This window comes from Janthinobacterium sp. HH102 (assembly GCF_001758625.2).
Lineage (GTDB): Bacteria > Pseudomonadota > Gammaproteobacteria > Burkholderiales > Burkholderiaceae_D > Janthinobacterium.
Genome location: NZ_CP062062.1, coordinates 4447766 through 4560713 on the forward strand (window position 1 = coordinate 4447766; position 112948 = coordinate 4560713).

The following is a 112948-nucleotide window of genomic DNA, read 5'->3' on the forward strand; positions in this document are numbered from 1 at the left end:
GGCATTGACTTCCAGCAGCGGGTGCAGGGCCAGCTTCGTTTCCGGCGAAAAATGCTGGAAGCCCTTGGCGGCGACGGAGCAGCGCAGCGGCTCGCTGCCGGCGGCGGGAATCTCGTAGTCGCACAGGTATTTCGGATAGCCGAACAGTTCGCGCCCGTTGATCAGGGCCATGGCGTCATCCACAAAAATGTGGCACGGATACCAGTAGATATGCGCGAGCTTGCCGCGTTCATCCATCTGGCCGACCATGATCCAGGTGACGATGTCGACTTCCGTGATCCAGCCCTTGGCCTGGTCGACGGGGTTGGCCGAGTCCGCATGGTTGACGCGCGTAAACGTCAACATCACATACGGCGACAGGGCTTTCAATGTCATCTTGCTGCCCGCCACCTGGTTCAGGGTGGTATTCACGGTGGCCTGCAGCTTGGCCAGGTCGCCCCTGACGAAATAGCCGTACATTTCCGACTGTTTCAATTGCAGCGGCGAGTGCATCATCACCGAACCGCCCTGATAGATATACGAAGGTCTTGCCGAAGGTATCGCCGTCATTGCCCTGCCCCTAAATGAAGTTTCAGACAAACAAGATTGCTATAGTGTATTTGAGAAAGAACAATGAATGATATGAAATAAATTAAAGGCTTTGCCAAGATGCATAGGCTCAGCAGCCCGACGCCTGTGCACCGCAGCCGGGGCAAGCCCATGCCATCGGGTGTACGATGAAGTATCTTGAGCGTTCCGAGCACCATGCCATGGCAATGATTACCACCGACTACGTTTCCACTTATTCAGGCAACCGTTTTTATCCCTTGCGCCCGCATATCGACAAGGTAGCCATCGAGGACATTGCCCACGGCCTCGCGTACCAGTGCCGCTTCAATGGACAGACGCAAGTGTTTTACTCGGTCGCCCAGCACAGCTTGATCGTCGCCGAACTGGTGCCGCCCCATTTGCGCCTGGCCGCCCTGCTGCACGACGCGGCCGAAGCCTATCTGGGCGACATGGTGAAGCCCTTGAAAGTGTTGCTGCCCGAGTTTGCCGTGCTGGAAGACAAGGTCAGCGCCATCATCGCCGCCACGTATGGGCTGGATTTTTCCGATTACGCACCCATCAAGCAGGCCGACCTGATCGCGCTGGCTACGGAAAAGCGCGACCTGATGCCGCACTCGGCCGAACGCTGGGCTTACCTTGACGGCATCGCCCCTCTGCCCGGTATAATCGAAGCCATGGGCCCGGCCGAAGCCAAGCAGCGCTTCCTGCATGCCTTTGCCCAGCTGAGCGGGCTTGGACTGGCCGCATGAAATGCTGCCACCTTGCCGCATGAATGGGCGCTAAGCCCCGGTTTTTGCACGGCTTTTTTAGATATCCACAGCAACTGTGGATAAAGTTGTTGATAAGCCCCTCTTGACAAGCCGCAACACCAGTATTGATGCGGGTTTCAACAATTTGCTGATTTCACAGGCAATTTTTTACTCCAATAAAATCAATGACTTGCAATCACGAATTTGCGCTCGAACAAAGTTACTTTGCCACAATGAAAATATATTTTGCTGTGCATAAGCAACCCTGGGCCAGGCCGTCTTGCTTGAACAGCATTGTTTTGACAAACCCCGTAGACTGGCATAGTGTGGAGTAGCAAGCACGATCAACGGTGGATAAACGCATGAACATGGATAGCGACAACGCCGCCAAGGGAGCGGACGAACCGGACTGGCTGGTCGACGAACCGCTGGAACGGGCAGACGCGGCGGCAGAGCCTGCCACCGCGGCGCCATGGCGCGTGCTGATCGTCGATGACGATGTCGACGTGCACGTGGTGACCAAGTTCGCCCTCAGCCAGGCCAGCTTCCAGGGCCGCAGGCTGAGCTTTTTGCACGCGTACTCGGGCGCCGAGGCGCTCACCTTGCTGCGCGGCACTTCCGATATCGCCGTGGTGCTGCTCGATGTGATCATGGAAACCCAGGATGCCGGACTGCAAGTGGCACGCCAGATCCGCGAAGAGCTGCACAACAGCGCCGTGCGCATCATCCTGCGCACGGGCCAGCCCGGCCAGGCGCTGGAACACCGCATCATCATCGATTACGACATCAACGATTTCTGGTGCAAGACGGACCTGACCACGCGCAAGTTGTTTACCACTGTGATCGCCTCGCTGCGCACCTATGCCACCTTGCGCGAAGCGGAGCAGCAAGTCGCCGAACTGGCTGCCGCCCTGGCCCAGTGCGGCGACACCCCAGCGGCGCCGGCCGGCGGCACGCCCTAAACGGGGCCGCTACTTTCAGTCATAAAAACAAGAGCACTGGATAGGCATACAGGCTTGTGGCATGCCCCATTTTGGCCCATCTCGCGCGCCGAAAGCAGGCGCTGGCCCGCCCCTTTTTCCTAAGTGGCGGATTGTTAAGCGCTTTTTCAGATATCCACACGGACTGTGGATATCTTTGTGGATAAGGGCCTATTGACAGCCTTCAAAGCCACAGCCCGTGCGGCTTTCAATAAACTGCTCAATCAAACAGCAAAAATAAAATCCATTGAAATCAAACACTTAGAAAGTCACACATAATCACAAGAAAATTATTTCGCCAATTTCGTTAGCCCATCATTTGTGCATAACTGAGCCGTAATGATCAATCCGACAACACCGGGCCAACGCTGCCGGCAATACAGTTGCCGCGAGGATACTCAGTGCACGGTCTGGCGGCGCTGCTCCGGATGCAGCAGCACGCGCTCGATCAGGTCGGGGGCGACATTGTATGACTTCAGGTATTCCAGCGCGCACAAGGTGCTGAAGGCTGCCTGCACGGCGATGCCCAGATTGACGATATCGGACATCTTCTGGTCGACGCGGGCATGCAGCACCACGGTTTTGGCGGGCATATGCAGCGTTTCTGTGGAATGAGGCATGATCGATGACTCCTGAAGAAAGCGACGGTGGCGGGATGCAGCAGCGGGGACCGGCACCAGCATGGCCAGCGCGGAAGGCGACAGCGAAAGTATTGCTGAAAAACGCGCGATGTCAATGCCAGCCAGCTATTGCAATGCAGTTTTTTTCGGGGATGCAAGGCCGCGCACCTTAAGGCAGGTCAAACGCCTCACGCGGCGCCGGCCTACCATGGGATTTGGCCGCCATCGCGCAGCTCCCGCCCTGCATGCAAAGGAGACACGACATGAATACAACACCGGATTCTGAGCAACATCCTGGCGACATCGCCCCGCCCGGCACGCCCGGCACGGGAGAAAACGTCTGCACGCATTGCATGGGCAGGGGCAACACGGACAATGGCCAGCCTTGCGTCATGTGCGGCGGCACGGGCGTGGTCATCGCCGGCGTGGGCGGCGGCTAGACGGCATGGAGATAGGCATGGACAAGGCGGAGCAGGCACGGCCATAATCGTGCATGCCCGCCGCCTCATCCACTCCCCAACCCGACCAGCCCCGTCCGCAACCGGCCTCGCTTGCCGACCTGTTCTTCTCGTTCACCTGGCTGGCCCTGCAAGGCTTTGGCGGCGTGCTGGCCGTGATTCAGCGCGAGATGGTCGAGCGCAAGCGCTGGCTGACGCAGGAGGAATTCCTCGAGGACTGGGCCGTGGCGCAGATCATGCCCGGGCCGAATGTCGTCAACCTGTCGCTGATGGTGGGCGGGCGCTATTTCGGTTTGAAAGGCGCGCTGACGGCGCTGGCCGGCATGCTGACCGCCCCCCTCGTCATCGTGCTTGTGCTGGGCGTGCTGTACACGCGCTTTGGCGACAATCCGCAGATGGCGGGCGCACTGCGCGGCATGGCCGCCGTCTCGGCCGGCATGATCGCCGCCACGGGCGTGAAGCTGGCGACGGCGCTGGCCAGGCATCCGCTGCCCCTGTGGCTGACCTTGTCCATCACCGTGCTGGGCGTGCTGATGGTGGCCGTGCTGCGCTGGCCCCTGCTGTACATCCTGCTGGGTCTGGGCGGCATCGGCTGCCTGCTCACTTATCGAAAGCTGTCCAGATGAATCCGCCCCTGCAACTGGTGTTAAGCGCGGGCGACTGGCTGAACCTGTTCGGCCACTACCTGATGCTGTCGCTGATGTCGATCGGCGGCGCCATTTCCACCACTTCCGAAATGCACCGCTTCCTCGTCGAACAGCATGGCTGGCTGACACAGGCGCAATTCAACGAGTCGATCGCCATCGCCCAGGCCGCTCCCGGCCCCAATGTGCTGTTCGTCGCCCTGATGGGCTGGAACGTGGGCATGAATGCGGGCAGCTACACGGCCGCCTATCTCGGCGTGTTCATCACGATGGTGGGCATCATGCTGCCCAGCACCACACTGACCTATGTGGCGGCCCAGTGGGGCTACCGCAACCGCGACCTGCGCCCCGTGCGCGCCTTCAAGCAAGGCATGGCGCCCATCGTCGTCGCCCTCCTGATTTCCACGGGCATGATCCTGGGCGGCGCCAACCATGACATCCGCACCGACTGGCCCCTGTGGAGCCTGTCCATCGTGGCCGGCCTGATCATCTGGCGCACGAAGATCCATTTATTGTGGCTGCTGGCGGCCGGCGCCGTGCTGGGCTGGTTCCAGCTCGTCTGACCTTACACGGCCAGGTGCCGCTTCACCTCATCGCCATCCATCTGTTCCGCCTTGCCGCTGGCCACCACGCTGCCGCGCGACAGCACGATGAATTCGTCGGCCAGTTCGCGGGCGAAATCGAAATACTGTTCGCACAGCACGATGGCCATGTCGCCCCGCTGTTTCAACAAGGAAATGACCCTGCCGATATCCTTGATGACGGAGGGCTGGATACCCTCCGTCGGCTCGTCAAAGATGATCAATTGCGGCTCGGCCAGCAGGGCGCGGGCGATGGCCAGTTGCTGCTGTTGCCCGCCGGACAAATCGCCGCCGCGCCGCTGCAGCATCTCCTTGAGCACGGGAAACAGCTCATACACGTGGGGATCAATGCGCGAGGCCAACCTGCCCCGCTTCACCGCCATGCCCATCAGCAAGTTTTCCTCGACCGTCAGGCGCGCAAAGATGTCGCGCCCCTGCGGCACATAGGCCATGCCCAGCCTGGCGCGCGCATGCGGCGCCAGCTTCGTGATATCGCGCCCCTGGAACACCACCTTGCCCTGCGCCACGGGCAGCACGCCCATCAGGCATTTGAGCAAGGTCGTCTTGCCCACGCCATTCCTGCCCAGCAAGGCCAGGCATTCGCCCTTGCGCGCCGACAGGTCGATGCCGCGCAAGGTGTGCGAGGAGCCATAGTATTGATTTAATTGTTGCACTTCGAGCATGGCCTGCGATCTCCCCTTATTATCTTCCCAGATAGACTTCGATGACTCTCTCGTCGGCTTGCACTTCGTCCATGCGGCCCTGCGCCAGCACGGAACCCTCATGCAGCACGGTAACGATGCCTTGCTGAGCGATCTCCGTGACGAAACCCATGTCGTGCTCGACGACCATGATCGAATGCTTGCCGCGCAATTCATTGAGGAGTTCCGCCGTGCGCGCCGTTTCCGCATCCGACATGCCGGCCACGGGCTCATCCAATAAAATCAGCTGCGGCTCCTGCATCAGCAGCATGCCGATTTCCAGCCATTGCTTTTGCCCATGCGACAGCAAACCGGCCGGCCGCGCTTCGTGGCCGTTCAAGCGGATCAGGCGCAAGACCGATTCGATCCTGCCTTCCTGCTCGGAAGACAAGCACGCAAACAGGGTGGGCGCCACGCGCTTGTCCATCTTCATCGCCAGTTCCAGGTTGTCGAACACCGTGTGCTGCTCGAATACGGTGGGGCGCTGGAACTTGCGGCCGATGCCCGCGTGGGCGATTTGCGCTTCCGTCATGGTGGCCAGGTTCATGGTCTGGCCAAACCAGGCCGTGCCGGACGTGGGCCGCGTCTTGCCCGTGATGACATCCATCATCGTCGTCTTGCCCGCGCCATTCGGGCCGATAATGCAGCGCAGCTCGCCCACGGAAATATCGAGGCTCAGTTTATTAATGGCCTTGAAGCCGTCAAACGACACGCTGATGTCTTCCAGATACAAAATGGCGCCATGCGTCGTATCGACGCCCTCGCCTTTTACGCGCGCATACGTGGGGCCAGCCTCGGTGCCGGCCATGCCGGACAACATGCGGATGCTCATGCGGCCTCCTCTGCCACGATGGCGACTTTTTTACGTTTGAGCTTGTTCAACACACCGAGCATGCCCTGCTGCATGAACAGCGTCACGCCGATGAACAGCAAACCCAGCGCGAACAGCCACAATTCCGGCAAGACGGCCGTGAACCAGCTTTTCAAGCCGTTCACGGTAAAAGCGCCCACAATCGGACCGAGCAAGGTACCGCGCCCGCCCACCGCCACCCACACGACCATCTCGATGGAGTTCGCGGGCGACATTTCGGACGGGTTGATGATGCCCACCTGCGGCACGTACAGGCCGCCGGCGATGCCGCACAGCACGGCCGACAAGGTCCAGACGAACAGCTTGAACCACAGCGGGTTGTAGCCGAGGAACATCAGTCGCGCTTCGCTGTCGCGCACGCCCTGCAGCACCCTGCCCAGTTTCGAGCGGACGATGGCGCGCGCGCCGATCAGGGCCGCCAGCAGGAAGGCCAGGGTCAGCAGGAACAGCACGGCCCGGGTGGCGGGTGCCGTGATGTTATGGCCCAATATCGTCTTGAAATCCGTGAAACCGTTGTTGCCGCCAAAGCCGGTGTCATTGCGGAAGAACAAGAGCATGAAGGCATACGTCATCGCTTGCGTGATGATGGAAAAATACACGCCCTTGATGCGCGAGCGAAAGGCAAAGTAACCAAACACGAAGGCCAGCACGCCCGGCACCAGCACGACGAGGGCCATGCAGTACCAGAAGTGTTCCGTGAAGGCCCAGTACCACGGATAGGTTTTCCAGTCGAGAAAGACCATGAAGTCGGGCAGGCTGCTGTGGTACTGGCCCTGATCGCCGATGGCGCGCATCAGATACATGCCGTGCGCATACGCGCCCAGCGCAAAGAACACGCCGTGGCCCAGGGACAGGATACCCGTGTAGCCCCAGACGAGATCCAGCGCCAGCGCGGCCAGCGCATAGCACATGAACTTGCCCACCAGCGCCACCGTGTAGGCGGAGACGTGCAAGGCATGGCCTTCGGCAAACGCCAGATTAAAGATCGGCAGCAGCGCCGCAAGCACGCTGCAGGCGGCAATCGCCAGCCAGACGGGCCGCGTGAACAGGCCCTGTTTGATCGGGTAGGAGGTAGTCATTCGACGCTGCGTCCCTTCATGGCAAACAGGCCCTGCGGCCGGTGCTGGATGAAAATGATGATGAACACGAGAATGGCGATCTTCGCCAGCACGGCGCCCGCCACCGGTTCGAGGAATTTGTTCACTTCGCCCAGGCCCAGCGCGGCGATCACGGTGCCGGCCAGCTGGCCCACGCCACCGAGCACCACCACCATGAAGGAATCGACGATGTAGCTTTGGCCCAGGTCCGGCCCCACGTTGCCCAGCTGCGACAGGGCCACGCCGCCGAGCCCGGCGATGCCGGAGCCGAGGCCGAAAGTCAGCATGTCGACCTTGCCCGTGGCCACGCCCACGCAATCGGCCATGCGGCGGTTTTGCGTAACGGCCCGCACGAACAGGCCCAGGCGCGTCTTGTTGAGGATCAGCCACACGGCCACGACGACGACGACGGCGAAGGCGATGATGGCCAGCCGGTTGTACGGCAACACGAGGCCGCCCAGTACCGTCACGCCGCCCGACATCCAGGCCGGGTTGGCCACTTCCACGTTTTGCGCGCCGAAGATCGTGCGGACCAGCTGCATGAGGATCAGGCTGATGCCCCAGGTGGCCAGCAGGGTTTCCAGCGGCCGCCCGTACAGCCAGCGGATCACCGTGCGTTCCAGTGCCACGCCCACCAGTCCCGCGACGAGAAAGGCGGCCGGCAAGGCGGCCAGCAGGTAGGCATCCTGCAAGCCCGGCAGGTAGGCGCGGAAGAACAGCTGGCATAAATACGTCGTGTAAGCGCCTATCATCAGCAATTCGCCATGCGCCATGTTGATGATGCCCATCAGGCCGAAGGTGATGGCCAGGCCCAGCGCGGCCAGCAGCAGCACGCTGCCCAGCGAGATGCCGTAAAACACATTGCCGGCCAATTCCATGCGCGACACTCGTCCCTTGATCTGGCGCATGGTGTCGATGGCGGCCAGCTGCACGGCTTCGTCGGGTTCGCCGCCCTGCTCCAGCATGGCTTGCAGCACCGGCAGCAGGCGCGCATCGCTGCTGCCCGCCAGCGCCTGCACGGCGGCCTTGCGCGTGGCGGCGTCGGGTGCATGCAGGTTGGCGCTGGAGATCAGCACTTGCAATAGTTGTTGAATTTCAGCGTCGATTTCCCGCGCCAGCGCGGTGCGGATCAACGGAAGCTGCGCGGGGTCGACCGCCTTTTGCAAGGCTTGCGCGGCGGCCAGGCGGGCGCTGCGCTCCGGCGCCAGCAGCTGCAAACCCGACAAGGCGCCTGCCACAGCCGCGCGCAAGCGGTTGTTGACCATCACGCCGTCGATGCCGTCGGGCATCGGCACGTTCCGGCCAATTGCCGGGTCAACCGCCTGCTCGCCGTCAACGATGTACACCTTGCCGTCGGGCGCGGCGTACAAGGCGTCGTCCTGCAGCGCTTGCAGCACCTTGGCAGCCTCGGGCGTGGCCAGGGCGGCGATCTGCGCCACGGCGGCGACCCTGGCGTCGGGATCGTCGCCGGCCAGCGGCTTGAGCAGGTCGGGAGAGATGGCGGCCTGCGCCAGCGAGGATAGCAACAGGCAGGCGAGGACCAGCAGTTTGGGGAGAAGCTGCATGTGCATGGATTCCATGTAGTAAAGCCGATGTCTTGATAGGTATCCTTCCCCCAAAGACAAGGACAGGGGTCAGACCCGCCGGGTCTGACCCCAGCTCTTTGCCTGGGGTTGCGGCGACGAATCGACGCGCAAGCTTTTTACAGCTTCTGCTTGCCCTCATTGCCCTTGATAAACGGGCTCCACGGCTGGGCGCGTATCGGTTCCTTGGTTTTCCACACGACATTGAATTGCCCATCGGCCTTGATCTCGCCGATCATCACGGGCTTGTGCAAGTGGTGGTTCGTTGCATCCATGGTCAGGGTGAAGCCCGATGGCGCCTTGACGCTCTGGCCCGCCATGGCGGCGATCACCTTGTCCGTGTCCGTCGATTTCGCCTTTTCCACGGCTTGCGCCCACATGTGGATGCCCACATAGGTCGCTTCCATCGGGTCGTTCGTCACCACCGAATCCGCGTTCGGCAGTTTTTGCGCCACGGCGTACGCCTTCCACTGCTTGATGAAAGCGGTATTCACGGGGTTCTTGACGGATTCAAAGTAATTCCACGCCGCCAGGTGACCGAGCAAGGGTTTGGTATCGATGCCGCGCAGCTCTTCCTCGCCCACGGAAAACGCGACGACGGGCACGTCCGTTGCTTTCAAGCCCGCATTGCCCAGTTCCTTGTAGAACGGCACGTTGGAATCGCCATTGATGGTGGAAATGACGGCCGTCTTGCCGCCCGTGGAAAACTTCTTGATGTTGGCGACGATGGTTTGATAGTCGGCATGGCCGAACGGCGTGTAGACCTCGCTGATATCGCTATCCTTAACTCCCTTGCTTTTCAGGAAGGCGCGCAGGATCTTGTTGGTGGTGCGCGGATACACGTAATCCGTGCCCAGCAGCACGAAACGCTTGGCCCCGCCGCCATCTGTGCTCATCAGGTATTCGACGGCGGGGATCGCCTGCTGGTTGGGCGCGGCGCCCGTATAAAACACATTCTTTTCCAGCTCCTCGCCTTCGTATTGCACCGGGTAAAACAGCAGGCTGTTGAGTTCCTTGAACACGGGCAACACCGACTTGCGCGACACGGACGTCCAGCAGCCGAACACAACGGCCACCTTGTCTTGCGCTACCAGTTGTCTCGCTTTTTCCGCGAACAAAGGCCAGTTCGACGCCGGGTCGACGACGACGGCTTCCAGCTTCTTGCCCAGCACGCCGCCTTTGGCATTGATCTCGGCGATCGTCATCAGGGCCACATCCTTGAGCGACGTTTCTGAAATGGCCATGGTGCCCGACAGGGAGTGCAAGATGCCGACCTTGATCGTATCGGCGGCCAGGGCTGCCTGCATATAAGTGGACGTGGCCAGGGCGAATGCGCCGGCGGCGGCCGCTTTCAGGATGATGCGTCGTGACATGGGGACTCCTGTGATGGGTTCGTGGGGTCGAGCTGGGCCTGCCATGTTGTTAAAGCAGAATGCGTGCCAGCGCCTACAGCTGTCCGCCATGGTGCACGCGGCGCTCGCCGCACGAAAAAAAACCTGGCTGCACAAGGACTGTGCAGCCAGGTTTCAAATTGCCGTAAAACGGTGCGCCGGAGGCTTTAATCCTTGCGCGGCAAGCCTCTCAAGCGGCGCCAGCCCTTGCGGCCCAGCGGGAACAGCAGCACGAAAGCGATCAGCCACGGCAGGATGTAAGCCATGGCCGTGATGGCGTTGGCCACGCCTTCCGACAGGTTGTCCGTGAAATTGCCCAGCGCACGCTTGACGGGGCGCCAGAACGATTGCTTGCCTTCGGCGCTGATCATTACGTTCAGCAAGTCCGTGTCGATGCGCTGCATCAACAGCGCATTGGCCGCCGTCGCCTGCTCCAGCTCCACTTGCACGGTGGCCAGTTCCTTGGTCACCTTGATCAGCGCATCGACATTCGCGCCAGAGCGCTTTTCCAGGTCTTGCAACTGCGCCTGGTACTGTTTCAGCATCTCCAGGCGCTTCTTGCTGTCGAGCACAGGACGGCCCAGGTCTTCCACCTTGGTGCCCTGGCTGGTGACGTCGCCTTCGGCCGCGACCAGCGCGACGAGCTTTTTGATGCCGGCCGGCTTGGCCCGCATGCTGATGCGCGCATGCACGTAGCGGCCGCTGTCGAGGCTGGAATCGAGCAGCAAACAGCCGTTTTCCGTATCGGCCTTGCAGGCAGCGACCACTTTTTCATACAGGGGCCGCACTTGCGCCTCGCTCGTATCGACGCTGACATTGTGTTCATAGGCAAGAAACTCGCTGCCTTTTTCCTTGCCGTCGAGACGCGCGGCGCTCGATTGCCCGCCGCTCTCGCCCTTGCCGCCGCAACCGGCCAGTAGCAACAGGCCGAACAGACCAAGATACACTTTTTTCATGATTTCTTTCTTGAGATTATTTTTTCAGCAGCAACAATTCGATATCGGGCAAGTGCGCGGCCACGTCCTGCACCGTGGCATGGCAGGTCAGCGAGGCGATCACCTGGGGCAGCGGTGCCGGCCAGATTTCCGGCAGATCGCGCTCTTCCGGCGCTAGCACGGGGAACGCCAGTTGCTCCTGCGGCGGCGTGAAGGCGGCCGCGACACCAGGCTTGTTGCCGCGCGCATCGATGCGGTACCAGCCAACATCCTGCAGATACACGGCGTTCAAGCCATGCAGGCAAAACGGCGGGCCCGCTTCCCCCACGGCCAGGCGCTGGTAGCACAGGCCAGCGGGGATGCCGTTGGCGCGCAGCAGCGCGGCCAGCAGATGGCTCTTCGCATAGCAATAGCCCGTGCCGTGTTGCAAGACGTCGGACGCGCGGCAGGTGACGGGATTGCGCTGGTAGTCCCAGCTGTGGGCGACTTCGTCGCGCACGAAGGCAAAGCAGCGGGCCGCGATGGCGGCGTCGCCCACAGCGCCTGCCGCCAGTTCGGCCGCCTTGGCACGCACGGCCGGATGATCGCTATCGATATACAGGCTGCTGGCTAGATAGATGGAAAAGTCGGGGGAAAAGTCGGTAGACATGGCATAAAGGCAATGCGAAAAGATAATGCGCGATTTTAGTCGAAGCGGCGCAACATTCAGCGTTTCTTTGCGCAGGAACAAAGAAAATCGACGCCTCAGGCTCGCTGCGCGGGGGCCGGTGACTTTGGCGCCGGCCCGGTAGCTGGTATCATGCGGGCAAACGCAGCCGGCCATATTGGCGCGGCACATGCACTACCCTGCGAAGCGGCCCCGCCACCGGGCGCGCCGCCGACGCCTCCCTACAGATCAGAGAAACGAGTTCCCTATGAGCACCTCATCGTCCCACCCATCGTTCTGGCGCCGTGTCCCGCTGGCCTTCGGCGCCTTCTTCAACACCCTGTCGGACGCCGCCTATGCGGCCCGCGTGGAAAAGCTGTCGCTGCCCGAGGCCGCCCCCGTGGCACCCGTGGCCCCTGCTCCGGCGCCCGTGCCGACGCCGGCAGCCGCCCCCGTCATTTTGAAAGAAGCGACGCCGGACGCGGCCCTGCAATTGCTGGCCCTGCTGCAACGCGAAGCGCGCTTGATCGACTTCACCCAGGAAAACCTGGGCAGCCATGCCGATGCCGACATCGGCGCGGCCGCCCGCGTCGTGCATGAAGGCTGCGCCAAGGTCATGCGCGAATACTTCACCATCGACGCCGTGCGCCAGGAAGCCGAGGGCAGCCGCATCGTGCTGCAGGAAGGCTTTGACTCGGCCAGCGTGCGCCTGACGGGCAACGTGGTCGGCTCGGCGCCATTCACGGGCACCCTGAGCCACCGCGGCTGGCGCGCCTCGAGCGTGCGCCTGCCGAAACTGAGCGAGCAGCACGACGCCGCCATCCTGGCGCCAGCCGAGGTGGAACTGTGAGCGATCAAGCCAACAACACCCCGCGCTACGCCATCGGCATCGACCTGGGCACCACCCACAGCGCCCTGTCATATGTGAACCTGGTCGAGAGCGACGGCGAGCAATCCAGCCACGGCGTGCTGAAAGTGCCGCAGCTGTCGGCACCGGGCACCGTCGAAGAATTGTCGCTGCTGCCGTCCTTCGTTTACCTGCCGCACGCCGACGAAGTGGCGGCGGGCGATCTGGCCCTGCCCTGGGTCACCGAGGAAGCCGAAGCGCCGTTCGTCGTGGGCGAAATGGCTCGCAGCCGCGGCGCCACCACGCCGATCCGTCTGGTGTCCAGCGCGAAAAGCTGGCTGTGCCACCCGGGCGTGGACCGCCGCGCAGCGATCCTGCCGAACGACGCGCCGGCGGAAGTGGCGCGCATTTCGCCGATCACGGCCGCCACGCGCTACCTGACGCACTTGCGCCAGGCGTGGGACCACGCCCACCCGCAAGCGCCGTTCGCCGCGCAGGAAATCACGGTGACGATACCCGCCTCGTTCGACCCGGCCGCGCGCGAGCTGACGATGGAAGCGGCGCAGGCGGCCGGCTACACCTCATTGACCCTGCTGGAAGAGCCGCAGGCGGCCCTGTACAGCTGGATCCAGACCAGCGAAGGACGCTGGCGCAAGGAAGTCAAGCCGGGCGACATCATCCTGGTCGTCGACGTGGGCGGCGGCACCAGCGACTTTTCGCTGATCGCCGTGCTCGAGCGCGACGGCGTGCTGGAACCGCACCGCGTGGCCGTCGGCGAACACATCCTGCTCGGCGGCGACAATATGGACCTGGCCCTGGCCCACCTGGTGGCGCGCAAGCTGGCCGCCAATGGCACCCAGCTGGACGCCTGGCAAATGCGCGCGCTGACCTACGGCTGCCGCAGCGCCAAGGAAAGCCTGCTGGCCGACAGCGGCCTCGATGTGGCACCGATCGTCGTGCCCAGCCGCGGCTCGAAGCTGATCGGCGGCTCCATCCGCACGGAACTGACGCGCGCGGAAGTGTCCACCTTCATTCTCGACGGCTTCTTCCCCCAGGTGGAAGCATCGAGCCGCCCTGCCGTGCGCACGCGCGCCGGCCTGACGCAACTGGGCTTGCCGTATGCGCAGGACGCGGCCATCACGCGCCACCTGGCCGCCTTCCTGGGCCGGCAAGTGGCAGCAACGGCCGAACTGGAAGGCTTCGCGGGCCGCCAGGCGGAAGGCGCCAGCTTCTTGCATCCGACGGCCGTGCTGTTCAACGGCGGCGTCTTCAAGTCGGACCTGCTGGTGCAGCGCATCATGGCCACCGTCAACGACTGGCTGTACATGGAAGGCGCGGAACCGGCGCGCATGCTGGCCGGGGCCGACCTGGACCTGGCCGTCGCCCGTGGCGCGGCCTACTACAGCTACGTGCGGCGCGGCCACGGCGTGCGCATCCGCGGCGGCACGGCCAGCGCCTTTTATGTGGCCATCGAATCGGCCATGCCCGCCATCCCCGGCATGGAACCGCCGATCCAGGCCCTGTGCGTGGCGCCGTTCGGCATGGAAGAAGGCAGCGAACTGGAACTGCCGGGCCAGCAATTCGGCCTCGTCGTGGGCGAACCCGTGCATTTCCGCTTCTTCGCCTCGTCCACGCGCCGCAACGACCAGATCGGCGATTTGCTCGACTTCTGGGGTCCCGATGAATTGCAGGAGCTGAACGAAATCCAGGCGACGCTGTCCGCCGAAGGCCGTCAGGCCGGCGACGTCGTGCAGGTCAAGCTGCACGCCAGAGTCACGGAAGCGGGCACCCTGGAACTGCTGGCCGTTTCCCCTGACGGCGCCGAGCGCTGGAAGGTGGAATTCGACGTGCGCGGCACGCCGCAGCAATAAGCGCCATGGGCAGCACTGCGGGCAAGCCGGCCTACCTGGTCGGCATCGACCTGGGCACCACCAACACGGTGGTGGCGTATGCGGCGGCTGGCGATGCGCAGGCAGGAATAAACCTGTTCGCCATCGAGCAGCTGGTCGCGCCCGGCGAAGTGGGCGCACGCCCCCTGCTGCCCTCCTTGCGCTACCACCCCGCCGCCGGCGAACTGGCGGCGGGCGACTTGCCGCTGCCGTGGCCGCAGCAGGACGGCGCTGGCGTGGAAGCTGCCGTGCTGGGCGCGTTTGCGCGCCAGCTCGGCGCGCAGGTGCCGGGCCGGCTCGTGTCCAGCGCAAAGAGCTGGCTGTCGCATGCGAACGTGGACCGCCAGGCGCCGATTTTGCCGTGGGGCGCCGATGCCGACGTGGCCAAGGTCTCGCCCGTGGCGGCCAGCGCCAGCTACCTGGCCTACGTGCGCGCCGCATGGAATCACCGCTTCCCGCAGGCGCCCCTGGAACAGCAGGAACTGGTGCTGACCATCCCCGCCTCGTTCGACGAGGGTGCGCGCGCACTCACATTGGCAGCGGCGCGCATGGCGGGCTTGCCCGCGCTGCGCCTGGTGGAAGAGCCGCAAGCGGCCTTTTATGACTTCCTGCAGCGCCGGCGCGCCACCCTGCGCGAAGACTTGTCCAATACGCGCCGCATTCTGGTGTGCGACGTGGGCGGCGGCACCACCGATTTCAGCCTGATCGACGTGGCCTTCGATGACGACGGCACACCGCAGCTCACGCGCAGCAGCGTGGGCAACCACCTGATCCTCGGCGGCGACAATATGGACCTGGCGCTGGCCCACCTGGTGGAAAAGCGCATGGCGGCGGGTGTCGAAGGCGGCATGAAACTGTCTGCCGCACGCTTGTCACAACTGATGGAGCGCTGCCGCGCCGCCAAGGAGCTGCTGCTCTCCACCGACGCGCCCGACAGCGTCACCGTGACCCTGCTGGGCGCCGGCTCGCGCCTGATTGGAGGCAGCCGTTCCGCCGACGTCACGCGCGAGGAAGTGGCGGCCATGGTGGTCGACGGCTTCTTTCCGAAGGTGGAACTGGGCGACACGGCAAAAAAAGGCCGTGCCGGCATCGTTGCATTCGGCCTGCCGTATGCGCAGGACGCGGCCATCACGCGCCACCTGGCCAGCTTTTTGCAGCAGCACCAAGGGCCACTGCCCGATACCCTGCTGCTCAATGGCGGCGTGTTCCGCGCCGACGCGCTGGCGCGCCGCCTGGCCGAGACCCTGGCGCACTGGCGCGGTCAGCCCCTCACCATCCTGCATAACGATAATCCCGACGTGGCCGTGGCCCGTGGCGCCGTCGCCTACGCGCTGGCCCGGCGCGGCCAGGCGCCGCGCATCGGCGGCGGCTCGCCGCGCAGCTATTTCCTCGTGCTGGGCGAGGCGGGCAAGGACCATCGCGCCGTGTGCATCCTGCCGCGCGGCAGCGCCAGCGGCGAGGAAATCCGCCTGACGGAGCGCCTGTTCGCGCTGCGCCTGGGCCGGCCCGTGCGCTTCCACCTGGCCACTTCCCTCTTTGAGTCGGGCACGCCGCCCAAGCTGGGCGAGATCGTCGACCTGAACGCCGGAGAATACTTGCGCCTGCCGCCGCTGGCCAGCGTGCTGCACGCCAGCGACGGCAATGACAAGCGCGAGATCACCGTGCAGCTGGCCACCGTGATGACAGAAGTGGGCACCTTGGAAGTGCACTGCGTGGCCGAAGCCGATGCGGGCCAGCGCTGGCTGCTGGAATTCCAGTTGCGCGGCGAGGAGGAAACGCAGGCCGAAACGTCCAGCGTGCCGCCACGCGTGAAGGAAGCCATCGAGAAGATCGAGCGCATCTTCGGCGGCAAGGCGCAAAAGGTCGAGACCAAGGAAGTGCGCCAGCTGCGCCAGCACCTGGAACGGGGACTGGGCGGGCGCGAAAGCTGGGATACGCCCTTGCTGCGCCAGCTGTTCGACGCCCTGATGCTGCGCGCCCGTGGCCGGCGCCGCTCCGCCGAGCATGAGCGGGTGTGGCTGAATCTGGCCGGCTACTGTCTGCGGCCCGGTTATGGCGATGCGCTCGACCCGTGGCGTATCGAGCAGCTGTGGGCCCTGTTCGATGCGGGCGTCCAGCATCACAAGGACAACCAGGTGTGCGCCGAATGGTGGACCCTGTGGCGCAGGGTCGCCGGCGGCTTGAGCACGGAGCAGCAATTGCGCCTGCTCGACGACTTCGCCTTCAACCTGCAAGCCGATGCGGCCCAGCGCGGCAGCCGACCCGTCACCCTCGTCAACGGCAGCGACGACGACATGCTGCGCCTGGGCGCATCGCTCGAGCGCATCCCCGGCGCCTACAAGGCCGAAGTGGGCGCCTGGCTGATCAAGCGCCTGCAAAAGGCTGATAAAAGGGGCGAAGCGGCGGACACAAATACCCTGTGGGCGCTGGCCAGGGTCGGCGCGCGCCAGCCCTTCCACGGCAGCGCGCACGAAGTGGTCGACAGCGCCACCGTGGCCGACTGGCTGGCCGTGCTGCTGGCGCTGGACTGGAAAAAGGTGGAACCGGCGGCGTTTGCCGCCGCCCACCTGGCGCGCATGACGGGCGACCGCTCGCGCGACATCGGCGACGACCTGCGGGCCACCATCCTCGCCCGCCTGAAAGCCGTGGGCGCCCCGCCCCTGTGGCAGGCGATGGTCAGCGAAGTGACACAGCTGGACGAAGCGGCTACCAAGCGCATGCTGGGCGAAGCGCTGCCGCCGGGCTTGAAGCTGATCGGCTGAAACCATGGCTCACGTAGGTCGGATTAGCGTAGCGTAATCCGACAATGCCACTATCATCCAAAAATAGGGCAATGGCGCGGCAGTGCGCTTGCCGACAGAATGCCGCGTCCTTGAGCGGCAACGGCACGTCGGATTACGCCCGCTGGGCTAATCCGACCTGCTCGCCTTCCCTCCAGGCTCCTCCTCCTCGCTGCGCGAGCCCCGATAGCGCGGCAAGCCATCGTCGAGCTTCAGCCACTCCAGCTGCGTGCCCGTATAGATATGGCTGTGCGGCGGCAGCTGTTCGGGATTGTCCAGGCTGCAGGTAGTCACGTCGACTTCATCGGGATAGGCACTGTCTTCAAAGGTCAGCTGCGTGCCGCAGCGGGGACAAAAGCTGCGCGTGCCATGGACGCTGGACGCATACGACATCGCTTGCCCCTGCCGCCAGCGAAAGTTCGCCCGTGGCACGCTGAACCAGGCGACAAACGGCGCGCCCGACGCGCGGCGGCACACGGAACAGTGGCAGGCGCTTTGATGAAAGCTGTCCGCGCCAGCGTCATAGCGGACCTCGCCGCACAAACATCCTCCCGTCAGCATGGCATCCTCCTGCAATATGAAAAAGGCGCCCAGTTTAGCGCCGCCGCGGCGCCACGGTTTGCGCTAGATCACGGCGACGATCAACAGCAGCAGCGCCAGCGGCGCCTGCACCAGCACGATGCCCGGATGCGTGCGGCGCAGCTGGGCCCATACGGACAGGCCCGGCACTTCCTCGTGCGGGTGGTGGGCTTCGTCGCGCAGCGACATCGCGTGCAGGAACATGCCGGCGATCAGGGGCCCGGGATTGACCCACCAGCCCTGCTCGAGCAAGCCGCGCGACAGGTAGATGGCCAGCGCGCCGATGGCGAACGGCGAAGCCCACACCAGCGCCAGCATCAGGCGGATGCCATAGAATTCCGCCAGGGTGCCCACGCGGTGCAGGCGGCTGAAATCGTGGTCTTCCATGCGCTTGTCGATGGCCAGCTCGGCGCGGCCGTACAAGGTCCACAGGCCGCCGAACAGGCAGCCCAGCAGCACGCCGATGACGATGTCGGCCGCGAACACCACGTATTTATTCACGTCGGCCGTGCCGATGCCCAGCGACGTGTGGGCGGCCGCGTGCAGGTGCAGGCCGGCCTGCTCCCCTTCGGCCGTCGTATAGCGGTCGCGCACGTCATAGGTGCTGCCGATATACACGACGTTCTTGCGTAGTGCATTCGCCGCCACGCCGGCCTGCCCATCGATCAGTTGTACGCGCGTGCGCGTGGGGTTCAGGAAGGCCGGCGCCACGGCGGCCGGGTGAAACGGCGCGGTGACGGCGTTCTGTTCCGCCGCCGCCCTGGCGTCGCCGTGGATGACAGGTTCGAACGCCCAGCGCGCCAATTCCTTTTCGCTGCCCGTGCGCCGCGCCAGCTGACACACGCGGCCGGCCAGTGCCAGCCCTTCCTTTTGCTCGGACAGGACGGCCGGCATGGGCTGCTTCTGCTCCTGCTCGTCGGCGCCATGCGCCAGCTCGAAGGCCACTGCCGCCAGCACGGGACTTTTCAGTTCGATACGCGTGACGGCGCCCATGCGCTCGCGGATCCGCGGGCTGGCGAAGTGGATGCCGGCCGCGCAGCGCGCGCGTATCCACGCCAGGTTCGCATTCTGGTCCGATTGTTCGGGCAGGATCAGCACCAGTTGCCGGCCCTCGGCGGCCAGCCGGTCGAGCAGGCGGTCGAGCGGCCGCTCGCCATCCTTGTGTTGTTCATACACGGCCGGCGCCAGGTCCAGGTCGATGGCCAGCACCTTGCTGCCGCGCGCGGCGGCGCTGGCGAGCACTTGTTCCAGGCGCGTGCGTTCCAGCGGTTCGCGCTCGTCGAACACCCGTTCGAACGCGGGCTGGTCTATTTCGATGATGCCGGGCCGGTAGGCGGCGCCCGGGTCCTTGCCCCGGTTCAGCAGTTGCCCCTGTTCCGCGCTGGCGCGCAGCATGGCCGCATCGAGCCATTCGAGCACGTGAAAACCTTCCAGCAGCAGCATCAGCGCGGCGATCAGGCTGGCGCCGATCACGTGATGCAGCAGATGCGTGCCCGTCAGCTTGAAGGCCGAGCCCAGCTGGGCGACCGGCCACAGCAGGCGCCGCCACAGCGGGGGGCGCGGTTGGTCCGGCTGGCTGGTTTCCACGGTGCGTTCCCCTTGCGTGCGCTGCATGAATTATCATTCAAGCAACAAATGATGACGAAAGGATAGTATATTGCAGTTGTGCCCGTTCAGCCGCACGGCTGGCAACCTACTTCGGCTTGGCCAGCAGCAGCTTGCCCAGCGCTTCGAAGGCCGGCGTGGTGGTCGGGTCGTTCGCCGCATTGGCCGCCGTCGGCGTCGAGGCGAAACGCACGATCACCATTTCCGCCTTCGGATCGACATAGATGCGCTGGCCGTACACGCCGCGCGCCATGTAGGCGCCATGGTCGTTATGCGTGACCCACCACATGTCGCGGTAGCTCCAGCCCTTGAGCAGATCGTAGCCGCCCTTGGCGAACAGCTGCTTGTCGCCGCCGCGGCGGATATCGTCGACGGCTGCCTTGGGCAAAATCTGCTGGCCGTTGTAGCGGCCATCGTTGCGCAGCATTTCGCCGAAGCGCGCCAGGTCGCGCAAGCCCGCATTCAGGCCGCCGCCGGCAAACGGCGTGCCCGTCGAATCGACCGTCATGTAGGCATCCTGCTCGGCGCCCAGCTTTTGCCAGACATGCTCGGACAGGTAGTCGTTGACGTTCTGCCCCGTGACACGGGCGATGATCCAGCCCAGCACGTCGGAATTGACCGTGCGGTAGCCGAACGCCTCGCCATGCCGGCCCTCGTGCCGCACCGTTTGCAGGTACTCGAAATAGCTGCGCGGCCCCGTGTAATCCTTGGGCTTGGGCAGCGGGCTGCCGGCCGCCGCGTGCTGCCACACTTCCGCTTTCGGGTCCGCGTAATCTTCGCTGAATTGCAGGCCCGTGGTCATGTCCAGCACCTGGCGCACGGTGGCATCGCCAAACGCCGACTTGGCCAGTTCCGGCACATACTCGGCCACTTTTTTGTCCGGATCGAGCTTGCCTTCGGCCACCAGCGCCGCGCCGATGGTGCCCATGACGGACTTCGTCACGGACATGGCGCCATGCTGGCCGCTTTCCTTCAACACGCCAAGATAACGTTCATACACGATGCGGCCCCGGTGCAGCACCACGATGCCGTCCGTGTAGTTGGCGCCCAGCGACTGCTCCCAGGTCATCGTTTCCTTCGCGCCCAGAGGCGTGAAGCGCAGGCTGTCGATATCCGTGCGCAGCGCGCGTTTCAGGGGCACGGGTGCCTTCAAGCCGCGCGAGACATCCACCGTCGGCATCAGCTGGCGGAAGTGCGACACGCTCCAGCGCAGCTGCGGGAAATTGAAATAGCTGCCATCGTCGAAACGGATGATCTTGTCGGCCGGCGGCGGCGCGCCCACCATCCATTGCAATGCGGCCGGATCGCTGGCGGCGGCCGACAGCGGCGCCGTCGCCTCTCCCGCGTGGGCGCCGGCGGACAGCGCCAGGCAGGCGGCGGCCAGGGCCAGGCGTTTCATGCTGGGAAAATCGTTCATGCGATGCTCTCCTTGATAGACAGAATATTTAATAAACCCATACCACGTTCGCCAGCCATCCCGTCCAGGTCCTGGCCTGCCCGTTCACCAGCTGGTTCACGCCCGACTGCGCGAACGAGGCGCTGAAGCCCAGGGTCAGGTAGGTATTCGGGTTCACCACGCGCACGTATTTGACGAAGACGTCGTTGGCCAGCATCGGGCGCAGCACGCCGGCGATCACCACGGGCGCGCCGCCCGGCACGTCGAGGCGCGTGGCCTGGCCGAACTGCAGCGGGCTGCCCATCTGGTTGGCCCGCACCTGGGCCAGGTAGGCGGTCACGGTGTCCTTCGGCGTCGGGTGCAGCTCGATGGTGGCCTGCAGCGCATTCACGTTGGCATTGACGAAGACCCAGGTCGCCTTGCTGCCCGAAGCCCAGGCGCCCGGCGTGCCTTCGAAGAACAGCGGATCGAAGCGCTCATTGCGCGCCGTGCGCGGATCGTCACCGGAAAAGCTCTGGTAGCCAAGCGTGAACTTCGGCGTCCACGCCACGTCGGGCAGCGAAAAGCCCCCTTCCGTGCGCCAGCCCCAGGCCCGCATCGGCTCGCGCGTATTCCACTCGCGCGCGGCATCGACGCCGAACCAGCCTTTCGACAGCACGGTGGGCAGCACGGGAACGCGCGCGTAGCCATACACGAACTGCAAGTCCTTGCGGCCGTCAGGCTCGGCCAGCGGTGCGCCGATGCCGCCTGGCGCCGCCTGCGGATACGCCGCATGCGAACGGGGCACCTTGCCATACGCGACGCCGGCCTTGCGGTCGTTCGCGGGCGCGTAGCTGACGTCAACGCCGACGACGCGCGTGCCGCTATCGTTGTCGGGATTTTCATTCGGGTCGAGATAAAACGCCTGGGCGCTGAACGCGTCCTGGCTTATTCTGGCCACCACGGAATTCTGGAAAGCCTTGCGCGGCCCCAGTTTCAGCGCGCCGCGGTCAAAGCCGTTCGAGCCGCCATTGGCGATCAGCATGCCGGTACCCAGCGTGAAATTCTGCGCGCCGGCCGACACATCGACCATGGCGCGCGTGCCGCCGAGCGGCATGCGGATGCCGGCGACGAATTCCTCGATCGAGATGCGGCCCGTGTCGCCCGCGCCAAACGGATCGTGGCGCAAGGTGCCCGAGCCGACGGCGGACACGCGCGCATACAGCTGCTTGCCGTCGCTCAGGTTGCGCTTGAAACCGAGCGCCGGCTTGACATAGAACTCGTACCAGTAGGGATTGAAATCGAAGCCGGGATTGCGCGCCGGCGTATTCGACAGCTTCCAGAACAGATTGCTCTCGCCGGCCACCTGCACGCCCGCTTCCACGGAACGCGTCATTTGCCAGCCGGCGGCCATGGCCGGTTCGACGGCGGCGCGCCGGGCTACCTCTTTTTCCAGGCTGCTCTGGCCATCGGGATCGAGCTGGCCGGCGGCGCCGCAGGCGGCGCTCCAGCCCAGCAGGGCCAGGATGAGTGAGCTGCGCACGGGGAATATCGCTTGCGTTGTCATAGGTATCCCTTGCGATAGCTGACCTCAGATTTGAACGGATGTTATCAGAGATGCTCTTTTTTATTGTTGTAAAGCATCCTACTGTGCGGCGCCAGGCGTTGAGACGAACGTCTCACGGCAGCCCATGCTGCAGCGCAGGATGCGCCATCCGGGGCTTCGTGCTACAAACAAAATACCATAAAGCAGATACCGAGACACCGGAGAGCGCCATGCCCTACGTCCGCCAGACCAGCCATATCGAGCGCGTGCGCGACCTGATCGCCGGCCGCGTCGTCAATCCTGGCGCCGATACGGCCAGACTGGCGTCGTCGTACCGGCGCTCGCTGGACGACTACCGGCTCGATCCCGCGTCCACCACGGGGCCGCGCATCCTGACGGGCGCCGAACTGCGCGCCATCCAGCAGTCCGAGGAAAATTTTCTGCGCTCCACCGGCCAGTGCCTGCCGCGCCTGCACGCCATGGTGCGCGAAGCGGGCTACTGCGTCATCCTCGCCAACGCGCGCGGCGTGACGATCGACTACGCGGTCGACACGGACCAGCGCAAGGAATTCAAGAAGGCGGGCCTGTACCCGGGCTCGTGCTGGTCGGAGGAGGAAGAAGGCACGTGCGGCATCGCCTCCGTGCTGCTCGACCAGGAAGCGATCACCGTGCACAAAACCGACCACTTTCGCGCCGCCTTCACGGGCCTGACCTGCAGCGCCGCACCGATCTTTTCGCCGCACGGCGACTTGATCGGCGTGCTCGATGCCTCGGCCTTGAATTCGCCCGATGCGCGCGACAGCCAGCGCCTGGTGAAACAGCTGGTGCGCCAGAGCGCGACCCTGATCGAGGACGGCTTTTTTCTCACCTCCTATGGCCATTGCTGCATCCTGCTGGCGCACCGCAACCGCCATTTCGTGGAAGTGCAGCCGGAGATGCTTCTCGCCATCGACGAGCATGGCGACATCGTCGCCGCCAACCGCTGCGCGCGCGACGTCATCGGCGGCCTGGACGCCCTTCCCCGCCCCGTCGCCGACGTGCTGGAAGTACGCGCCGAACGGCTGTTCGATGCGCGTACGGGACACAGCCTGCTGTCGCTGCGCCTGGCCGGCGGCAGCACCTGGCTGCACGCGCGCGTGCGCGCGCCGCTGCGCCAGTCCAGCGCGCGGGCACGCGTCAAGAACGCGGCCCCCGTGACGCAGGACGCTCTGGCCTGCACGCCGCCGGAGCTGGCCGAGCGCACGCGCATCGTCAACGCCATGAACGCCGCCAAATGGCGCCCGCTGCAGGCGGCCGCCATGCTGGGCGTCTCGCGCGCCACCCTGTACCGGCGCATCAAGCAGCTGCACATCGTGCCGCCGCACCGCCAGTAAGGCATCCGGCACGCTGAGATTTCCGTCTCACATTCCGCCATGCTGCGCTGCGGAATGCGGGGCTGGAACGCCAGTGTTACAACATCGTCAGCGGCAACACAGCCGCATCCCATCATAAAGTCAGCAGACTTGGAGGAGACACGATGCAAACCGAAATCAACCCGCACGACCTGGCCGTGGCCGGCATCCTGGAGCAGCTCGAAGGCTGTCTTCGCGCCAGCGACGGCACGGGCGCCGCACAGCTGTTCGAACAGGATGGCTACTGGCGCGACCTGGTGCTGTTTACCTGGAACCTGAAAACCCTGGAAGGCCGCGGGCAGATCGCCGCCATGCTGGCCGCCCAGCTAGGCGCCGTGCAGCCGGTTGCCATCCGCATCGCCGACGGCGAACATGCGGCGGAAGCGGGCGGAGTGGTGCAAAGCTGGATCACGGTGGAAACGGACGCGGCGCGCGGCGTGGGCTTCATCCGCATCCGCGACGGCAAGATCTGGACCCTGCTCACCACCATGAGCGAATTGAAGGGTTTCGAGGAAGCCAAGGGCGGCCGGCGGCCCATGGGCGCCGAACACGGGGCGCGAACCAACCGCAGCAGCTGGCTGGAGCACCGCGAACAGGAAGCGGCCGAACTGGGCTACGCGCGCCAGCCCTATTGCGTCATCATCGGCGGCGGCCAGGGCGGCATCGCGCTGGGCGCGCGGCTGCGCCAGCTCAATGTCCCCACCATCATCATCGAGAAAAACGCCCGTCCCGGCGACAGCTGGCGCAAGCGCTACAAATCGCTGTGCCTGCACGACCCGGTCTGGTATGACCACATGCCGTATATCCCTTTCCCGGATAACTGGCCCGTCTTCACGCCGAAGGACAAGGTCGGCGACTGGCTGGAGATGTACACCAAGGTGATGGAACTGAACTACTGGGGCTCGACGTCATGCGAATCGGCCAGCTTCGACGAGGCCAGCGGCGAGTGGACGGTGCAGGTGCTGCGCGACGGCCAGCCCGTCACCCTCAAGCCGCAGCAGCTGGTGCTGGCGACGGGCATGTCGGGCAAGGCGAACATGCCGAAGTTCAAGGGCATGGACGTGTTCCAGGGCGAGCAGCAGCACTCGTCGCAGCATCCGGGACCGGACGCGTATGCCGGCAAGAAGGTGGTGGTCATCGGCGCGAACAATTCCGCGCACGATATCTGCGCCGCCCTGTGGGAAGCGGGCGTGGACGTGACCATGGTGCAGCGCTCGTCGACGCACATCGTCAAGTCCGATTCCTTGATGGACCTGGCGCTGGGCGACCTGTATTCGGAACGGGCGCTGGCGGCCGGCATGACCACAAACAAGGCCGACCTGACGTTCGCCTCGATCCCATACAAGATTTTGGCCGACTTCCAGAAGCCCGTCTTCAAGGCCATCCGCGAGCGCGATGCGGACTTTTATGCGCGCCTGGAAGAACGCGGCTTCATGCTCGATTTCGGCGACGACGATTCGGGCCTGTTCATGAAATACCTGCGCCGCGGCTCCGGCTACTACATCGACGTGGGCGCCTCCGAGCTGGTCGCCGAGGGCAAGATCAAGCTGAAAAGCGGGGTCGGCGTGCAGGAACTGAAAGCCCATTCCATCGTGCTGTCCGACGGCACGGAGCTGCCCGCCGACCTCGTGGTGTACGCCACCGGCTACGGCTCCATGAACGGCTGGGCGGCCGACCTGATCTCGCCCGAGGTGGCGAATAAAGTGGGCAAGGTGTGGGGCCTCGGTTCGGCCACGACGAAGGACCCGGGCCCGTGGGAGGGCGAGCAGCGCAATATGTGGAAACCCACGCAGCAGCAAGCGCTGTGGTTCCACGGCGGTAACCTGCACCAGTCGCGCCATTATTCCCAGTACCTGTCGCTGCAGCTGAAGGCGCGCATGGAAGGGTTGAACACGCCCGTATATGGGCAGCAGGAAGTGCATCACCTGGCGTGATCGTAGCCAGCAACCCGTGTAGGTCGGATTAGCGCGGGAAGCGCGTAATCCGACACCTTGTTGGCGGCTCATGTCGGATTACGCGCGGCGTTGCCGTGCTAATCCGACCTACCACCATCCAAAATATGAGCAGGAGGCGCATCACCTGGCGTAAAAGCCCGCGTAGGTCGGATGAGCGGCACGCCGCGTAATCCGACACATTGCAGGCGGTTCATGTCGGATTACGCGCGGCCTTGCCGCACTAATCCGACCTACCACCACTCAAAAAAAATGGCGGCGGACCGAAGTCCGCCGCCATTTTTACGTCATGCAGCCAACGATTACTGCTTGATGGCTTCGATCGCAAACGTCAAAGTGACGTCATCGCTGACGGCCGGCGCATATTTGCCGGCGTTGAATTCCGAGCGCTTGATCTTGGCCGTGGCATTGGCGCCGCACGCGTCTTTTTTCAGCATCGGGTGCGGTGCGCAGGTGAACGAGGTGACGGTCAGGGTCACTGGCTTGGTCACGCCTTTCAGGGTCAGGTTGCCTTCCACGGAGGCCAGCTTGTCGCCGTCGAAATTGAACTTGGTCGATTTGTACGTGGCGACGGGATACTTGGCCGTGTCGAGGAAGTCTTCGCCCTGGATGTGCGAGTTGAACAGGGTCGAACCCGTATCGACGGACTTGGTGTCGATCAGCACTTCGACGGCGCCCGTCCTGGCGGCGCGGTCCAGGGTGACCTTGCCGGTGGTGTTATTGAAACGGCTTTGCTGCGTCGAGAAACCCATGTGGGTGTATTCGAAACGGGGGAAAGTATGGCTGCCATCGATGACATAGACTTCCGGAGCGGCAAAGGCGGACAGCGAGAAGCCGGCGGCGGCGATAAAAGCGAGCAGTTTTTTCATTGTAAATTCCTGTTTGAAGTGGAGGATGTCAAAATCGCAACCGGCGGCAGGCGGGAAGCGCTGCGGCTGATTGTCTGGCTTCAGTTGCAACAGATTATGCATGGCATGAAGATCGATGTAAAACGGAAAATATACCTAGTTAGCATCGAAAAAATCGATAATAACGGTAAGGATGTCCACGACAACGTCTTCTGTTGCCGATTATTGTCTGCATTGCCAAAAATATCCAGCGTTATCCGGCGCCTCAGACCAGGCCGCAAATGAGAATGATTCTTGTTATTACCCTGCAGGATTGTTATCATTGCGGCCCCGGCAAGCCTGCAGCTTCGCCTTGATTCCTCCATAATAGCGCAGCACATACGGCAGAAAAACATGACGGCCACCCGCCACGATACGCACACCTTGAACGCACAGCCCATCGTTTCCCCGCCCCGCAGCCAGGGCCTGACAGCCGGCGCCCTCGCCTGATGGGCGAGCCGCACGCCCAGGCTTCCCTGCGCGAAGCGCACGGCGCGCGCCTGCGCCGCTGGGCCTGGACCGCTGCCGGCGCCCTGATGGTGCTGCTGGGGATCATCGGCGCCATGCTGCCCGTCATGCCGACGACGATTTTCCTGATCCTCGCCCTGGCCTGCTTCAGCCGCGCCTCGCCGCGCCTCGAGCACTGGCTGCTGCACCATCCGCGCTTCGGCCCATCGCTGCGCCAGTGGCGCGAACACCGCGCCGTGTCGCGGCGCGGCAAGGCCATGGCTTGCCTGGGCATGGCCATCGGCTTCGTCGCCATGTGCCTCGGCCATCCGCCGTGGTGGGTCATCGCCATGGTGGGCGCCATGGAGCTCGCCGTGCTCATCTACCTGTTGCGCCGTCCCGAAGGTCCTGCGGCCAGCGGAGCAGAATCTGCCCGTGAAGAGGACAATCGCAGGCAGTAAACGGCCGTGCCTGCGGCGAAAAAACGGCAACTGAGCCGAACCGCACATAAAATCACCGCGATGCCTGCACAGGGCGCGTCGAACTTTTCACCAAGATGCGGTTCCGCCACGCCCATCGGCGCGATTAAATTCGGCAAGAACGCCGCTTTTCCGCTTTTTTCACTTGAAAACAGTCGCATAGACATTATTTGCATATTCAAAGCAAGATTCTGTCGTAGGAGTAATAACACGATCGGAGGTATACTACGCAACCGACGTAACAGGCTGGGCGATTTGGCCCCTGCAAGCACGCCTGTGACGGTCCAATAAAAAAGGAAACACTGCATGACCACACCACACCGTACGCCGGTGATTCGCATCGATGGCGCGAACAAGACCTTCGCGCTGCCCAAGGGCGAACAATTCCACGCGGTCAAATCGGTCACGCTGGAAGTCTATCCCGGTGATATTTTCGGCCTGATCGGCAAGAGCGGCGCCGGCAAATCGACCCTGCTGCGCCTGATTAACCTGCTCGAGCGCCCCGACAGCGGCACCATTACCGTGGCCGGGCGCGAACTGACCCGCCTGGGCAAGAGCGAGCTGCGCGACGCGCGCCAGAATATCGGCATGATTTTCCAGCAATTCAATCTGCTGCAAAACGCCAGCGTCTTCGACAACGTCGCCTTCCCCCTGAAAATCCATGGCACGACCAAGGGCGAGCAGATCGCCGCCAGAGTCGAGGAATGCCTGGCGCTGGTCGGCCTGTCCGACAAGCTGCACAGCTATCCGGCGCAATTGTCCGGCGGGCAGAAGCAGCGCGTGGCGATCGCCCGCGCCCTGGCCAGCCACCCCGACGTGCTGCTGTGCGACGAGCCGACGTCCGCGCTGGACGCGGAAACGACGCGCGCCCTGCTCGACACCCTGCGCGACATCAATGCGCGCCTCGGCGTGACCATCGTCATCGTCAGCCATGAGCTGTCGGTGCTGGGCGCCATCTGCAACCGCGTGGCCGTCGTGGAAAACGGCGCCATCGCCGAACAATTCGACTTGAGCGACACGGCCACTCCGCGCAAGACGGCGCTGGGACGCGAGCTGGCGTATTACGGCACCGAAGCGTTTGAAGCCACCGCATGGAAGGATGCAACACATGTTTGAAGAATCGATCAATAACGTCGTCAAGCTGCTGCCGGAAATCTGGGTGGCGCTGGGCCAGACCATGACCATGCTGGGCATCGGCTTGACCGCCGCCATCCTGATCGGCGGCCCGCTGGGCATTTTGCTGTTCCTCGTCTCGGAAGGCCAGTCGCTGGAAAACCGTCCCCTGTCGACGATCCTGGGCTGGCTGGTGAATACCGTGCGCAGCTTCCCCTTCATCATTTTGCTCGTCGCCCTGACGCCGTTTACGCGCATCATCGCGGGCACCTCGATCGGCCCGCTGGCGGCTGCCGTGCCGCTGTCGTTCGCCGCCATTCCCTACCTGGCGCGCCTGGTGGAACAGAACCTGCGCGAAGTGCCGCGCGGCGTGATCGAAGCGGCGCACGCCATGGGCGCGTCGGAAATGCAGATCATCTTCCGCGTGCTGCTGGTCGAAGCGCGCTCCGGCCTGGTGCTGGCGCTGACCGTGCTGTCGATCAGCTTCCTGTCGTATTCGGCCGTGGCCGGCGTGGTGGGCGGCGGCGGTATCGGCGACCTGGCCATCCGTTACGGCTACTACCGCTTCGAGACGGACATCATGGTCGCCACCGTGGCCATCCTGATCGTGCTGGTGCAAACCATCCAGTTCGCCGGCACGCGCATCGCCAAGCGCCTCGACAAACGTTAATTCAAATTCAGAAACAAGGACCTGCATGAACCACCTTCGCCGTAATTTGCTCCTGGCCGCCGCCAGCCTGGCCTTCGCCACCGCCGCCCACGCCAAGGACCCGAAAGAACTCGTCATCGGCACCAGCTCCGGCCCGTATTCCGACCAGCTGAAGCTGGGCATCAAGCCTATCCTGGAAAAACAGGGCTACAAGGTCAAGATCGTGGAATTCAACGACTACGTGCAGCCGAACTACGCGCTGGCCGAAGGGTCGCTGGACGCCAACGTGTTCCAGCACATCGTCTACCTGACCAAATTCGCCACCGATAACAAGCTGCCATTGAGCTCCTTGATCACCGTGCCGACCATGCCGATCGGCCTGTACGGCGGCAAGCAGAAAACCCTGGCCGACGTGAAGAACGGCGCCACCATCACCATGCCGAACGACCCGACCAACCAGGCGCGCGCGCTGGTGATGCTGGCCAAGATGGGCTGGATCAAGCTCAAACCGAACGTCGACCCGCTGCGCGCGTCCGAACGCGACGTGCTGGAGAACCCGAAGAAGCTGAAACTGGTGCCGCTGGAAGCGGCGCAGCTGCCACGTTCGCTGGCAGACGCCGACTACGCCTTTGTGAACGGTAACTTCGCCCTGGCCGCCGGCATGAAGCTGACCTCGGCCCTCTCCGTGGAAAAGATCTCGGACAGCTACATCAACCTGGTCGCCATCCGCACGGCCGACAAGGCCAAGCCATGGGTGAAGGACCTGGAAGCGGCCTACCGCTCGCGCGCCTTCCTCGACGCGACGAACAAATACCTGGCCGGTTACGAAAAGACGGACTACCAGCTGGCGCTGGAAAAGACGCTGAAAAAATAAACAGCGTGCACCAAACGTAAAAAGGACGGCCAAGGCCGTCCTTTTTTATTGTCCGCGCCTTGCGGGCGCCATCACTATTTAGAAGCGGTAGCCCACGCCTACGCCGATCAGGATAGGATCGACTTTGACTTCGCTGATCTTGGCGCCGCCGGCCAGTACGTCGCTGCGGATCTGTACTTTCTTGATGTCAAAGTTCAGCGACCAGTTTTTGTCCAGTTTGTAATCGACACCGGCTTGCAGCGAGTAGCCCCAGCTGTCATGCTCCAGGCGGCCTGCGCCGTTCAGCAATTTCACGTCCGAGATATTCGTGTAGTTCACGCCGGCACCTACGTATGGGCTGAACTGTTTTTCAGGCATGAAGTGGTATTGCAGCGACAGGGTCGGCGGCAAATGCTTGAAAGTACCGATCTTCGTGCCGGACAAGGTAACGTCATGCTTTTGCGGATACGTCAGGATCAGCTCGGCAGCGATGTTAGGCGTGAAGAAATACGAAATATCGATTTCAGGAATCGTCTTGCTGCTGACGTGAATAAGGTCGGATGCGCCGACGCCACCAACAGGAGCAGATTTGTTGGCCGGATCGATGTGCACGGCGCGGGCACGGACCAGCCATGGGCTTTCCTGTGCCATTGCGTTGCCGGCGAAGGCGCCGATGGCGGCCAGGACGATTGCTGCTGCAGTTGCGGACTTTTTCATTCTAGTTCCCTCTTTTTGTCGTTAAGTAACGCTGCGAAGTCTAAGAGTGCAGTGCAACAAAAACTTTGATCCACATCAAATAGTGCTAGATGGCATCACTAGACGGATTTTTTCCTTTGCCCAAGTCAAGAAAATGCGGCAATGCAGCGTGACCGGATGCAAGGTCCCCTATTTCAGCGGCCAGCCAGCCGCGCAATGCTGAGACAAGTTGCGCGCCGCGCAATGGTTACTTGCGCCGATGTCACTGGATTGCCGCCGGCCCCTGCAGCATACTATTTCCAGTGCACACATGAGAATGGTAATGATTATCATTTGCGATATAATGGCTTACCTCGCTCAGCGACTACAAAAAGGAATGGGAGACATGGATATATTGAGGGAACTGCGTGAATCGGGCTTGAAAGTGACCATCCCCCGCTTGCGGATTCTGCAGCTGTTCCAGGAAGGCACGATCAAGCACCTGAGTGCGGACGATGTCTACAAACTCTTGCTGGCCGAAAAGATCGACGTGGGCCTGGCCACCATCTACCGCGTGCTGATGCAGTTTGCCGAGGCCGGCATTCTGTTTCGCCGGCACTTCGAATCGGGCCACGCCGTGTTCGAACTGAATGAAGGCCAGCACCACGACCACCTGGTCTGCACGGGTTGCGGCAAGGTCGATGAATTCGTCGACGAAGGCATCGAACTGCGCCAGAACGAGATCGCCGCCGAACGGGGCTTCGTGCTGCACGAGCACGCGCTGTCGCTGTACGGCACCTGCGCCGAGTGCACGGCGAAGAAAGTCCCGCCGCGCAAAGCCTCCTGAGGCAGCGCGGAAGGTAGCGCCTGGCAAGCCACCTGCGCTACACTGCGTGCGCCGCAGCTCAACAAGGGACAAGCATGTACATCGGAGAAATCGCCCGCCTGGCGGGCACCTCGCCCAAGGCCTTGCGCCACTATGAAGCGCTGGGCTTGCTGGGCGACGTGCGCCGTTCCGGCGCCTATCGCGTCTACACGCAGCAGGACCTGGCGCAGGTCAAACTGATACGCCAGGCGCAGGTCCTGGGCTTCCGCCTGGCCGAACTGCTGCCCGTCCTGGCCGGCGACGATACGGACTGGGCCGCCCTGTCACGGCACATCGACGCCAAGCGCGCGCAGGTGCGGCAGGATATCGCCCGCCTGCGCCAGCTCGACGCGCAGCTGGCCGACATCGACACGGAAATCCGCGACTGCCTGGCGCGCCAGCAACTGCAGGCAGCCTGACACTGCGCGCTTGACTCTGCCCCCAGGGGCAGGCTTTAGCATGCAAGCTCTTCTTTAACGGACAGCCTGCATCATGACCAAGACGACACCGAAGCGCATTTTAATTCTCCTCGGCCACCCCTCCAGCGACAGTTTCTGCGCCGCCCTGGCCGAGGCCTACGCCGCCACGGCCCGCAGCGCAGGCCATACCGTGCGCGAACTGCGCCTGGGCCAGCTGGACTTCGACCAGAACCTGCATGAAGGCTACCGCCAGGTGCAGCCGCTGGAGCCAGACTTGCTGGCCGCGCAGGAAGCCATCAGCTGGGCCGAACACCTGGTGTTCGCCTACCCGATCTGGTGGGGCGGCGCGCCGGCCCTGCTGAAAGGTTTTGTCGACCGTATCTTCCTGCCCGGCTTTGCCTTCAAATACCGCCCGGGCAAGGCCTTTCCCGCCCAGCTGCTGAAGGGCCGCACGGCGCAGCTGCTGGTGGCGATGGACACGCCGCCCTGGTATTTCCGCTGGGTCTACCACATGCCCGGCATTCACCAGCTGCGCAAGACGACCCTGGAATTTTGCGGCGTCAAGCCCGTCAAGGTGGCCTGCTTCGGCCCCATGATCGATTCCACCGGCACGCAGCGCGCGCGCTGGCTGGAGCAGGCACAGGCGCTGGCCAGGCGTCTGTAAGCCCGGCAGCGGATTGCCATGCAGCCATCTTGCATACGGTTTTGACAAGCCGGTAATCAAGCCGTCATATTCAGCGGCTACCATGATGATATTGCCTGTTTGTCAGTCGCCTTGCTCTCGCGACAACAAAGGTCCGATCGTCATGTAAAGGTAGCCGCTGTGGAGTTCAACGCTTCTCGATTGCATCTTCCCCGTTATCGCACGTCCGTGGCGCTTGATCTGTGCGTTCCCACGGAATCCGTGCAGGCCGACGCCAGCAACTTCGCCGTGCTGGAATTGTTCACGGAACGGCGTGACATGATGAGCCTGCCCGTCACGGAGCAGCAGAAGCCGATCGGCTTAATCAGCCGCAATATCTTCATGTCGCAGATGTCCAAGCCCTTTTATCACGAGGTGTACGGCAAGAAGAGCTGCATCGCCTTCATGGACAAGGAACCGCTGATCGTCGATGGCGCCATGAGCATCGAAGACCTCACTTTCCGCGCCGTGGAAGCGGGAGAGAAGGCGCTGGCCGACGGCTTCATCATCACCGAGGATGGCGCGCTGGCCGGCGTGGGCTTCGGCCTGCAGCTGATGAACGTGGTGGCCACCATGCAGGCGGAAAAGAACCGGCAGATCATGCACAGCATCGATTACGCCAGCGTGATCCAGCGCGCGCTGCTGCGCACCTCCGATGCGGAATTGCGCGCCACCCTGCCCGACGCGCACCTGGAATGGCAGCCGCGCGACGTCGTCGGCGGCGACTTCTACTTTTTCGAACGCCACGAAGGGGGCTGGTTCGCCGCCATCGCCGACTGCACGGGCCACGGCGTGCCGGGCGCCTTCATGACCCTGATCGCCTCGTCGGCCCTGAGCCAGGCCTTGCGCGAACGGGGGCCGCGCGATCCGGCCGCCCTGATCGGCGCCGTCAGCCGCGCCATCAAGACCCTGCTGGGCCAGGACGGCGCCGACAGCGGCGCGGCCACCGGCCACGCCGGCTCGAACGACGGCATGGATTGCGCCTTTTTATGCTACGACACGGCCAGCGCCAGCCTGCGTTTCGCAGGGGCGAAACTGGCGCTCTACGTGGTGGCGCCGGGCGAAGAAGCCGTGCGCGCCATCGATGGCGCGCGCATGGGCGTGGGCTACGTTGACACGCCGGCCGGCTACTGCTGGCACAACGAGACACCCGACATTCCCGCCGGCAGCCTGCTGTTCCTCACCACCGACGGCTTGCTCGACCAGATCGGCGGCGCGCGCGACATCGCCTACGGCAAACGGCGCATGCGCGAGCAGCTGCTGGCGCGACGCGACGCGCCGGCCGGCGACGTGGCGGCGGCCCTGCTGCAGGACAGCGCCGCCTGGCAGGGAAAACAGCCACGCCGCGACGACCTGACCTTTTTCTGTTTCCGCCTGTAGTCTGGGCGCCATCGAGCCACCTTATCAACAAGACACCGGGTCACCGGCTAGCCAGGAGCACGCACGTGCTGTACGAAGAATTCAACGAGTTTTGGGATGTGGCCCGCAAGCGCAACATCATCTTTTTTTACGTGGGCTATTTCTCGCAGCACGTGGTGAGCGCCATTTCCGAAACCATCAAGGCGCGCCTCGATACGGCCGGCGCGGCCGGGCCCACGCGGCGGCGCATCTTTTCCTCATTCATCGAGATGTCGCAAAACATCATGCATTATTCGGCCGACAGCCTGACGCCCGATGCGCAGCTGGACCAGCAGATGCGGCGCGGCTCGTTTTGCATCGGCACGCGCGGCGACAGCTTTTTTCTGCTGTGCGCCAACCCCGTCTCGACCGACAACGTGGCGCAGATCCGCGCCCGCCTGGAACCGCTGCACACGATGACGATGGAAGAAATCCGCCTCGCCTACAAGAAGGCCCTGCGCGAGGAAGCGCCATCGGACAGCAAGGGCGCGGGCCTGGGTTTTCTCACCATGGCGCGCGATGCCAGCGAGCCGCTGGAATTCGAATTCGTCCAGGACCCACAGGAACCTGGCCACACCATCTTCTGCATCAAAGCCATCATTTGAAAGAGCCGACTCAGGAAAGCATATGCAATTACCGTCACCACTGTTCATCGCCGCGACCCCGAGTTCGCCCGAAATCGACTTCCGTTTCGAGCAGCACACCCTGTCGATCAAGGGCGAGTCGTATCCGGAAAACGCGGCCGCCTTCTATGGTCCGCTGATCGCCGCCGTGCGCGCCTATCTGGAAGGCTGTCGCGAAGCTGCCATCACCGTCAACGTCTCGCTGGCCTACTTCAACAGCTCCAGCACGAAGATGCTGTTTACCCTGTTCGACACCCTGAACCAGGCGGCCGTGGACGGCAACCAGGTGCGCCTGAACTGGTATCACGACGAGGACGACGACACCATCCTGGAATTCGGCCAGGAGCTGCAGCAGGACTTTACGGCCCTCGACTTCCACGACCATCCCGTGCAGGGCAGCTAGGGCATGCGCGCCGCCATCTCCGAGTCCGGCCTGGAGCCCGACCTGTTCACCGTGGAAGCGGCAGCGCTGGCCGCCGCGCGCCGCATGCACGCCGACGCCAACGCCTCGGGCGCGGAACAACGGCGCGTGCTCGGTGAACTGATCGTTCACTACGAGCGGCTGATGCGCGAGACGCGCCGCCTGATCGGCCGCAGCGACCGCGCCGAGCGCGACATGCATCTGCTGAACCGGCAATTGCAAACCCTGGCCGGCCAGCTCGAATACCGCGCCACGCACGACCCGCTGACGGGGGCCCTGAACCGCGGCGCCGTGATCGACCATGCCTCGCGCTGCCTGGCGCAGGGTGACATGGCGCTGATCGTGCTCGATATCGACCTATTCAAGCAGGTCAACGACGACTTCGGCCACCCGGCCGGCGACGGCGTGATCCAGGCCGTGGTCGACTGTTTAAAAGGGTTGCTGGGACAGGAAACGGCCATCGGCCGGGTCGGCGGCGAAGAGTTTTCCGTGGTCTGGCCCACTTCCTCGCGCGACGAGGCGGCGCAAGTGGCGCAGCGCATCTGCGAGACGGTCGGCCGCCAGCGCCATGCGGCGCCCATCACGCGCGCCATCACCATCAGCGTGGGCCTGAGCTGGAACCGCGCCGGCACGCCGTTCGAAACGGCCTACAGCCATGCGGACCAGGCCCTGTACCAGGCCAAGCGCGAAGGACGCAACTGCGTGCGCCAGTGGCTGGAGAGTTAAGTCGATGCGCTGAATCAGCGCAGCTGTTCGCGCGCCATGCTGCCGTCGCGGCGCATGGCCGCTGCCGCGCGCTGCATCGCCGCCACCTGCGCCTCGGGCACCTTGAGGTTGCAGGCCAGGTAAGTCTGCACGCGGTTGAAAGTCAGCAGGGGCACCACCTTGCCTTCCCATTCCTTGCCGACGAAAGGCTTGCTGCCCACCGCCAGGCCGACGGCCCACAGGTCGATGCGCCCGAGCAGCAGCTTTTGCGGATTGATCCACTCCTGCGTGACAGGCGCCACGTTCATGCCGTGCTGGCGCAGGTAGTCGTCGCGCGCGTCGCCGAGCACCGTGCCGATCACCAGGCCGCGCGCATCGGCCAGGGTGCGCAGCGCCAGATGCCGCTTGGCCAGGCCATACAGTATCCATTCCGCTTCGTTGAGGGGGCCGATCCAGCGAAATTGCGCTTCGCGCTCTTGCGTGCGGGTGGTGGAAAAGATGCAGGTGTCAGGCTCGCGCAGCGCCTGCGCATACGCGCGTTTCCACGGCAGCAATTCCATCGTATAGCCGATGCCGGCGCGCGCCATGATGTCGCGCACCTTCAGCGTTTCGCGTCCCACGACGACATTGCCTTCCATCATGCTCGACGGCGGCAAATGCTCGCCGACGATGCGCAGGCCCGCCGCCCCGGCCGCCGCCGGCAGCAACAGCGCCGCCAGCAGCCATGCCATGCTTGCTTGTTTCATGCTTGCCTTCTTCTACCACAGGGGATACGCAGCCCTGCACCTGCAGGATGGTACCATCGGCCCCCGCCGGCCATGGCCAAAGGTTGTCAGCTAAACCATTATTTTTCCGTAACGTGGCTCAGGGCCAACGCCGGGATCATCATGCGAGGGGAGGATGGCGAGAAAAACAAGTGGCGGAAAACAGTAGGAGTCGAACCTACGGGAGAACGTCTGACGCCCTCCACCGGGTTTGAAGCCCGGCCACATCACCGGATGAGTGTGCTTTCCGCGGTGCCTGAGCTAGCTGTTGGGGCTGCGGTGTAGGACCACAACGCCTGCGGGCGCAATAGATGCCCATTGCCAACACGGCGAGTATAACCGACGCGGTCGAAGAATTCCAAGACCTGGATCGCCCGCTTGCGGCCCAAGCCGCTGGCGTCGCGGAAAGTGGCCGCGCCCACGGCGCCATTGCCTGCCGGTAAGCCGGCATCCTCTTCCGCCTTGCGCGCCAGTTCCCGCACCAGTTGCGCCAGCCCGGCCAGCGCCGCCTGGTGATAGAACAGGTCGTGCACCACCTGGCTGATCTGCCCTGCCTTGGCAAGCTTGCGCAACAGCCGGCGCGTTTCGTCCTCGGCCAGGCCGAAACCACGCGCCAGGTCGCGCGTCCACGGCGGATCGGCACGCCCCTGCTCCAGCGCGGCCAGCAAGGGCTCGGCCATGGCCTGCTCCTGCGGCGTCAGCTCCACGCTGTGCGTCGGCAAGTGCAGGCTGGCGCCGCGCGCCAGGATGCCGCCCTGCGCCAGCAAGCCTTCGACCAGATGGCTCCACAAGGCGTCTTCCATCTCCGCGTCGACGATGCGCTTCAGCCGCCACAGTTCCGGCCCTGCCTCGTCGGGCGCGCGCGCGTGGAAGGCCGCCAGTGCGGTGAGCACCCGCTCTTGCAGCGCCAGCAACGCGGGCGGCGCCACCAGCAGTGCATCGCCGCCGCGCAGGGCGATGCGCCGCGTGTCGGGCGGCAGCGCCAGGGCATGCGCCGGCAGCAGGGACAGGCGCACCAGCAGCGACTCGCGCAGCCCCAGCGGGCTTTGCGCCAGCAGCGCCGCATAGTCGCCGTGCGCGACAAACGCCGCCAGCGCATCGAGCCACGCCAGCCTGGCCGGGCTGCGGCGCTTGCGCGCCGGGCCGAACGGATCGAGCACCATGCCGCCGCCCACCGTCTGCGTCGCTTGCGCATTGCGCACGACGAAGCGGTCACCCGGCACGCCGTGCATGGGAGCCTCGAACACCAGTTGCACCCTGCCCGTCTGTCCCGGCGACAGGGTTTCGCCATCGAGCATGACGGCGCGCGCCAGCTGGTGCGCCGCACCCAGGTGCACGTGCAGCGGCGACCAGGCTTTCAGCTGCACGCCGGCGTCGGGCAGCAGGGTCAGTTCCACGTCCAGGCGCTCGGAACACTGCGCCAGCTCGGGCGCGACGATCCAGTTGCCCCGTTCGATGCGTTCGCGGTCGATGCCGGCCAGGTTCAGCGCCAGACGCTGCCCCGCCATGCCCGTCTCGGCCGCGCGGTTCTGCGCATGGATGCTGCGCACGCGCGCAGGCGCGCCGCCGGGTGCCAGCTGCAGCATGTCGCCCACCTGTGCGCGTCCCGCCAGCGCCGTGCCGGTGACGATGGTGCCCTGCCCCGACAAGGTGAACACGCGGTCCACGCCCAGGCGGAACAGCCGGCGCTCGTCACGTTGAGGCAGGCCGCGCGCCACCTGCGTCAGGTGCGCCAGCAAGGCGGCCACGCCCGCATCGTTGTCGCGATGGGCGGCGGTGGGGAAGACCGGGCTGCCCGCCAGCGGCGTGCCGGCCAGCAGCGCCTCGATGTCCGCTTCCACCTGCGCCACGCGGGCGCTGTCGGCGCGGTCGATCTTGGTCAATGCCACGGCGCCGCGCGTCACGCCCAGCAATTGCAGGATGGCCAGGTGCTCGTGCGTCTGCGGCATGACGCCGTCGTCGGCCGCCACCACGAGCAGGGCGAAGTCGATGCCCGTCACGCCGGACGCCATGGTGCGGATGAATTTTTCGTGGCCTGGCACGTCGATCACGCCCAGCACCGTGCCGTCGGCCAGCGGCAGATAGGCGTAACCGAGTTCAATCGAGATGCCGCGCGCCTGCTCTTCCTTGAGGCGGTCCGTGTGCACACCGGTCAATGCGCGCGTGAGGGTCGTCTTGCCATGGTCGATATGGCCTGCGGTGCCGACGATCATGCGGACAACTCGGCGAGCTGCGCGATGAAAGCCGTCTCGTGCACCGCTTCCAGGCAGCGCAAATCGAGCCACAACGTGTCCTGGCCGATGCGGCCAATGACGGGACGCGGCAAGGCGCGCAAACGCTGTTCCAGCGCGCCCAGCGGATTGCTCAGGCGCGAACCGGGGGCGCTGCGGACGGCCAGGCCAAAGCTGGGCAGCTGGTCGACGGGCAAGGCGCCGCTGCCGATCTGGCTGGTCACGGTTTCGGCGCTGACCACATAGGCGGCACCGAGTACGCTTTGCAGCAGCGGCAGCAGGGTTTGCGCCTGCGCGCGCATGGCGCAAGCGGGACGCGTCAGCAGGCGCAAGGAGGTCAGGCGTTCGGCCAGCAAGTCCGGTGCGCGGTACAGCTGCAGCACGGGGGCCAGGGCCGCCAGGGTGAGTTTGCCCACGCGCAGCGCGCGTTTCAGAGGATTGCGCTTGATCTTCGCGATCAAATCGGCACGCCCGACGATGACGCCGCATTGCGGGCCACCCAGCAATTTATCGCCGCTGAAGGTCACCAGGTCGGCGCCCGCCGCTATCGTCTCGCGCACCGTCGTTTCATGCGGCAGCCCGTATTGCGCCAGGTCGACCAGAGTACCGCTGCCCAGGTCCACGGCCGTGGGAATCGCGTGTTGCGCCGCCAGCGGCACCAGTTCGTCGAGCTCCACGCTTTTCGTGAAACCGGTGATCGCGTAATTGCTGCAATGGACCTTCATCAGCAGGCTTGTCTGCGCGTTGATCGCGTCCGCATAATCGGCCAGGTGCGTGCGGTTGGTGCTGCCCACTTCGCGCAGCACGGCGCCTGCGCGCGTCATCACGTCGGGAATGCGGAAGGCGCCGCCGATTTCCACCAGCTCGCCGCGCGAGACGACGACCTCTTTATTCTGCGCCAGGGTGTTGAGCATCAGCAGCACGGCGGCCGCATTGTTGTTGACGATGGTGGCCGCTTCGGCCCCCGTCAGTTCGCGCAGCAGTTCCTCGACCAGGTCGTCGCGGTCGCCGCGCTTGCCCGTTTCCAGGTCAAATTCCAGGTTCATCGGCCACTGCAGCGCCTCGACCACGGCTTGCACGGCGGCGTCGGGCAGCAAGGCGCGGCCCAGGTTCGTGTGCAGCACGGTGCCCGTCAGGTTGAACAAGGGGCGCAGCCGCGGGTGCGCTTGCGATTGCAGCCGTTCGTCCACCTGCGCGACAATGGCGGCGATCGACGCGCCCTCTTCGCCGAAGTTACCAAAACCCGCACCGGCCAGCATGGCGGTGCGCAGTTCGGCCAGCACGGCGCGCGCGCAGGCCAGGGTCTGCACGCGGCCGTAGTGCGCAATCAGGGCCAGGCAAGCCGCGTCGCCCAAGATGCGGTCTACCGATGGCAGGCGCACGGTCTGCCCCGTCGTCATGCTGGCTGACCCTCGCCGCTTTCGCTCTTCCCCAGCCACAGCAGCGGATTGCCGCTGGCGCGCTGGTAGCCCGCTTCGCCCACCAGCAGGTCGAGCATCAGGCTGGCCAAGTCGTCGGCCAGGGGTTCGACGTTGTAATCGTGTTCCTGGTTGAAGACCTTTCGGTAGGTGTGGCAATCGTCGCAGGTTTCCGCGCGCGCCACCTTTTTCGGGTCATTCGCCTTGTTCGGCAATTTGTCGTCCTTCGCCGTCACGGGGTCGAACGGCGCGGCGTCGGCCGCATCGAGGCCCTGGTAGGCGATCTTGCCGTTCTGTTCGCAGGTCGAGCATTTCACGCGCACCATATGCCATTCGCTTTCGCAGATGCCGCAATGCAGGTAGCGGTAGCCCTGCGACTGGCCGCCGATGCGGATCACGCTGGCGACCGGGTGCGAACCGCAGACGGGGCACAGGGTACCCGTTTCCAGGTCCGGCACGCGCGCGGCGCGCAATTCGCTGGCCGATACCGACCACAGGATTTGCAGGGCGGCCGCGACGAACGGCGCGTGCATGGGATTGAGGTTGTCGCCGTTTTCATCGAGCACGGCATCGGCGCAGGCGTCCAGCGCTGTCGCGTCGAGCGCGCGCAGCTGGGCCAGCACCTGCGTCAGGCCGCCGGACAGGGCCGGCTGGCGTGCCGCCGTGGCGGCCAGTTCGTCGAGCAGGCTGGCAAAGATGTCGCGCCAGACGGGCGGACGGGCGCCGCTGACGGGCAGCACCGGCATACGGTGGGCGATGGCGCGGCGCAGCGCGTCGGAGTCGGCGGCAGGCACGGCGCCGGGCGCCAGTTTTCCCACCACGGCGGCCTGCGCATCGGCCAGCGCGGCCATCAGCAGCAGATAGCCCTGCATACCCGCGTCGACGGGGATGCCCTTGATATTGCCCTGCGCCAGTTCGCGCAAGCGCTGTGCGCGCGCCGTAAACAGGCTGACTGGCTGCGGCAGCAGCAGGCGCGGAATCGCGTTATGGTCCAGGCCTTCGATTTCGCCTGGCTGGAGTATGCGTTGTACCAATGGAGTTTTCCCATCAAAAAAAGCACAACACGGCCAGCGGAGTTGGCTGTGCTGTAAAAGTATTTTAATCGATAAAAAGAAAGGGGCCAGTCCTGGGGGACTGGCCCTGGCTGTCGCTGGCAGAGAAAAACGCCGGCGGCGGAGCGGGTCGGCTTACGCGAAGCTAAGCCGACCTACCCTTCTGCCTACTTTTCCGTATGACGGATCACGGCCTCAAACCACTTCGGATGGTGCTTGCGCGCCCAGCCGTAGGTGACGGTGCCGCGCACCATGGCGCCGATCGAGCCCTTGACCCACAAGGCCGCATAGATGTGCACGATGATGGCGCAGATGATGCCGAACGCGCAACCGGCATGCAGCAAGGCGGCAAAGCGCACGACGTCGATCGGGAAATAGAACGCGAAGTACGCGCGCCAGATCACGATGCCCGACAGCAGCAAGCCCACCATGCAGAACAGCAGCACGAAGAACAGGATCTTCTGGCCGGCATTGTATTTGCCGATCTTCGGAAGCTTCTCCTCGCGGTTGTTGAGCACGTCGTCCATCTGTTTCAGCCACTGCTTGTCGCCGTCCTCGAACTTGTTGTGATGCCAGAAGCGCACCACGAGGATGGCGAACGAGACGAACATCACCAGGCCGGCAAACGGATGCAAAATGCGCGTCCATTGCCCGCCGCCGAACAGGTTCGCCAGCCACGCCATCGAGGGATGGAACATGGCCAGGCCGGACAGGGCCAGCATGACGAAGGTGATGGCCGTCACCCAGTGATTCGTGCGCTCGTTCGGGTTGTAGCGTTCGATCAAGGGATTGCCATCCTTGTCGCGCAGCTTGCCATCGTGAAGGTCACTATGCTTCATGCTGTTCCTCCCGGATGCGCTTGGCCTCTTCCAGCGCCTCGTGCTCTTCGTCCTTGCTCACTTCGTTCGGGCCGACACGCGTGTAATGGAAGAAGCCTGCCAGTGCCGTGGCAGCCATGCCGGCCACCGCCAGCGGCTTGGACCAGCCCTTCCAGAAGCCCACCATCGGGCTGATGCGCGGGCGTTCCGGCAAGTTCGAATACAGCTTCGGCTTGTCGGCATGGTGCAGCACGTACATCACGTGCGTGCCGCCCACGCCCAGCGGATCGTACAGGCCCGCATTCTCGAAACCGCGCGACTTCAGGTCGACGATGCGCTCTTCCGCATGCACCTTCATGTCTTCCTTGGTGCCGAAAACGATGGCGCCCGTCGGGCACGTCTTCACGCAGGCCGGTTCCTGGCCCACGGCGACGCGGTCCGAGCACAAGGTGCACTTGTAGGCGCGGTCGTCCTTTTTCGAAATACGGGGCACGTCGAAAGGACAGCCGGCCACGCAGTAGCCGCAGCCGATGCAGTTTTCCTGGTGGAAATCCACGATGCCGTTCGTGTATTGCACGATGGCGCCCGGCGCCGGACAGGCTTTCAAACAGCCCGGGTCCTCGCAGTGCATGCAGCCATCCTTGCGGATCAGCCACTCGAGGTTGCCGTCGTTGTTTTCGTGTTCGGCAAAACGCATCACCGTCCACGATTGCGGCGTCAGGTCCGTCGGATTGTCATAGGTGCCATGGTTTTCGCCGACTTCGTCACGCAAGTCGTTCCATTCCATGCACGCCGTCTGGCAAGCCTTGCAGCCGATGCATTTCGACACATCGATCAGCTTGGCCACGGTGCCCGTCACCGGGCTGCGCGCCTCCGGCGGCGTTACCGTGGTCGCCGACAGGCGCCGGATATCTAAGGATTGCAGTGCCATTATTGAGCTCCCATCATGCTTTTTCCACCTTCACGAGGAAGGACTTGAATTCCGGCGTTTGCGAATTCGCATCCCCCACGCCCGGCGTCAGGGTGTTGATCAGATACCCCGGCTTGGCCACGCCCGTAAAGCCCCAGTGCAGCGGCAGGCCCACGGTATGCACCGGCTTGCCTTCGATCATCAAGGCCTTGATGCGCTTGGTGACGACGGCCTTGGCGATGATGTGGCCGCGCTTGGAACTGACGCGCACTTCGCCGCCAGCCACCACGCCGATGCTCTTGGCCAGCTCTTCGCCGATTTCAACGAATTGCTGCGGCTGGATGATGGCGTTCAGGCGCGCATGCTTGGTCCAGTAATGGAAATGCTCGGTCAAACGGTAGCTGGTCGCCACATGCGGATATTCCTCATGCGTGCCGAACATTTTCCGGTCGTCGGCGAACACGCGCGCGGCCGGATTGCTGGTCGCCTGCGGGTTTTTCGGATGCATGGGGTTGTAGCCGAGCGGATTTTCAAACGGCTCGTAATGCTCGGGGAACGGACCTTCGGCCATGGCGCCACGCGCAAAGAAACGCGCCACGCCCTCTCCCAGCATGATGAACGGCCCCATGCCGTTTTCCGGCGGTTCATCGGCCTTGAAGTCGGGAATATCGGCCCCGCTCCAGTTCGTGCCATTCCATTCGATCAACTTGCGGGTCGGATCGAAGGCCTTGCCCTTCAAGTCGCACGAGGCGCGGTTGTACAGCACGCGGCGGTTCGCCGGCCACGCCCAGGCCCAGCCCAGGGTCTGGCCGATGCCGGTCGGGTCGCTGTTGTCGCGCCGTCCCATCTGGTTGCCCGCCTGCGTCCAGCTGCCGGCGAAGATCCAGCAACCGCTGGTGGTCGTGCCATCGTCGCGCAATTGCGCAAACGAGGCCAGCTGCTCGCCCTTTTTCACCAGCAGCTTGGTCGGGTCTTTCGGATCGTACAAGTCGGCCAGCGCCTTGCCGTTGAATTCGCGGGCGATTTCTTCCGGCTGCGGGTTATGCGGCTGCGCATAATTCCACGTCAGGTTGACGATAGGATCGGGGAACTTGCCGCCCTCTTTCTTGTACATGCTGCGCATGCGCAAGAACAGGCCCGACATGATCTCCAGGTCGCTGCGCGCCTGGCCCGGCGGTTCGGCTGCCTGCCAGTGCCACTGCAGCACACGCGAGGAACTGACCAGCGAACCGCGTTCTTCGGCGAAGCAACTGGTCGGCAAGCGGAACACTTCCGTCATGATCTTGGTGGGATCGACTTCGTGGTATTGCCCGTGGGCCTTCCAGAATTCACCCGTTTCCACGGCCAGCGGGTCCATGATGACGAGGAACTTCAGCTTGGCCAGCGCTTCCGTGACCTTCTGCTTGTTCGGCGCGGATGCCAGCACATTGAAGCCCTGGCAGATATAGCCCGTCATCTTGCCTTGGTGCATGTTCTCGATGGCTTGCATCAAGTCATACGGTTTGTCGAGTTTCGGCAGGTAGTCGAAGGCGTAGTTATTGTCCGCGGTGGCGAAATCGCCCCACCACGTCTTCATGAAGCTGACGTGGAATTTGCGGTAATTGCTCCAATAGCTGAGCTGGTTCGGCCGCAGCGGCTTGGTGGCGCGCGCGGCGATGTAGGCGTCGAAATCCTGCTCGCCCTCGTTCGGCAAGGTCATGTAGCCTGGCAACAGGTTCGACATCAGGCCCAGGTCGGTCAAGCCCTGGATGTTCGAGTGGCCGCGCAAAGCGTTCATGCCGCCGCCCGCGATACCCATGTTACCCAGCAGCAACTGCACCATGGCGCCCGTGCGGATGGTCTGCGCGCCCGTCGAGTGGTGCGTCCAGCCCAGCGCGTACAGGATGGTACCGGCGCGTCCCGGCACGGCGGTCGAAGCCAAAGCTTCCGCCACCTTGTGGAACTTGTCGGCCGACACGCCGCACGTCCGCTCGACCATCTCGGTCGTGTAACGCGAGTAGTGCTTCTTCATCATCTGGTAGACGCAGCGCGGGTGTTCCAGGGTCGGGTCGACCTTGGCGTAGCCGTCGTCGCCGATCTCGTAATCCCAGGTGGCCTTGTCGGTGTACTTGCCTTTTTCCTTGTCGAAACCCGAGAACAGGCCGTCCTCGAACGCATAGTCTTCGCGCACGATGAAAGGCATGTCCGTGTAGTTGCGCACGTACTCATGCTGGATCTTGTCGTTCGTCAGCAGATAATTGATGATCGCGCCGAGGAAGACGATGTCCGTGCCGGTACGCGTGGCGCAGTAGTAATCTGCCACGGATGCGGTACGGGTAAAACGCGGATCGACAACGATCAGCTTGGCCTTGTTATGCGCCTTCGCTTCCGTGACCCATTTGAATCCGCAAGGATGTGCTTCTGCTGCATTGCCGCCCATAACCAGGATCACGTCGGCATTCTTGATATCGACCCAATGATTCGTCATCGCGCCACGGCCAAACGTCGGGGCAAGACCTGCCACCGTCGGTCCGTGTCATACACGCGCCTGATTATCAAAGGTCAGCATCCCCATGCTGCGCACTGTCTTGTGGGTCAGATACCCGACCTCGTTGCTGCCGGCGGACGCGGCAAGCATGCCGGTGGAGAGCCAGCGGTTGACGGTCTTGCCGTCGGCATTCTTTTCGATCAGGTTGGCGTCGCGGTCATCCTTCATCAGGCGCGCGATCTTGTCGAGCGCCACATCCCAGGAGATCGGTTGCCACTCCGTGCCGCCCGGTGCGCGGTATTCGGGCACTTTCAGGCGGTTCGGGCTGTGGATGAAGTCGACCAGGCTGGCGCCTTTCGGGCACAGCGTGCCGCGGTTCACCGGGTGATCGGCATCGCCTTCCACGTGGATGATGCTGGAGACGGCATTTTTCGCGCCATCGCCCAGGCCATACAGCAGGACGCCGCAGCCAACGGAACAGTAAGGACAGGTATTGCGGGTCTCGGTCGTGCGAGCCAGCTTGTATTGCCGTACCTCTGCCAACGCCTGCCCCGGCGCGAAACCGAGCAAGGCGAGGCTGGAGCCAGCAATCGTGGCGCCAGTGACCCGAAGGAACTGGCGCCTGGATATCTGAACCATATCAGACCTCTATGATGTGAGTAAATAAAAAGTCATACGGCGTCATGACAGTGTCATATCCATAAGATATAAGCACCATGCCTGTGCCGTATGAGGCGTATTTTACCCCTCAAAGGCAATCAAGGCTCAGTCCGCCGGAAAAAATTGCACATAGTCAACATTATTTTATCGGTACCGAATAGTTTCTCTAAACAATACCAGCCTGCCCATGCAGCGCCCGCCATGAAAAAAAAACCGCTCAGTGAGCGGGTTTTTTATGGATGAGACCGAACTTGCAAGCGAATTTACAGGCTGTAGCGCAAGGTCAACGCCACGTTGCGCGGCGCGCCAGGCAAGCTCAGGTTCGGGCTGGAACCGTGGCCTGACACGATGTAGCGCGTGTCGCCGATATTGTTGATGTTCAGCTGCACTTCATAGCGGCCCGTGCGGTAGGCAGCCATGGCGTCGGCCGTCACGTAGCCCGGCAGCACGACCGTGTTGCCCGGATTGGCGAAGCGGCTGCCGACGGCATTCGCGCCGCCGCCCACCGTGAAGCCGTGGCCCAGGTCTTTCGTCAGCCACAGATTGGCCATGTTGCGCGCCGTCAGGGTGGCGCGCTTGCCCTTGATGGCCACCGAACTGGCCGTCGTCGTGCCCGGCGCATTCACGCTGCGGTCGACGGCGATGGAATCGGTGATGGTGGCGTCCAGGTAAGCATAACCGGCCATCATTTTCCAGCCGTCATGCAAGTCCGCGTTGAAGGTCAGTTCCAAACCATCCGTGCGCTGCGTGCCGACGGGCACGATGCGGTTCGTGATCGGGTCGCTGGTCTTGATGTTGTCGCGTTCCAGACGGAACAGCGACACGGTGGCGTTGGCGCGGCCGCCCCACAGGTCGTACTTGGCGCCCACTTCCGTGTTGCGCGTGGTTTCCGGCGCCAGGTCGGCATTGTTGGCGGCCAGGGCGAAGTTCTCGCCGCTGGGCTGGAACGAGCGGCTCCACGACGCGTAGTACGATTGCATGGCGCCCGGTTGCCAGACGAGGCCGGCGCGGGGGCTGTAGGCCGAATCCGTGCGCGACAGGTTGGCCGTCGTTACGCCAAGCGCATTGGCCAGGCGCGACTGCTGCTTGTAGCGGTCATAGCGCAGGCCGGCCAGCGCCTTCCACTCGTCGCTGAAGCTGATGGCGTCCTGCACGTAGGCGGCGGCCGTGTCGTAGGTGCCGAAGGTATCGCCGCGCGCGCCCAGCTTGCTGCGGTTGACCACAGGCAGGACGGGATGGGAGATCGAGACATTCGTCGCCACCACGGTCGAGGCCCAGCTCGACGCATCCTTGTTTTGCTTGCCGAACTCGGCGCCGTACAGCACTTCGTGGCGCAGGCCGCCCGTGACCAGCTTTTGCGTCAGTTCCGTCTGGTTGAACCAGCCGCTCTCGTCGCGGTTGAGCTTGGCATGACCGAGGCTCATCGTGCCTTTGACTTCGTTGACGTTGCCGGAAATATTCGTGTTGTTGCGGTCCAGGTGGTAATCGTAATAGCGGAAGGCATTGCGCAGCGACAAGGTATCGCTGAACTTGTGCGTCAGGGTGGCGGCCGTGGAGACCACGCGCGACTGGCTGAAATCCGCATCGCGGGCATTCGCGGCGCCATAATAAGTGCCCGCATCGACGGCGACGGGGCGGCCCTGGTAGGACGGGATGCCGAAGTCCGTCAGGCGGCGGTCTTCCAGGTAGTCGCCCTGCAGCAGCAGTTTCGTCGCGTTTGAGAGGCGGATGGCCACGGATGGCGCCAGCGCCGTGCGGTTGATGAATTGCTGCTCGCGGTAGCTGTCCGACAATTCGCGCGCGCCCGTGAAGCGCCAGTCCACCGTCTCGCCGACACGGCCCACGTCGACTTCGCCGCGGCGCCCTGCCGTATTGGTCAGGCTCAGGGCCACGTCCGTGATATCGATGCCGGGCTTTTTGGTGATGCGGTTCACCAGGCCGCCCGAGGAACCGCGGCCGTACAGCACGGCGGCCGGTCCCTTGATCACTTCCAGGCGCTCGACGTTCGACAGGTCGCGGAAATACAGCGCGTCATCGCGGAAGCCGTCGACGAACTGGTCGCCGATGGCCGTGAAGCCGCGGATGAATACCTGGTCGCGCTGGCCGTCGCCCGTGGACAGGCCCACGCCAGGGATGTTCTTCATGATGTCCTGGATCGACATGGCGTTCTGGTCGCGGATGACGGCGGCCGGCACCACGTTGATCGTTTGCGGCACGTCGCGCAGGGCCATTTCCGTCTTGGTGCCGCTGGCGGAGGTGGCGGCGACATAGCCGTCCTTGTCCTTCGATGCCGTCACGGTGACGGCGGGCAAGCTTTCCTGTGCCCAGGCCGCCAATGGCGTGGCGCCCAAGGTCAAGGCGCCCAGTACGGCGATGGTGATCGGTTTACATCCTGGCTTGCGACGTTGCTGCATACAATTCCCTGGTCGATGTTTTAATACGAATGATTATCATTAGTATTTTATCAGGCGAACATGCATAAAGTAAGCGTTTCTGTAAGTGATAGTACTTATGGACTAGGTACTTGATGTAAAAACACAACAGGAAATCAATATCAAAAAATAATTAAAATTGCCGTAAAAAACTATTTCTCTGTGTCAATGCTATACTTGCGGCTTGCTGGGCAACGGTCAGCCTGACCGGCATGCCCCCTGTTTCACCTCCAACGCCACGCTCAGCGCGGCGCGCCGCACAGCCATCACGCGGCACCCGAAGACCCCGATCCCCTGCGCCTCGCGGCGCCTGTCCGCCCCTGCTGGCGGCGGCGATCATGACTATTAAACTGTTAGGAATTACATGAAAAACCTGAACATCGGCAGCCGCCTTGGCGTCGGCTTTGCTGTCGTATTGCTGTTGCTTGCCGCCTTGACCATCACCGCCCTCGTGCGCATGCAAACGGCCAGCGACCTGACTTACCGCCTGATCAATACCAGCATCAAGAACCAGCGCATGGTGGCCGAATGGTCGAAGATCATTGAACTCAACAGCGTGCGCGGCGTCGCCTCGTTCGAAATCACCGATCCTGTCGTGCGCGCCAAGATCGAGGACGACTTGAAAGTCGATGCGGAGCGTTCCAGCAAGCTGCAGGACGACATCGTCGCGTCCCTGCTCAACCCTGCCGTGATCGAGCAATTCAAGGTCGTGCGCAAGGTACGCACCGATTACGTGACGACGCGCGCGCGCGCCTTCAAGATGAAGGCCGACGGCGACATGGCAGGCGCCAAGATCGTGTTCGACAAGGAAGTCGCGCCCATCACCGTGGCCTATCTGGCCGAAGTGAAGCGCTTCGCCAACATGCAGATCAAGGCGGCCGACGGCGTCGGCGCCAGCATCATCGAAGCCTACAGCAGCACGCGCATCTTCCTGATCACCATGGGCGTGCTGGCCGTGCTGATGGGCATCGGTTTTGCGTGGTGGATCACGCGCTCGATCACCGGCCCCATCCGCGACGCCGTGAAAGTGGCGGAAACCGTGGCAGCAGGCGACCTGAGCAGCACCATCACGGCACAGGGCCGCGATGAAACGGCCCAGCTGATGCATGCGCTGAAAACCATGAACGACAGCCTCGTCGGCATCGTGGGCCAGGTGCGCAGCGGCACCGACACCATCGCCACGGCATCGGCGGAAATCGCCGCCGGCAACCAGGACCTGTCGTCGCGCACGGAACAGCAAGCCAGTTCGCTGGAAGAAACCGCCTCGTCAATGGAAGAACTGACGTCGACCGTGAAACAGAATGCCGACAACGCGCGCCAGGCGAATAAGCTGGCCGGCGACGCGGCCGGCATCGCCAGCCGCGGCGGCGCCGTGGTGGCCGAAGTGGTCGCCACCATGGGCGAGATCAATACCTCGTCGAAGAAAATCGTCGACATCATCTCCGTCATCGACGGCATCGCCTTCCAGACCAACATCCTGGCCTTGAACGCGGCCGTGGAAGCGGCGCGCGCCGGCGAACAGGGACGCGGCTTCGCCGTCGTGGCAACCGAGGTGCGCAACCTGGCGCAGCGCTCGGCAGCGGCAGCGAAAGAGATCAAGGGCCTGATCGACGATTCCGTGCAAAAGGTCGACGTGGGCACGGACCTGGTCGACAAGGCCGGCAAGACGATGGAAGAAATCGTGCAAAGCATCGGCTTCGTCACGTCCATCATGAGCGAGATCAGCAACGCCAGCGAAGAGCAAAGCGCCGGCATCGAGCAAGTCAACCAGGCCATTTCGGAAATGGACCAGGTAACCCAGCAAAATGCGGCGCTGGTGGAAGAAGCGTCGGCAGCGGCCGAAGCGATGCAGGAACAGGCGAGCGAGCTGGCGCAGGTGGTCAGCGTCTTCCGCCTCGATGCAAACGCTGCGGCCACCGACCGTTTCAGCGCCAAGGCGGCGCAGCGCAGCGCGCCGGCAACCCCGGCAGCGCCGGTCCGCAAGGCCTCCATCCCGGCCCTGCGCCTGCCCGCGACGCGCGCCAGCAGCAAGGCGAGCGCACCTGCCGAAGGCGAGTGGGAAGAGTTTTAAATCTGCTGCAGCAAGCCGCGCGCCATCAAGCCGCGCGCGCTTGCGCTGTGGCGATCAGTGCCGCCAGTTCGCGCGGCGCGGATTGCCCCAGAAATTCCAGGGCCAGCGCCTCCGGATCGATGGCGGCATCCATCGGCAAGCCATGCTCGAAACCGCCCACCATGGTGCGGCAGAAATGCGGCGATTCGGCCCGCGTTTCCACATACCAGCAACCCGCATGACCCTGCACGAAGTATTCGCCGATAAAGTAGCCGAGCATGGTTTTCACCCATTGCCAGCTCTCGTCGCGGATGACGATGGTGCGCATGGCCGCATCGATGTACGGCAGGTACTCGGCCGCATTGGTCAGCACTTCGTGCGCGGGCTGGATGCCCAGGCGCTCGACAAAATTCACCAGCGACGCGCCCAGCGCGTCATAGTAGGCATCAAAAGCCGTTTGGCTTTGCTGCAATAATTGTTCTTGTTCGTACGACAGCATTCACACTCCACAGACATTCAACAATTCCGCCCATGCCGAGAAATGGCGCGGAGCAGACTTTCCCCTATTTTACGCCACGCTCACATCGACGCCTGCGCGCTGCAGCAAGGCCTGGTTGCGGGCGGACAGATGCGTCACCTGCAGGTGCTTGCCCGCCTTGTCGTAGCGCTCGTACAAGGCTTCGATGGCGGCAATGGCCGAGTGATCGGCCATGTGCAGATGCCGGCAATCGAGGATGACGCGGGCCGGATCACCGGCCGTCTGGAACAGTTCCAGGAAATGCGTGGTCGAGGCGAAAAACAGGGTGCCGTGCGGCAGGTACACGCGCACGCCGGAGCTGCCATCATCGATGTCGGCGCGCATGTCGCGTGCATGTTGCCAGGCAAAATTCAAGGCGGCAATCACGATGCCGCACAGCACGGCCATCGCCAGGTCCGTAAACACCGTGATCACCGTCACGGCGACGATCACCAGCGCATCCTGCAACGGCACCTTGCCCAGCACGCGCAAGGAACCCCAGGCAAACGTCTGCTGCGCCACGACGAACATCACGCCGACCAGCGCAGCCAGCGGGATGCGCTCGATCAGCGGCGACAGGAACAGGATGAACAATAAAATCATCACGCCGGCCGTCACGCCCGACAGGCGCGAGCGGCCGCCCGAGCTCAGGTTGATCATCGTCTGCCCGATCATGGCGCAGCCGCCCATGCCGCCAAACAGCCCCGACACGACATTCGAAGCGCCGAGCGCGATGCATTCGCGGTTCGGCTGGCCCCGCGTTTCAGTCATCTCATCGGTGAGATTAAAGGTGAGCAAGGTTTCCAGCAAGCCCACCATGGCCATCAGCGCCGCATACGGGAAGATGATGTGCAAGGTCGCCATATCCAGCGGCACGGCGGGCCAATGCAGGGCCGGCAAGCCACCGGCGATGTGCGCGAGGTCGCCCAGGGTGCGCGTGGGCAGATGCAGGAAATGGCTGAGCACGCCCACGCCCAGGATAGCCACCAGCGCGGGCGGCACGGCGCGCGTGATACGCGGCAGCACGTAGACGATGGCCATGGTGAACAGCACCAGCGCGCCCATCACATACAAGGGCGTACCTTGCAGCCAGGTTTCGCCCTGCGGCGTGGCCTGGCGAAAGTGTTCCAGCTGGGACATGGCGATGACGATGGCCAGGCCATTCACAAAGCCCAGCATCACCGGGTGCGGCACCATGCGGATCAGCTTACCCAGGCGCAAGAGGCCAAACAGCGCCATGATGATGCCGCTCAGCACCACAGTCGCCAGCAGATATTGCACGCCATGCTGGGCCACCAGTGCCACGATGACGACGGCCATGGAACCGGCCGCGCCCGAAATCATGCCGGGACGCCCGCCAAAGATGGCCGTCAATGCGCAGATGATGAAGGCGCCATACAGGCCCATCAGGGGATTCAACTGTGCCACCAGGGCAAAGGCGATGCATTCGGGCACCAGGGCGAACGAGGTGGTCAGGCCCGCCAGGACATTTTTTTGTATGTTCGAGAACCACTCTTCCCGAAAACTTGCGTTGATCATTGATTCACATCCAGGGTCGGAACAGGGAAATGCGCGTCCAATGGACAGCGCAGCCATGCAGGCAGGCTTCGCGGGGAAGCCGCGACTAGCTTTAACGGAGAGGGAAATCGTCAGCGACTACATGGGGATGGCGAAAAGGGAAAGATTCATCAGCGCACCATGGGGTGCGGCTGAGCCTGCAGACATTATACAAGATGCGGCCGGGCCGGATGGTCGGGACCGCGGCACGCAGACGCGGGCAGGAAAATAATGTTTCCAGCAGCTGTATTTACAAAATAAAAATAATTTAAATGGAATATTTTTAAATAATACTGCTGTTTCAATTGGATAGTATCTATGCAATTTTCTCCATTATTCTACACAGCAGCGGTGGAGACTGCTTACCACATTAAAAAACGGGGCGTATCCGAAAAGCCAGACGAGTAGGAAAACCGAGGAGGAATCATGACCGACGCGCAATTATATGCCAGCAATATTACAATCAACATTCTCGTTGTAATAGACACCGATCTGATTATGGCTCAGCATCCGCGTCAGACCGCCCCTGATCAGAGCAAGCCCGTGGGCCTGGCGCATACCAGCCAGTACATGATTGCCACCGACCCGCGCGGCATCAATAGCGGACAAGGCTCTGCTGACCTGAGTTTCAGGGCCAACGTGGGCGACTATGTCTCGTTCACCGGCGCGTCCATCTATGACAACGCCGATTCGGCCGTCATTGTGTATGGCATCAATTACTGGAATGGCGACAAGGTCTTCAATACCTTTGTCTCCAATACCATTACCCGCAGAAATGCGGTCATGCCGAATTCGGATTCCTCGAATGGTTTGCCGGCAATACAGCAACCGCGCAATTTTTCTAATTTCACGGCGCAGGTATCCAAATCCGGCACGGAAAATTTCTATGTCTATATTGCCGTATATAGCCTGAATGACGATGGCCAGACGCAAAGCCTGTATGGTTATTTTTATTGGGATCCACAGATTACTGTCGGTTAGTCATTTCCCGGAAATCAAATAAACTGAAGCCCTGTATTTAATTGCAGCCGACGCCGTTCAGCCGCATAGGCAAAAAAAAGCCCACCGAAGTGGGCTTTTTTATCTGCGCGTCAATCACTGCGCTGCATCTGGAGGCGAGGACGGGAATCGAACCCGTCTAAACGGCTTTGCAGGCCGCTGCATAACCTCTTTGCTACCTCGCCAGAGGAACTGCTTGGATGCGCCTTGCGGCCCACCTTGAAAACTGGAGCGGGAGAAGAGTCTCGAACTCTCGACCTCAACCTTGGCAAGGTTGCGCTCTACCAACTGAGCTACTCCCGCATTGGAGCTTGTTTACCGCTTAATCACGCCGCATGACTGCGTTGCGGCGGATAAAAAAGGGAAGCCAGCTTAGCTTCCCTTTAGAATTCTGGAGCGGGAGAAGAGTCTCGAACTCTCGACCTCAACCTTGGCAAGGTTGCGCTCTACCAACTGAGCTACTCCCGCATTGGAGCTTCTATTTTCTGCTACTGCCATTCTTGCTATGCTGCTTCAGCTTTCGCTGGAGCGGGAGAAGAGTCTCGAACTCTCGACCTCAACCTTGGCAAGGTTGCGCTCTACCAACTGAGCTACTCCCGCATACGAACCGCTATTTTACTGCTTTTTGCTACCGTTTACCAGTGCTGCTTTACTGCTGATCCAGTGTTCACTGGAGCGGGAGAAGAGTCTCGAACTCTCGACCTCAACCTTGGCAAGGTTGCGCTCTACCAACTGAGCTACTCCCGCAGTGGACAACATTGTATCAGAAGCTCTACTACATCGCCAGTACTACTTTTTACTGCATTTGCTGTTTTTACCTATGACACGATCCAGAAAACTGGAGCGGGAGAAGAGTCTCGAACTCTCGACCTCAACCTTGGCAAGGTTGCGCTCTACCAACTGAGCTACTCCCGCGTCATCAACAACAGGCCAGCATTATAGAGGGATTACAGGGGCTGTCAACGGGCAATATCTGGTCTTTTGCAAAATATTTGGGGTCAGACCCTTTGGGTCTGACCCCAGCTCTTGCGTTTGGGTTAAAAAGACGCCAGCCCAATGCTATCGGCGTCCATCACCTCAATGCAGATTGCCCGCTTTTTCCTTGATGAGCGGCCATGCCAGGCGCAGGTAATAGAACATCGACCACACCGTCAACACGCAGGCGATCCACAGCAGCTTCTCGCCCCACACATGGGTGTCGATCGCGCCGAAGATCACTTCGTGGTACAGCAGCAAGGGAATGGCCGTCATCTGCGCGGCCGTCTTGATCTTGCCGATCGAGCTGACGGCCACCGATTTCGACGCGCCGATCTGCGCCATCCATTCGCGCAAGGCGGAAATCGTGATTTCACGGCCGATGATGATGAAGGCCAGCACGGCATTGACACGGTCCAGCTGCACCAGCACCAGCAAGGCGCCCGCCACCATCAGCTTGTCGGCGACCGGGTCGAGGAAGGCGCCGAAGGCGGACGTCTGGTTCCAGCGCCGCGCAAGGAAACCATCGAACCAGTCGGTCACGGCCGCAACGATGAAGACCAGGGTGGCAACGAGGTTCTGGTCGCCATGCAGCAGCATCGACGGCGGCAGGTAAAACACGCCGACGACGAGCGGGATCAGGGCCACGCGCAGCCAGGTCAAAAGGATGGGAATATTAAAAGGCATAAGAGAGCAATCGGCCGACGGGTAAATTGAACATGAAGAAAGCGTGAAGAAAGCGCCACTAGTCTACATGGCCCGGCAACATTAGCCTAGTCCGGTTGCCGCAGCGCCGGACCAGGCCCCCATCCATTAATGCAGCTGCTTGTAGATCTCTTCCGCCAGTTGCGTGGAAATCCCCTCCACCGACATCAGATCCTCGACGCTGGCGTCGACCACGCCGCGCAAGCCGCCAAAGCGCGACAGCAGTTTCTGGCGGCGCTTGGCGCCGATTCCTTCGATTTCTTCCAGGCGCGACGTCTGGCGCGTCTTGGCCCGCTTGGCGCGCATGCCGGTAATGGCGAAGCGGTGCGCCTCGTCGCGGATTTGCGCGATCAGCATCAGGGCCGCCGATTCCTTGCCCAGTTCCTGCGCCGCGCGGCCATCGACGAACAGCAGGGTTTCCAGGCCCACCTTGCGCCCTTCCCCCTTGGCCACGCCGACAATCAAGCTGATATCGAGTCCCAGCTCGGCGAACACCTGGCGCGCCATTTCGATCTGGCCCTTGCCGCCGTCGATCAGCACCACGTCGGGCATCACGCCGTCGCCATTGGCCACCTTCTCGTAGCGGCGCATCAAGACCTGGCGCATGGCTGCGTAATCGTCGCCGGGCGTGATGTCGTTGATGTTGTAGCGCCGGTATTCGCCGTTCTGCATGGCGTGGTGGTGGAATACGACGCACGAGGCCTGCGTCGCCTCGCCCTGCGTGTGGCTGATGTCGAAACATTCGACGCGCAGGCTGTCGAGATCCTCCGTTTCCAGGCGCAGCGCCTCGGCCAGCGCGCGCGTGCGCGACTGCTGCGAGCCCTGCTCGGACAACAGGCGCGCCAGCGAAATCCCGGCGCCCTTCTGCGCCATTTCCAGCCACTGGCGGCGCTGACCCTGCGGCTGGAAGATCAGGTTGATGCGGTGGCCGCACTGCTCCATCAACGCCACCATCAGGGCCGGCTGGTCGAACTCGATATTCAGGATCAAGGTGCCGGGAATGAATTTTTCCGTGTAGTGCTGGGCCAGGAAGGCGGCCAGCACTTCCACCTCGATCGGCTCTTCGGCAATCGCCGCCGCATCGCTGAGCTGGCTGGGGAAATAGGCGCGGTCGCCCAGGTGGCGCCCGCCCCGTACCATGGCCAGGTTGACGCAGGCGCGCCCGCCCTGCACCAGCACGGCGATGATGTCGACGTCGGCGTCGCCCGTCGTTTCCATGCTCTGCTGGTGCAGCACGCGCGACAGCGAGGCGATCTGGTTGCGCACCACCACGGCTTGCTCGAATTTCAGTTCGGCGGCAAACGCGTGCATCTTCTTTTCCAGGTCGGCCATCACTTCGCTCTGGCGCCCGCGCAGGAAGCGCGCCGCGTTTTCCACGTCGTTTTTATAATCTTCCTTGCTGATCAGGTCCACGCACGGCGCGCTGCAGCGGCCGATCTGGTGCAGCAGGCAGGGCCGCGTGCGGTTCGCATACACGCTGTCCTCGCAGGTGCGGATGAGAAAAACCTTTTGCAGGATCTGCATCGATTCCTTGACGGCCCAGGAACTGGGGAACGGCCCGAAATACTGGTTTTTCTTGTCCACCGCGCCCCGGTAATACACCATGCGCGGCGCATCGCCATTCGTGATTTTCAGATACGGATACGATTTATCATCGCGGAACAGGATGTTGTAGCGCGGCTGCAGCGCCTTGATCAGGTTGTTTTCCAGGATCAGGGCTTCCGCCTCGCTGTGCGTGACGGTCGTTTCCAGGCGCGCGATGCGCTCGACCATCATGGCGATGCGGGGGCTGGCCAGGTTTTTCTGGAAATAGCTGGAGACGCGCTTTTTCAGGTCGCGCGCCTTGCCGACGTACAGCACCTTGTCGGCGGCGTCGAAATAGCGGTACACGCCGGGCAGGTTCGGCAGCTTGGCGACGGTGGCCAGCACCTGCGCGCGCGGGTCGGGCGGCGTTTCCGTGGAATGGAGGTCGGGTATTGCTTCGGTCATTGCTGGCTCTTAAATGGGGTCAGACCCGCCGGGGGAATAAGTCCCAGTGGGACGCATTCCGATCGAAAAGACTGACCCCAGCAGTCGTCTGCATTACGGCGCTTGCTCCACAATCACAAACGCCACGGCATACTCTTCTTCATCGCTGATCGTCACTTGCGCGCTCAGGCGATTCTTTTCCATGAAGTCGGCCAGCACGCCGCTGCAGACGATCATCGGCTTGCCGCTGGGGTGGTTCAGCATTTGCGCGGCGGGCCACGTCATCGGCATGCGCAGGCCCAGGCCGATGGCCTTGGAAAACGCTTCCTTGGCCGCAAAACGGGTGGCGAGAAAACGCACGCCGCGCACGGCGTTCTTGGCGCTGCGGGCGCGGAACTTGTCCAGCTCCTGCGGTCCCAGTATCTTTTTGGCGAAACGCTCGCCGTGGCGCGCCAGAGCCGCCTCGATGCGGGGAATCTTGCAGATGTCGGTGCCGATGCCGTAGATCATGGCGCTCTCCCTTGTGCGCGTTTATGCTTTGCCAGCGAGGCGCGTCGCCACCATGATGGCCTTCATTTCGCGCACGGCGTTTTCCCAGCCGACAAACACGGCATGAGCGACGATGGCGTGGCCGATGTTCAGTTCGGCAATATCGGGAATCGCGGCGATCGCCTGCACATTGGTGTAATGCAAGCCGTGGCCCGCATTGACCTTCAAGCCGCGGCCCACGCCGAACAGCACGCCCGCCTTGATGCGTTCCAGCTCCGCCAACTGTTCCGCGCCCTCGGTATCGGCGTAGCGCCCCGTGTGCAGTTCGATCACGGGCGCACCGAGTTCGGCGGCGGCGGCGATCTGCTGTTCGTCCGCGTCGATGAACAGGCTCACGCGGATGCCCTCGCCTTGCAATTGCTTGACGGCAGCCTGCACTTCCTTGAAGTAGCGCACCACGTCCAGGCCACCCTCGGTCGTCACTTCCGTGCGTTTTTCCGGTACCAGGCACACGTCGGCCGGGCGGATGCCGCAGGCGAAGTCGATCATTTCCTGCGTCACTGCCGCTTCCAGGTTCATGCGCGTGAGCAACTGCGGCGCGATGGCGATCACGTCCGCATCCTTGATGTGACGGCGGTCTTCGCGCAGGTGCAGGGTGATGGCGTCGGCGCCCGCCTGTTCGGCCAGCAGGGCCGCGCGGATCGGGTCCGGATACGCGGTGCCGCGCGCATTGCGCAAGGTGGCCACGTGGTCGATGTTGACGCCCAGGTCGATGACGGGGCCGGCAGGCTGCAAAAAGCTCATAGTGATGGTATCCGTAAAGTGCTGTAGCGCAACCGCTACAACTGCATTAAATCGATCAGTATCTGGCGCGTGTTCAAGGTGGCGCCCCCCAGTTGATGGGCCAGCAAAAAGCGCATCAGCAGCTTGCTTTGCGCCTGCGTGGCCACGTCAAGGTAATCTTCGCGCTCCATGTCGAGCAGGGTCTTGCCCGTGATCTTGGGCCAGGCGTCGGCGGCGCGCGCCGGGCGCGGTCCCCGTTCCGGGTCGACCACGTATACCTGCCCCGCTTCGACGGCCTGGCGCGTGCCCGTGCAGCGCGTCAGGTCGGCCGCCACGCCCGTTTCCTTGAGCAGCGCGCGCTCGAACTTGCGCAGCACGATGGGCGGCGGCTCATTGTGCGCCAGTTGATTCAAGGTGGCAACGTAGTGGTCGAACAGCACGGGATGCGGATCGTCGCGCGCCAGCAATTTGACGAGCAATTCGTTCAGATAGAAGCCGCACAGCAGGGCCGTCTTTTCCAGCGGCAGCATGCCGCCCACCCATTCCGCGCCCGTCAGGATGCGCAGCTCGGACTTGCCCGTCCAGCCCGCCTGCAGCGGCTGGAACGTCTGCAGCACGCCGCGCAACTGCGAATGGGGCCGCTTGGCGCCCTTGGCGACGAGCGCGATGCGGCCGTATTCGCGCGTAAACACGTCGACGATGAGGCTGGTTTCTTTATGCGGATAGCTGTGCAGCACGAAGGCTGGCTGGCCCGTGATGCGGCCGTCGCGCGCGGGCGGACGGCTGCGCCGGGGTGCTGCGGAAGGTGCGGCCGGCGGCGCGATGGCCGCCGGCGCGGGGACAACGGGTGAGGCTGGCGCGGGATCGTGCAGCGCTGGCGTGGTGGTGCTCATGCGTGTGGTGTCGCCCCCGGGTTGTGGATTACTCGTAGCCGTAGGCGCGCAAGCCCGCCTCGTTGTCGGCCCAGCCCGACTTGACCTTGACCCAGATTTCCAGGTACACGGGGCCGCCGAACAGTTTTTCCATATCCAGGCGGGCCTGGGTGGAGACTTCCTTCAGGCGCGCGCCCTTGTTGCCGATGATCATGGATTTATGCGTATCGCGCTCGACCAGGATGGCGGCGAACACGCGGCGCAAATCGCCTTCCTGCTCGAATTTCTCGATCAGCACGGTGCTCGTGTACGGCAGTTCGTCGCCGACGAAGCGGAACAGTTTTTCGCGCACGATTTCCGAGGCGAGGAATTTCTCGCTGCGGTCCGTGATGTCGTCCGGGCCAAAGATAGGCTGGTTTTCCGGCAAGAAGCGCTTGATCTCGTTCTGCAGGCCTTCCAGCTGGAAATGCAGCTTGGCGGACACAGGAACGATGGCGGCGAAGTCGCGCATGGCGGCGATCTTTTGCGCGAACGGCAGCAGCACGGCCTTGTCCTTGACCCTGTCCGATTTATTGATGACGAGGATGCACGGCACTTCCTTCGGCAGCAGGTCCATCACTTGCTGGTCGGCCGGGCCGAACGTGCCCGCCTCGATCACGTACAGGATCACGTCCGAGGAAATCAGCGTGTTCGTGACGGTCTTGTTCAGCGTCTTGTTCAGCGCGTTCGAGTGGCGCGTCTGGAAGCCGGGCGTGTCGACGTAGATGAATTGCGCGTCCGGCACCGTCTGGATGCCCGTGATGCGGTGGCGCGTGGTTTGCGCCTTGCGCGAAGTGATGCTGACCTTCGCGCCGATCAGCACGTTCATCAGGGTCGATTTGCCCACGTTGGGGCGGCCCACGATGGCGATATAGCCGCAGCGGAAGTTGTCGGGCATTTTGGTGGCTGTCATGCTAGTGTCGATTCTGTTTAGTGTGAGCGGCGATCGCCGGGGCAGCCGGGGCTGGCGCGTCGTCGCTCTGGATGGTGGCAATGCCGGCCAGCTTGAGCTGGGCGGCGCGCGGTTTGGGCTTGCGGCTGGCGGCAGGCGACTTCAACAGCGCCTGCTCGGCCACGTCCAGCGCCAGTTTGGCGGCGGCTTGCTCACCGGCGCGGCGGCTTCCGCCACGGCCGTAAACCTGGATGTTCAATTTCGGCACCAGGCATTCGATCTCGAATTCCTGGCTGTGGGCGGCGCCATGGGTAGCCACCACGTTGTACTGTGGCAGCGAAATTTTCTTGCTCTGCAAAAACTCCTGCAGCAGGGTCTTGGCATCCTTGCCCAGCGTTTGCGGATCGACCGAGTCGAGGATGGGAATGTAGAAGGCGCGGATCACCGTGCTGGCGGCGTCGAAGCCCGTGTCGAGGAAGATGGCGCCCAGCAAGGCTTCCAGCGTGTCGGCGAGGATCGATGGACGGCGGAAGCCGCCCGATTTGAGCTCGCCTTCGCCCAGGCGCAAAAATTGCGACAATTCCAGCTTTTGCGCGATTTCATACAGCGACTGCTGCTTGACCAGGTTGGCACGCAGGCGCGACAGGTCGCCTTCGTCGATGGTCTTGAAACGTTCGTACAGGATGGAAGCGACCACGCAGTTGAGGATGGAGTCGCCGAGGAATTCCAGCCGCTCGTTATGCAAACTGCTGTGGCTACGGTGCGTCAAGGCTTGCTGCAACAGGCCAGCATCCTGGAACGTATAGCCTAAACGGGTTTGCAATAGCTGAAGATTCATTGTTGTTTCTGTGTCATCTGAGTAATTCGGCTGGCCGCCGCGCGGGGAGTCGGCGCGGCAGCCATGGTTGGTCCATTACAGACCAGGCCGGCTTAGTGTATGCCGCCCACGCGTTTCGGATTGCTGAAGTTCATCCACACCAGGAAAGCCTTGCCGACGATGTTTTCGTTCGGCACGAAACCCCAGTAGCGGCTGTCCGCGCTATTGTCGCGGTTATCGCCCATCATGAAGTAATTGCCTTGTGGCACCACACACGTGAAGCCGTCTTCGTTGTAGCTGCACGCCTCCTTGTGCGGGAAATCCTTCACTTCGCGCAAGTTCAACGTGGGAGCGGGCTCGTCGTTGAGGATGCGGTGGCTCACGCCCGTCAGGTTTTCTTCCAGCTGCTTGTGGTAGACCGTGCTTTCGTCATCGAGGTAGTCGTCCAGCGGGGTGTACGCCACTTCCTTGCCGTTGACCGTCAAGCGCTTGTTTTCATAGGTGATTTTATCACCGGGCACCCCGATCACGCGCTTGATATAGTCTTGCGACATATCTTTCGGATACTTGAACACCATCACGTCGCCGCGCTGCGGATCATTGACTTCAATGATGCGCTTGTTGACGATCGGCAAACGAATGCCATAGGTGAACTTGTTTACCAGGATCAAATCGCCGACCAGCAAGGTCGGCACCATCGAGCTCGACGGGATCTTGAACGGCTCGTACAGGAACGAACGCAGGCAGAACACGAGGGCGATGACGGGAAAGAAGCTGCCCGAATACTCGACCCAGGTCGGCTGGCGCAACAGATCTGCCTCGATGGCGGCGCGGCGGCTGCTGCTACCATCGGACTTGATGCCTTCAGCCAACGACTTCGCTTGACGCTCATCGAACTCGGCCAGGGCACGGTCGGCCGCCTGCCGGCGCTGCTTGGACAGATAAAATACATCCAGGCACCAGACCAGGCCCGTCAACACCATCAGCACGAACAGGATTAAAGCGAAATTTCCTAAAATCACTTGCAGGTTCATTGATTAACCATCCACTTGTAAAATTGCCAGGAATGCCTCTTGCGGGATCTCCACGGAACCCACTTGCTTCATGCGTTTCTTACCCGCTTTTTGTTTTTCCAGCAATTTCTTCTTGCGGCTGATATCGCCGCCATAGCACTTGGCCAGGACGTTCTTGCGCAAGGCTTTCACGTTCTCGCGCGAAATGATGTTCGCGCCGATGGTCGCCTGGATGGCCACGTCGAACATCTGGCGCGGAATCAGTTCGCGCATCTTGGCAGCCACCTGGCGGCCACGGTACTGGCTGTTCGAACGGTGAACGATGATGGCCAGCGCATCGACTTTTTCGCTGTTGATCAGCATGTCGACCTTGACCACGTCAGCCGCGCGGTATTCCTTGAACTCGTAATCCATCGAGGCATAGCCGCGCGACGTCGATTTCAGGCGGTCGAAGAAGTCCAGCACGATCTCGGCCATCGGCATTTCATACACAAGCTTGACCTGGCGGCCGTGGTAGCTCATGTCCATCTGGATGCCGCGCTTGCCGATACACAGGGTGATCACGGAGCCCACGTATTCCTGCGGCATGTACAGATTGACGGTGACGATAGGCTCGCGCACTTCCTCGATGCGCGACGGATCGGGCATCTTCGACGGGTTGTCGACGTTGATCATGGTGCCGTCGCGCTGGATCACTTCGTACACGACGGTTGGCGCCGTGGTGATCAGGTCCATGTCGAATTCGCGTTCGAGGCGCTCCTGCACGATTTCCATGTGCAGCAAGCCCAGGAAGCCGCAGCGGAAGCCGAAGCCCAGCGCCTGTGACACTTCCGGCTCGTACATCAGGGCCGCATCGTTCAGTTTCAGCTTTTCCAGCGAGTCGCGCAGCGCGTCGTACTGGTTCGCTTCCACGGGGAACAGGCCGGCGAACACTTGCGGCTGCACTTCCTTGAAGCCAGGCAATGGCGCGGCGGCAGGACGGTTGGCCAGGGTGACGGTATCGCCCACTTTCGCCGCTTTCAATTCCTTGATGCCGGCAATGATGAAGCCCACCTGGCCTGCTGACAACTGCGGCAAGGATTGCGAACGGGGCGAGAACACGCCGATGTCTTCCACCAGCTGCACCGAATCGGTGGCCATCAGGCGGATCTTGTCTTTCGGCTTCAGGGTACCGTTGATCACGCGCACCAGCATGACCACGCCCACATAGGCGTCATACCAGGAGTCGACGATCAGCGCCTGCAGCGGTGCATCGGGGTCGCCCTTCGGTGGCGGCACCTTGACGATCAGCTGCTCGAGTACGTCCAGCACGCCGAAGCCCGTCTTGGCCGAGCAATGCACGGCGTCGGCCGCGTCGATGCCGATCACGTCTTCGATCTCGGCAATCGCGCTCGGCGGATCCGCGTTCGGCAAATCGATCTTGTTCAGGACGGGCACCACTTCCACGCCCAGGTCCAGCGCCGTGTAGCAGTTGGCGACCGTTTGCGCTTCCACGCCTTGCGATGCATCCACCACCAGCAGCGCGCCTTCGCACGCCGACAGCGAGCGCGACACTTCATAGCTGAAGTCGACGTGGCCGGGCGTATCGATCAGGTTCAGGTTGTAGATCTGGCCATCGCGCGCCTTGTAGTGCAGGGCCGCCGTTTGCGCCTTGATGGTAATGCCGCGCTCGCGCTCCAGATCCATCGAATCGAGCACCTGCGCCTCCATCTCGCGGTCGGACAAGCCGCCGCACAATTGAATGATGCGGTCAGCCAGGGTCGATTTACCGTGGTCAATATGGGCGATGATGGAGAAGTTGCGTATGTTGTTCATTAACTAATATAAGTGCGAAGTTGACGACACTGCTTTAACAGGAATCAGGGGGATCATGTCCGGGCCAAACAGGGCCAAAACCAGGCGCCCCACTCATGATGAAAAAAGCGCTCCGAGCAGGACATCTGCATGCCCAGGCGAGCGCTTTTGAAGCGACAGAAGCTGCTGCCTCGGACAGTAGCTTTTTCGACCTCCCCATTTTACCGGATTTCAGAGTAGAAAGCCCGTCTTATGAGGCCGGCACCGGGGCAAGCCGACATTTTCGGCTGTTTTCAGCACCAGAATGGTGCAATGCAGTGTCAATATTGACAGTTAAACTACATCAGGCAGCGCCGCACGGCCGCCTCGTCGAGAAAATAATGGCAGAGCTCGGGCTGCGCCAGGTCGCCGAACAGCACCGGCACCAGCTCGTCGAAACGGGCCAGCAGCGAGGCGTCGGGCGAGGCGTCGATGTCGATCACGTCCACCGTGAACGGTTTGCCGGGCGGCTGCAGCAGGAGCAAGGCATCGAGCATGTCCTGGCAAAGGTGGCAATAACTGCGGGAATAGAGCGTGAAGTGCATGGAAAAGAGAAAAAGGCATCCCGGCCACAGCCGGGATGCAGGTGAATCAGAACCTTACTTCGCCGACGGGCGCAGCGAAACGAATTGCGCTACGTCGCCACGGCGCACCAGCACGGCCGACGTCTTTTTCGGATCGAGCTTGGCCACGAGGGCGTTGAACTGCTTGGCGTCTTTCACGGCAACGTTATTCAGCTGCAAGATCACGTCGCCAGGCTGCAGGCCGGCCAGAGCGGCCACGCCATCGGCCTCGTCAACCTGCACGCCGGCGTCGATCTTCAATTCCTGTTTCTTCGCGGCCGGCACGTCGCTGACCTTCAGCCCCAGTGCATTGACGGCTTGCGCTTCCGGCTCCCTGGCGCCCTTCTTCGCCGTTTTCTCGCTTTCCAGCTCGACGACGGTGACGGGAATGTCCTGCTGCGCACCCTTGCGCCAGACGGTGAGCGTGGACTTGCCGTTGACGGGAGCGCCGCCCACCAGACGCGGCAGGTCGGACGAACGCTCGATCGGCGCGCCGTTGAATTTCAGGATGATGTCACCGGGCTTGATGCCCGCCTTGTCGGCCGGACCGCCCGGCTCCACCATCGACACTTGCGCGCCCTTGGCATTCGGCAAGCCCAGCGATCCCGCCACGTCCTTGCTCACTTCGCCGATCTGCACACCGATGCGGCCGCGCACGACCTTGCCCGTCTTTTTCAGCTGCTCGCCCACGCGCATGGCTTCATCGATGGGCACGGCAAATGAAATGCCGTTGTAGGCGCCGGACAGGGTGGCGATCTGCGAATTGATGCCGATCACTTCGCCGCGCATATTGATCAGGGGACCGCCCGAGTTGCCGGGATTGACGGCAACGTCGCTCTGGATCAGCGGCAGGTAGTCGCCCGTGTCGCGCGACTTCGCGGAAATAATGCCGGCCGTCACCGTGTTTTCCAGGTTGAACGGCGAGCCGATGGCGATCACCCATTCGCCCACGCGGATCTTGTTCGAATCGCCGATAGTCAGGCGCGGCAGGTTGCCGCCCTCGATTTTCAGCAGGGCCACGTCGGTGCGCGCATCGGCGCCGATCACCTTGGCCTTGAATTCGCGCTTGTCCGTCAGCGTCACGTAAACCTCGTCGGCGCCATCGACCACGTGGGCATTGCTCAGCACGTAGCCATCGGCCGAGATGATGAAGCCGGAACCGACACCGCGCTGCACTTCCTGTTCCTGCGGTATGGCGCGGCGGCCGCCACGCGGCGCCTGCTGGCGCGGCGTCGGCATGGCGCCACCGAAGAAGCGGCGCAGGAATTCCTGCATTTCCTGCTCATCCTGACTGCCGGCGCCGGCGCCGCCCATTCTCAGGCGTTCGGTGGTGCGGATATTCACCACGGCCGGGCCCACGGCGTCGACCAGGTCCGAGAAATCAGGCAGTTTCACTGCCGGCACGGCGGCCTGCGCCTGTGGCGCCAGGCCCAGCATGGTGGGAGCCAGAAACACGCCAGCGGTACCGAACAATAAGGCGGAAAGCGTCTTTACTGAAAACGACTTGCTGGCGGCACACATGTTTTTTTTCATGGAAAGGATCTCTTCGAATATATAAACGGATCAAAACGCGAATCAGGCGATTGCCTGCGTGCACGATTGGCCGTCATGACGGCGTCCCCGGGGCAAACCCATCCGGTAGCGCGCATGGCAGCAACAATATATCGCAAAAGCAAGATATTGCCTGCACACAGTGTCAATCGTACCGAAGGCCAGTGTCAAGAGGGCGACAGGAACGTTAAGCCTGGCATAAGATGGCGAAACGCCCTAGCGCTGCGCCAGCGGCCCCGCCTCCAGCGGCTCGGCTGCGCCCGGCGGCACGATGGCGGCGGACAGGGGCAGCAGCGGTTCCGCATGGGCAGGCGCCGACTCGGCGGCCAGGCGGCTGGCCAGGCGTGCATCGAACTGGGCGCTCAGTGCATGGCCGCACTGCTCCGAGCGCAGCACGTCACCGATATGGCGATAGGCATTCCAGGCTTGCCTCCCCTCATCCGTGTCGAGGGCGGCAAAAGCCAGTTCGAGTTCGCTCGCCGCCAGCTCGCCATCGGCCAGGGCGGAAATAGTCTCGTGCAAACGTGTGTGCGTATCCATGATGGGTCCTGCCATTTCAAGAGGATCGGTGCGAAAACCGGGCGCAGCCATGCCAACCTCATACTCTTCAGATTACCAGCGCTTGTCAATTGGCATGTCCAGCAACGGTTTCAATTTTTCCGCAATCACTTCGCGCGCGCGAAAAATCCGGCTGCGCACGGTGCCAATGGGGCACGCCATGATCTCCGATATTTCTTCATAGCTCAGGCCCTCGATCTCGCGCAGCACGATGGCCGTGCGCAATTCGATGGGCAGCACATCCATGGCCGCATTGACGGTGGCCGCAATCTGCTTGCTCGCCAGCACCGATTCCGGTGTATTGTTGTCACGCAGTTTATTGCCATCATCGAAGGACTCGGCCTGCTCGGCGTCGGCATCGCTGGACGTGGCGGCGCGCCTTCCCTGCGTGACGAGATAATTCTTGGCCGTATTGATGCCGATGCGGTACAGCCAGGTATAAAAGGCGGCATCGCCGCGAAAATGGCGCAGCGCCCGGTATGCCTTGATAAAGGTTTCCTGCACCACATCTTCGGCCTCCGCCGGGTCGTGCACCAGGCGCGACACGAGGCGCATCAAGCGGCGCTGGTATTTCGATACCAGCACATCGAATGCCCTTTTGTCGCCAGCCTGCACCCGCTCGACCAGTAACTGATCATACTCGCGCTCTGTCCTCACGCCCAATGTCCCTGTAGTCATGCAGCGTGGGCGCCTGTATGGATATAGAGTTGGCCCGCTGCAAGAAGTTCAGTGTTCGCCCCACTTTTATTCGTCCCCACTCCGCGCCGCAATGGCCCGGCACGCCACGGCCAGCGGGCGGAAGGCGGGGCAGCCGCCGCCGCGCTGCACCAGCACCTGCGTGCGCCGCCCCGCGGCATCGGCCAGGCACAGCACCAGCAGCGACGGCCACAGGGTCGAGCCCGGCAACAGGCGCAGTCCTGACGGCGGCGACGGCCCCGGGCCGGGCGGCGCCGCCACCCCGTCGGCATCCGCCCCTGGCGCTCCGCCATGCTCCAGATATACCGCCAGCCGCAATTGGCCAACCGGCGAAATATCAAGCGTCTGCGGCTTTCTGCGCCTGCGCAGCAAAGCGAGCAACAACACGCCGCCAGCCGTGCTCAGCAACGCGCCGGGCCAGCCCAGCGCATAGCCGCCCACCAGTTGGCCAGGCACCGCCGCAGCGCGCCACGCACCGCTCAGGGGCCAGGCGGCCAGCAAGGCACACAGTCCCAGCGCCGCTTGCAACAGACGCAAACAGACAGGCGTGCGAATGACAGCCGCTACTGCGATTGACATACTTCATGGGAAAAAAAAGGCGCGCCGGCAACATGCCGGGCAAATTCAGGCGCCAACGAACGTTGGCGCCGAATCAGCGCTCACTACGATTTGACCGTAGCGAGCGCTTGAAAGTTCCTGCTTATTTCGCTTTACCGAAAATCAGTGTGCCATTCGTGCCGCCGAAGCCGAACGAATTCTTCACTGCATAATCGATCTTCATATCCCGCGCCGTGTTGGCACAGAAATCGAGATCGCAAGCTGGATCCTGGTTGAAGATGTTGATGGTCGGTGGCGACACCTGATGGTGCAATGCCAGGACCGTAAACACCGCTTCCAGACCGCCCGCGCCGCCCAGCAAATGGCCCGTCATCGACTTGGTCGAGTTGACAACCAGATTCTTGGCGTGCTCGCCGAAGGTGCGTTTGATGCCCATCACTTCCGCCACGTCGCCTTGCGGGGTCGACGTGCCGTGCGCGTTCAGGTACTGAATCTGATCCGCGTTCAAGCCGGCGTTGTTGAGGGCCGCGATCACCGATTTGCTGCCGCCGCTGCCATCTTCCAGCGGCGAGGTCATGTGATAAGCATCTGCGCTCATCCCGAAACCATGCACTTCGGCATAGATCTTGGCACCACGGGCCACCGCGTGCTCGTAGTCTTCCAGCACCATGACGCCAGCGCCCTCGCCCAGCACGAAGCCGTCGCGGTCGGTATCCCACGGACGCGATGCCGTTGCCGGATCGTCGTTGCGGGTCGACAAGGCGCGCGCCGAGGCGAAACCGCCCAGGCCCAGCGGCGACACGGTCGATTCAGCGCCACCGGCGATCATGACGTCGGCATCGCCGTACTCGATCATGCGCGCTGCGGCACCGATGCTGTGCAAACCGGTGGTACACGCCGTCACGATCGCCAGATTCGGGCCCTTCAGACCATATTTGATCGAAAGGTTGCCAGAGATCATGTTAATGATCGAGGCAGGCACGAAAAAGGGCGAGATACGGCGCGGACCGCGCTTTTCGTACTCGGACTTGGTTTCCTCGATCAGCGGCAAGCCGCCGATACCGGAACCGATGATCACGCCGATGCGCTCGGCGTTTTCTTCGGTCACTTCCAGGCCGGAGTCCTGCATCGCCTGGATGCCGGCAGCCATGCCGTAATGGATAAAGGTATCCATGTGGCGTGCTTCCTTACCGGAGATATACTCTTCGATATTGAAGCCTTTGACTTCACCGGCAAAATGCGTGGTGAATGGCTGTGCATCAAACTTGGTAATCGTGGCAATGCCGGATTTACCTTCAATGATTGCGCCCCACGCCTCGGCAATAGTATTGCCGACAGGTGAAACGCAGCCCAGGCCGGTGACAACAACACGACGGTTTTTAGAACGGCTCAAGCGATTCTCCTGAAGTCGGTCAGACAGGCTTAGGCCTTGACGTGTGCGGTGGCGTAGTCGATCGCCTGTTGCACGGTGGTGATTTTTTCAGCTTGTTCGTCAGGGATTTCCATTTCGAATTCGTCTTCCAGGGCCATGACCAGTTCCACGGTGTCCAGGGAATCGGCGCCGAGATCGTCGACGAAGGAGGATTCGATTTTGATGTCTGCTTCTGCAACGCCCAGTTGCTCAGCGACGATTTTCTTAACGCGTTGTTCGATATCCGACATGTTATGGCTCCAAAGTGTGTGTTACGGAAAGTGCGCGCATTTTATCAGGTTTGCGCGTCCGAATACTAATTTCGGTGTCTGCTGCTAATTCGACCGAAGCTGCTGCTAAAAGATGCGATTATAGACAAAAACGGCCATTGAATGATGCCACAAACGCCCGCCCCGTCTAGCTTTCACATCAATTCATGTACATACCGCCGTTCACGTGCAGGGTGGTGCCCGTGATGTAGGCCGCTTGCGGCGAGGCCAAAAAGGCCACCGCCGCCGCCACGTCTTCCGGTTTGCCCAGGCGGGACAGGGGAATTTGCGTCAACAGGGCCGCGTGCTGCTCTTCGCTCAGGGCCTTGGTCATGTCGGTATCGATGAAGCCAGGGGCGATGCAGTTCACGGTAATGTTGCGGCTGCCGATTTCGCGCGCCAGGGCGCGGCTCATGCCTTCCACGCCGGCCTTGGCCGCCGCGTAATTCATTTGCCCCGGATTGCCCGACGACGCCACCACCGACGTGATATTAATGATACGCCCAGTTTTGGCTTTCATCATCCCGCGCAGTACGGCGCGCGACAGGCGGCCGACGGCCGACAGGTTCGTGGAAATCACGCTGTCCCACTCTTCATCCTTCATGCGCATGGCCAGCTGGTCTTGCGTAATGCCCGCATTGTTGACGAGGATGGACAGGCTGCCGTAGGCTTTCTGCACTTCATCGACGACGGCTGCGCAGCGCGCCGCATCGGTCACGTTCAGGACCAGGCCCTTGCCCGTGACGCCTTCGGCGGCCAGGTAATCGGTGATCGCTTGCGCACCGCTTTCCGAGGTGGCGGTGCCAACCACGGTAGCACCCTGTTTGCCCAGTTCGGTGGCGATGGCGCGGCCGATGCCGCGCGAGGCGCCCGTGACCAGCACGACTTGATTTGCTAAATTCATGAGTATCCTTAAAAGCAAGCGCGGCAGGCAGGCTGCCGCGATCTGATGTTTATTTGAGCTGCGTCAAAATGCGTTCCAGCGAAGCCTGGTCGACGATGGCGTCGCCCACCAGCACGGGATCGATGCGCTTGGCCAGGCCCATCAGGACCTTGCCCGGGCCGCATTCGATCACTTGCGTGATGCCGTCTGCCGCCACTTTTTGCATGGTTTCCACCCAGCGCACGGGACTGGCTGCCTGGCGCACGAGCGCATCCTTGATGCCGGCGACGTCGTTGACGATGGCCACGTCGACGTTGTTGATCAGGGCGATCTGCGGCGCGGCGAACGTCAGGCCGGCCATGTACTCGCGCAAGCGGTCCGATGCCGGTTTCAGCAGCGACGAGTGGAATGGCGCGGAAACGGGCAGCTTCATGGCGCGTTTGGCGCCCTTGGCCTTGGCCAGTTCGCAGGCGCGCTCAACGGCCGCCGTGTGGCCGGCGATGACGACTTGCGCCGGCGCATTGAAATTGACAGGCTCGACCACCAGGGCCGGGTTTTCCGCCGCCGCTTCCGCACAGGCGGCGCGCACGTCATCATCCGACAGGCCCAGCACGACAGCCATCGTGCCCTGCCCTACCGGTACGGCTTCCTGCATGGCTTGCGCGCGGAAACGCACGAGCGGCACGGCATCCTTGAACGAGATCACGCCGGCGGCGACCAGCGCCGAATATTCACCGAGGCTGTGACCGGCCACGACCGTCGGCACGGGGCCGCCCGCTGCCAGCCAGGCGCGATAGAAGGCCACGGCCGCCGTCAGCATCACCGGTTGCGTATTGGTGGTCAGGTCCAGCTCTTCCTTCGGACCTTCGGCGATCAGCTTGCCCAGGTCGCATTGCAGGGCATCCGACGCTTCGGCGACGGTTTGCGCAACCACGGGGTTGCCGGCGAAACCATCGAGCATCGCAATCGCTTGCGAGCCTTGGCCTGGGAAAACAAATGCAAATTGTGTCATGTCGACTCCGTTTTTTTACTATTTAGAGAATCAGAGACCTAAAGGCAACTGCTGGGGTACGTCCCTGCGGGATCGGAATGCATTCCATTGGAATGTATTCCCCCGACGGGTCGGACCCCAAAGTCAGCCTTCGGCTATCACATCCTTGCCAGCACGGCGCCCCAGGTAAAGCCGCCGCCCACGCCTTCCATCATGACGTTGTCGCCCTTCTTGACCCGGCCGTCGCGCACGGCGATGTCGAGCGCCAGCGGGATCGAAGCGGCCGAAGTGTTGCCGTGCTGGTCGACGGTGACGACCATCTTGTCCAGCGGCAAACCGAGTTTCTTGGCCGTGCTGTTCATGATGCGGATATTTGCCTGGTGCGGGATCAGCCAGTCGATCTGGTCCGACGTCATGTTGGCGTGTTCGAGGGCTTCGTGCGCGACCTTTTCCAGCACGGACACGGCCAGCTTGAAGACGGCCGGGCCATCCATGTACAGGAAGGCGCTGCCGTCCAGCGCGCCGCCAGCCAGGCTGCCCGGCACGCTGAGGATGTTCGAGTGGCGGCCGTCCGCGTGCAGCTTGGTGGCCAGAATGCCCGGTTCTTTCGACGCCGTCATGACGATGGCGCCGGCGCCGTCGCCGAACAGCACGCAAGTGCCGCGATCGTCGAAATTGAGGATGCGCGAAAACACTTCGGCGCCGATCACCAGCACGTTTTTATGCATGCCCGATTGAATAAAACTGTCGGCCGTGGCCACCGCATACACGAAACCGCTGCAGACGGCTTGCACGTCGACGGCGGCGCAATTGTTCGTGATGCCCAGCTTGTTTTGCACGATACAGGCGGTGCTGGGGAAGCTGCCGAAGAAGTCGGGGGTCGAGCTGGCGACGATGATGAGGTCGAGGTCGTTGCCGTTCAGGCCGGCCATGTCCAGGGCCTTTTTGGCCGCTTCCACGCCCAGGTCCGAGGAGTTTTGCGTTGGCGCCGCGTAATGGCGCGCCGAGATGCCGCTGCGCGACACGATCCATTCATCCGACGTCTCGATGCCCTTGGCGGCCAGCTGTTCGGTCAAGTCCTGGTTGGTGACGCGCTTCTCCGGCAGATAGCTGCCGGTACCGATAATTTTGCTGTAAGTTTTGCTAAAAACAGTCATGCAAGTACCCGTCCACTAAATGGTAGAGCTTGTTGATGTAGGTTCATCCGGAACTGGCGTGCGCGGCATCAACTCGGCGATCAGGCTGGCCAAGTGCGCTTGCACGTCATTTTTTGCCGCATCAAAGGCGCGGCGCAAGGCCCATTCGAAGGAATAGGCATCGGCGCTGCCATGGCTCTTGAAGACGAGGCCACGCAAGCCCAGCAGGCTGGCGCCGTTGTAACGCGAAGGATTCAAGCGGTTGCCGATGGCTTTCAGGGCCCCGCGGGCGATCAGCGCGCCCAGCATGGTAATCGGATTGCGCTTGAATTCGGAAGTGAGCACGTCTTTCATGAAGCGCGCCAGGCCTTCGATGGCCTTCAGGGTCACGTTGCCGACGAAACCGTCGCAGACGACGATATCGGTCGTGCCCTTGAAGATATCGTTGCCTTCCACGTTGCCGTAGAAGTTCAGCGCGCCACGCTCGTGGTCGGCCTGCAGCAGCTTCGAGGTGAGTTTCACCACTTCATTGCCCTTGATATCTTCCGTGCCCACGTTCAGCAAGCCGATCGTGGGACGTTCGATACCCTCCATGGCGGACACGAGCACGGAGCCCATGATGGCGAACTGGTGCAAGTGATGCGGTTCGCAATCGACGTTGGCGCCCAGGTCCAGCATGTAGGTCGGGCCGTTCTTTTGATTCGGCAAGATGCTGCAGATGGCCGGGCGGTCGACGCCGGACATGGTTTTCAATACGTAGCGCGACACGGCCATCAGGGCTGCCGTATTACCGGCGGAAACGGAGGCTTGCGCCACACCGCTCTTGACCTGTTCGATGGCCACGCGCATGGAGGAATCCTTCTTGCGGCGCAGGGCCACTTCCAGGGGATCGTCCATGGTAACTTGTTCGGAGGCATGCAATACCGACAGGCGCGGATGCGTGTCGGCTTTATGTTTCTTCAGTTCGGCACGAATCACGTCTTCCAATCCAACAAGGATCAGTTCGGCTTCAGGCTCATGTTTTACGAAGGAAATTGCTGCGGGGATAGTGACTGAGGGACCGTGATCTCCGCCCATGCAGTCGATAGAAATTTTGATTGTCATTTGTGTTGATTCAATACCGCTGCGGGCGTGCGGCAAGATGTGAATCGGACTGGAGCATATGCAGGGCGCAGCATGTCATGCACAGGCCTGGACAGCGTGATTCAAAATGACGGGTGTGCAAGATGAATTGCAGCCGATAAAAAAGAAGAAGCGGCGCCACGCCGAATAACCACGCAACACCGCTTTCATCTTACCCAACAAAAACGTCGATTACTCGTCGTTTTTGGTCTTCAACACTTTACGGCCACGATAGAAGCCGTTAGGGCTGATATGGTGACGCATGTGTGTTTCGCCGGTAACTGGCTCGACGCTCAATTGCGGCGCGACCAGGAAGTCGTGCGAACGGTGCATGCCGCGCTTGGAAGGGGTTTTCTTGTTCTGTTGAACTGCCATGATGACTCCTAATACATAAGTTCTAAAATTTTAGCACAATCGATTGGCAAATACATGCGAATCGAGTATCCCAGCGGCAAAGACTACCCGAAAATAGCCCGGACCGACATCGTTTATTACAATTACATTTCACTACACTTGCCATACTCGATTACTACACGCGTTTGACACGTTCTTTACAGGAAGCATCAAAAACCTACTGCGCTTCCCGCTATCGCCTCGGCGGCGCTCAGTACTTCCGTACGCTTGCGCTACTCAAGACGATATCGGGCCGCTCGCTACGGTTTTTTAAGGCTTCCTTTCTTACACTACTTATTCTGGCTTCAAGTCTTTCAGTGCCGCGAACGGCGACTTCTTTTCAGTCTTGAGAGCATCGAGCTGCGCCGTATCGGGGCAGACGTCGTGTTTGGGTACCTGCGGCAGGGCCAGCAAGGCTTCATCTTCGATCAGGGCCGCGGCATCAATGCTGCGGCTGCCGACGATCACGTCGATCGATTCATCGTTGATGATTTCTTCGATCTCGTCCGCGTGCTCGTCATCCTTGCCCAGCATCAGAGTGGTCGTCGAATCAATTGCGTAAGCATACGGAGTCAGGCAGCGCTGGCAAACCAGCTGAACGGTGCCGTTGACCGACAAGGTCAGTTGTGGGTAGCCCAGCTTGCTGGTGCCGCCGACGATCTTCCAGGCGATCTCGCCGGAATTATCTGCACAATCCTTGGTCAACCGGGTCATTTCAGCGACAGGAGTTACACCCTCGCGGCTCCCGCTGATACGACAAAAATCAAAGGCGTCGATCACAAAAGCATTCATTGGTAGAAAATTTCCCCGGAAAACCTGCGATAATAACAGGGTTTTTAGCACGGAGTCAAAGGCTAAGCATCTTTTTTGACGCAATCATTGCCATCAACATGACAACTTCATCAACACCGTCATGCCGCATGGAGCCTCAGTTATGGGCTCTGCGCCCTGGAATTTGCGTGAAATCCCACTGACATCGACCTGCGCGGCCATGCCGGCCGCCATCCACTACCGAATGATACCAACTTCCGCCCCATTGCGCTTGATTCTTGCATCGAGCTCGACCTACCGCAAGGAATTGCTGCAACGCCTGCGCCTGCCTTTCGAGGTGGCCGTGCCCGATCTCGACGAAAGCCCCCTGCCAGGCGAAAGCCCCAGCGCCACGGCCTTGCGCCTGGCCCAGGCCAAGGCACAGGCCGTGCTCGACCGCTATCCCGGCAGTCTCGTCATCGGCTCCGATCAGGTCGCCACCCTGGACGGCGCGCAGATCGGCAAGCCCGGCAACCATGACTATGCCCTGCGCCAGCTGCAAACCATGCGCGGGCGCCAGACCGTGTTCCACACGGCCCTGTGCCTGCTCGACGGGCGCCACACTCCGGCCGTGGCCCAGGTGGAAGATATCCAGACCCTCGTCACCGTGCGCGACTTGCCCGACGCGGAACTGGACGCCTACCTGCGCATCGAGCAGCCGTACGACTGCGCCGGCAGCGCCAAGAACGAAGGCCTGGGCATCGCCCTGCTCGAACGCATCGACAGCACCGACCCGACCGCCCTCACCGGCTTGCCGCTGATCGCCCTCACCGGCATGCTGCGCAAGGCGGGCGTGGCGTTTTTTAAAATTTAAAATACCCCTAACGGCAACATCTGGGGTCAGACCCGACGGGGGAGTGCGCTCCAATGGAGCACACTCCGATCCCGAAGGGACTGACCCCGGCAGTTTGACGTTGGGGTACTAACATGACTGACTAAAATCCATGACCGGCACCCTGTACCTGATCCCCAACCACCTCGGCCTGTCCGATGGCGCCATCGACCCGCTGGCCCGTATCATTCCCGAGCAGGTGCGGCAGATCACCTCGCAACTCGATTATTTCGTCGCGGAAAACGCCAAGACGGCGCGCGCCTTCCTGAAATTGATCGGCAACCAGCATCCGCTGGCCAAGCCGCTGCAGGAAATCACGATTTCCGAACTCAACGTCAATACCCCGGCGCAAGCGCTGGCCGGCTTGCTGGCACCGCTGCTGGCGGGACGCGATGCGGGCCTCGTGTCGGAAGCGGGCGTGCCCGCCGTGGCCGACCCCGGCGCCGACCTGGTACGCCTGGCGCATCAGCACGGCATTAAAGTGCGTCCGCTGGTGGGCCCGTCGTCGATCCTGCTGGCCGTGATGGCCAGCGGCTTGAACGGCCAGAGCTTCGCCTTCAACGGCTACCTGCCCACGGACGCGGCCCTGCGCGCCAAGCGCATCAAGGAACTGGAAAGCCGTTCGCGCAATGAAAAGCAAACTCAGCTGTTCATCGAAACGCCCTACCGCAACGCCGCCATGCTCGAAGCCCTCGTGGCGCAATGCGCGCCGTCAACCCTGATCTGCGTCGCCACGGACCTGAGCCTGGACTCGGAAAACGTGCAGACGTGGAATGGCGGACAGTGGAAGAAACAATTGGCCGCCGGCAAGGCGCCGGACTTCCACAAGAAACCCACCGTGTTCTTGCTGCTGGGACAGTAATTCCTCGCCAGCCAATAAAAAACGCCACGGTCGACTGCACCGTGGCGTTTGTATTACCTCACTACGACAGTCACTATACGCGGCGCGTGCCCGTATTTTTCTGTCCGCCCTTGCCCGTTTCCAGCACGAACTTGGCGCCATCGTCGCGGCCCAATACCTTCACCAGGTACGGCATGACTTCGCGCAACATCGGCTCCAAGGTGTACGGCGGGTTCAAGATGAACATGCCGCTGCTGTGCAGGCCGAAGCCGTCCGGCGACGGCGTGTTGACGGTCAGGGTCACGTGCAGCCAGTCCGAGCTGGGCAATTGCTTGAGCTTGTCGGCGAACTGGCGCGATTCCATGCGCTGCAGCACCGGGTACCAGACGGCGTAGATGCCGGACGGGAAGCGCACGAGGGCGTCGGCCAGGGTGTCCTTGACCCTGCGGTAATCCATCTTGTCTTCGTATGGCGGGTCGATCAGCACCAGCGCGCGGCGCGATGGCGGCGGCAGCAGGGCTTTCAGGCTCTGGAAACCGTCCGCCTTGGTGATGAGCACGCGCTTGCCGCGCACGGTCGGACGCTCGCCCTGGGCCAGCGCATGCGCCTCGACCTTGCGGAAGTTGTCAGCCAGAATCTTGGCATCGGCAGGATGCAGTTCGAACAGGCGCAGACGGTCTTGCTCGCGGCTGACCTTGTCGGCGCAGTACGGCGAACCCGGGTAGTAGCGCATCTTGCCGCTCGGATTCATTTCCTTGATCAGCTTCATGTACTCGGCCAGCGAGGCCGGCCAGTCCGTACGGTCCCACAGGGGCGCGATGCCCGTTTCGTACTCGGCATTTTTCGAGGCATAACCGCCGTCGAGCGCATACACGCCCGCGCCGGAATGGGTATCGATATAACTATAGGCGGTATCTTTTTGATTCAGGTATTGCAACAACTGAATCTGCACATAATGTTTCAACACATCGGCGTGATTACCCGCGTGAAAGGCGTGGCGGTAACTCAACATAAGCTGGCTAATTCCATAATAAAAATAAACAAAGGCGGGAGCGCTGACACCGGGCAGGGCATGAAAACAGACTGGAGGGGGTCAGGCTGCGGGGCCAGGAAACAGCATGGACCAGCGTAATCAGCGCGCAATTATCAGCATTATCCACCAGAAAGGTGTATTGCATCAAAAAACACCCATAAACAAGCTCATGCATTCTCGGGACTGAGGGGGCCGGGCGCGGTAGAATACGCGCATCGGGCGCCCGCGCCCATCAGCCTACTAATATATACAGCCATGTACAGCCTGACCCTCACGACCGATAACCGCGCCGACGTCGCGGCAGCCCTGGCCGGCCCGCGCTGGACGGTGGCCTGCCTGTGCGCGCTGTGGTGCGGCACTTGCGGCAGCTACCGCGCCACGTTCGAGGAACTGGCCGCGCGCCATCCGGACACCGTCTTCGTCTGGATCGACATCGAAGACCAGGCCGACGTGGTGGGCGACCTCGACATCGACAACTTCCCCACCTTGCTGATCCAGCGCGAGGATAACGTGGCCTTCTTCGGCACCGTGCTGCCCGACGGCGGCCTGGCGCACCGCATGGTGCAGGCGCAGCAGGCGCTCAGCGCCGAGGAACTGGCGGCGCTGGCCACCAGCACGCAGGAACGGCGCGACTGGCAGCGCGACTGCAATCTGCGCCATTTACTGGCTACCACGCTGGCCTGATCCGCATCAAGCCAGGCGCAGCGGCAAGCTGCGCAGGCGTTTGCCCGTCAGACTGAACACGGCGTTGGCCACGGCCGGCGCGATCGGCGGCGTGCCCGGTTCGCCCACGCCTTCCGGATGCTCGGCGCTGGCGATGATGATGGTTTCAACCTCGGGCGTTTGCCCCATGCGCAGCACCGGATAGTCGTGGAAGTTGCCTTGCTCGACCTTCCCTTCCTGGAACGTGATCTCGCCGCCCAGCGCCGCCGACAGGCCGAACAGCACGGCTGACTCCATCTGCTGGGCGATGATGTTCGGATTGACGGCGATGCCGCAATCGATGGCGCACACGACGCGCTGCACGCGGATCTCGCCGTTTTCCACGGACACTTGCGCCACTTGCGCGACGATGCTGCCGAACGACTGGTGCAGGGCCACGCCATGCGCATGGCCGGGCGGAGCACTGCCCGCCCTGGCGACGGCTGCATCGAGCACGGCCAGGTGGCGCGGATGCTGCGTCAGCATGGCGCGGCGGAAGGCGATGCCGTCCTGCCCCGCAGCATGCGCGAGTTCGTCGATAAAGCTTTCCTTGAAGAATGCATTATGCGAATGCCCGACGGAGCGCCAGTAGCCGACCGGCACGGCACTGTCGGCGATCACGTGGGCGATGCGCTGGTTGGCGATTTCATACGGCATGTCGAATTCGCCTTCCGCCGTGGTCTTGTCCGGCCCGGCGCCGGGCAGGCCGAAATTGCGCTGCAGGTACTGGTGCGTAATGGAGCCGCTGACGGATTTATTGTCCCAGGAAGCGATGCGGCCATGCTCGTCGAGCCGGGCCGCGAAGCGGGCCAGCGCGGCGGGACGGTACATATCGTGCTTGGTGTCCTGTTCGCGCGTCCACACCAGCTGCACGGGCGCGCCATCGCACTGCAGCGCGATGGCCACGGCCTGCGCCACCATGTCCACTTCCAGGCGGCGGCCGAAACCGCCGCCGAGCAGCAGCACTTCAATGCTGACATCCTGCGCATCGACGCCGGCCACTTTCGCCGCCACGTCGACGGCGATGCCGGGCGCCTGCGTCGACACCCACAGCATCACCTTGCCATTTTTCACCTGCGCGGTGCAGTTGACGGGTTCCATGGCGGCGTGCGCAAGGAACGGCGCGCGGTATTCGGCCTTGACGCTGCGCAAGCCTTGCACGGCTTTACTTTCCACCTCGCCGCTGGCGTGGTAGGCGTAACCGGCCTCGGTGTCCAGCAGGCGGGCAAATTCCGCATACACGCCCGCGCTGGACAAGTTCGCCTGCGGGCCGGCCTTCCACTGCGTCGGCAAGGCGGCGGCCGCCTGTCTGGCGCGCCACCAAGTGTCGGCCACCACGGCGGCACACGAGACGCTGCGCTGGGCCAGCTGCGGCGTCAGGTCCAGCACTTTCTTTACGCCGGGCATGGCCAGGATGGGCGCCGCATCGAACGCGGACAAGGTATCGCCCAGGCGCGGCGGCAGATGCAGGGCCGCGTACAGCATGCCGGGCGGACGCGCATCGATGCCGAAACGCGCGCTGCCGTTGACTTTGGACGGCGTGTCGCGGCGCGGCGCCGGCTGGCCGATCAGTTTGAAATCCTTGGGCAGTTTCAGCACGGGCGTGCCCGGATCGATGGCGGCGGCGCGCTGCGCCAGGCTGGCGTAGCTGGCGCGCCGGCCATCGGGGTGGAGCACGTCGCCATTTTCCGTGCGGCATTGCGCGGCAGGCACCTGCCACAACGCGGCGGCGGCTTGCAGCAGCATGGCGCGCGCGGACGCCCCCGCCTCGCGCATCGGACCCCAGCCATCCTTCACGCTCGACGAGCCGCCAGTGACGATCACGCCCAGTTCGCGCGCCGCCTTGGCCACCGTCCACTGGGCCAGCGCTTTGACGCGGCCCTGGTCATCGGGATGGAACGGCAGGCTATCCTTGAGCATGGCGACATTGCCGAAGATTTTATCGTTCGGCGCCTGGATCAGCTTGACGCTGGCCAGCGGCACGTCGAGTTCCTCGGCCACCAGCATGGGCAAGGCCGTGTGCACGCCCTGCCCCATCTCGCTGCGCGGCATGGCCAGGGTCACCGTGCCATCCGTGCCTATGGCCAGCCAGCCGTTCAAGGCCACGGCGCCATCCTGGAGCGGCAGCGGCGCACTGCCATGCAGGCGCTGGCGCGGCGGCAGCACGCCCCATCCCAGTACCAGGGCGCCCACGCCGGCCACGCCGAGGCCAAGGCCGCCGAGCAGGAAACGGCGGCGCGACGGGGAGGATTGTGCGGCCATGGGCTGTCCTTTATAGTAGTGAGTGATCGATCCAGCGCTCCAGCATATCCTGTGCCAGCACCGGACGGCTATAAAAATAACCTTGCGCCAGCTTGCAGCCATGGCGCAGCAGGAAGGCGGCCTGCTCTTCCGTCTCCACGCCTTCGGCGATCACGGACAATTGCATGCTCTTGCCCAGCTGGATGATGGCAATCGCAATCGCTTCGTCATTGACGTCCGTCGAGATATCCTTGATGAAGGAGCGGTCAATCTTCAAGGTCTGCACGGGCAGCTGTTTCAGATACGCGAGCGAGGAATAGCCGGTGCCGAAATCGTCGATGGCCAGGCCCACGCCAATGGCGTGCAAGTCGTTGATGAAACCGAGGGCGTCGCCCGTGTTCATGATGACGGACTCCGTCACTTCCAGCTGCAGCCGCTGCGGCTCGAGACCCGTTTCCTGCAAGATGGCGGCCACCATGCCGGCGATGCTGCCCCGTTCGAACTGCTTGACGGACAGGTTGACGGCCATCTTCGGCACATGCAAGCCTTGCGCCTGCCAGCGCATCATCTGGCGGCACGCTTCGTCGAGCACCCATTTTCCCAACTGGTTGATGAAACCGCTGTCTTCGGCCAGCGGAATGAAACGCGCGGGCGGCACCAGGCCCAGTTCCGGGTGGTTCCAGCGCACCAGCGCCTCGACGCCGACCAGGCGGCCCGTGTCGATTTCCACCTGCGGCTGGTAATTGAGGAACATCTCGTGCTTTTCCAGCGAACGGCGCAGGAACGTTTCCAGGCGCAGCCGCTCGACGCCCTCGCCCGTCATCGACGGCGCATAGAAGCGGTAGCCGTTGCGCCCGCGCGCCTTGGCCTGGTACATGGCCACGTCGGCATTGCGTATCAGCATGTTCAAGTCCAGCGCATCGTCCGGATACAGGCTGATGCCCACGCTGCAGGTGACGAACAGTTCGTGGTCGGCCACCGTGAACGGCTGGTCGAACATGGTCATCAGCTTTTCCGCCACCTGCGTCGCGCCGTACTCGCCGTCGATACCCTCGAGCAGCACGATGAACTCGTCGCCGCCCAGGCGCGCCAGGGTGTCGCCTTCGCGCAGGCGGGCCGCCAGCTGGCCGGCCACCTTCTGCAGCAATTCGTCGCCCACGTGGTGGCCCAGGGTGTCGTTGACGTTCTTGAAGCGGTCCAGGTCGATGAACAGCACGGCCAGCTGCTCCTGGTCGCGCGCGGCGCGCAGCAGCGCGTGCTGCAGGCGGTCGTGGAACAGCAGGCGGTTCGGCAGCGCCGTCAGCGGATCGTGGTGGGCCATGTGGTCGAGCTTTTCCTGCGACTCCTTGACCAGCGTGATATCGCTGAACACGCCCACGTAATGCGTGGTGCCGGCGCGCGCGTCGCGCACGGCGCTGATCGTCAGCCACTCCAGATACAGCTCGCCGTTCTTGCGCTGGTGCCAGATCTCGCCGCGCCAGAAACCGCTGGCCTTCAATTCGTCCCACATGGCCTGGTAGAACGCAGAGTCGTGGCGCGCCGAGCGTGTCAGCGAGGAATGCTGGCCCACCGCTTCGGCTTCGGTATAGCCGGTGATCTGCGTGAAGGCGGGATTGACGGTGACGATGATGCCGCCCGCATCGACCACCATCACGCCGTCGGCGATATGTTCGAGCACGGTGGCCGACAAACGCAGCTTTTCCTCGGCTTCCTTACGCGCCGTGATATCGGCATACACCCAGATGCTGCCCTCGTTGGGGCGCAGGGGATCGAGTGCGCAACCGCTGACCAGCGCCCAGAACAGGCTGCCGTCGCGGCGCTTGTACTGGCGCTCCTCGCTGAAATCGCCGCCTGCGGCCATTGCCGGATACTGGCGCTCACCCGCCTCCTCGAAGTCATATGAGGTCATGAACACGATGGCGGTGGAACTGCCCGTCATCTCGGCATGGCCGTAGCCGAACAGTTCCTCGCAGCGGCGGTTGACGGAAATGATGCGGCGGTGGCGCACGAACATCACGCCGAACATCACGTTGTCGAGGATCGCGCTCTGCTCCGTGAGCAGCGCCTCGATGCGCATCTCGTGGTGCTTGCGCTGGCTGATGTCGGCAATGATGCCGTCGATCCAGATGACGCCCTGCTCGCCCGCCTGCGGCTGGCCATTCTCGGCCACCCAGCGCTCGATGCCGAAAGCGTCGATGATGCGGTATTCGAGCGCATACGGCCGTTCGTCGGCCACCGCCTGGCGCACGGCGCGGCGGTGCTCGCGCCGGTCTTCCGGACAGATCAGGTCGGCCCAGGCATGCGTGGTACCGCGCATGAACTGGTGCGCCGAATAGCCGGCGATCTCTTCGATGGCGTCGCTGACGAAATCGATGGGCCCATCGGGCCGGTAGCGGAAAACGGCACCCGGCACCTGCGTGACGATGGTGCGGAAACGCTCTTCGCGCTGACCCACATCCTCGAACAGCTGGCCGATGGCCGCGCGCATTTGCTCGAGCTGGGCCGTCAGGCGACCCAGTTCATCATTGCTGTGCGACGTCAGCGGCGTGTCGAAATCGCCGTGCGACAGGCGGTCGGAAAAGCGCGTCAGGCGGCGCAGGGGTTTGAGCAGGCGGCGGTTCAGGAACAGCACGATCAGCGCCATCGACACGGCCAGCTGGGCGCCCAGCACGAAAATATAGGACATCTGCTTTTCGCGCAGCTCCTGCTGGCTGCGCGCGTCGTCCATCTCGACGACGATATGGCCGATGCGTTCGCCGCGCACGAGGATGTCGCGTTCGGCGCGGTACAGATTGCCCACGGGCCGCTGCGGCGCCTGCAGACGGATGAATTCCGTGTCGCCCTGCCCCAGCACCTTCACCAGCAGCACGGCGCGGTCGCGCATCACCGATTCGACCAGCGAATGGGCCGATTCCGCATTCATGTTCCACAGCGACTCCTGCATGCCCAGCGCCAGGATGTCGGCATTGCGCTGCAAGGCTTCGTTCAGGCTGGTGCGCGCCGACTGGCGCTCATGCACGCCGACCAGCACATAGCTGCCGAAAATGGCGGGCACGACCAGGCCGCCGAACACCACCAGCAGCAGGGCGCCATAGATCGATGAGCCGTACAGCACGCGCAGGCTGGCGCGCAGGCGCTGGTAAGGTGAATTAAACATGCGGCAACAGGGCAACAGGGATCAGGCGGGCGATCATCGAACTTTACAGGGGAATTCAGGTGACAAGGCGGGAAGAAACTTTTTCAAAAGCAATTATGCATGGAAAAAGCGGGAAAAGTCACCAATAAACACGTGTCAGCATCCAGGTCATGCTATATAGACAGGCTTGAAAAACCACACGTGGGCCGGCGCGCCAGGGCGGCGCCAGCAAAAAAGCGCGCGGCTTGCTATCATCGCGCCACTTTACCTAGAGGAACCACCATGACCTTCTCCATCTACTCCGCTTCGATCCCCGTCTTCAAACAGATCCTGGGCAGCCTGGCCGCCATCCTGGACAAGGCGGAAACGCACGCGCAAGACAAGAAAATCGACCCGAACGCCCTGCTGCAATTCCGCCTGTTCCCGGACATGCTGCCGTTCGTGCGCCAGATCCAGATCGCCACCGACTTCGCCAAGGGCTGCGGCGCGCGTCTGGCCGGCGTGGCCGTGCCGCCGTATGAAGACAGCGAACAGAGCTTTGCAGAGCTGAAAGCGCGCATCGTGAAAACCATCGCCTTCCTGGAAAGCCTGCCGCAAGCGGACATCGACGGCAGCGAAACGCGCGCCATCACCACCGGCAGCGGCGAAAAGACCAAGCACTTCACGGGCCAGACCTATCTGTTCCACTACGCGCTGCCGCACTTCTTCTTCCACGCGACGACGGCGTACGACATCCTGCGCCACAATGGCATCGAAGTCGGCAAGAAAGATTTTATCGGTAGTTATTAATAGTTGACGCCAAAAGTACCGGGGTCAGACCCTCAATGCCGCTCACACAAAAGTCATCGCCGGCATGTGAGGGGGTCTGACCCCAGCAGTTGCCCTTGGGTTTGGCAATACAAACGTCAGGTATTCCGGCGCGGATACCCCTGCGCCAGGATACGCACCCACACCACTTCCTTCTCTTCGTCCGTCATCGACACCCAGTGGGCCACTTCCACCACGGTGCGGCCGCAGCCGCGGCAAATTTCATCGAACGTCGTCGAGCACACGGCCACGCAAGGCGTGTCTGGACGCGGCGGCAATTCCTTGTCACCCATCAGGATACCTTCGGCAAGCCGAGCTTTTCCCAGCCTTCGACGCCCAGCGTTTCCAGGGTGGCGATATTCTTGTCGAAGATTTCCGATGCTTCCGGGAAGGCCTCGACGGCGCGCTCGATGCTGTCTTCCCGCAGCAGGTGCAGGGTCGGGTACGGCGAGCGGTTGGTGTAGTTGCTGATGTCGTCCTCGAACGTCTCGGCAAACTGGTAGTGCGGGTGGAAACTGGCCACTTGCAGTTCGCCGGCCAGGTGCATGTCTTCTACAGCCGCGTCGGCCACATCGAGGAACTCGTTGTAGTCGAGGAAATCGTTCAGGGTGTAAGGGTGGATCAGCAAGGTCGTGTCGATCTGTTCCGGGTCCGTGTCGGCCAGGGTTTGCAGCTCGTCCATCAGCATCGCCAGCAGATCTTCCGGGTTCTCCGACTCGCATACCACATAGCGGATCTGCTTCTTGACGTGCACGGCCTTGGCGAACGGGCACAGGTTCAGGCCGATCACGGCCTTTTCCAGCCAGGCAACGGTATTGGCGATGATGACGGCGTTGTCGTCGTCGTGGCGCGGCGGGGTGTTCATATACTTGACTCTCTATCAATAAGGCAGCCGGCAGCCAAATGGCCGGCCAAAGCCAAATTGTACGCACTCTTTGCGCAGTCTCATACCGGACGGGCGCCAAGCTTGCGCCAGCCTCGTCGCCATGTATGCTATAACAGCGGCCGAATCGCACATCTGGCAAATTAAATTTGTAATAATTGCATTATTAGCGACTGGAAACATCGCTATTGACGCCTATGTGCTGTCATCATGCTGACATAATTCTTGACTCCGGCATGTGGATATACGTACACTCGCAACTTGATCATGGGTCTGTCCGATGTTTCTCCGACGACAACAATGGAACACTATGCACGAAAACTCCTTTAAATCTACCGTCCTGGCGGCGTTGGCCCTGGCGCTTGCGCCCGCCCTCAGCCAGGCGTACGAAGCCGGTGTTGAGAGCGATAACGCGCCAGTCGCCGCCGCCGCACCTGCCCTGATCCCGATGACCGCCCAGGTCACGGCGAAACTCCCCACCCTCGACAACCGCCTGCAAAAGACCGACCGTCTGCTGAAAAACCTCAGCGACAATTCCGATCCGCTGCGCGAAGCCGACGTCTGGGGCCGCATTCGCAGCGGCTATGCGATTCCCGACATCAACAACCAGCTGGTGGCGAATCACGTCAACTGGTACGCCACCCGCCCCGACTACATCGCCCGCACCACGGCGCGTGCCTCGCGCTACATCTTCCACGTGGTGCAGGAACTGGAAAAGCGCGGCATGCCGACGGAACTGGCCTTGCTGCCGTTCATCGAGTCCGCCTTCAACCCGCAGGCATTCTCCAGCGCCAATGCGGCCGGCATGTGGCAATTCGTGCCCGCCACCGGGCGCGATTTCAACCTCAAGCAAAACATGTTCAAGGACGAGCGCCGCGGCGTGCTGGCCTCGACCGATGCGGCCCTGACATACCTGCAGCGCCTGTATGACATGTTTGGCGACTGGCAACTGGCCCTGGCTGCCTACAACTGGGGCGAAGGTTCGGTGCAGCGCGCCATCAAGAAAAATCAGGCACTGGGCAAGCCGACCGATTTCGAAAGCCTGGCCGACCTGATGCCGGCCGAAACGCGCAACTACGTGCCGAAACTGCAAGCTGTCAAAAACATCATCGCCAATCCGGCCCAGTTCGGCCTGACCCTGCCCGTGGTCGACAACCAGCCGTATTTCACGGCCATCGACAAGACCAGCGACATCGACATCACCGTCGCCGCCCAGCTGGCCGAACTGTCGATGGATGAATTCAAGGCCTTGAATCCGCAATTTAACCGCCCCGTCATCATCGGCGGCGAAAAGACGAAGATTCTGTTGCCGCAGGAAAACGCCGCCAAGTTCACCACCAACCTGGCGCAATGGGGCCATGCCTTGTCGAGCTGGACCACGCACAAGATCACCAATGCGCGCGAACGCATCGAAACCCTGGCGTCGAAATTCGGCACCACGGCCGACGTGCTGCGCCAGGCCAACAATATTCCCCAGCGCACCAGCCTGCGCGCCGGTTCCACCATCCTCGTGCCGAAAACCTCGGCCACGATGAACAGCGACATCACCCAGGAAATCGCCGACAGCGCCACCATGCTGCTGGAAGCGGACCGTCCTGAACGGGCCGCCAAAACGCTGCGCCGCGTCGCCAAGGGCGGCAAGGCGCAAACGGCACCGATCTCGCTGGTGAAGCCGCGCATCCAGCGTGGCGGCGGTAACAGTCGGGCAAAAGCGCGTCACTGATCGCCTGAGTTGTATTGACGCACTTCACCGGCCGCCACAGCTTTGCTGTCGCGGCCGGTTGTACATCCGCCCGACCCACCACCCCAGACAGGAGTCGTCATGGCTTTCTTGCAAGGCAAAAAAATCCTCATCACGGGCTTGCTGTCGAACCGCTCCATCGCCTATGGCATCGCCAAGGCTTGCCACCGCGAAGGCGCCACCCTCGCCTTCACCTATGTGGGCGAACGCTTCAAGGAGCGCATCACGGAATTTGCGGCCGAATTCGGCAGCGAACTGGTGTTCGACTGCGACGTGTCCAGCGATGAACAGATCGCCGCCGTCTTCCGCGACCTGGCACGCCACTGGGATCAATTGGACGGCCTCGTGCACGCCATCGGCTTCGCGCCGCGCGAGGCGATCGCGGGCGACTTCCTCGACGGCCTGTCGCGCGACAGCTTCCGCATCGCCCACGACATTTCCGCCTACAGCTTTCCCGCCATGGCCAAGGCGGCCCTGCCCCTGCTGCATCCGGGCGCGTCGGTCCTGACCCTGACCTACCTGGGCGCCGTGCGCGCCGTGCCCTACTACAACACCATGGGCCTGGCCAAGGCGTCGCTGGAAGCGTCTGTGCGCTACCTGGCCGAATCGCTAGGCCCGCGCGGCATCCGCGCCAACGGCATCTCCGCCGGCCCCATCAAGACCCTGGCCGCTTCCGGCATCAAGGATTTCAGCAAGCTGCTGGGCTTCGTGGCCGAGCACGCCCCGCTGCGCCGCAACGTCACCATCGAAGAGGTCGGCAACACGGCCGCCTTCCTGCTGTCCGACCTCGCGTCGGGCATCACGGGCGAGATCACCTACGTCGATGGCGGTTTTTCACAAGTGATGGCGGTCAATCCCGAAGTGGAGTAATGCGGTGACGTGTGCCGACCTGGCGGCATGCCAAGGGAATGTATCAGCTGGAGCCCGGCCTGCACGGCAGGCGCCGCCGCTGCCCGCCGACATCGTGGCCATGCTCAATTAAACGGGCGAAATCTACGTATTCCTACTGATTTCAGATAGGAAACATCTTCAAAACGTGGTAGGACTTGCGTTTCTTCCCATTTAGCCCGTGCAAAACGGCGGCAAATACGGTATAGTGTCGTTGTGCGCTGCAATATGTTCCCTTGAAGCGATGGCAACACCGCAGTCATGCACTACAAACTTAGCAGCTTCGCAAGCCTTAGCGCATCCACAGGATGCCGCTTATAAAGCCCTCCCGCCTTGTGTGTCGCACCTGACACCGTCCCGGCGCAAAGCTTTTGTGCCGAAATTTCTTTTTAGTTGAGTCATTTCGTTTTGGTTGGCGTTGCTATTTTGCGTTCTGCTTTTTGCAAGAACGCTGATTTTTACGAAAGAAAAGAATGACATTTGAATCCTTAGGCCTGCATCCGTCCATCATCGCCGCTCTGACCGAATCGGGCTACACCGCGCCAACCGCGGTACAGTCGCAAGCGATTCCAGCCGCGATCGAAGGCCGTGACCTGCTGGTCTCGTCGCAGACCGGTTCGGGCAAGACCGCAGCTTTCATGCTGCCGTCGCTGCACAAACTGGCCAGCGCCGAACAAAGTGCCGCCGGCAAGACGCCGAACCAGGAAATGCAAGCATCGCGCGCCCGCGGCGAGCGTCCACGCTTCAAGGCTGCCCAGCCAAAAATGCTGGTACTGACGCCAACGCGCGAACTGGCCCTGCAAGTAACCACCAACACCGACAAGTACAGCACCGGCATCCGCCGCATCAAGGCTGTGTCGATTCTGGGCGGCATGCCTTACCCTAAACAGATGCAATTGCTGGCCAAGAATCCTGAGATCCTGGTCGCCACCCCTGGCCGTCTGATCGACCACATGGATTCGGGCAAGATCGACTTCTCGCAACTGGAAATCCTGGTGCTGGACGAAGCCGACCGCATGCTGGACATGGGCTTCATCGACGACATCGAAAAAATCGTGGAAGCGACGCCGGAAGGCCGTCAAACCATGCTGTTCTCGGCAACCTTGGACGGCGTCGTCGGCAACATGGCCCGCCGCATCACGAAAAACCCGCTGGTCATCCAGGTGGCAAGCTCGAGCAACAAGCATGAAAACATCACCCAGCGCGTGCACTTCGTCGACGATCTGTCGCACAAGAATCGCCTGCTGGACCACCTGCTGCGCGACGAATCGCTGGACCAGGCTGTTGTGTTCACCGCCACCAAGCGTGACGCCGACACCATCGCCGACCGCCTGAACATCGCCGGTTTCTCGGCTGCCGCCTTGCACGGCGACATGCATCAGGGCGCGCGTAACCGCACCCTGGACGGCATGCGCCGCGGCCAGGTCAAAGTGCTGGTTGCCACCGACGTTGCCGCCCGCGGCATCGACGTGCCGACGATCACCCACGTGTTCAACTACGATCTGCCGAAGTTCCCGGAAGACTACGTCCACCGCATCGGCCGTACCGGCCGCGCTGGCCGCAATGGCCTGGCCATCTCGCTGGTGAACCACGCTGAAGGCATGAACGTCAAACGCATCGAACGCTTCACCAAGCAATTGATCCCGGTCAATGTCATCGAAGGTTTCGAGCCGAAGAAAACGGCATCGGCACCACGTTCGAGCGCCCGTCCAGGCGGCTGGAAACCAGGCGACAACCGTGGCGGCGCGAAGCCAGGCCAACGCACGTTCAGCAAGCCGGGCGCACCGCGCAAGGACGGCGCGCCGAGCACCGGCGGCGGCTACAAGGGTTCCAACCCGCGCAGCACCGACGGCGCACGCCGCAGCTACGGCGACCGTTAATCACGGCGCCATGCCGCCAGCAGGCGGCAGGCAATAAAAAAAACGGCCACCAGATCACTCTGGCGGCCGTTTTTTTATGCCGATTGCCTTTACTTCTTCGACACCTTCTGGCGCGACAGCTTGCGCAGCTTGGCTTGCTCGAAGCGCGCATGCTGCTCCGGCGTCTCGAGCACCAGTGGCGGCACGGCCACCGGCTTGCGGTTGGCGTCCACGGCCACCATCGTGAAATAGCAGCTGTTGGCGTGGCGCACCAGGCGCTGCTGGATGTTTTCCGTCACCACGCGGATACCCACTTCCATCGACGTCGTGCCCGTGTAATTGATCGAGGCGAGGAACGTCACCAGCTCACCCACGTGGATAGGCTGCAGGAACATCACCTGGTCCACGGACAGGGTCACCACATAGCTGCCCGAATAGCGGCTGGCGCAGGCGTAGGCGACGCTGTCGAGGTATTTCAGGATGGTGCCGCCATGCACGTTACCGGAAAAGTTGGCCATATCGGGCGTCATCAGGACCGTCATCGTCAGTTCGTGGGCCGACCAGTTCATCGCGCTGTCCAAAGTGTTCTCCAAAGGGGAAATAAAAGTGAGGGGGATGTGAAAACCGGCCCCAGGGGCCGGTTGCCGGGACAGGCTGTTACAGTCCCAGGGTGTCGATGTCGGCCAGCGATTCGCGGCCCTTGTCGGAAATGTCGTGGCCCTCGCCTTCGGCGCGCGCCACGATGTGGGCTTTCTTGCCCAGAAAGTATGCCACTTCCGTGTCCAGCTTGGTCAGCGGATCGGCGGCGACGGCGCGCAGCCCCATGATGCAGCGGCGCAGGAACAGCAGTTGCTGCGCCTTATCGGTGATGGACAGACGGCCATCGCGCGCATAGCTGAGCAGCTTCAGGCCCGACAGGCGCTTGGCATTGCGGGCAACGCAGGCGCTCGGGCGCTCGGTCTTGATGCCGCGTGCAACTTGCTCCAGCGCGTCATATTCATCGGTTGTTAATTTCTCGTTCTTCATTACTTTTCCATAAAAGGCCAGGTGTTCGGCCCCCATGGTACGCGCCCCGCTGCGCATCGGCAACAGGCAACGTGCATCTACCGCCGCCGGCCAGGCGGCCAGGCGGCGGAAACACGCGTGTGATGAGCGTTATTTGTAGCTGCGCAGCAGCAGCCATGCGAGGCCGCAACCAGCAACGGCACCCGCCAGGGCCAGCGCCACGAGGTGTTTGCTGGTGATCACAGGCCGCCGGCCCAGGTAGATTTTGTTATGCAAGGAATTGCCCACGATGGTCTCCTGTACAAGAATTTTTATGATGTCTCATTATAAGAACAGAATCGTGACGGCCGCATGACACTCGACAGTTGGGGCTTGATTTGTATCCACTCGGCAACATTTGTGGGCATTTTTGTTGTTTAAATGGCGTACCTCCGGCGAGGCCCGCGCCTTCCATTTCTGACTGGAAATAAACACGGCGCGCGCCTGCCCACCGCAGGCCTTGGCGCGGCGCCATGGCACGAAAACCGCTCAATGCATTTTCACGGGCGGTGGCGGCGGCGTTGGCTCCTCGACCGGCACGGGGTCGATGTGCGGCGGCTGTTCCGGCGGCGGCGTGAGGGGATCGCCTTCCGGCGGTGGCGGCATATCGGGTTCGGGCGTGCTGTGTGCACGCAGCGGGGAAAAATGGAATTGTGGCTGCATGGTGGCCTCCTTTGCCCCACTCTAGCCGATGCGGCCAAATCCTGGCGCCCGCCAGTGGCACGCTGCAGGGGAACTAAACGGCGTGGCGCCACTCCAACTTGACAGGCATCCCCTACAGCACGAGTGCAAGCGACCCTATGGCGCGCAAGAAAATCCTCTTTATGGCCGAGGCAGTGACCCTGGCCCATGTTGGCCGCCCACTGAGCCTGGCCCAGGGCCTGGACGAGGAAGTGTACGAGGTGCACTTTGCCTGCGCCGATGGGTATGACTTTTGTTTCAGGCAAGCCCACTTCCGCCGCTGGCGCATCGACAGCATTTCATCACTGCAATTTCTGCAGGCGCTGGCCCACGGCAAGCCCGTCTATACGGAAAGCACCTTGCACGCGTACGTGGAAGATGACTTGCGCCTGCTCAATGCCGCCCAGCCCGATCTCGTGATCGGCGACTTTCGCCTGTCGCTGTCCGTCAGCGCGCGCCTGCAGCACATTCCCTACATTACCGTCAGCAACGCCTACTGGAGTCCCTGGGTGCGCCAGCATTACACGGTGCCCAGCCTGCCCCTGACGGGCGTGCTGCCCATCTGGCTGGCCGATCCCCTGTTCCGCCTGATCCGCCCGCTGGCCTTCGCCTCGCATGCCGTCCCCCTGAACCGCGTGCGCCGACGCCATGGCCTGCCATCGCTGGGCAGCGACCTGCGGCGCATCTATACGGATGCCGACCGCACCTTGTACGCCGATATTCCCCAGCTGTTCCCGCCGCATGGCATGCCACCCACGCACGACTACCTGGGCCCCATCATCTGGGCGCCGCCGCTCGACTTGCCGGACTGGTGGCAGCGACCGGAACTGAGCAGCGGACGGCCGATCGTCTATGTCACGCTGGGCAGCTCGGGCCAGGGGCAATTGCTGCCGCGCGTGCTGCGCGCGCTGGCGCCCCTGCCCGTCACCGTGCTGGCGGCCACGGCCGGCACCATCCGCGTCGATGCCGTGCCGCCGAATGCCTATGTCGCGCCCTTTCTGCCGGGCGACGCGGCCGCCCGCCGCGCCAGCCTGGTGATCTGCAACGGCGGCAGCCCCACCAGCCAGCAGGCGCTGACGGCAGGCGTACCCATCATCGGCATCGCCGGCAACCTCGACCAATTCCTCAACATGCACGGCATCGCGGGCGCCGGCGCCGGCCTGCTGCTGCGCGCCGACCGTTTCCAGGAAACCGCCTTGCGCCATGCCGCCACGCGCATGCTCGACGATGGCCGCGCCAGGTTGGCCGCGCGTCAACTGGCCACGGCCATGCGCGACTATGTGCCAGGGCAACGCTTGCTGCCCCATCTGCACGCCCTGCTGGGCTCGTCGCCCCGTGATAGCCAGCCTTGACGGGCGCCGTCGGTTTTTCTTACAACGCGTCCGGCAACACCTGCACTGTGTCAACAAAAGCACGCCAAGTCATTGATTTCAAAAGAACCTCATGCGTTGGCATGGAAGTCGCTTAAGTCTGGCCATGAGCACCTGCCGACAGGACTCAGGCAAGACTTCCAGACTCACTCAACCACGAGGTGAATGACATGAAACTTTCTAAACTGAAACTGCTCCCGGCGGCAGCGACACTGGCCATGCTGTGCGCGGCCGGTAGCGCACAAGCGGGCGCCTACGGCTATTCCTACAACAACATCTTCGGCCTGGTCATCGCCGTGCCGACGGGCCAGATCACGGTGGCCAACAGCACAACGATTTCGCGCAGCACGGCCACCCTGAACGGCGTGAGCGTCATCAACGGCGGCGCCGGTTCGCTCGACGCGCCGCGCGCCAACGTCGGTGCCGTCACCAAGGGCGAAAACGACTTCACCCAGCAAGGCCCCACTGGCACCTATTCGCGCGGCGATGCGCAGATCGTCAGCACGCAGTTCCCTTCGTTCCCGCCCGGCTCCACCTCCACCCAGGTGGTGAACGTGGCCGAAGCCCATCTGGGCGGCCCTGCCGGTACGGCCGATGCCTCCGGGCGCAATGGCTCGACCACGGGTTTTTCCGTCGATTTCGTCGTCGGTTCGCCCACGGCGACGCTGAGCTTTGACTTCCTGGCGTCGCCCTTCATGCAGGTCTTCCTGCAAAGCACGGTCGGCCAGTTGTCCACGGCCACGGCCAACCTGGTCGTCACCTTCACCATCACGGATGCGGCGGGCCTGACGGTGTTCAACTGGACGCCCGATGGCGTGATCGGCTCGGGCATCTTCGGTGGCACGGAAAACGCCGACGGCGCCAACCTGAACACCAGTCTGGCGACCAATTTCCTGACGCGCGGCAACCTGTTCACCTACGACCCTTCCGGCTGCGGCACGCCCACGGGCACGGGCGTGGGTACGGGCTGCGGCAGCAACTTCAGCTCCGTCAGCAATGCTTTAACGGCCGGCAACTACACCTTGACCTTGAATGCGGTGGAAAGCGTGGACCTGGTGAAACAGGCGGTGCCGGAACCTGGCACTCTGGCACTGCTGGGTCTGGGCCTGGCTGGCCTGGGCTATGCCCGCCGCCGCAAGCTTGCCGCCTGAACCAGGCAACAGGGGGATTTACAGGCGAGGGAGTCTCCTCGCCTTTTTTTATGTGGCAAGCCTGTCGGTTTTCCTTACAACGCGGCCGACCGGCAGATGAGGATTTTCATGACTACATTTTCTTGTACCCGCTTGCCAACGGCCCTGCTGGCCTTGCTGTTGCTGGCCAGCAGCGGCACTGCCGGCGCCGCCGCCTATGGCTATTCGTACACCAGCGTCTTTGGCCTCGTCATCAGCAACCCCACCGGCTCCACCACCTTGGCCAGCAATATCGACCTGTCGCGCACCACCGCCACGCTCAATGGCAGCAGCGTCATCCACGGCGGCAGCAATGAGATCGATGCGCAGCAAGCGACACGCGGCGCCGTCACCAAGGGGGAAAATGATTTTACGCAACAAGGCATGGGCACGGCCTCGTTTGCGCGCGGCGAGGCGCAGATCGTCACCTCGCAAATCCCCCCCTTTCCGCCAGGCTCGACCAGTACGCACACGGTGAATGCGGCGGAAACCTTCCTCACGGGCGGCGGCAGCGCCGACGCCTCGGGACGCAACGGTTCCAGTACCGCGATGACCGTCAATTTCGTCGTCGGCCAACCGGGCGCGACCCTGGCCTTCGACTTCCAGGCCCTGCCTTTCATGCAGTTGTACCTCGATGCCCTGGCCGGCACGGGCTCGGCGGCCACGACGAATATGGCGATGACGTTTACCATCATCGATGAACATGGCCAGATCGTCTTCAACTGGGCCCCCGACGGCAACCTGGGCTCCGGCATCCTGGGCGGCACCGAACTGGCCGACGCCGCCAGCCTCAATACAGGGTACGCGCAAACGCCGCTGACCAGCGGCAGCGTGTTCACCTACGATCCCGGCGGCTGCGGCGCGCCCACGGGCACGGGCATCGGCACGACGTGCGGCGGGCAGTATGGCGCCGTCACGGACAATCTGGTGGCAGGCAGCTATACCCTGGTATTGAACATGCTGAACAGTTCCGAACTGGCCTATGTGCCGACGGACACGCCGATACCGCTACCTGGCACCTTGCCGCTGCTGGTGGCGGGTCTGGCGGCGCTGGCTGCCCTGGCGCCACGGCGGCGGCGCTGACCGCGCAGGGAGTCACGCCTCACGGCCCAGCCGTGGGCGCCACCAGCAAGTCTTGCAGCGGACGGCGCAGCGAGCGCGCACTCGCCGCCGGCCCGGCGCCGATGCGCCCGAGGAACACGCCCCGCTCGACCGCCGCCTCCCCCAGCACGCCCTGGCATTGCACGGCCAGCTCCTGCGCCATGTCCTGCATGCCATCGGTGCGCGAAAAGGCGCGCCGTTCGCGCACGTAGCGGGCAAAGATCAGCGGCGTCAGTTCCGGCTGCAATTGCAGTCCCAGTTGCGTGGCCGTCAGCCAGAAGCGCTGCATGGCGCGGCCGGCCGCCACGTAATCGTCGATATGGCGCGGCGGCGCATCGGCCAGCAGCACGAAATGCGCGGCACAATACAGGCCCGGCAGCAAGTCCATCTGCAGCCGCGGGGCAATCGTGCCGCCCAGCCAGGTATTGAAAAAATCCACGCGGCGCCAGCTGTGCATGACCCAGCGCATCAGCCGCGCCGTCATGGCATCGACGCCGAGCGCCTGCTCCGGGATGCGGTCGGCACTGAAGCGCGCCCCCCATTCGATCACGTCGCGGTGCACCTTGTGCGCTTCGGGCATGGTCAGGCGCAGCTTCGCATTGTCGAACATCAGCCGCGCGCAGGCCAGGCGCGCGCGCCCGCCTTCGAACCACTGCACGCCGTAGCCGGGCGGCAAGCTGGCCGCCAATGCCGCCTTTTCGCTGGCGCGCAGGCTGCGCGTGCTGAGCCGGCGCCGCTGCACGCTGCGGCGGGGCAGGAAGGCCGCCAGCGGATCGGGCAGCATGCCCGGGCTGTCGACCAGCCGTACATCGAAGGTGGGCAAGGTGTCGGGCATGGACAAACGCCGGCGCGCTTCCATGCGCAAGCCGTGACAGCTGGCCGCCAGTGCCATGCTTTCAAGCAAGGCACCCAGCGACAGCTGGCTGGGATGGCCGTCGAGGTCATACACGCAATGGCTGCGCGTATCGAAACCATGCACGACCACGTGCCGCTGGTCGACGACTTCAAAGCGCCACGGCTGCGTATTGTCGCCGCTGGGCGCCCAGCGCGCCTGCTCGAGGATGTTTTCCAGCACGGGATCGTTCAGCAATGCTTGCGCCATTTATGCCCCCTGTGCGGCGCGGCGCCGCTTGATGATGGCCATCGTCAGGCGCTGCAGCGGATGACGGTTGCCGCCTGGACGCCAAGTATGCACGAGCTTGTTGCGGTAGGCGTCGAAATGCACGCCGTGCGGCGCCGCCATCACCTTGCCCCGTTTTAACAGGATTTTCAAGGCTTCCGTGGCGGCCGCGCCCGCGCACAGCTGGCAGCCCATGATGGTCGACGGCCCGCGCCGCTCCTTCAGGTTGATGGCGGACGGGTCGACCAGATACGGGCCGTGCAAGCCGGACGGCGCCAGCCCGACGAGGAAGCGCAGGGCCTTTTCTTCTTCGGGCAAGTCGCCCCAGCCAAAATACTCTTCGAACGTCATGCCGCCCGGCATGAAGCTGAGCACGGCCGTGCCCATGCCCAGCGGCGCGGCCGTGATGGCGGGAATGCCCAGGCGCGCGCACGTGGCGAAGGTGGCCTGGCGCGCGGGGAAGGCAAAGAAATCGAGGCCATCCACGTACAGGTCGACACCGGCAAAGAACTCGGCCAGGTTGCTGTCGTGTATGCCGTCGGGAAATTGTTTAATCTCCAGCTCGGGATTGATGTCCTTCGCCATCTGCGCCAATACGGCCACCTTGGGCTGGCCCAGGGTCGACATCATGGCGCCGGCTTGGCGGTTGAAGTTGGCGATATCGAAGGTGTCGAAATCGGCGATGTGGAAGGCACCGATCCCCAGCCGCGCCAGGGTCAGCAAGTGTACGCCGCCCACGCCGCCCATGCCCGCGATGGCCACGCGCTTGCCGCGCAAGCTGTTTTGCTCCGCCTGCGTGACCCAGCCCAGGTTGCGGGCAAATGCCGCGTGATAGGAAAAACCTTCTGTCATGCTCACCTCTTCTGTGCATCCATTGCGGACGAAAAAGTTTGGACAGGTGAGCCGGGGATAAGTTCCCCCGTGACAGATAAAAAGCGGCTAGCGCGTCAGGCGCCGCTGCGCCGCGGCCGGCGCCACGGCGCCCACCTTGAATACGCTGACGATCTGCGCCAGCCCGGCCGCCTGCTCGTTCATGGCCTGCGCTGCCGCCGATGCCTGCTCGACCAGGGCCGAGTTTTGCTGCGTCATGTTATCCATCTCGACGATGGCCTGGTTGATCTGCTCGATGCCGGCGCTCTGCTCGGCGCTGGCCGAGGAAATCTCGGCCACGATATCGGTCACGTGCTGCACGCTGGAGACGACTTTTTCCATCGTCTCGCCCGCCAGCGCCACCAGTTTTTCACCGGCGCCCACTTGCTCGGCGGAGCTGTCGATCAGTTGCTTGATCTCCTTGGCGGCACTGGCCGAGCGCTGAGCCAGGTTGCGCACCTCGCTGGCCACGACGGCGAAACCACGGCCCTGCTCGCCCGCGCGCGCCGCTTCCACGGCCGCGTTCAGGGCCAGGATATTCGTCTGGAAGGCGATGCCGTCAATGACGGCGATGATGTCGCCGATTTTCTTCGACGAGGCATTGATGGCGCCCATGGTGTCGACCACCTGGCTCACCACGCCGCCGGCCTGCGTCGCCACTTGCGAGGCAGAAATGGCCAGCTGGTTGGCCTGGCGCGCATTGTCCGCATTCTGGCGCACGGTCGAGGTCATTTCTTCCATGGTCGAGGCCGTTTCTTCCAACGATCCCGCCTGCTGCTCCGTGCGCGCCGACAGGTCGTGGTTGCCCGAGGCAATCTCGCCCGATGCCGTGGAAATCGATTCCGCATCGCTGCGCACCTGGCTCACCAGATGCGCCAGGTTGTCGCGCATGGCCTTGATGGCCATCAACAGACTGGACGTATCGCCGGGACGCGTGTCGATCTGCGTGGTCAGGTCGCCCTGCGCGATTTGCGCCACGATGGCGGCGGCATAGTCGGGTTCGCCGCCGAGCTGGGCCAGGATGCGGCGCAGCATCAGGGCCGCCAGCGCGCCCACCACCAGCATCAGCGCGCCGCCGATGGCCAGCAGCACGCCCGCCTGGGCCCAGAATTTGTGGTTGATGTCATCGATATACGTGCCCGTGCCGATCAGCCAGTCCCACGGTGCAAATTTCACCACGGCATACATCTTCGCCACGGGATCGGGCACGCCCGGCCGCGTGCCGTCCGCCTGCACGAGGCCGATGCGGCTGTTGGCCAGCGCGGCGCGGTAGCGGTCGCCCGACTGCTTCATGTTCTTTTGCGGCGTGCCGATGCGCGACGCATTCGGATGCACGTACAGCAAATCCGTGCTGAAATCGCGCACAAAGTAATACATTTCGTCCTTGACGAAGCTGCCGATAGCCAGCTTGGCCTGCTGCTGGGCCTGCTCCCGCGTGAGCTTGCCCGACTGTTCCAGCGCGTACGCCTTTTCCACGGATGCGTTGGCCAATTCGACCAGCACCGTCAATTGCTCGACGCGCTCGGCCATCATGGTCTGGCGCAGGGAATACAGGGAGAAGGAAGCGATGAGGACGATGCCCAGCAAGGTGCTGAAACACAGGAGGAGAATGCGTGAACGGAGTGTCATGGGTGCCTGGAGTGAATAGGAAATTTAATTGCCCGATGGAAATCTTTTCAGAAAAGCAAAACGGGCGGCGCTACCGGGCTGTGCCCGGCAGGCACCGCCCGCTGTAAGTCGTGTTTAAAAGGTCAGGCCAAGGCTTCCTTGGCCGCCTCTTCCGGCGTCAAGCCGTCGTAGAACTGGTCGGTAAACCACTCGACCTGCTCTTCGATGTGGTCCTGCGCCTGCGCCACGGTGGCGCCGCCGGCCACGAGGAAGCCTTCGACCTCGATACACCAGTTGATCAACTCCAGGGTTTCCGGATCGAGCTCTTCTTTCTTAGCCATCGTATTTCCTTGCTTGTTAAATTGCGATATCACATCAATAAGCGGCAGTTTAACAGCTTCGCCACGCTGCCGCCCATGCAGATCAAACACGAGGATTACTTGGCTGCAACATTTTTACGTTCCGGATACAGCACCACCTGCACATAATTGTGCATGTCCAGGTAGCGCTGCGCCGCCAGTTTGACGGCTTGCGGCGTGATGGCGCGCACGCGTTGCTCATAGCGCAGAATGTGCGCGGGGTCGCGCCCCTGCGTCACCGAACCCATCAACTGATTCATCCAGTAGTTGTTTTCGCGCAGGGATTTCTGCTGGCGCGTGATCCAGTTCAGCTTGACCTTTTCCAGGTCGGCCACGGATGGCCCGTCCGCCTTCATCTTGTTGATTTCGGCAAAGGCGGCGGCGATCACCTTGTCCACGTTTTCCGGTCCCGTCGGCAAGTTCAAGGCCACCGAATAATGACCGTACGGATGCTGGCCCATCGAGGTTTCAAAGCCGCCGCCATAGATCATGCTCATCTTTTCGCGCAGCACTTCGATGACTTTCAGGTTCAGCACCTCGCCCAGCGCCTGCAGGGTCAGCTTTTGCTCGTCCGAATACGCGACGTCGCCATTGAAGGTGATGGAAATCGTACTCTTGGGCTCGCTGCCCATATAGATATCCTTCTTGACGACGCCGGTCACCGGGCGCATGCCCACGTCGCGGTAGGCGTGCGCCACCTCGCCCACGGGCAAGGTGCCCAGGTAGCTGGCGATCAGCGGCTTGATCTTGTCGAGCTCGAAGCTGCCCGCAAAGATGAAGGTCATGCCGCGCGCGCTGGAAAAACGCTGGCGGAAGATGTCCAATGAGCGGTCCAGGCCCACCTTGTCGAAGTCGGCCGCGCGCGGCACGCCATCGACGCGGGGGTTGTCGCCATACATGGCGTGCTGGATGGCGTCGTAAAACACGGCTTCCGGCTGCGCCATGCTGTTTTTCGCCAGGTCCTGCTGCTTGCCGATGAAGGACTGGTACAGGCCCGCATCCTTGCGCACGTCGTTGAAATACAAATACACGAGCTGCAACATGGCTTCCACGTCGGCGCTGCTGGCCGAGCCGCCAAAGCCTTCGCTCAGTTCGCCCAGCGAAGCGCCCACATTGACCGTTTTGCCGGCCAATACTTTTTGCAAGTCCAGCGGCGCCAAATCCTTCAACCCCATGCTGCCGACCACGGCGCTGGCGTAGCGGGCGTTGTAGATGTCGGCGTCGCCAAACAGCGACTGGCCGCCGAAGCGCGTCGAGCCCATCAGCACCTGGTCATTCTTGAAGTCCGTCGGTTTGAGCAGCACGCGCACGCCATTGCCCAAGGTCAGTTCCGTCACGCCGATGGCACTGTTTAACTTTTCCGAAACGATGCTGCCGCCGGCCGGCGGACCGTCCATCAGCTTGCTGGCGAGCACTTTTTCCGTGCGCGGCTCGACCTTCTGCTGCTCGGCCTTCGCCACGGCGTCGAGCAATTGCTGCTGCGTCGGCACGCTGGACGTCGCATCGCCCGCTTTCGGTTCGGCGCCCATGAAGACCACCAGCTTCTTTTGCTGGTCGGGAATCACCTTGGCCACCGTTTCGTTGATTTCCTGCAAGGTTACCTGCGGCAAGAGTTCCTTCGCGTACAGCAATTCATTGGCGATGCCGGGAATGGCTTCCTGCTCCAGGAAGTTGCGCGAATACTCGGCCACGAAGCCGGCCGAATCGGATTTGTCGCGTTCGCTGTACGCGCGCTCGTAATTGCGCAACATATCCTTGCGCGCGCGGTCCAGTTCATCCTGACTGAAACCGAAGCGGCGCGCCCGCTCGTCTTCCTGCACCAGCGCATCGACGGCCGGCTGCACGCCGCCCTTGCCCAGCAAGGCATAGGCGCTGAACGATTCATAGCCGCGCACCAGCTTGCCCATGCTGCTGCCGCCCTGGATGAACGGCGGGTTGGCCTGCTGCGTCAATTCCTGCATGCGCGCGCTGAGCATTTGCCCATACAGGTTTTCGATCATCTGGCGGCGGTAGTCGGCAATGGTGACGGGCTCCTGCGCGGCGCGGATCGGGTAGCGGATGAAGACGCTGTCGTCCGGTGCTTCCTTGTCCGTGATCACCACCGCTTCCGTTTGCGAGCGCTGCGGCACTTCCGCATACAGGCGCGGACGCGGTTTCGCGGGGTTTTTCAGCTTGCCGAAATGCTGGCGTATCATCGCTTCAGCCTGTTTCGGCTCCACGTCGCCGACCACCATCACGGCCATCAGGTCGGGACGGTACCAATCCTTGTAGAAACGCTTGATGGCTTCCGGCTTGAAGGTTTTCAACACGGATTCCTTGCCGATCGGCATGCGTTCCGCATAGCGCGAACCGTTCAGCAGCTTCGGATACAGCACCTTGTTCATGCGGTCGCTGGCGCCCTTGCCCAGGCGCGCCTCTTCCAGCACGATGCCGCGCTCGCTGTTGATGTCGGCCGGATTGAATTTCAAGCCGTGCGCCCAGTCTTCCAGCACGAGAAAACCTTTTTCCAGGTTTTCCTTCTTGTTCGTGGGAATCGGCAGCACGTAGACGGTTTCATCGAAGCTCGTGTAAGCATTCAGGTCGGCGCCGAACTTCACGCCGATCGATTGCAAGTAGGAAATCAGCTCATTGCGCTTGAAATGCGTGGAGCCATTGAAGGCCATGTGCTCCGTGAAATGGGCCAGGCCTTGCTGATCGTCATCTTCCAGAATGGAGCCGGCTTTCACCACCAGGCGCAATTCCACTTTCTGCGCGGGACGGGCATTTTTCTTGATGTAGTAGGTCAAGCCGTTCGGCAGTTTTCCGACGGTAACTTCTGGCGCCAGCGGCAGGGGATCGGTCAAACGGATTTCCGCCTGGGCCATGCAGGCGCACGCCAGCAAGACGGCGCCTGAGATCAGGCGTAATTTACTCAGCTTCATGTATTCTCAACGGTAAAATTCAGTAGCCATACCTTACACTGAAATCGTCTTTCCGCCATTAAAAACAGCTTAGGGTAAACCATTTTCCCCAGGGAACTTTGCCGAATAACAAACTCAACAGTGTCCTGCCACATTTTTTCATCTGTGCTAAAGTATTGCCGCCGGTCATGTGGACCGGCACAACGACGTCTTCGGGGCGGGGTGCGATTCCCCACCGGCGGTAAGACCGGCAACGGTCAAGCCCGCGAGCGCTTTCCAGGCACCGCTTGGCGAGGTCAGCAGATCTGGTGTGAATCCAGAGCCGACGGTATAGTCCGGATGAAAGAAGATGTGCAGTAGTGTGATGTCCCATCGCCACGGCGATGCGGCCAGTTGCGTCTATTCGCTTGCCCTGCAGCGTTTTTCGCCTATGCGAGGAGCGTTTCACCATGTTAGTCAACAGCTATACCCTGCTTTCCAACGACCTGGAAGGTCGCATCCAGTCCGCCCTGGCCGCCATGCGCGCCGGCATCCCCGTTATCCTGCTCGACGATTTCGACCGTGAAAACGAAGCCGACCTGATCCTGTCTGCCGAAAAATTGACGAACGAAACCATGGCTTTGCTGATCCGCGAATGCAGCGGCATCGTCTGCCTGTGCCTGCCGACAGATGTCGTCAGCGCGCTGGAATTGCCGCCCATGTCGTCCGACAACGGCAGCCGCTACGGCACGCCGTTTACCGTCTCCATCGAGGCGCGCGACGGCGTCACGACGGGCGTGTCGGCCGCCGACCGGGTCACCACCATCCGCGCCGCCATCGCGCCGGACGCCAAACCGGCCGACCTGGTGCGCCCCGGCCACGTCTTCCCCCTGCGCGCCGCGCCCGGCGGCGTGCTCGAGCGCCGTGGCCACACGGAAGGCTCCGTCGACCTGTCGCGCATGGCGGGCCTGAACCCGGCCGCCGTGCTGTGCGAGCTGATGAACCCGGACGGCACCATGATGCGCGGCGACGATATCGAACGCTTCGCCGAACTGCACGGCATGCCGATCCTCACCATCGAAGAACTGGTGGAATGGCGCAGCACGCGCGAACAGTAAGCCTGCTTCAGGCGGCCACGGCCTTCGGCACATGCACATGCCGGTAGACGAGGCCCGCCGCCAGGCCATACGCGGCGGCAATCGTCGCGTAGGCCAGCGGCAGGCGCAGCGACCATTCGGGCAACATGTGCAGGATGCTGCCGATCAGGGCCACGCCCACCAGGGCGCCGATCTGGCGGTTGGCATTCAGGGCCGCCGCCGCGCTGTTCGCATGCGGCTTGCCGGCCACCCGCATCACGGTGGCCGTCATGGCGGGAATGGCGATGCCGATGGCCACATTCATGACGGCCGTGCCCAGCGCCAGCCAGCCATACGGCGTGCCCGGACGCAAGCCCATCAGCAGCAAGGCCATCACGGCGCCCACCAGCAAGCCGGCCAGCATGGGCCTACGCGTGCCATGGCGCGCCGCAATACTTCCCGCCATGAAATTGCCCACCGTATAGGCCGCCATCATGGGCAGCAGGCGTAAGCCCGACTGCAGGGCGTCGGCGCCGCCCGACTGCTGCAGGAACAGGCTCAATAAAAACAGCTGGCCGAATACGCAGAAATTGATCAAAAAACCCACGCCATTGGCCGCGCCAAAACTGCTGCTGTGAAACAGCGCGCGCGGCAACAGCGGATGGCTGCCGCTGCGCTCGCGCCGCAGCAATTGCCAGGCCGACAGCAAGGTCAATGCCCCCGCCGCCACGACGCCGGGAGACAGCCAGCCCAGCACGGGTCCTTCGATCAGCACGAAACTGAGGCCCGCCAGCGCCGCCACGCCCAGTGCATGGCTGAACAGCGACAAATCGCGCGGCTGACGCGCCGGCGCGACCAGCAGCAGCTGCGCCATGACGATGGCCAGCACGCCCAGCGGCACGTTCACCCAGAACACGCTGCGCCAGCCGAACTCGTGCACGAGGATACCGCCGATCAAGGGGCCGGACGCACCGGCCACGCCCACCAGCGCCGACCAGGCACCCAGCATGCGCGTGCGTTCGCGCTCGTCGTCAAAACTGTGCGTGAGCAAACTCAGCGAACTGGGCATGAACAGGGCCGCGCCCGCCCCCTGCAGCAGGCGCGCGGCCGTCAGGAAATGCCCGTCGGGCGCGGCGCCGCACAGCACCGAGCCGAGCAGGAAGACGCCCAGGCCGCCCTGGTACACGGCTTTCGCCCCGTAGCGGTCGGCCAGCGCGCCGCCGGCCAGCAGCAGCGCGGCAAACGTCAAGGTGTAGCCGTCGACCACCCAGACCAGGCCCGTCAGCGGGATATGCAAGTCCAGCGCGATATCGGACAGCGCCACGTTGACGGCCGTGACGTCGAGCATCGCCATGACGAAGCCGAAGGCCAGGGTCAGCAAGATCAAGCCGTTGGCGCGGCGCGGTGTGGGAACAGACATGGGACTCCTTGCAGTAACAGGGGGGACGGCCATTATGCGAGCGTTGCGCGATGCAGTAAACAGGCATAAACTCGGCATCTTGATGCAAAAATGCATCACAAAAAAAGGAAAATACAATGGACTGGGATAACGCGCGCATCTTTCTCGCCATCGGGCGGGCCGGCACCCTGCGCGGCGCGGCCGCCCTGCTGGGCATCGACCAGGCCACGTGCGGGCGCCGCCTGGCCGCGCTGGAAAGCTCGCTGGGCGCCACCCTGTTCCTGCGCACGCCATCGGGCTACGTGCCCACGCCGGCCGGCGAGCTGGCGCTGACGGCCGCCGAAGCGATGGAGCGGGCGGCCGACAAGCTGCAGCGCGAGATGCAGGGCGTCGACAACCGTTTAAGCGGCCTGGTGCGCGTGGCGACCACGGACACCATGGCCAGCCATTTCGTCATCCGCGCCATGCAGCGGCTGCACGCGGCCCACCCCGACATCCGCATCGTGCTCAACGTGGCGCCCGCGCTGGCCAGCCTGACCCGGCGCGAAGCGGACCTGGCCGTGCGCGGCGTGCGCCCCACCGACCCGGACCTGATCTCGCGCCACCTGGTCAAACGCAGCCTTGGCCTGTACGCCTCGAAAACCTATCTGGCCGAACGGGGCGAACCCGTGCGCGGCACGGCGCTGGCCGGCCACGACATCGTCATTTACCACCAGTCCGTGACGCCGCGCCACGCGGAGAAAATCGCCGGCGAATCCGTCGCCAACGCCCGGGTCGCCATGGAAGTGAACTCGGCGGCCATGCTGCAGGAAGCCACGCGCGCGGGCCTGGGCGTGGCCGAGCTGGCGACTCATCTAGGCGACATCGACCCGCAGCTCGTGCGCATCTGGCCCGAGCGGGCGGAAAGCTACGACGTGTGGCTGGTCATGCACGCGGACCTGAACCGCTCGGCCCGCGTGCGGGCGGCGGCCGACGCCATCATTGCCAGCGTGGGCACCGCCAGCGCCGCCTGACAGGGGCGCACAATAGTGCCGAAAAGAAACTTTCTTTTTGATAAGTCTGATAAAATCCGCACCCCCGCCGCGCACAGCCGCCGCCAATCGCTGCGGGATCCCTCAATCCCCCTGGAGAATTTTTATGCTTATCTGGCAAGGCTTCGGCATACTTGGCCCCCTTATCTGTTTGATCGTCGTACTGGCCGCGCAAGCGCTGTTTGGCGCCACCCTGGGCGAGGCCTATACGAAGAGCCACACATGGACCCTGGCCCTGGCCTTCCTGCTGGCAGCTGCCGCCAGCTGGTATGCGGGCGTACGCCTGAACAGCGCGCCAGGCCGCGAACTGATCGACCCGGCCACGCAGGAGCGCGTGATCCTGCGCCAGCGCCACACCCTGTTCTGGATTCCGATGCAATACATCGCCGTGCTGATGGTCGTCATGGCCGGCTTCGCCCTGTTTGAGTAAGTAGGTCGTGGGAAATTATTGTGAAGTTATGACGAACAGAACCGGATGCGCTGCAAGGCGCCCGTTGCGACGCAGTGCAGGCACTGCTAGCAGCGGGTAACGCCGCAGAGCGCCGGTTATGGAAGTCAGAAATCACAATAATTTATTACGACCTACTTCAGCGCGCACGCCTGACGTGCCCGGCGGGCGGGCAGATGTTAAGATGCCATGATGACCCTATCCGTCTCCCTCATCATCAGCCTGCGCCGCCTGCACCGGGCCACCATGGCCTGGCTGGTCAGCTGGTGGCGCATGCTGCATTTCGCCATCCTCGTGTTTTCGCTGGCCCTGTCGCCATCGAGCTATAACCGCGACAACCGCCCCATCCTCGCGCACCGCCTGGTGACGAACACGGCGCCCAATCTCGTGTGGTTCAGCGTGGCCTGCGCGCTCGTCAGCCTGGTGCTGATCCGCATCGTCGTCGTCAGCGCCCAAAGCTACGGCCTGTCGCGCTATGCGCTGGAAATGGTGGTGCGCGTGCTGGTGCTGGAATTGATACCGCTGACGGCCGCCCTGTTCGTGGCCCTGCGCCTGACCCTGCCCGACGGCATTGCTTTCGCGCAAATGCGCTCGTCCGGCATGCTCGATACCATGCAGCGCCAGGGCGTCGACCTGCTGCGCCGCGAATATTTTCCACGTGTCATGTCGGGCATCTTCGCCGTGTGGATGCTGGCCATCGTCAGCTGCGTCACCTCGCTGATCCTCGCCTACCTGACGATCTATGGCTTTACGCCGTGGGCGCTGCAAGGCTACACGCGCGTGGTGGGGCAAATTTTCAATCCGGCCGTGGCCCTGATCCTGATGCTCAAGGTGATCTTCTTCAGCTTTGCCGTGGCCCTGATCCCGCTGGCCTCCTCGTACTATCCGGAAGACCCGCACGGCCGGCGCAACCGCCTGTGGGCCGCGCACGGCCTGTCCGAAATGCTGCGCCTGTTTTCCGTCATCCTGCTGATCGAAGTGGCTTCGCTGATGGGCAATTACTACTGATGCCCCGCCCGCCACCGCCAGCGATCCCGAACCACCCATACGAGAGCCAGAAGCCATGAGCCAACCGCAAAATCCCGACCAGGTCGACGTCACGGCGCCCGCCGGTCTCGCGCAAGATAGTGTCCTGCCCGCCCCGCCGCCCGTGCGCCACGCCGAACTGAAGGCGGCCATCCTGCTCATCTTCATGTTCGTGCTGGTGGTCGGCTCCGTCGTCTACCTGATGTATGCGCGCGGCGCCTTCGAAGCCACGCAAACCCTGGTGCTGACGGCCGATGACTCGGACGGCGTGGGCGTGGGCGCCGACCTGACCTTTTCCGGCTTTCCCATCGGCCGCGTGCAGCGCATCGAACTGGCGCCGGACGGCCGCGCGCGCGTCATCGTCGACGTGCCGCGCAAGGACGCGCACTGGCTGCGCAGCAGCTCCATCTTCACCTTGGAGCGGGGCATCGTGGGCGGCGCCAAGCTGCGCGCCTACAGCGGCATCCTGACGGACCCGCCGCTGCCCGACGACGCCACGCGCGATTTGCTGGTGGGCGACATGGCGGCGGAAATCCCCCGCCTGCTGGCCGCCGCCAAGGATTTGCTGAACAACGTGGCGACCCTGACGGGCAGCGATTCCGCGCTCGACGGCACCTTGCGCAATGTGCAGGCCGTGACGGGCAAGCTGAGCGGCCCGGGCGGCGCCATGGGCTTGCTGACGGGCGACGACAAGCAGTCGCGCCTGCTGGTCGAGCGGGCCAACGCCCTGCTCGTCACGGCCGACCAGCTGGCGCGCCGCACGGATGGCCTGGTGGCCAATGCCGATACGCGCGTGTTTGGCGACAAGGGCGTGATGACGGATGCGCAAGCGACCATCGTGCAGCTGAACGCGCTGCTGGCCGACACGCGCAACAGCCTGAAAAAAGTCGACGCCGTGCTGGTCGAGGCGCAAGCCGTGGGCGCCAACGCCAGGGCGGCCACGGCCGACCTGGGCCCGCTGCGCGCCGATGTGGAAAGCAATCTGCGCAAGGTCGAACAGCTGGTCAATGAAATCAACCGCAAATGGCCGTTCAAGCGCAATCCGGAGATCAAACTGCCATGAAAATGTCCCGCCCCGCTCTCGCCGCCCTGCTGTCCACCTTGCTCGCCGCCTGCTCCAGCGGCCCGCCCGTGCCCGACTGGAAAATGAATGCGCAAAGTTCCGTCGAACGGTTTCAAGCGGCCTACCTGGGCGGCAACGCCCTCGTCGAACAGACGGAATTCCGGCGCGCCCGCAGCCAGGTGGCGGGCACGGGCAAGCTCGAACTGGTGGCGCGCATCGAACTGCTGCGCTGCGCCGCGCGCGTGGCCAGCCTGGCCTTCGAGGACTGCGGCGGCTTCGATGCGCTGCAAGCGGACGCGAACGACGCCGACCGCGCCTATGCGGCTTACCTGGCCGGCAAGGCGCAAGGGGCCGATGTCGCCCTGCTGCCGGAAGCGCAGCGGGCGGCAGCAGGCGCCGCATCCGACACGGCCGCCGCCAGCGCCGTGGCGGCCATCGATGACCCGCTGTCGCGGCTGGTGGCGGCCGGCGTGCTGCTGCGCTCGGGCCGTGCCACGCCGGCGCTGCTCGACACGGCCGTCGCCACCGCCTCGGACCAGGGCTGGCGCCGTCCGCTGCTGGCCTGGCTGGGCGTGCAGCGCCTGCGCGCCGAACAGGCGGGCGACACGCAAGCGGCGCAGCGCATCGCGCGGCGCATGGCGGTCGTCGAGCAGCCGCCGGCCCCCTGAGCGCGCCGATGGCGGCCCAAGGCAGGCGGAATCAGGCATAATTCAGCCAGGATGACAGCTATGCCGTGCAGGCAGCGAGGTGTGACGATGCAGTTCGAGGATTTCGACCTTTCCACTCCCGATACCGGCCGGCATGCCGGGGCGGCGCCTGGCGATGAAGCACCGGCGGCTACGGCCGTGCGCCTGCAATACCTGCTCGACAATACGCCCTCCATCATCTATTGCACCGTGCCCAGCGGCGACTTCAAGATGACTTTTGTCAGCAACAATGCCTTGAACGTGCTGGGCTACCAGCCCGAGGACATGGTCGCCGATCCCAATTTCTGGTTCGACCACATCCACCCCGACGATGCGCCCGGCATCTTTTCCAGCCTGGCGCAGATCTTTGTCGAAGGCGCCCGCGCCTATGAATACCGTTTCCGCGTGCGCGACGGCAGCTATCTGTGGATGCACGACAGCCTGCGCCTCGTGCGCGACGAGCACGGCGTGCCGTTCGAGGTGATCGGCTCGCTGACGGATATCACGGAACGCAAGGGCATGGAAGCGATGCTGCAGGCGCGCGGCGAAGAGCAGCAACTACTGATCAGCAAGTTACAGGAAGCGCACGACCAGCTGCTGCAATCGGAAAAGATGGCGTCCATCGGCCAGCTGGCGGCCGGCATCGCGCACGAAATCAATAACCCGATCGGCTTCGTCAATTCCAACATGAGTTCGCTGCAAGGCTATGTCGGCACCCTGTTCGGCGTGATCGGGCAATACGAAGCGGCGATGCGCGAAACGCCCGACGGCCCGGCCCTGGCCGCCCGCGTGGCCGAGGTGCGCGCGCAGGCCGACCTGGCCTTCCTGCAGGACGACATGGTCGATCTGGTGCGCGAATCGATGGATGGCTTGAAACGCGTGCGCGACATCGTGCAGGCGCTGAAGGATTTTTCCCACGTGGGCGAGACGGACTGGCAGGTGGCCAGCCTGCATGCGGGCCTGGACAGCACCCTCAATATCGTCGCCAACGAGTTGAAATACAAGGCGCGCATCGAGAAGCACTATGGCGAGCTGCCGCCGATCCTGTGCCTGGCCTCGCAGCTGAACCAGGTGTTCATGAACCTGCTCGTCAACGCAGGCCAGGCCATCAGCAGCGACGGCGTGATCAGCATCCGCACGGGCCACGCGGGCGACTGGGTGTGGGTGGAAATCGGCGACACGGGCGCCGGCATCGCGCCCGAGCACCTGAACCGCATCTTTGAGCCGTTCTTCACCACCAAGGCCGTGGGCAGCGGCACGGGTTTGGGCCTGTCCCTCTCGTACGGCATCGTCAACAAGCACGGCGGACGCATCGAGGTGGCCTCGGAAGTGGGCCAGGGCACGCGCTTTACCGTGCACCTGCCGCTGCAGCCGCCCACCGCCGCGGCCGCGAACGCCTAGGCGTCCTTCACGGGCGCGTACACGCGGATGCTGAGGCGCCCGCCATTCTTGCCTTCGAAATCGAGCAGCTGGGCGATCACGCGGGCCGTCAGCACGTGTTCGGCCGCCAGCAGCATCAGGCCGTCGCGGCTGATCAGGTCGCGCGACAGCACCATGCCCGGTTCCAGCTGGCCCGACAGCACGGTCAGGTCGCGCGCCGGCGGCTCCGTCTCCTCCATGATGCCGCGGAAAGCGGCCACCACGGCCGGGTCGTAGCGCTTGCCGATGCTGTCGTAGATCAGGGTGCGCGCTTCGTCGGCGCGCAGGCTGCGCTGCACCATGGCGCCGATCTGCAAGCCGTCGTAGTCGGACGCCAGCGCCAGGATGCGCGCGCCCATGGGAATGGCCAGGCCCACCAGGCCATCGGGAAAGCCGCCGCCGTCGAAGCGCTCCAGCTGCGAGCGCAGGATCACGGAAACGGCGCGCAGCTCGTCGAGCGCCATCAGCAGCTGTTCGGCGCGCAGCGGATGCTTGCGGAACGCGGCCAGCTGCTCGCCCGTCCAGGCGCTGGCCGGCAGTTCCAGCACGTCGTCGCTGAGGCTGAGCTTGCCGATATCCTTGAGCAAGGCCGCGATGAACACGTCGCGCGCCTCCTGCCCTTCCAGGCCCAGCGCCTGCGCCAGCTTGCGCGACAGCTCGGCCACCCGCCGCGCATGGCCGGCCAGCTTGCCGCCGCGCATTTCGATCAGGTTGGAAAACACCTTGATCGTCGTCACGAACGTGGCTTTCAGGCGCTCGTTGGCCGCCTGCACCTCGTCGTGCGACTGTTTCAGCTGCTGCGTGCGCGTGGCCACCTTCGCTTCCAGGCTGGCGTTGAGCGCCTGCAGCTCCACGTTCTGGCTGGCCGTCAACGCTTCCAGGCGCCGTTTTTCCTGTTCCAGCGCGCGCCGTTCCAGCGCGTGGCGCACCACCAGCACGATATCGTTCTCGTCCCACGGCTTGGTCACGTAGCGGTAGATTTCGCCCTGGTTGATGGCGTCGAGGATGGACTGGATATCGGCATAACCGGTCAGCAGCAGGCGGATGGTGCCGGGCCAGCGCTGGCGCACCTGGGCCAGGAACTGCGCGCCATCCATGTGCGGCATGCGCATGTCGGAGATGACCAGGTCCACCGTTTCGCTCTCGAGCAGGGCCAGGCCGGCCGCGCCGCCGTCGGCCGTCAGCACGCGGTAGCCGTGCGGGCGGAACAGCCGCCGCAGCGACGACAGGATATTCGGTTCGTCGTCGACGCACAGGATGGTGGGCGGCGCGGCCGCGGTGCTGGCGCTGGTACTAGTGCTAGTGCTAGTGCTCGTGCTCATGCTGTCCTGTTCGTTCATGGTGTGACGGGCTGCGCCTGGCGCACGGGCAAGGTGATGCGGAAGGTGGTGCCGCGGCCGATGATGCTGCGCACGTCGATGCGGCCATGGTGTTTCTGCACCGTCGTGTAGGCCAGCGACAGGCCCAGTCCCGTGCCCTTGCCGACCGCCTTGGTGGTAAAGAACGGGTCGAAGATGCGCGACAGGTGTTCGGGCGCGATGCCGCCGCCCGTGTCCTCGACTTCGATCCACACTTCCGTGGCGTTGTCGCTGCCCGTGCGCAGGGTGATGCGTCCGCGCGCCTCGCCCATGGCGTGGGCCGCGTTGACGACGAGGTTCATGATCACCTGGTTCAGTTCGGAAGGCTGGCATTCGATATCGGGAATGTCGCCATATTCGCGCACCACGTCGGCCTTGTACTTGACCTCGTTGTTCACGATGTTGAGCGTGGTATCGATGCCCTGGCGCAGGTCGGCCCAGACCCACTCCTGGTGCGCATCCGTGCGCGAAAAATCCTTCAGGTCCTGCACGATGCGGCGCACGCGCGAAATGCCTTCCTTCGACTCGCCCATCAGCATGGGAATGTCGGTGCGCAGGAAATCGAGGTCGATCTGTTCGCGCAGCGCGCGCAGGCGCGCCGCCACCACGGGGTCGGCGACGGCCGGCTCGGCGTCCTCGTAGGCGTCGAGCATGCTGAACAGGTCATCCAGATAACCTTCCAGGGTGCCGACATTGGAAAACACATAGCCGATGGGATTGTTGATCTCGTGCGCCACGCCGGCGGCCAGCTGGCCGATCGACGCCAGTTTTTCCGACTGCAGCAGCTTTTGCTGGGCCAGCGACAGCTTGCTGTTCAATTCCGTCAGGGCCAAGTTGCGCTCGCGCAGTTCCAGATCGGCGATCTGGCGCTGGCGGATATCGTCGGCCAGGCGTTCGTTCATTTCCGCCAGCTGGGCCGTGCGCTTGGCCACCAGGTGTTCCAGATTGTCGTGCGCCTTGCGCAGCGCCAGTTCCGCCAGGCGCCGCTCGCTCACGTCGCGCAGGGTTTCGATGGCGCCCACCAGGCGTCCCTGGCGGTCTCGCAGGGGCGCCGCCGTGAAATGCAGCCAGTGGCCGTCGGGCCCGATATC

General features: G+C 63.0%; 104 protein-coding genes, 7 tRNA genes and 1 riboswitch (2 of these 112 cut by a window edge). Of the genes, 40 read left to right on the plus strand and 71 right to left on the minus strand.

The window, feature by feature from the left end:
- Window positions 1–549 carry the 5' portion of an NAD(P)-binding protein gene (locus tag JAB4_RS20205; protein WP_070222250.1) on the minus strand. Its footprint begins 2589 nt before the window's first position, so 549 of the gene's 3138 nt are visible here — the first part of the coding sequence; its start codon is at window positions 547–549; its stop codon lies beyond the left edge, outside the window.
- 200 nt (window positions 550–749) lie between these two features.
- On the opposite strand from JAB4_RS20205, the gene JAB4_RS20210 reads away from it, so the two are divergent.
- On the plus strand, window positions 750–1298 hold the full coding sequence (locus JAB4_RS20210; protein ID WP_083286967.1) for a phosphohydrolase: 549 nt from the start codon (window positions 750–752) through the stop codon (window positions 1296–1298).
- A gap of 362 nt (window positions 1299–1660) precedes the next feature.
- The gene (locus tag JAB4_RS20215; protein WP_227742005.1) at window positions 1661–2260 is read left to right on the plus strand and encodes a response regulator; all 600 of its coding nucleotides are present in this window, start codon (window positions 1661–1663) and stop codon (window positions 2258–2260) included.
- A gap of 416 nt (window positions 2261–2676) precedes the next feature.
- On the opposite strand, the gene JAB4_RS20220 is transcribed toward JAB4_RS20215, so the two are convergent.
- Complete coding sequence (locus tag JAB4_RS20220) at window positions 2677–2898, minus strand: hypothetical protein (protein WP_070222254.1); 222 nt, start codon at window positions 2896–2898, stop codon at window positions 2677–2679.
- A 263-nt stretch (window positions 2899–3161) separates the two neighbouring features.
- Between JAB4_RS20220 and JAB4_RS20225 the strand changes: the two genes are divergently transcribed.
- Genes JAB4_RS20225 through JAB4_RS20235 form a run of 3 tightly spaced genes read left to right on the plus strand, consistent with a single transcriptional unit; the run spans window position 3162 to window position 4563 of the window.
- The gene (locus JAB4_RS20225) at window positions 3162–3338 is read left to right on the plus strand and encodes a hypothetical protein (protein WP_175444697.1); all 177 of its coding nucleotides are present in this window, start codon (window positions 3162–3164) and stop codon (window positions 3336–3338) included.
- 53 nt (window positions 3339–3391) lie between these two features.
- On the plus strand, window positions 3392–3982 hold the full coding sequence (locus JAB4_RS20230) for a chromate transporter (protein ID WP_070222256.1): 591 nt from the start codon (window positions 3392–3394) through the stop codon (window positions 3980–3982).
- Window positions 3979–4563, plus strand: coding sequence for a chromate transporter (locus JAB4_RS20235; RefSeq protein WP_070222258.1), 585 nt, complete (start codon window positions 3979–3981; stop codon window positions 4561–4563). The genes JAB4_RS20230 and JAB4_RS20235 overlap by 4 nt, the downstream gene beginning before the upstream one ends.
- A gap of 2 nt (window positions 4564–4565) precedes the next feature.
- On the opposite strand, the gene urtE is transcribed toward JAB4_RS20235, so the two are convergent.
- From urtE to JAB4_RS20270, 7 genes are all read right to left on the minus strand, one after another.
- Window positions 4566–5264 carry an urea ABC transporter ATP-binding subunit UrtE gene (gene urtE, locus JAB4_RS20240; protein WP_070222260.1) on the minus strand — a complete coding sequence of 233 codons (699 nt, stop codon included), beginning with the start codon at window positions 5262–5264 and terminating at the stop codon, window positions 4566–4568.
- 19 nt (window positions 5265–5283) lie between these two features.
- Window positions 5284–6114, minus strand: a complete 831-nt coding sequence (gene urtD, locus JAB4_RS20245) for an urea ABC transporter ATP-binding protein UrtD (protein WP_070222262.1) — start codon at window positions 6112–6114, stop codon at window positions 5284–5286.
- A complete protein-coding gene (urtC, locus tag JAB4_RS20250; RefSeq protein WP_070222265.1) occupies window positions 6111–7232 on the minus strand; it encodes an urea ABC transporter permease subunit UrtC in 1122 nt (373 codons plus the stop codon). Before urtC ends, urtD begins: the two co-directional genes overlap by 4 nt.
- On the minus strand, window positions 7229–8815 hold the full coding sequence (gene urtB, locus JAB4_RS20255) for an urea ABC transporter permease subunit UrtB (protein ID WP_070222346.1): 1587 nt from the start codon (window positions 8813–8815) through the stop codon (window positions 7229–7231). The genes urtC and urtB overlap by 4 nt, the downstream gene beginning before the upstream one ends.
- A 137-nt stretch (window positions 8816–8952) precedes the next feature.
- Window positions 8953–10206, minus strand: a complete 1254-nt coding sequence (urtA, locus tag JAB4_RS20260) for an urea ABC transporter substrate-binding protein (protein WP_070222267.1) — start codon at window positions 10204–10206, stop codon at window positions 8953–8955.
- 185 nt (window positions 10207–10391) lie between these two features.
- The gene (locus tag JAB4_RS20265; RefSeq protein WP_070222269.1) at window positions 10392–11180 is read right to left on the minus strand and encodes a DUF4349 domain-containing protein; all 789 of its coding nucleotides are present in this window, start codon (window positions 11178–11180) and stop codon (window positions 10392–10394) included.
- 16 nt (window positions 11181–11196) lie between these two features.
- Window positions 11197–11808 (minus strand): transglutaminase family protein, encoded by a 612-nt coding sequence (locus JAB4_RS20270; protein WP_070222348.1) that lies wholly within the window; start codon window positions 11806–11808, stop codon window positions 11197–11199.
- Window positions 11809–12073: 265 nt separating this feature from the next.
- Between JAB4_RS20270 and JAB4_RS20275 the strand changes: the two genes are divergently transcribed.
- The 3 genes from JAB4_RS20275 to JAB4_RS20285 are packed head-to-tail and all read left to right on the plus strand — an operon-like array spanning window position 12074 to window position 17303.
- Window positions 12074–12655, plus strand: a complete 582-nt coding sequence (locus tag JAB4_RS20275; protein ID WP_070222271.1) for a DUF2760 domain-containing protein — start codon at window positions 12074–12076, stop codon at window positions 12653–12655.
- On the plus strand, window positions 12652–14523 hold the full coding sequence (locus JAB4_RS20280; RefSeq protein ID WP_070222273.1) for an Hsp70 family protein: 1872 nt from the start codon (window positions 12652–12654) through the stop codon (window positions 14521–14523). The genes JAB4_RS20275 and JAB4_RS20280 overlap by 4 nt, the downstream gene beginning before the upstream one ends.
- A 5-nt stretch (window positions 14524–14528) precedes the next feature.
- Window positions 14529–17303 (plus strand): Hsp70 family protein, encoded by a 2775-nt coding sequence (locus JAB4_RS20285; RefSeq protein WP_070222275.1) that lies wholly within the window; start codon window positions 14529–14531, stop codon window positions 17301–17303.
- Between the two features lie 147 nt (window positions 17304–17450).
- Here JAB4_RS20285 and JAB4_RS20290 read toward each other — a convergent pair whose 3' ends face one another.
- The 4 genes from JAB4_RS20290 to JAB4_RS20305 form a co-directional block, all read right to left on the minus strand.
- The gene (locus JAB4_RS20290) at window positions 17451–17882 is read right to left on the minus strand and encodes a GFA family protein (RefSeq protein WP_070222277.1); all 432 of its coding nucleotides are present in this window, start codon (window positions 17880–17882) and stop codon (window positions 17451–17453) included.
- A 63-nt stretch (window positions 17883–17945) separates the two neighbouring features.
- The gene (locus tag JAB4_RS20295) at window positions 17946–19514 is read right to left on the minus strand and encodes a CHASE2 domain-containing protein (protein WP_070222280.1); all 1569 of its coding nucleotides are present in this window, start codon (window positions 19512–19514) and stop codon (window positions 17946–17948) included.
- 79 nt (window positions 19515–19593) lie between these two features.
- Complete coding sequence (locus JAB4_RS20300; protein WP_227742181.1) at window positions 19594–20790, minus strand: serine hydrolase; 1197 nt, start codon at window positions 20788–20790, stop codon at window positions 19594–19596.
- Window positions 20791–20950: 160 nt separating this feature from the next.
- Entirely contained in the window at window positions 20951–22447 is a 1497-nt protein-coding gene (locus tag JAB4_RS20305; RefSeq protein WP_083286965.1) for an alginate export family protein, read from the minus strand.
- 209 nt (window positions 22448–22656) lie between these two features.
- On the opposite strand from JAB4_RS20305, the gene JAB4_RS20310 reads away from it, so the two are divergent.
- Window positions 22657–23799: a helix-turn-helix domain-containing protein gene (locus JAB4_RS20310; protein WP_070222282.1), complete on the plus strand. Its 1143-nt coding sequence runs from the start codon at window positions 22657–22659 to the stop codon at window positions 23797–23799.
- Window positions 23800–23942: 143 nt separating this feature from the next.
- Window positions 23943–25751, plus strand: coding sequence for an NAD(P)/FAD-dependent oxidoreductase (locus tag JAB4_RS20315; protein WP_070222284.1), 1809 nt, complete (start codon window positions 23943–23945; stop codon window positions 25749–25751).
- A 320-nt stretch (window positions 25752–26071) separates the two neighbouring features.
- On the opposite strand, the gene JAB4_RS20320 is transcribed toward JAB4_RS20315, so the two are convergent.
- Window positions 26072–26638, minus strand: a complete 567-nt coding sequence (locus tag JAB4_RS20320) for a YceI family protein (protein WP_070222354.1) — start codon at window positions 26636–26638, stop codon at window positions 26072–26074.
- Between the two features lie 467 nt (window positions 26639–27105).
- On the opposite strand from JAB4_RS20320, the gene JAB4_RS20325 reads away from it, so the two are divergent.
- The 4 genes from JAB4_RS20325 to JAB4_RS20340 all read left to right on the plus strand — a co-directional run bounded on the left by JAB4_RS20325 (window position 27106) and on the right by JAB4_RS20340 (window position 30218).
- Window positions 27106–27564, plus strand: coding sequence for a YbaN family protein (locus tag JAB4_RS20325; protein WP_071650222.1), 459 nt, complete (start codon window positions 27106–27108; stop codon window positions 27562–27564).
- A gap of 324 nt (window positions 27565–27888) precedes the next feature.
- The gene (locus JAB4_RS20330) at window positions 27889–28698 is read left to right on the plus strand and encodes a methionine ABC transporter ATP-binding protein (protein WP_070222288.1); all 810 of its coding nucleotides are present in this window, start codon (window positions 27889–27891) and stop codon (window positions 28696–28698) included.
- On the plus strand, window positions 28691–29365 hold the full coding sequence (locus JAB4_RS20335; protein ID WP_070222290.1) for a methionine ABC transporter permease: 675 nt from the start codon (window positions 28691–28693) through the stop codon (window positions 29363–29365). Before JAB4_RS20330 ends, JAB4_RS20335 begins: the two co-directional genes overlap by 8 nt.
- 25 nt (window positions 29366–29390) lie before the next feature.
- Window positions 29391–30218, plus strand: coding sequence for a MetQ/NlpA family ABC transporter substrate-binding protein (locus JAB4_RS20340; protein WP_070222292.1), 828 nt, complete (start codon window positions 29391–29393; stop codon window positions 30216–30218).
- 78 nt (window positions 30219–30296) lie between these two features.
- Here JAB4_RS20340 and JAB4_RS20345 read toward each other — a convergent pair whose 3' ends face one another.
- Window positions 30297–30914 (minus strand): OmpW family outer membrane protein, encoded by a 618-nt coding sequence (locus tag JAB4_RS20345; RefSeq protein ID WP_070222294.1) that lies wholly within the window; start codon window positions 30912–30914, stop codon window positions 30297–30299.
- Between the two features lie 364 nt (window positions 30915–31278).
- Here JAB4_RS20345 and fur point away from each other — a divergent pair, with 364 nt between their 5' ends.
- From fur to JAB4_RS20380, 7 genes are all read left to right on the plus strand, one after another.
- Window positions 31279–31719 carry a ferric iron uptake transcriptional regulator gene (gene fur / locus JAB4_RS20350; RefSeq protein WP_034756687.1) on the plus strand — a complete coding sequence of 147 codons (441 nt, stop codon included), beginning with the start codon at window positions 31279–31281 and terminating at the stop codon, window positions 31717–31719.
- Between the two features lie 74 nt (window positions 31720–31793).
- Complete coding sequence (locus JAB4_RS20355; RefSeq protein ID WP_070222296.1) at window positions 31794–32156, plus strand: MerR family transcriptional regulator; 363 nt, start codon at window positions 31794–31796, stop codon at window positions 32154–32156.
- A 73-nt stretch (window positions 32157–32229) separates the two neighbouring features.
- Window positions 32230–32820 (plus strand): NAD(P)H-dependent oxidoreductase, encoded by a 591-nt coding sequence (locus tag JAB4_RS20360; protein ID WP_070222298.1) that lies wholly within the window; start codon window positions 32230–32232, stop codon window positions 32818–32820.
- Window positions 32821–33000: 180 nt separating this feature from the next.
- Entirely contained in the window at window positions 33001–34218 is a 1218-nt protein-coding gene (locus tag JAB4_RS20365) for a SpoIIE family protein phosphatase (protein WP_070222300.1), read from the plus strand.
- A 65-nt stretch (window positions 34219–34283) separates the two neighbouring features.
- On the plus strand, window positions 34284–34841 hold the full coding sequence (locus tag JAB4_RS20370) for a SiaB family protein kinase (protein WP_070222302.1): 558 nt from the start codon (window positions 34284–34286) through the stop codon (window positions 34839–34841).
- A gap of 22 nt (window positions 34842–34863) precedes the next feature.
- Window positions 34864–35262: a DUF1987 domain-containing protein gene (locus JAB4_RS20375; protein WP_070222304.1), complete on the plus strand. Its 399-nt coding sequence runs from the start codon at window positions 34864–34866 to the stop codon at window positions 35260–35262.
- Window positions 35263–35265: 3 nt separating this feature from the next.
- On the plus strand, window positions 35266–36006 hold the full coding sequence (locus JAB4_RS20380; protein WP_070222307.1) for a GGDEF domain-containing protein: 741 nt from the start codon (window positions 35266–35268) through the stop codon (window positions 36004–36006).
- Window positions 36007–36020: 14 nt separating this feature from the next.
- Here JAB4_RS20380 and JAB4_RS20385 read toward each other — a convergent pair whose 3' ends face one another.
- The 9 genes from JAB4_RS20385 to JAB4_RS20425 form a co-directional block, all read right to left on the minus strand.
- The gene (locus tag JAB4_RS20385; protein WP_227742006.1) at window positions 36021–36731 is read right to left on the minus strand and encodes a transporter substrate-binding domain-containing protein; all 711 of its coding nucleotides are present in this window, start codon (window positions 36729–36731) and stop codon (window positions 36021–36023) included.
- Between the two features lie 171 nt (window positions 36732–36902).
- Window positions 36903–36998 (minus strand) — tRNA-Sec (locus tag JAB4_RS20390).
- Window positions 36977–38962 carry a selenocysteine-specific translation elongation factor gene (selB, locus tag JAB4_RS20395; RefSeq protein ID WP_071650223.1) on the minus strand — a complete coding sequence of 662 codons (1986 nt, stop codon included), beginning with the start codon at window positions 38960–38962 and terminating at the stop codon, window positions 36977–36979. Before selB ends, JAB4_RS20390 begins: the two co-directional genes overlap by 22 nt.
- Window positions 38959–40380, minus strand: a complete 1422-nt coding sequence (selA, locus tag JAB4_RS20400; protein WP_070222311.1) for an L-seryl-tRNA(Sec) selenium transferase — start codon at window positions 40378–40380, stop codon at window positions 38959–38961. The genes selB and selA overlap by 4 nt, the downstream gene beginning before the upstream one ends.
- Complete coding sequence (gene fdhE, locus JAB4_RS20405; protein WP_070222313.1) at window positions 40377–41432, minus strand: formate dehydrogenase accessory protein FdhE; 1056 nt, start codon at window positions 41430–41432, stop codon at window positions 40377–40379. The genes selA and fdhE overlap by 4 nt, the downstream gene beginning before the upstream one ends.
- Before the next feature lie 185 nt (window positions 41433–41617).
- Window positions 41618–42289 (minus strand): formate dehydrogenase subunit gamma, encoded by a 672-nt coding sequence (locus tag JAB4_RS20410; RefSeq protein ID WP_070222315.1) that lies wholly within the window; start codon window positions 42287–42289, stop codon window positions 41618–41620.
- Window positions 42279–43199, minus strand: a complete 921-nt coding sequence (gene fdxH, locus JAB4_RS20415; protein WP_070222317.1) for a formate dehydrogenase subunit beta — start codon at window positions 43197–43199, stop codon at window positions 42279–42281. The genes JAB4_RS20410 and fdxH overlap by 11 nt, the downstream gene beginning before the upstream one ends.
- A gap of 13 nt (window positions 43200–43212) precedes the next feature.
- The gene (gene fdnG / locus JAB4_RS20420; protein ID WP_083289995.1) at window positions 43213–46284 is read right to left on the minus strand and encodes a formate dehydrogenase-N subunit alpha; all 3072 of its coding nucleotides are present in this window, start codon (window positions 46282–46284) and stop codon (window positions 43213–43215) included.
- Window positions 46285–46568: 284 nt separating this feature from the next.
- Window positions 46569–48719 carry a TonB-dependent siderophore receptor gene (locus tag JAB4_RS20425; protein WP_070222323.1) on the minus strand — a complete coding sequence of 717 codons (2151 nt, stop codon included), beginning with the start codon at window positions 48717–48719 and terminating at the stop codon, window positions 46569–46571.
- A 382-nt stretch (window positions 48720–49101) separates the two neighbouring features.
- Here JAB4_RS20425 and JAB4_RS20430 point away from each other — a divergent pair, with 382 nt between their 5' ends.
- Window positions 49102–50808: a methyl-accepting chemotaxis protein gene (locus JAB4_RS20430; protein ID WP_070222325.1), complete on the plus strand. Its 1707-nt coding sequence runs from the start codon at window positions 49102–49104 to the stop codon at window positions 50806–50808.
- A gap of 25 nt (window positions 50809–50833) precedes the next feature.
- Here JAB4_RS20430 and JAB4_RS20435 read toward each other — a convergent pair whose 3' ends face one another.
- On the minus strand, window positions 50834–51286 hold the full coding sequence (locus JAB4_RS20435) for a hypothetical protein (RefSeq protein WP_070222327.1): 453 nt from the start codon (window positions 51284–51286) through the stop codon (window positions 50834–50836).
- Window positions 51287–51355: 69 nt separating this feature from the next.
- On the minus strand, window positions 51356–52843 hold the full coding sequence (locus JAB4_RS20440; protein ID WP_070222329.1) for a SulP family inorganic anion transporter: 1488 nt from the start codon (window positions 52841–52843) through the stop codon (window positions 51356–51358).
- A 444-nt stretch (window positions 52844–53287) separates the two neighbouring features.
- On the opposite strand from JAB4_RS20440, the gene JAB4_RS20445 reads away from it, so the two are divergent.
- Window positions 53288–53842, plus strand: coding sequence for an inclusion body family protein (locus JAB4_RS20445; protein WP_070222332.1), 555 nt, complete (start codon window positions 53288–53290; stop codon window positions 53840–53842).
- Between the two features lie 129 nt (window positions 53843–53971).
- Here JAB4_RS20445 and JAB4_RS20450 read toward each other — a convergent pair.
- The 28 genes from JAB4_RS20450 to JAB4_RS20585 all read right to left on the minus strand — a co-directional run bounded on the left by JAB4_RS20450 (window position 53972) and on the right by JAB4_RS20585 (window position 75169).
- A tRNA-Cys gene (locus JAB4_RS20450) sits at window positions 53972–54045 on the minus strand.
- Between the two features lie 42 nt (window positions 54046–54087).
- Window positions 54088–54163: transfer RNA gene (locus tag JAB4_RS20455), tRNA-Gly, on the minus strand.
- Window positions 54164–54252: 89 nt separating this feature from the next.
- Window positions 54253–54328 (minus strand) — tRNA-Gly (locus tag JAB4_RS20460).
- A gap of 56 nt (window positions 54329–54384) precedes the next feature.
- A tRNA-Gly gene (locus JAB4_RS20465) sits at window positions 54385–54460 on the minus strand.
- A gap of 71 nt (window positions 54461–54531) precedes the next feature.
- Window positions 54532–54607 (minus strand) — tRNA-Gly (locus JAB4_RS20470).
- 92 nt (window positions 54608–54699) lie between these two features.
- A tRNA-Gly gene (locus JAB4_RS20475) sits at window positions 54700–54775 on the minus strand.
- Between the two features lie 162 nt (window positions 54776–54937).
- The gene (gene pgsA, locus JAB4_RS20480; protein WP_034749601.1) at window positions 54938–55522 is read right to left on the minus strand and encodes a CDP-diacylglycerol--glycerol-3-phosphate 3-phosphatidyltransferase; all 585 of its coding nucleotides are present in this window, start codon (window positions 55520–55522) and stop codon (window positions 54938–54940) included.
- Window positions 55523–55648: 126 nt separating this feature from the next.
- Window positions 55649–57529, minus strand: a complete 1881-nt coding sequence (gene uvrC, locus JAB4_RS20485) for an excinuclease ABC subunit UvrC (protein ID WP_070223852.1) — start codon at window positions 57527–57529, stop codon at window positions 55649–55651.
- Between the two features lie 93 nt (window positions 57530–57622).
- On the minus strand, window positions 57623–58018 hold the full coding sequence (gene acpS / locus JAB4_RS20490; RefSeq protein WP_070223854.1) for a holo-ACP synthase: 396 nt from the start codon (window positions 58016–58018) through the stop codon (window positions 57623–57625).
- A 21-nt stretch (window positions 58019–58039) separates the two neighbouring features.
- Window positions 58040–58801 carry a pyridoxine 5'-phosphate synthase gene (gene pdxJ, locus JAB4_RS20495; protein WP_070223856.1) on the minus strand — a complete coding sequence of 254 codons (762 nt, stop codon included), beginning with the start codon at window positions 58799–58801 and terminating at the stop codon, window positions 58040–58042.
- A 35-nt stretch (window positions 58802–58836) separates the two neighbouring features.
- On the minus strand, window positions 58837–59673 hold the full coding sequence (gene recO / locus JAB4_RS20500) for a DNA repair protein RecO (RefSeq protein WP_070223858.1): 837 nt from the start codon (window positions 59671–59673) through the stop codon (window positions 58837–58839).
- Window positions 59674–59701: 28 nt separating this feature from the next.
- Entirely contained in the window at window positions 59702–60604 is a 903-nt protein-coding gene (era, locus tag JAB4_RS20505; protein ID WP_034749612.1) for a GTPase Era, read from the minus strand.
- 1 nt (window position 60605) lies between these two features.
- A complete protein-coding gene (gene rnc / locus JAB4_RS20510) occupies window positions 60606–61421 on the minus strand; it encodes a ribonuclease III (RefSeq protein ID WP_070223860.1) in 816 nt (271 codons plus the stop codon).
- A 92-nt stretch (window positions 61422–61513) separates the two neighbouring features.
- Window positions 61514–62434 (minus strand): signal peptidase I, encoded by a 921-nt coding sequence (lepB, locus tag JAB4_RS20515; protein WP_070223862.1) that lies wholly within the window; start codon window positions 62432–62434, stop codon window positions 61514–61516.
- Between the two features lie 3 nt (window positions 62435–62437).
- On the minus strand, window positions 62438–64228 hold the full coding sequence (gene lepA / locus JAB4_RS20520) for a translation elongation factor 4 (protein ID WP_070223864.1): 1791 nt from the start codon (window positions 64226–64228) through the stop codon (window positions 62438–62440).
- A 317-nt stretch (window positions 64229–64545) separates the two neighbouring features.
- Complete coding sequence (locus tag JAB4_RS20525) at window positions 64546–64791, minus strand: glutaredoxin family protein (protein WP_070223866.1); 246 nt, start codon at window positions 64789–64791, stop codon at window positions 64546–64548.
- A 54-nt stretch (window positions 64792–64845) separates the two neighbouring features.
- The gene (locus JAB4_RS20530) at window positions 64846–66342 is read right to left on the minus strand and encodes a DegQ family serine endoprotease (RefSeq protein WP_070223868.1); all 1497 of its coding nucleotides are present in this window, start codon (window positions 66340–66342) and stop codon (window positions 64846–64848) included.
- Between the two features lie 234 nt (window positions 66343–66576).
- Complete coding sequence (locus tag JAB4_RS20535; RefSeq protein ID WP_070223869.1) at window positions 66577–66900, minus strand: sigma-E factor negative regulatory protein; 324 nt, start codon at window positions 66898–66900, stop codon at window positions 66577–66579.
- A 72-nt stretch (window positions 66901–66972) separates the two neighbouring features.
- Window positions 66973–67596: an RNA polymerase sigma factor RpoE gene (rpoE, locus tag JAB4_RS20540; protein WP_070223871.1), complete on the minus strand. Its 624-nt coding sequence runs from the start codon at window positions 67594–67596 to the stop codon at window positions 66973–66975.
- A 66-nt stretch (window positions 67597–67662) separates the two neighbouring features.
- Window positions 67663–68193, minus strand: a complete 531-nt coding sequence (locus JAB4_RS20545) for a hypothetical protein (RefSeq protein ID WP_139143556.1) — start codon at window positions 68191–68193, stop codon at window positions 67663–67665.
- 121 nt (window positions 68194–68314) lie between these two features.
- Complete coding sequence (gene fabF / locus JAB4_RS20550) at window positions 68315–69565, minus strand: beta-ketoacyl-ACP synthase II (protein ID WP_070223875.1); 1251 nt, start codon at window positions 69563–69565, stop codon at window positions 68315–68317.
- Window positions 69566–69594: 29 nt separating this feature from the next.
- Entirely contained in the window at window positions 69595–69834 is a 240-nt protein-coding gene (acpP, locus tag JAB4_RS20555; RefSeq protein ID WP_008449912.1) for an acyl carrier protein, read from the minus strand.
- A gap of 178 nt (window positions 69835–70012) precedes the next feature.
- The gene (gene fabG, locus JAB4_RS20560) at window positions 70013–70756 is read right to left on the minus strand and encodes a 3-oxoacyl-ACP reductase FabG (protein ID WP_070223877.1); all 744 of its coding nucleotides are present in this window, start codon (window positions 70754–70756) and stop codon (window positions 70013–70015) included.
- A gap of 49 nt (window positions 70757–70805) precedes the next feature.
- The gene (fabD, locus tag JAB4_RS20565; protein ID WP_070223879.1) at window positions 70806–71747 is read right to left on the minus strand and encodes an ACP S-malonyltransferase; all 942 of its coding nucleotides are present in this window, start codon (window positions 71745–71747) and stop codon (window positions 70806–70808) included.
- Between the two features lie 137 nt (window positions 71748–71884).
- A complete protein-coding gene (locus tag JAB4_RS20570; protein ID WP_070223881.1) occupies window positions 71885–72883 on the minus strand; it encodes a beta-ketoacyl-ACP synthase III in 999 nt (332 codons plus the stop codon).
- Window positions 72884–72898: 15 nt separating this feature from the next.
- Window positions 72899–73966 carry a phosphate acyltransferase PlsX gene (plsX, locus tag JAB4_RS20575; protein WP_035820253.1) on the minus strand — a complete coding sequence of 356 codons (1068 nt, stop codon included), beginning with the start codon at window positions 73964–73966 and terminating at the stop codon, window positions 72899–72901.
- Window positions 73967–74176: 210 nt separating this feature from the next.
- A complete protein-coding gene (rpmF, locus tag JAB4_RS20580; RefSeq protein WP_034749653.1) occupies window positions 74177–74359 on the minus strand; it encodes a 50S ribosomal protein L32 in 183 nt (60 codons plus the stop codon).
- A 312-nt stretch (window positions 74360–74671) separates the two neighbouring features.
- Complete coding sequence (locus JAB4_RS20585; RefSeq protein WP_070223883.1) at window positions 74672–75169, minus strand: DUF177 domain-containing protein; 498 nt, start codon at window positions 75167–75169, stop codon at window positions 74672–74674.
- A 223-nt stretch (window positions 75170–75392) separates the two neighbouring features.
- Between JAB4_RS20585 and JAB4_RS20590 the strand changes: the two genes are divergently transcribed.
- Window positions 75393–76001 carry a Maf-like protein gene (locus JAB4_RS20590; protein ID WP_070224171.1) on the plus strand — a complete coding sequence of 203 codons (609 nt, stop codon included), beginning with the start codon at window positions 75393–75395 and terminating at the stop codon, window positions 75999–76001.
- Between the two features lie 130 nt (window positions 76002–76131).
- The gene (locus JAB4_RS20595) at window positions 76132–76881 is read left to right on the plus strand and encodes an SAM-dependent methyltransferase (RefSeq protein WP_070223890.1); all 750 of its coding nucleotides are present in this window, start codon (window positions 76132–76134) and stop codon (window positions 76879–76881) included.
- Between the two features lie 73 nt (window positions 76882–76954).
- Here JAB4_RS20595 and rlmJ read toward each other — a convergent pair whose 3' ends face one another.
- The gene (gene rlmJ, locus JAB4_RS20600) at window positions 76955–77872 is read right to left on the minus strand and encodes a 23S rRNA (adenine(2030)-N(6))-methyltransferase RlmJ (RefSeq protein WP_070223892.1); all 918 of its coding nucleotides are present in this window, start codon (window positions 77870–77872) and stop codon (window positions 76955–76957) included.
- 276 nt (window positions 77873–78148) lie between these two features.
- On the opposite strand from rlmJ, the gene JAB4_RS20605 reads away from it, so the two are divergent.
- Entirely contained in the window at window positions 78149–78577 is a 429-nt protein-coding gene (locus JAB4_RS20605) for a thioredoxin family protein (protein ID WP_070223894.1), read from the plus strand.
- Between the two features lie 6 nt (window positions 78578–78583).
- On the opposite strand, the gene JAB4_RS20610 is transcribed toward JAB4_RS20605, so the two are convergent.
- The gene (locus JAB4_RS20610) at window positions 78584–80857 is read right to left on the minus strand and encodes a molybdopterin cofactor-binding domain-containing protein (RefSeq protein ID WP_070223896.1); all 2274 of its coding nucleotides are present in this window, start codon (window positions 80855–80857) and stop codon (window positions 78584–78586) included.
- Window positions 80858–80867: 10 nt separating this feature from the next.
- Entirely contained in the window at window positions 80868–83993 is a 3126-nt protein-coding gene (locus JAB4_RS20615) for an EAL domain-containing protein (protein WP_070223898.1), read from the minus strand.
- 261 nt (window positions 83994–84254) lie between these two features.
- Between JAB4_RS20615 and JAB4_RS20620 the strand changes: the two genes are divergently transcribed.
- A complete protein-coding gene (locus JAB4_RS20620) occupies window positions 84255–84761 on the plus strand; it encodes a DUF1993 domain-containing protein (RefSeq protein ID WP_034779265.1) in 507 nt (168 codons plus the stop codon).
- 116 nt (window positions 84762–84877) lie between these two features.
- Here JAB4_RS20620 and JAB4_RS20625 read toward each other — a convergent pair whose 3' ends face one another.
- Window positions 84878–85072 (minus strand): DUF1289 domain-containing protein, encoded by a 195-nt coding sequence (locus JAB4_RS20625; protein ID WP_070223900.1) that lies wholly within the window; start codon window positions 85070–85072, stop codon window positions 84878–84880.
- A complete protein-coding gene (locus JAB4_RS20630) occupies window positions 85072–85644 on the minus strand; it encodes a DUF1415 domain-containing protein (RefSeq protein ID WP_070223902.1) in 573 nt (190 codons plus the stop codon). The genes JAB4_RS20625 and JAB4_RS20630 overlap by 1 nt, the downstream gene beginning before the upstream one ends.
- Window positions 85645–85972: 328 nt before the next feature.
- On the opposite strand from JAB4_RS20630, the gene JAB4_RS20635 reads away from it, so the two are divergent.
- The 3 genes from JAB4_RS20635 (at window position 85973) to JAB4_RS20645 (ending at window position 90171) form a co-directional block, all read left to right on the plus strand.
- Window positions 85973–87385, plus strand: coding sequence for a transglycosylase SLT domain-containing protein (locus JAB4_RS20635; protein ID WP_070223904.1), 1413 nt, complete (start codon window positions 85973–85975; stop codon window positions 87383–87385).
- A 99-nt stretch (window positions 87386–87484) separates the two neighbouring features.
- Window positions 87485–88273 carry an enoyl-ACP reductase FabI gene (fabI, locus tag JAB4_RS20640; RefSeq protein ID WP_070223906.1) on the plus strand — a complete coding sequence of 263 codons (789 nt, stop codon included), beginning with the start codon at window positions 87485–87487 and terminating at the stop codon, window positions 88271–88273.
- A gap of 491 nt (window positions 88274–88764) precedes the next feature.
- Window positions 88765–90171 (plus strand): DEAD/DEAH box helicase, encoded by a 1407-nt coding sequence (locus tag JAB4_RS20645; RefSeq protein WP_035820280.1) that lies wholly within the window; start codon window positions 88765–88767, stop codon window positions 90169–90171.
- An 89-nt stretch (window positions 90172–90260) separates the two neighbouring features.
- Here the strand turns inward: JAB4_RS20645 and JAB4_RS20650 are convergent, their stop codons facing one another.
- From JAB4_RS20650 to JAB4_RS20665, 4 genes are all read right to left on the minus strand, one after another.
- Window positions 90261–90719 (minus strand): acyl-CoA thioesterase, encoded by a 459-nt coding sequence (locus JAB4_RS20650; RefSeq protein ID WP_034750191.1) that lies wholly within the window; start codon window positions 90717–90719, stop codon window positions 90261–90263.
- A gap of 88 nt (window positions 90720–90807) precedes the next feature.
- On the minus strand, window positions 90808–91176 hold the full coding sequence (locus tag JAB4_RS20655) for a hypothetical protein (protein ID WP_070223908.1): 369 nt from the start codon (window positions 91174–91176) through the stop codon (window positions 90808–90810).
- A 129-nt stretch (window positions 91177–91305) separates the two neighbouring features.
- Window positions 91306–91443 carry a hypothetical protein gene (locus JAB4_RS20660; RefSeq protein WP_162995739.1) on the minus strand — a complete coding sequence of 46 codons (138 nt, stop codon included), beginning with the start codon at window positions 91441–91443 and terminating at the stop codon, window positions 91306–91308.
- Between the two features lie 240 nt (window positions 91444–91683).
- The gene (locus JAB4_RS20665; protein WP_162995740.1) at window positions 91684–91857 is read right to left on the minus strand and encodes a hypothetical protein; all 174 of its coding nucleotides are present in this window, start codon (window positions 91855–91857) and stop codon (window positions 91684–91686) included.
- Between the two features lie 137 nt (window positions 91858–91994).
- Here JAB4_RS20665 and JAB4_RS20670 point away from each other — a divergent pair, with 137 nt between their 5' ends.
- From JAB4_RS20670 to JAB4_RS20680, 3 genes are all read left to right on the plus strand, one after another.
- Window positions 91995–93227, plus strand: coding sequence for a glycosyltransferase (locus JAB4_RS20670; protein ID WP_070223910.1), 1233 nt, complete (start codon window positions 91995–91997; stop codon window positions 93225–93227).
- Window positions 93228–93415: 188 nt separating this feature from the next.
- Window positions 93416–94396 carry an EDSAP-1 family PEP-CTERM protein gene (locus JAB4_RS20675; RefSeq protein ID WP_083286993.1) on the plus strand — a complete coding sequence of 327 codons (981 nt, stop codon included), beginning with the start codon at window positions 93416–93418 and terminating at the stop codon, window positions 94394–94396.
- Window positions 94397–94504: 108 nt separating this feature from the next.
- Window positions 94505–95497, plus strand: a complete 993-nt coding sequence (locus tag JAB4_RS20680) for an EDSAP-1 family PEP-CTERM protein (protein ID WP_083286964.1) — start codon at window positions 94505–94507, stop codon at window positions 95495–95497.
- 19 nt (window positions 95498–95516) lie between these two features.
- On the opposite strand, the gene JAB4_RS20685 is transcribed toward JAB4_RS20680, so the two are convergent.
- The 5 genes from JAB4_RS20685 to JAB4_RS20705 form a co-directional block, all read right to left on the minus strand.
- On the minus strand, window positions 95517–96617 hold the full coding sequence (locus tag JAB4_RS20685; protein WP_070223916.1) for a nitroreductase family protein: 1101 nt from the start codon (window positions 96615–96617) through the stop codon (window positions 95517–95519).
- Complete coding sequence (locus tag JAB4_RS20690; protein WP_070223918.1) at window positions 96618–97487, minus strand: ThiF family adenylyltransferase; 870 nt, start codon at window positions 97485–97487, stop codon at window positions 96618–96620.
- Between the two features lie 87 nt (window positions 97488–97574).
- Entirely contained in the window at window positions 97575–99134 is a 1560-nt protein-coding gene (locus tag JAB4_RS20695; RefSeq protein WP_070223920.1) for a methyl-accepting chemotaxis protein, read from the minus strand.
- A 122-nt stretch (window positions 99135–99256) separates the two neighbouring features.
- Window positions 99257–99454 carry a hypothetical protein gene (locus tag JAB4_RS20700; RefSeq protein ID WP_010399555.1) on the minus strand — a complete coding sequence of 66 codons (198 nt, stop codon included), beginning with the start codon at window positions 99452–99454 and terminating at the stop codon, window positions 99257–99259.
- Window positions 99455–99549: 95 nt separating this feature from the next.
- Window positions 99550–102393 (minus strand): insulinase family protein, encoded by a 2844-nt coding sequence (locus JAB4_RS20705; RefSeq protein WP_070223922.1) that lies wholly within the window; start codon window positions 102391–102393, stop codon window positions 99550–99552.
- Between the two features lie 183 nt (window positions 102394–102576).
- Window positions 102577–102727: riboswitch (FMN riboswitch) on the plus strand.
- A 94-nt stretch (window positions 102728–102821) separates the two neighbouring features.
- Here JAB4_RS20705 and ribB point away from each other — a divergent pair.
- Entirely contained in the window at window positions 102822–103469 is a 648-nt protein-coding gene (ribB, locus tag JAB4_RS20710; protein WP_070223924.1) for a 3,4-dihydroxy-2-butanone-4-phosphate synthase, read from the plus strand.
- Between the two features lie 7 nt (window positions 103470–103476).
- On the opposite strand, the gene JAB4_RS20715 is transcribed toward ribB, so the two are convergent.
- The gene (locus JAB4_RS20715) at window positions 103477–104847 is read right to left on the minus strand and encodes an MFS transporter (RefSeq protein WP_070223926.1); all 1371 of its coding nucleotides are present in this window, start codon (window positions 104845–104847) and stop codon (window positions 103477–103479) included.
- Between the two features lie 116 nt (window positions 104848–104963).
- Here JAB4_RS20715 and JAB4_RS20720 point away from each other — a divergent pair, with 116 nt between their 5' ends.
- From JAB4_RS20720 to JAB4_RS20745, 6 genes are all read left to right on the plus strand, one after another.
- On the plus strand, window positions 104964–105839 hold the full coding sequence (locus tag JAB4_RS20720; protein ID WP_070223928.1) for a LysR family transcriptional regulator: 876 nt from the start codon (window positions 104964–104966) through the stop codon (window positions 105837–105839).
- A 124-nt stretch (window positions 105840–105963) separates the two neighbouring features.
- Entirely contained in the window at window positions 105964–106287 is a 324-nt protein-coding gene (locus tag JAB4_RS20725) for a hypothetical protein (RefSeq protein WP_070223930.1), read from the plus strand.
- Window positions 106288–106497: 210 nt separating this feature from the next.
- Window positions 106498–107313: an ABC transporter permease gene (locus JAB4_RS20730; protein ID WP_070224172.1), complete on the plus strand. Its 816-nt coding sequence runs from the start codon at window positions 106498–106500 to the stop codon at window positions 107311–107313.
- Between the two features lie 55 nt (window positions 107314–107368).
- On the plus strand, window positions 107369–108394 hold the full coding sequence (locus tag JAB4_RS20735; protein WP_070223932.1) for an MlaD family protein: 1026 nt from the start codon (window positions 107369–107371) through the stop codon (window positions 108392–108394).
- On the plus strand, window positions 108391–109062 hold the full coding sequence (locus JAB4_RS20740; protein WP_070223934.1) for a hypothetical protein: 672 nt from the start codon (window positions 108391–108393) through the stop codon (window positions 109060–109062). Before JAB4_RS20735 ends, JAB4_RS20740 begins: the two co-directional genes overlap by 4 nt.
- 87 nt (window positions 109063–109149) lie before the next feature.
- Window positions 109150–110481: an ATP-binding protein gene (locus tag JAB4_RS20745; protein ID WP_070223936.1), complete on the plus strand. Its 1332-nt coding sequence runs from the start codon at window positions 109150–109152 to the stop codon at window positions 110479–110481.
- On the opposite strand, the gene JAB4_RS20750 is transcribed toward JAB4_RS20745, so the two are convergent.
- Together JAB4_RS20750 and JAB4_RS20755 are read right to left on the minus strand one after the other, a co-directional pair.
- Window positions 110478–111821, minus strand: a complete 1344-nt coding sequence (locus JAB4_RS20750) for an HD domain-containing phosphohydrolase (protein ID WP_070224173.1) — start codon at window positions 111819–111821, stop codon at window positions 110478–110480. The two genes, JAB4_RS20745 and JAB4_RS20750, sit on opposite strands and share 4 nt — an antisense overlap.
- A 14-nt stretch (window positions 111822–111835) precedes the next feature.
- Window positions 111836–112948, minus strand: partial view of an ATP-binding protein gene (locus tag JAB4_RS20755; protein WP_070223938.1) — the 3' portion only. Its footprint extends 351 nt past the window's final position; only the last 1113 of its 1464 coding nucleotides appear in the window; its start codon lies off the right edge, out of view — the gene reads right to left on this strand; it ends in the stop codon at window positions 111836–111838.

What these genes read in the sequence shown, in the direction of transcription:
- fabD (WP_070223879.1), bottom strand. Translation starts at nt 71,747, where the DNA reads ATGACACAATTTGCATTTGTTTTCCCAGGCCAAGGCTCGCAAGCGATT.
- urtD (WP_070222262.1), bottom strand. Translation starts at nt 6,114, where the DNA reads ATGAGCATCCGCATGTTGTCCGGCATGGCCGGCACCGAGGCTGGCCCC.
- JAB4_RS20615 (WP_070223898.1), bottom strand. Translation starts at nt 83,993, where the DNA reads ATGTTTAATTCACCTTACCAGCGCCTGCGCGCCAGCCTGCGCGTGCTG.
- urtE (WP_070222260.1), bottom strand. Translation starts at nt 5,264, where the DNA reads ATGCTCGAAGTGCAACAATTAAATCAATACTATGGCTCCTCGCACACC.
- plsX (WP_035820253.1), bottom strand. Translation starts at nt 73,966, where the DNA reads ATGACAATCAAAATTTCTATCGACTGCATGGGCGGAGATCACGGTCCC.
- JAB4_RS20210 (WP_083286967.1), top strand. Translation starts at nt 750, where the DNA reads ATGGCAATGATTACCACCGACTACGTTTCCACTTATTCAGGCAACCGT.
- JAB4_RS20690 (WP_070223918.1), bottom strand. Translation starts at nt 97,487, where the DNA reads ATGACAGAAGGTTTTTCCTATCACGCGGCATTTGCCCGCAACCTGGGC.
- JAB4_RS20360 (WP_070222298.1), top strand. Translation starts at nt 32,230, where the DNA reads ATGACCAAGACGACACCGAAGCGCATTTTAATTCTCCTCGGCCACCCC.
- JAB4_RS20675 (WP_083286993.1), top strand. Translation starts at nt 93,416, where the DNA reads ATGAAACTTTCTAAACTGAAACTGCTCCCGGCGGCAGCGACACTGGCC.
- urtA (WP_070222267.1), bottom strand. Translation starts at nt 10,206, where the DNA reads ATGTCACGACGCATCATCCTGAAAGCGGCCGCCGCCGGCGCATTCGCC.
- JAB4_RS20535 (WP_070223869.1), bottom strand. Translation starts at nt 66,900, where the DNA reads ATGGATACGCACACACGTTTGCACGAGACTATTTCCGCCCTGGCCGAT.
- JAB4_RS20315 (WP_070222284.1), top strand. Translation starts at nt 23,943, where the DNA reads ATGCAAACCGAAATCAACCCGCACGACCTGGCCGTGGCCGGCATCCTG.
- JAB4_RS20310 (WP_070222282.1), top strand. Translation starts at nt 22,657, where the DNA reads ATGCCCTACGTCCGCCAGACCAGCCATATCGAGCGCGTGCGCGACCTG.
- acpP (WP_008449912.1), bottom strand. Translation starts at nt 69,834, where the DNA reads ATGTCGGATATCGAACAACGCGTTAAGAAAATCGTCGCTGAGCAACTG.
- JAB4_RS20385 (WP_227742006.1), bottom strand. Translation starts at nt 36,731, where the DNA reads ATGAAACAAGCAAGCATGGCATGGCTGCTGGCGGCGCTGTTGCTGCCG.
- JAB4_RS20355 (WP_070222296.1), top strand. Translation starts at nt 31,794, where the DNA reads ATGTACATCGGAGAAATCGCCCGCCTGGCGGGCACCTCGCCCAAGGCC.
- JAB4_RS20585 (WP_070223883.1), bottom strand. Translation starts at nt 75,169, where the DNA reads ATGAATGCTTTTGTGATCGACGCCTTTGATTTTTGTCGTATCAGCGGG.
- JAB4_RS20650 (WP_034750191.1), bottom strand. Translation starts at nt 90,719, where the DNA reads ATGAACTGGTCGGCCCACGAACTGACGATGACGGTCCTGATGACGCCC.
- rpoE (WP_070223871.1), bottom strand. Translation starts at nt 67,596, where the DNA reads ATGACTACAGGGACATTGGGCGTGAGGACAGAGCGCGAGTATGATCAG.
- rlmJ (WP_070223892.1), bottom strand. Translation starts at nt 77,872, where the DNA reads ATGTTGAGTTACCGCCACGCCTTTCACGCGGGTAATCACGCCGATGTG.
- JAB4_RS20435 (WP_070222327.1), bottom strand. Translation starts at nt 51,286, where the DNA reads ATGCTGTCGTACGAACAAGAACAATTATTGCAGCAAAGCCAAACGGCT.
- JAB4_RS20265 (WP_070222269.1), bottom strand. Translation starts at nt 11,180, where the DNA reads ATGAAAAAAGTGTATCTTGGTCTGTTCGGCCTGTTGCTACTGGCCGGT.
- lepB (WP_070223862.1), bottom strand. Translation starts at nt 62,434, where the DNA reads ATGAACCTGCAAGTGATTTTAGGAAATTTCGCTTTAATCCTGTTCGTG.
- JAB4_RS20620 (WP_034779265.1), top strand. Translation starts at nt 84,255, where the DNA reads ATGACCTTCTCCATCTACTCCGCTTCGATCCCCGTCTTCAAACAGATC.
- JAB4_RS20590 (WP_070224171.1), top strand. Translation starts at nt 75,393, where the DNA reads ATGATACCAACTTCCGCCCCATTGCGCTTGATTCTTGCATCGAGCTCG.
- JAB4_RS20630 (WP_070223902.1), bottom strand. Translation starts at nt 85,644, where the DNA reads ATGAACACCCCGCCGCGCCACGACGACGACAACGCCGTCATCATCGCC.
- JAB4_RS20725 (WP_070223930.1), top strand. Translation starts at nt 105,964, where the DNA reads ATGCTTATCTGGCAAGGCTTCGGCATACTTGGCCCCCTTATCTGTTTG.
- JAB4_RS20330 (WP_070222288.1), top strand. Translation starts at nt 27,889, where the DNA reads ATGACCACACCACACCGTACGCCGGTGATTCGCATCGATGGCGCGAAC.
- JAB4_RS20525 (WP_070223866.1), bottom strand. Translation starts at nt 64,791, where the DNA reads ATGCACTTCACGCTCTATTCCCGCAGTTATTGCCACCTTTGCCAGGAC.
- JAB4_RS20545 (WP_139143556.1), bottom strand. Translation starts at nt 68,193, where the DNA reads ATGTCAATCGCAGTAGCGGCTGTCATTCGCACGCCTGTCTGTTTGCGT.
- JAB4_RS20290 (WP_070222277.1), bottom strand. Translation starts at nt 17,882, where the DNA reads ATGCTGACGGGAGGATGTTTGTGCGGCGAGGTCCGCTATGACGCTGGC.
- JAB4_RS20325 (WP_071650222.1), top strand. Translation starts at nt 27,106, where the DNA reads ATGGGCGAGCCGCACGCCCAGGCTTCCCTGCGCGAAGCGCACGGCGCG.
- JAB4_RS20715 (WP_070223926.1), bottom strand. Translation starts at nt 104,847, where the DNA reads ATGTCTGTTCCCACACCGCGCCGCGCCAACGGCTTGATCTTGCTGACC.
- JAB4_RS20340 (WP_070222292.1), top strand. Translation starts at nt 29,391, where the DNA reads ATGAACCACCTTCGCCGTAATTTGCTCCTGGCCGCCGCCAGCCTGGCC.
- selA (WP_070222311.1), bottom strand. Translation starts at nt 40,380, where the DNA reads ATGACGACGGGGCAGACCGTGCGCCTGCCATCGGTAGACCGCATCTTG.
- urtC (WP_070222265.1), bottom strand. Translation starts at nt 7,232, where the DNA reads ATGACTACCTCCTACCCGATCAAACAGGGCCTGTTCACGCGGCCCGTC.
- rnc (WP_070223860.1), bottom strand. Translation starts at nt 61,421, where the DNA reads ATGAATCTTCAGCTATTGCAAACCCGTTTAGGCTATACGTTCCAGGAT.
- JAB4_RS20730 (WP_070224172.1), top strand. Translation starts at nt 106,498, where the DNA reads ATGACCCTATCCGTCTCCCTCATCATCAGCCTGCGCCGCCTGCACCGG.
- JAB4_RS20740 (WP_070223934.1), top strand. Translation starts at nt 108,391, where the DNA reads ATGAAAATGTCCCGCCCCGCTCTCGCCGCCCTGCTGTCCACCTTGCTC.
- JAB4_RS20665 (WP_162995740.1), bottom strand. Translation starts at nt 91,857, where the DNA reads ATGCAGCCACAATTCCATTTTTCCCCGCTGCGTGCACACAGCACGCCC.
- JAB4_RS20655 (WP_070223908.1), bottom strand. Translation starts at nt 91,176, where the DNA reads ATGAAGAACGAGAAATTAACAACCGATGAATATGACGCGCTGGAGCAA.
- JAB4_RS20225 (WP_175444697.1), top strand. Translation starts at nt 3,162, where the DNA reads ATGAATACAACACCGGATTCTGAGCAACATCCTGGCGACATCGCCCCG.
- JAB4_RS20745 (WP_070223936.1), top strand. Translation starts at nt 109,150, where the DNA reads ATGCAGTTCGAGGATTTCGACCTTTCCACTCCCGATACCGGCCGGCAT.
- JAB4_RS20735 (WP_070223932.1), top strand. Translation starts at nt 107,369, where the DNA reads ATGAGCCAACCGCAAAATCCCGACCAGGTCGACGTCACGGCGCCCGCC.
- recO (WP_070223858.1), bottom strand. Translation starts at nt 59,673, where the DNA reads ATGAGCACCACCACGCCAGCGCTGCACGATCCCGCGCCAGCCTCACCC.
- JAB4_RS20270 (WP_070222348.1), bottom strand. Translation starts at nt 11,808, where the DNA reads ATGTCTACCGACTTTTCCCCCGACTTTTCCATCTATCTAGCCAGCAGC.
- JAB4_RS20215 (WP_227742005.1), top strand. Translation starts at nt 1,661, where the DNA reads ATGAACATGGATAGCGACAACGCCGCCAAGGGAGCGGACGAACCGGAC.
- JAB4_RS20230 (WP_070222256.1), top strand. Translation starts at nt 3,392, where the DNA reads ATGCCCGCCGCCTCATCCACTCCCCAACCCGACCAGCCCCGTCCGCAA.
- era (WP_034749612.1), bottom strand. Translation starts at nt 60,604, where the DNA reads ATGACAGCCACCAAAATGCCCGACAACTTCCGCTGCGGCTATATCGCC.
- JAB4_RS20445 (WP_070222332.1), top strand. Translation starts at nt 53,288, where the DNA reads ATGACCGACGCGCAATTATATGCCAGCAATATTACAATCAACATTCTC.
- JAB4_RS20645 (WP_035820280.1), top strand. Translation starts at nt 88,765, where the DNA reads ATGACATTTGAATCCTTAGGCCTGCATCCGTCCATCATCGCCGCTCTG.
- JAB4_RS20220 (WP_070222254.1), bottom strand. Translation starts at nt 2,898, where the DNA reads ATGCCTCATTCCACAGAAACGCTGCATATGCCCGCCAAAACCGTGGTG.
- JAB4_RS20705 (WP_070223922.1), bottom strand. Translation starts at nt 102,393, where the DNA reads ATGAAGCTGAGTAAATTACGCCTGATCTCAGGCGCCGTCTTGCTGGCG.
- rpmF (WP_034749653.1), bottom strand. Translation starts at nt 74,359, where the DNA reads ATGGCAGTTCAACAGAACAAGAAAACCCCTTCCAAGCGCGGCATGCAC.
- JAB4_RS20680 (WP_083286964.1), top strand. Translation starts at nt 94,505, where the DNA reads ATGACTACATTTTCTTGTACCCGCTTGCCAACGGCCCTGCTGGCCTTG.
- JAB4_RS20605 (WP_070223894.1), top strand. Translation starts at nt 78,149, where the DNA reads ATGTACAGCCTGACCCTCACGACCGATAACCGCGCCGACGTCGCGGCA.
- JAB4_RS20295 (WP_070222280.1), bottom strand. Translation starts at nt 19,514, where the DNA reads ATGCAGCGCACGCAAGGGGAACGCACCGTGGAAACCAGCCAGCCGGAC.
- JAB4_RS20625 (WP_070223900.1), bottom strand. Translation starts at nt 85,072, where the DNA reads ATGGGTGACAAGGAATTGCCGCCGCGTCCAGACACGCCTTGCGTGGCC.
- JAB4_RS20375 (WP_070222304.1), top strand. Translation starts at nt 34,864, where the DNA reads ATGCAATTACCGTCACCACTGTTCATCGCCGCGACCCCGAGTTCGCCC.
- JAB4_RS20700 (WP_010399555.1), bottom strand. Translation starts at nt 99,454, where the DNA reads ATGGCTAAGAAAGAAGAGCTCGATCCGGAAACCCTGGAGTTGATCAAC.
- fabG (WP_070223877.1), bottom strand. Translation starts at nt 70,756, where the DNA reads ATGAATTTAGCAAATCAAGTCGTGCTGGTCACGGGCGCCTCGCGCGGC.
- urtB (WP_070222346.1), bottom strand. Translation starts at nt 8,815, where the DNA reads ATGCAGCTTCTCCCCAAACTGCTGGTCCTCGCCTGCCTGTTGCTATCC.
- JAB4_RS20300 (WP_227742181.1), bottom strand. Translation starts at nt 20,790, where the DNA reads ATGGTGGGCGCGCCGCCGCCGGCCGACAAGATCATCCGTTTCGACGAT.
- JAB4_RS20275 (WP_070222271.1), top strand. Translation starts at nt 12,074, where the DNA reads ATGAGCACCTCATCGTCCCACCCATCGTTCTGGCGCCGTGTCCCGCTG.
- fur (WP_034756687.1), top strand. Translation starts at nt 31,279, where the DNA reads ATGGATATATTGAGGGAACTGCGTGAATCGGGCTTGAAAGTGACCATC.
- JAB4_RS20570 (WP_070223881.1), bottom strand. Translation starts at nt 72,883, where the DNA reads ATGACTGTTTTTAGCAAAACTTACAGCAAAATTATCGGTACCGGCAGC.
- JAB4_RS20425 (WP_070222323.1), bottom strand. Translation starts at nt 48,719, where the DNA reads ATGCAGCAACGTCGCAAGCCAGGATGTAAACCGATCACCATCGCCGTA.
- JAB4_RS20595 (WP_070223890.1), top strand. Translation starts at nt 76,132, where the DNA reads ATGACCGGCACCCTGTACCTGATCCCCAACCACCTCGGCCTGTCCGAT.
- fabI (WP_070223906.1), top strand. Translation starts at nt 87,485, where the DNA reads ATGGCTTTCTTGCAAGGCAAAAAAATCCTCATCACGGGCTTGCTGTCG.
- uvrC (WP_070223852.1), bottom strand. Translation starts at nt 57,529, where the DNA reads ATGACCGAAGCAATACCCGACCTCCATTCCACGGAAACGCCGCCCGAC.
- JAB4_RS20720 (WP_070223928.1), top strand. Translation starts at nt 104,964, where the DNA reads ATGGACTGGGATAACGCGCGCATCTTTCTCGCCATCGGGCGGGCCGGC.
- JAB4_RS20750 (WP_070224173.1), bottom strand. Translation starts at nt 111,821, where the DNA reads ATGAGCACGAGCACTAGCACTAGCACTAGTACCAGCGCCAGCACCGCG.
- lepA (WP_070223864.1), bottom strand. Translation starts at nt 64,228, where the DNA reads ATGAACAACATACGCAACTTCTCCATCATCGCCCATATTGACCACGGT.
- JAB4_RS20635 (WP_070223904.1), top strand. Translation starts at nt 85,973, where the DNA reads ATGCACGAAAACTCCTTTAAATCTACCGTCCTGGCGGCGTTGGCCCTG.
- JAB4_RS20235 (WP_070222258.1), top strand. Translation starts at nt 3,979, where the DNA reads ATGAATCCGCCCCTGCAACTGGTGTTAAGCGCGGGCGACTGGCTGAAC.
- JAB4_RS20670 (WP_070223910.1), top strand. Translation starts at nt 91,995, where the DNA reads ATGGCGCGCAAGAAAATCCTCTTTATGGCCGAGGCAGTGACCCTGGCC.
- JAB4_RS20610 (WP_070223896.1), bottom strand. Translation starts at nt 80,857, where the DNA reads ATGGCCGCACAATCCTCCCCGTCGCGCCGCCGTTTCCTGCTCGGCGGC.
- JAB4_RS20440 (WP_070222329.1), bottom strand. Translation starts at nt 52,843, where the DNA reads ATGATCAACGCAAGTTTTCGGGAAGAGTGGTTCTCGAACATACAAAAA.
- JAB4_RS20430 (WP_070222325.1), top strand. Translation starts at nt 49,102, where the DNA reads ATGAAAAACCTGAACATCGGCAGCCGCCTTGGCGTCGGCTTTGCTGTC.
- JAB4_RS20380 (WP_070222307.1), top strand. Translation starts at nt 35,266, where the DNA reads ATGCGCGCCGCCATCTCCGAGTCCGGCCTGGAGCCCGACCTGTTCACC.
- JAB4_RS20530 (WP_070223868.1), bottom strand. Translation starts at nt 66,342, where the DNA reads ATGAAAAAAAACATGTGTGCCGCCAGCAAGTCGTTTTCAGTAAAGACG.
- JAB4_RS20305 (WP_083286965.1), bottom strand. Translation starts at nt 22,447, where the DNA reads ATGACAACGCAAGCGATATTCCCCGTGCGCAGCTCACTCATCCTGGCC.
- pdxJ (WP_070223856.1), bottom strand. Translation starts at nt 58,801, where the DNA reads ATGAGCTTTTTGCAGCCTGCCGGCCCCGTCATCGACCTGGGCGTCAAC.
- JAB4_RS20345 (WP_070222294.1), bottom strand. Translation starts at nt 30,914, where the DNA reads ATGAAAAAGTCCGCAACTGCAGCAGCAATCGTCCTGGCCGCCATCGGC.
- JAB4_RS20410 (WP_070222315.1), bottom strand. Translation starts at nt 42,289, where the DNA reads ATGAAGCATAGTGACCTTCACGATGGCAAGCTGCGCGACAAGGATGGC.
- selB (WP_071650223.1), bottom strand. Translation starts at nt 38,962, where the DNA reads ATGATCGTCGGCACCGCAGGCCATATCGACCATGGCAAGACGACCCTC.
- fdxH (WP_070222317.1), bottom strand. Translation starts at nt 43,199, where the DNA reads ATGGCACTGCAATCCTTAGATATCCGGCGCCTGTCGGCGACCACGGTA.
- pgsA (WP_034749601.1), bottom strand. Translation starts at nt 55,522, where the DNA reads ATGCCTTTTAATATTCCCATCCTTTTGACCTGGCTGCGCGTGGCCCTG.
- JAB4_RS20285 (WP_070222275.1), top strand. Translation starts at nt 14,529, where the DNA reads ATGGGCAGCACTGCGGGCAAGCCGGCCTACCTGGTCGGCATCGACCTG.
- acpS (WP_070223854.1), bottom strand. Translation starts at nt 58,018, where the DNA reads ATGATCTACGGCATCGGCACCGACATCTGCAAGATTCCCCGCATCGAG.
- JAB4_RS20685 (WP_070223916.1), bottom strand. Translation starts at nt 96,617, where the DNA reads ATGGCGCAAGCATTGCTGAACGATCCCGTGCTGGAAAACATCCTCGAG.
- JAB4_RS20695 (WP_070223920.1), bottom strand. Translation starts at nt 99,134, where the DNA reads ATGACACTCCGTTCACGCATTCTCCTCCTGTGTTTCAGCACCTTGCTG.
- ribB (WP_070223924.1), top strand. Translation starts at nt 102,822, where the DNA reads ATGTTAGTCAACAGCTATACCCTGCTTTCCAACGACCTGGAAGGTCGC.
- JAB4_RS20320 (WP_070222354.1), bottom strand. Translation starts at nt 26,638, where the DNA reads ATGAAAAAACTGCTCGCTTTTATCGCCGCCGCCGGCTTCTCGCTGTCC.
- JAB4_RS20335 (WP_070222290.1), top strand. Translation starts at nt 28,691, where the DNA reads ATGTTTGAAGAATCGATCAATAACGTCGTCAAGCTGCTGCCGGAAATC.